A 115,343-nucleotide genomic window follows, 5' to 3' on the forward strand; every position below is an offset into this window, starting at 1 on the left:
AGTCAGGCGTCGAACATCATTTGGCTTTAAGACATTCGCCTGGTTCATCTGGGTATCCGCGTCATTCGCCAAGGACCGTGAGTCATGGGCTCAGTCTTCCACGCCCAGCAGACGCCGGTCCACCAGGTCGCAGAGGCAGTGGATGCAGAGCAAGTGAACTTCCTGGATTCGGGCCGTGGAGGTACCGGGAACCCGGATCTCTACATCCCCCCCTTCCAGGGTGTCGGCCATTCGACCGCCATCACGGCCAGTCAGGGCGATAACCCCCATGTCCCGTTCATGGGCGGCCTGAATGGCGCGGATCAGGTTGTCGGAATTGCCGCTGGTGGAGATGGCCAGCAGCAGGTCGCCGGATTGCCCCAGGGCCCGAACCTGCTTGGCGAAGATATCCTCGTAGCAGTAGTCATTGGCAATGGAGGTCAGGGTGGAGCTGTCGGTGGTGAGTGCAATGGCCGGCAGCCCGGGGCGTTCCATTTCAAAGCGATTAAGCATTTCCGAGGAGAAATGCTGGGCATCCCCGGCGGAACCGCCATTGCCGCAGCTCATGATTTTATGATTACTCATGAGGGCTTCTACCATTCGACTGGCGCCTTGCGCGATGGGAGCGGCCAGGGCCTCCATGGCGTCCTGCTTGGTTCGAATGCTCTGTTCGAAATTAAGTCGAATGCGTGCCTGCATATCCATGATTATCCGCCTCGATTGATTCAAAGGTCGTCCAGATCAAAGGCATCCTTCAGCCATTCGATCCGGGGATTGTCCAGGGGGCCGGCCAGGGCCAGGACATCAAAACGCCCATCCCGTTCCACCGGCAATCCCGCGAGATAGGCTTCGGCGGCCCTGGCCAGGTGCCGCCGCTTGCGAGGCCCTACAGACTCCAGGCCATCACCGTGACTGTCGTTCTCGCGGTGGCGGACCTCCACAAAGGCGACCGTCTCTCCGTCCAGCATGACCAGATCCAGTTCGGCACCGGCCAGGTGCAGATTGGACGCCAGAGTGATCAGTCCCTTGTCTTGCAGCCAGATCCGGGCCCTTTCTTCCGCGGAGTGGCCTCGGCTTCGGCTCATTCCAGCTCCAGGTCCACCGCCGCCGGTGCTTCGATCTCCTCGCTGATATCCCGGGGTTCCATGGGAACCGGAATCCCGCGCACAAACTGGGCCCAGCCGAGTTCCCGCTGAATACGGTTGTTGTCATCCAGGCTGAGCACCCCGGTCATGGCCGCCAGCGGGGGCTGAAGGGGTTCCTCGAAATTCATCAGGATCGGCACCAGGCGATAGGCATCAAAGCCCAAGGCGAAGAGTCGACCATGCTGCTCGAAGAGCTCCGGCCAAAGGCGTGCCACCCTTTCCCGTTCGGCCCGGGCATCACCGGCTTCGGCAATGCTCCAGGGCATGTCGGCGAAGCGGATACCGTCCAGATCACTGTCCGGCGCCTGCCCGGGGCGATAGACATGAGAGCTGGCATAGACCGGTACCCCCAGGGCATGATGAAAGCGCAGCTGGGGGCGTATCAGAGAGGCTTGTCCATCCTGGGCTGCCAGGAAGATGGCGTCGATATCCCCTCGTCGCCGGGGTTCGAATTCCAGACTTTCATCGATGACCTGGGCTAGTTGGCGACGACGATCCTGGCTGCGGTTCAGGCCCAGCACCCGGGTCAGGCCGCCGGAGAAATCCCGAGCTTGGGGGCGAAAGGCATCATAGTCCAGAAGTTCGCCTCCCATCTCCTCCAGGGATTCGCGAAAGGCATCCAGCATGCGGTAGCCCCACTCACTGTCTGGAATCAGCGCAATGGCCCGACCCTCGCCCTCACGGAACACCCGGCGAGCCACCTGGCGCGCCTCGGCTTCCGGCTGCAGGCCAAACTGGATCAGATCCGGCCCGCCGGCCTGCTCGTCCAGCAGATAGTTCAGGCCCAGTACGGGCACTGGCCGCTCCTCTTCCAGTAGGGCTGACAGGGCAGGGCGTGTCAGGGGCCCCACCACCAAGCCGGCCCCGTCTTCCACGGCCTGACGGTAGATTTCACCAATCCGTTCCGGGGCGTTGCCGGTGTCGTAGACGCGCACAATGGGGCGACGATCCGCCGGTTGGTTGAAATGGGCCGCCAGGAAACCGTCCCGGGCCGCTTCGGCCGGTGCACTGAAGCGACCGCTCAGGGGTAGCAGCAGTGCAATTTGCTCCGGGTAACGGAACCGTTCCCGTTGCTCCGCCAATAGTTGGTCCATCAGTTCCGTCGCCGGGTGATCCCGGTGCAGGGCGGCCCATTCTGAAACCGTTCGATCGAACTGGTCCGGGCGCTGCCAGCTCTCCTGTCCGGCTCGGGCCAGGTTCAGCCAGCCGGCCACCAGCGGCCGTCCGGCGGCGGCTTCCTGCCCGGGCAGACTGGGCAGGCCAAGCAGCCGGTCCCATAAATCCTGCAGGGCATTCAGCCGCGCTTCGCCTGTTAGCAGGTCCGCCTGGCGCTGGATATCGGCAATACCGCCGATCACATTGTCCATGGAGAAGTGGGCTTCGCCGCGGACCGCCAGAAGCGTCGGCAAGACTTCGCGGGGCACGCCTTCCTCGCGCACATCCAGCCGGGCCAGGGCCTGACGGGGGCGGTTGTCGGCCAGGTCGGCCCGGGCCAGGACAATCGCCAAGCGAAAGCGGGTCGCCCGGTCCAGCTCCGCCGGTGCCAGGCTTTCCACCAGGCTGCGGGCTCGCTCGGTCTCGCTGGCTTCGATCCAGGCTTCGGCGGCCCGGATCATCCATTCCGCCCTCTGGATCTCGTCACTGGCCCGGGCAATGTCCTCATAAATTTCGGCGGCGGCCGCCGGGTCGCCGGTGTCCCGGAGCAGCTGCGCGCTATCGCGCATCAGCTCGATTTCCTCTTCCGGTAGCGGGTCGGGTTCCACCGGGGTGGGCGCGCAGGCCCACAGTAGAACCATCAGGGCGGCCAGCAACAGCGGCAGCATCCATCGTCGAGACATTCTTGGCGGTATTGGGTGGATTGGCATATCGTGTGTGCTCTTCATGACGCGCGATCAATGGGTCATTTTATCAGCGCGCGTAACAGGAATCTTTAATGAGGCGCTTATTGTGCAGCAAAGCGGTACGCTTTACATCGTGGCTACGCCCATCGGCAATCTTGATGACGCCTCCCCCCGCCTCAAGACCGTCTTGAGCCGCGTGGATGCCATCGCCTGCGAGGATACCCGCCACAGCGGCCGCTTCCTGCAACATCTGGGGATACAAAAACCGCTGCTCTCCCTGCATGAACACAATGAAGATCAGCGCCTGCCGGCCTTGCTAGGACGCTTGCAGGGCGGCGAGTCACTGGCGCTGATTTCCGATGCCGGAACCCCACTGCTCAGCGATCCCGGCTATCCGTTGGTTAGAGCCGCAGTTGCGGCGGGAATTCCCTTAAGCCCCATCCCGGGTCCCAATGCCGCGATCGCCGCCTTGTCGGTTTCCGGGCTGCCCCCCGAGCCGTTTCGCTTTCTGGGTTTTCCGCCGCGCCAGGGTGGTGCCCGGCGCAAATGGTTCCAGACTCTGGCCAAGGTGCCGGATACGCTGCTGTTCTATGAGTCCATCCACCGCCTGGGCGCCACCCTGGCCGATCTGGCCGAAGCCATGGGGGGAGAGCGCCCGGCCATGGTGGGCAGAGAGCTGACCAAGCGGCATGAACAGCTTCGCCACGGCAGCCTGGACAGCCTGGCCGAATGGGCGGCCACCGCCAGTGAGGCGAAGAAGGGGGAGGCGGTGATCGTCGTAGGGGGTTGGTCCGGGGCGCCGTCGGAGGAGGCCAGTCTGGACGTGGATGCCCTGTTGAAGGCCCTGGATGCTGAGCTGCCACCACGAAAGGTTGCCACGGTGGCCGCCCAGGTCACGGGATTGAACAAGAATGCCCTGTATCAACGGCTGATGGAGCGGCGGCAGGACTGATTCACGCAAAAAGGCTTGAACCCGGATTCCTGGGGGTGTCTAATGCGCTCGGGAGTCGACCGGGCGGTCGCGGTGGCCTTCGGGCCACGGAGGAAAGTCCGGGCTCCGCAGGGCAGGGTGCCAGGTAACGCCTGGGGGGCGTGAGCCCACGGAAAGTGCCGCAGAAAACAAACCGCCGATGGCCTCTTCCGAGGCACAGGCAAGGGTGAAAAGGTGCGGTAAGAGCGCACCGCGCGCCTGGCAACAGTGCGTGGCACGGTAAACCCCACCCGGAGCAAAGCCAAATAGGGGAACCAGTGCGCCTCGAGCGCACGACGTGCGGCCCGTACGTGTTCCCGGGTAGGCTGCTTGAGGCGGGTGGCGACACCCGTCCCAGAGGAATGACCGTCCTCGACAGAACCCGGCTTACAGGTCGACTCCCGTTTCATCCAAGACCGGGGCGCATTAGCGCCCCGTTCGCTTTTTGGCCCCGTCAGCGCTGTTCCCCGGTGCTCAACCCCGCCGGATTCCCGCCACTTTGGTGGAAATCCGCTCCAAAGTCTTTATTTCCTCCTTAAGTAGTCCTCGTAACTCCCTGATTTTTCGATCCATAAGGGCTCGGTATTTGCCTGTGGATATCGTCGTAACTATTTGACTGGCGGTGGGATTTTTTCTTGACAGGGGGTGAGAACGCTACCTATAGTGTGACGAAGTGGTGAAAAGTGGGAAAAAATGGGTTAAGTGCCCTTCCCGCTCGGACCGATGGAGCGAGCAGAGGAGTGGACCAAGGACGTGTTTAGAGGTGTCAACAATATCTCGCTGGATACCAAGGGGCGGATGGCCATCCCCTCGAAGTATCGCGAGCATCTGCGGGAAGAGCACGAGGGGCAACTCGTGGTCACCGTGGATCGTGATGCCTGTCTGTTGATCTACCCCCATTCCGAATGGGAGGTCATCGAACACAAGCTCAATCGCCTGCCCAGCTTCAATCGCCAGGCCCGACGCCTGCAGCGCCTGTTGGTGGGGCATGCCACGGAAGTGGAAATGGATGGTCATGGCCGAGTCCTGCTGCCTGGCCCCTTGCGTGAGTTCGCGGGGTTGGAACGAAAGGTGGTCATGATCGGTCAGGGCAACAAGTTTGAACTCTGGGATGAGGCGCGCTGGAAGGAGCAGCGCGATGCCTGGATGCAGGAGGAGCTGGACGACGACAGCCTGGAATTGCCAGCCGAACTCGAATCGCTTTCCCTTTGAGTCGGTTGATGTCTGTCGTTTTCCCCTCCTCCCCAAGTAAGGCCGGTGGTTCCGGCAAGCGATGGCGAGCACTGTGCCACCTCTCGTGGACAGCGTGCCCCGCCATTCGGACTCCGTCCCACGGGGACGGTGGAGGCCAGCGAAATGGCGCCAACTGAGCAAAGCCAGCATAACCATCTACCGGTTCTGGCGGAGGCGGCCGTGGCGGGTCTCGCACCAAAGCCGGATGGCATCTATCTGGATGGAACCTACGGCCGGGGCGGACATGCTGCGCTGTTGCTGTCCCATCTGGGAGACGCGGGCCGCCTGATACTGATTGACCAGGATCCGGAGGCCATTGCTCATGCCGAATTACGGTTTGCGGGTGACCCCAGGGTACAGATTTTTCACCGTTCCTTTTCGGCGCTGGCGGAGATCGCCACCGAAGCCGGGGTGGTCGGGCAGGTGGATGGGATTCTACTGGACCTGGGTGTGTCCTCGCCGCAGCTGGGCGACCCCGGGCGAGGGTTTTCCTTCTCCGCCGGCGGACCGCTGGACATGCGCATGAATCCCCAGGCGGGAGAGAGTGCGGCCCAATGGTTGGTCCGGGCGGATGAGAAAGAGATCGCCTGGGTACTCAAGACCTATGGCGAGGAACGCTTTGCCAGGCGGATTGCCCGGCGAATCGTGCAGACCCGAACAGAGGAAACAATTGAAGACACCGCCCGGCTGGCGGAGCTGATCCGTCAGGCGGTGCCGTCGTCACCGCCGGGACGGCATCCAGCTACCCGCTCCTTTCAGGCGATCCGCATCCATGTGAATGGAGAGCTGACGGCACTGGAGGCAGCCCTGGATGCCCTGGTTTCGGTTCTGGCACCGGGTGGGCGCGCGGCACTGATCAGTTTCCACTCCTTGGAAGACCGGCGAGTGAAGCAGTTTATTCGAGGCAATCAGGATCAGCCCAAGGTGGTGGCGGGCGTGCCCCTGCCGGAGGCCACGCCCCCACCCTTGCGTGCCGTGGGTAAGGCCATCCGGGCCAGCGAGGCGGAATTGGCGGCCAACCCACGGGCGCGTAGTGCGGTCCTGCGGATTGCGGAGCGGCGCGTATGAACCTGCGAGTGAGCATTCTGTTGGCCTTGCTTCTGGTGGTGGTGACTGCCCTGAGCCTGGTTTGGGCGCGGCATGAGTCGCGAGTTCTGTTCGTGGAACTGCAAAGCCTGGAGTCCGAGCGGGATGAAATGAATATGGACTGGGGCCGTCTGCAGCTGGAGCAGAGTGCCTGGGCCACCAAGGCCCGAATTGAACGAATCGCCCGGGAAGAGCTGGATATGCAGCGCCCGGTGGATGTGGAAATGGTGTTGGTGGAGCCGTGAGCGAGCAGCAGCAACAAGCCGGACGCTGGCGACGTGGGGTGGTCCTGGGCGGCCTCGCGCTGGTGGTCTTCGCTCTAGTAGCGAGGGCGGTGGAGCTGCAGGTCGTGGATCGGGACTTCCTCCAGGACCAGGGGCAGGCACGGCATCTGCGGGTGCTGGAAGTGCCGGCCCATCGGGGCATGGTGGTTGACCGTCACGGCGAGCCCATGGCGGTAAGCACCCCGGTGAACTCCATCTGGGCGCATCCGGGGGAGCTGCTGGCCGCAGAGGGCCGCTTGCCGGATCTGGCGGAAGCCCTGGGGCTGGATGCCACCCGTCTGCGCATGCGCCTGGAAGCCCGGCATGACCGGGAATTTGTTTACCTCAAGCGCCACTTGGCGCCGGAGCAGGCCGATGCCGTGTTGAGTCTCGGTGTTCAGGGTGTCTACAGCCAGCGGGAATATCGCCGCTTCTATCCGGCCGGGGAAGTAGCCTCCCATGTGCTGGGTTTTACCAATATTGACGACCGGGGCCAGGAAGGCCTGGAGCTGGCCTTTGAAGGCTGGTTGCGGGGTGAGCCGGGGGCCAAGCGGGTGCTCCGTGATCGCCTGGGCCGGGTGATTGAAGATGTGGAAAGCATCCGTCCGCCTCGTCCCGGTTCCGATCTGACCACCAGCATTGATCTGCGTCTGCAGTATGTGGCGTATCGGGAGCTGAAAGCCGCGGTGAGCGAGCATGGTGCCGAAGCCGGCTCAGTCATCCTCATGGATCCGTCCAGCGGTGAGATCCTGGCCATGGCCAGCCAGCCTGGCTACAACCCCAATAACCGGGCCGGTGTCGCCCCCCCCCAGATGCGCAATCGAGCCGTGATTGACCTGATCGAACCGGGGTCGGCCATCAAGCCCTTTATCGTGGCCGCAGCCCTGGAAGCCGGCGATATTCAGATCGATGATCGTTTCGATACCGCGCCGGGCCGCAAGCGTTTCGCCGGTCACACGGTCAGCGACATCCGTAGCTTTGGCGAGCTGGATGTTACCGGGATTCTCAAGCGCTCCAGCAATATCGGCGCCACCCTGATTGCCGAGCAGTCGGATGCGGAAACCCTGTGGCAGATCCTGAGACGGATTGGTCTTGGTGAACTGACCACCAGCGCCTATCCGGGGGAAGCACCGGGCCGACTGCGGCACTGGCGGGAATGGCGTGAAATTGATCAGGTTACCGCGGCCTATGGCTATGGATTGTCCACTACCCCTCTGCAGCTGGTGTCGGCCTATGCGGCCCTGGCCAATGGCGGCGTGCTGCCGGAAGTGAGTTTGATCAAGCGGGAAGAAGCCCCGGCCGGAAAGCGGGTGATGGACGAGGAAACGGCCGGGACGATCATGGGCATGCTGGAAACCGTTACCCAGCCAGGCGGTACCGGAACCCGAGCCGGCGTGGAGGGTTATCGGGTGGCGGGCAAGACCGGCACCGTCAAGAAGAGCGGTGCCCGTGGCTATGAGGATGACCAGTATCAGTCGGTGTTCGCCGGTGCCATCCCGGCTTCTCGGCCCCGCCTGGTGGGGATCGTCATGATTGATAACCCGCGCGGCGAGCAATTTTACGGCGGTGCGGTGGCCGGGCCGGTTTTCAGCCGGGTGATGGCCGATGCCATGCGCCTGCTGGACGTGCCCCGGGACCAGATTGAGCCGGAGCTGGATAGCGTGGTTGTGCGCGCGGGAGGGGCCTCATGATGACCGCTGAGCAGCTTAAGCCGCTTTCCCTGTCCATGCTACTGGACGGTATCGCCCCGATGAGCGAGGACGAGGATCTGGTGCCCGAGCATCTCAGCCTGGATAGCCGGCAGATCGCCGAGGGCGGGCTGTTTCTGGCTTGCCGGGGCAGTGGCGGCCATCACGGTCTGGACCACGTGGAGCAGGCCGTGGCACAAGGGGCCGTGGCCCTGTTCTGGGAGCCGGCTGCGGATCGCAAGCCGCCGGCACTGGATATTCCCGTGATTGCGGTGCCCGAACTGTCCCGGCAAGCAGGCCGGATCGCGGCCCGATTCTACGGCGATCCTTCTCGTCATCTGCGGGTGATCGGTGTGACCGGCACCAATGGCAAGACATCCATTGCCCATGTCCTGGCGTCGGCTCTGGACGCTGAGGGTCGGGGCGCCGGGTTGGCTGGCACCCTGGGGGTCGGTCGTCCGGGCCAGCTGGCCCCGGTGCGCCACACCACGGCCGATGCCGTCACCCTCCAGGCCCAATTGGCGGATTTGCAGCAAAGCGGCGCCCGCTATGCGGCCATTGAGGTGTCCTCTCATGGTTTGGCCCAGCACCGGGTCTCGGCGGTTCGTTTCCGGGGGGCGGTGTTCAGCAATCTCAGCCACGACCACCTGGACTATCACGGCAGTGAGTCCGCCTATGCCCATGCAAAGCGGCGCTTGTTCGAGCACCCGGAACTGCAATGGGCCGTGATCAACGCCGACGACTATTGGGGCGAGCACATGGCGGGCGCCCTGGAGCGCTCCGTGCGTGCCCTCTGGATCAGTGAGCAGCCCCTGGCCGGACAGTCCGGCGATGCCCTGCGTCACCAGCCCGTTCTGGGCAGTGACGGCATGACGCTCTCGATAAGCGGAGCCCTGGGCGAGGCAACGATCCATTCCAAATGGCTGGGACGATTCAACGGATTCAATCTGGCCGCGGCCTTTGCCGCATTGCGGCTGGAAGGCCTGTCCTGCAAGGCCGCTGTTCAGGCCTTGGCCTCGGTTCCGCCGGTGCCGGGCCGAATGGAACGATTCGGGGGCGGTCGGCGACCCATGGTGGTGGTGGATTACGCCCATACTCCGGATGCCCTGTCCCAGGCCCTGCAAAGCCTGCGGGAACACACCCGGGGCCGGTTGTGGTGCCTGTTTGGCTGCGGCGGCGAGCGGGATCAGGCCAAGCGGCCGCTGATGGGCCGGATCGCCGTGCGCCTGGCGGATGAAGTGATCATCACCGATGACAATCCCCGGGGTGAGCCGGGGGAGCAGATCGTTGCCGATATCCTGCGCGGCGCCGGGCGCGATGCCCGCGTCTGCCGCAATCGGGCCGAAGCCATGGAGCAAGCCGTGACCCGGGCCCGTCCGGGGGATGTGATCCTGGTGGCCGGCAAGGGGCATGAGGAAGAGCAGCTTGTCGCTGATCAGCGGATCCGTTTCAGCGATCGTGACTGGGCCCGCCATCTGGTGGGCCCGGGGAACGGGGAGGAGGGCGCATGAGCCGCTGGACCTTCTCACAATGGGCGGACGTGACCGGTGGACGCCTTGACGGTGAAGACCGGTCTTTCGATGCGGTGTGCACCGACAGCCGTGCCCTGGTCCCCGGCAGTCTTTTCGTGGCCATCCCCGGGCCGCGCTTTGACGGTCATGATTATGCCCGCGCGGCCCTTGATGCCGGTGCGGCAGGCGTTCTGGTGGCTTCGGGCCGGGCCGATGGGCTGTCTCCGGCGGTCGTGGTACCCGACACAATGAAGGCCCTGGCCGACTTCGCCCGTTATTGGCGGGATGGTCTGGAGGGGCCGGTACTGGCGGTCACCGGTTCCAACGGTAAGACCACCGTACGTTCCCTGCTGGCGGCGATCATGACGCAGCACTGGCCGGACCGGGTTCTGGCCACGGAAGGGAACTATAACAATGAGATCGGCCTGCCCCTGACCTTGCTTCGCCGCCGGACCGAACATCACGCCGTGGTCTTGGAACTGGGAGCCAACCATCCTGGAGAGATCGCCCGTCTGGCGGCCATTGCCCGTCCCCAGGTGGGGTTGATCACCAACGCCGGCCCGGCCCACCTGGAAGGCTTCGGGGATCTGGACGGGGTGGCCCGGGCCAAGGGCGAACTGATCGAGGCCCTGCCCGTGGACGGGGTGGCCATTCTCAATGCCGATGATCCCCGCCTGCCCATCTGGCACGAGCTTGCCGGTGATCGGCCCCGCATCGAATTTGGCCTCAAGGCCGGTGATGTTCGTCCCTTGAGCAAGCCAGAACTGGGCCGGGATGGTTGCCAGCTTGAGGTGACCACGCCGGTGGGTGAATTCGAGCTCAGCCTGCGTTTGCCCGGCGAACACAATCTGATGAATGCCCTGGCGGCTACGGCCGCTGCCCTGGCCGCCAATGTGCCGCTGGAAACCATTCGCCGGGGGCTGGCATCGGTGGGCCCCGAGCCGGGCCGTCTGCAAGTACTCCCCGGCCCTGCCGGCAGCACCCTGGTCAATGATTGCTACAACGCCAATCCTGGTTCGCTGAAAGCGGCCCTGGATTGGTTGAGCCGTCAGCCCGGGCGCCGCTGGGTATTGCTGGGCGACATGGGAGAGCTGGGCGAGGGTGCTGAAGCCGCCCATCGGGATGCCGGCGAATGGATTCAGGCCGCCGGCGTTGAGCGTTTGTTCACCCTGGGCGAGCTGGCCGGGTTGGCCGGTGCCCGATTCCAGGGGGGCAGCCATTTCCAGACTCGGGCAGCACTGATCGACACGCTGGCCGAGGAACTGCACGAGGACGTTACCTTGCTGATCAAGGGCTCGCGGTCCATGGGGCTGGAGCAGGTCGTGGAACGCCTCCGGGAAACCCAGGATGTCATGGCGGGGAGAGGAGACTGAGATGCTGCTCTGGTTGACTGAATACCTGACCCATTTCCACACCGGTTTCTCGGTGTTTCAGTACCTGACCCTGCGGGCGATTCTGGGGGTGCTCACCGCGCTGGCGTTTTGTTTTATCGCTGGACCGGCCATGATTCGGCACCTGAGTCATTATCAGATCGGCCAGCATGTCCGGGATGACGGTCCCGAGACCCACTTGGTGAAGGCGGGCACCCCGACCATGGGCGGGGCCCTGATCCTGCTGGCCATCACCGTCAGCACCCTGCTCTGGGGGGACCTGGAAAACCGCTACACCTGGGTGCTGATCGGCGTGACCCTGGCCTTTGGTGCCATCGGCTGGGTGGATGACTGGCGCAAGCTGGCCCTGGGCAACTCGGCCGGCCTGTCCGCCCGAAGCAAGATTTTCTGGCAATCCCTGGCGGCCATCGGCACTGCCTGCTTTCTGTATTTCACCGTCCCGGAGGGCGGCGGGCCCGAGACCCAGCTGCTGATTCCCTTCCTGAAGGATGTCTTGCTGCCGCTGGGTGGCTTTTATCTGCTGCTGACCTATGTGGTCATCGTTGGCACCAGCAATGCGGTCAATCTTACCGATGGCCTGGACGGCCTGGCCATTCTGCCGGCGGTGATGGTGGCCGGTGGCCTGGGCATCTTCGGTTATGCCTCCGGCCATCTGCACTTTGCCGAATACCTGGGGATTCCCTTCATTCCGGGCGCCGGCGAGGTGGTGGTGTTTTGTGGCGCCATGATGGGGGCCGGGTTGGGTTTCTTGTGGTTCAACACCCATCCGGCCCAGGTCTTTATGGGGGACGTGGGCGCCCTGGCACTGGGCGCCGCCCTGGGCACCCTGGCGGTGATCACCCGCCAGGAAATCATTCTCATCATCATGGGCGGGGTTTTCGTGATGGAAACCCTGTCGGTGATCGTGCAAGTCACCTCCTACAAATTGACTGGCCGCCGCATTTTTCGCATGGCGCCTCTGCATCACCACTTCGAACTCAAGGGATGGCCCGAGCCTCGGGTCATTGTGCGTTTCTGGATCATCACCGTGATTCTGGTGTTGATCGGTCTTTCCAGTCTCAAACTGCGTTAGGAGCGGCTAACGGGCATGTCGGCATTGCCAGACAACAAGACGGTGAACAACCTGGTGGTCGGCCTCGGCCGCACCGGTTTCTCCGTGGCCCGTCATTTGCTGGCCCGCGGGGAATCGGTGAGCGTGGTGGATAGCCGTTCACAGCCCCCGCTGCTTGAGCGCCTGCGGGCGGAGTTGCCGGCTGCCGTCTGGCTGGGTGACTTGCCCGAGGCCTTCTCCCCCGAGTTTCAACGGGTGGTGGTCTCCCCCGGGGTACCCGGCAATACGCCTTTGCTGGCTCGGGCCCGGGAGGCCGGTGCCGAGGTACTGGGGGATGTGGAACTGTTCGCTCGACAAGTCCAGGCACCGGTGATCGGGGTGACCGGCTCCAATGGAAAGAGCACGGTGGTCAGTCTGCTGGGCCATCTGGCCGCGGATGCCGATACCCGCGTGGTCGTGGGGGGGAATCTGGGCCCGCCGGTGCTGGACCTGCTTGAGCAAAAGGCGGATCTCTTCGTACTGGAACTGTCCAGTTTTCAGCTGGAGTCCACCAACGATCTGAATGCCGATGTGGGCCTGGTGCTCAATGTGGTGGCTGATCATCTGGATCGCTATTCAGGCATGGACGATTATGTGGCCGCCAAGGCCAGACTGGTGGCCCAGAGTCGGGTGGCGGTCCTGAATCGGGATGATCAGCGGGTCCGGGCCATGGCGGAAAATGCCGAGCAATGCATCTTCTTTACCGAGCGCGAGCCGGGCCCCGGTGAATTTGGTTTACGCCAGGTGGGACAGGCGGAATGGTTTGCCCGGGGTGATGAACTGTTGGCGCCAATCAGCCAATTGCCCCTGGCAGGTCGCCACAATGCCCTTAATGTCCTGGCCGCCCTGGCTTGTCTGGAGGCCATGGGCCGTCCCCTGGAACCGGTCCTAGACCGCTTGCCGAGTTTCCGGGGCTTGGCTCACCGCATGCAGCGGGTGGCCAGTGACGATGGTATCTGCTGGATCAATGACTCCAAGGCCACCAATCTGGGTGCGACACAGGCGGCCCTGGCCGGTTTGCAAACACCGGTCATCCTGATTGCCGGTGGCCAGGGTAAGCAGCAGGATTTCACCGAGCTTGCACCGACCCTGCGTGATTCGGTCCGGGCTCTGGTATTGCTGGGAGAGGCGCAGGAGGAGATAGCCGCGGTGGTGCCGTCGGACTTGCCGATCCATCGGGTGGGGGACATGGAGGCCGCCGTGGCCTGTGCCCGCGCCTTGGCGCAAGAGGGCGAGACTGTCTTGTTGTCACCGGCCTGTGCCAGCTTCGATCAGTTTGCGGGTTTCGAGGAACGGGGCCGGGCCTTTATCGCGGCCGTTCAGGCCGGGGAGGGTGGCCCATGAGTACCACCATGATCGATACCCGCTGGTGGCACCGTTTTGGACAGGGCTTGGACATCCCCCTGTTGGCAGTGACCGGCGCCTTGATTCTGTTCGGCCTGGTAGCGGTGACCACCGCCAGCATTTCCATTGCCGATCGAAACCTGGGCGAGCCTTTCCATTACCTGCAGCGTCAGAGTCTGTTTTTGGCCATCGCCCTGATGGGGGCCTTTGTGCTCTATCAGATCCCCACCCAGCTCTGGGCCCGCTCGGGGCCGGCCCTGTTGCTGGCCGCCTTTGCCTTGCTGTTGCTGGTGCTGATTCCGGGTCTGGGTAAGGAAGTCAATGGGGCGGTGCGCTGGATTGTCGTGGGTCCCTTTCATCTGCAGGTCTCGGAGCCGGCTCGACTGTTGCTGATTCTATATGTGGCCGGTTATATGGTCCGCCGTCGGGAGGAGTTGGCTGCCCGTTTCTCCGGCTTTCTCAAGCCGGTGCTATTGGCCGGGCTGGCCGCCTTCCTATTGCTGTTGCAGCCTGATTTCGGCGCCGCCATCGTACTGCTGGCGACCCTGCTGGCCATGCTCTTTCTGGGCGGCGTGCGGGTGCGGGATTTCAGCCTGCTTGGCGGCGTGGGTGTAATGACCATGGCCGGGCTGGCCTTTTCCTCCCCCTATCGGGTGGAGCGCATGACCACTTTCCTCAATCCCTGGGCGGATCCATTCAACAGTGGTTTTCAGCTCACCCAGTCCCTGATTGCCATCGGCCGCGGGGAATGGCTGGGCGTGGGGCTGGGCGGCAGTGTTCAGAAGCTTTTTTATCTGCCGGAGTCGCATACCGATTTCATCTTTGCCGTGCTGTTCGAGGAATTGGGACTGCTTGGCGCGCTGTTGCTGATTGGCCTGTTCAGCTTCCTGATCTGGCGCTGCTTCCTGATCGGCTCCCGGGCCTGGGCTGCCGGCCATCAATTTGGCGCCTATCTGGCCTGGGGCGTGGCCGTCTGGTTGGGGGCTCAGACGGCCATCAACCTGGGGGTAAACATGGGCATGCTGCCCACCAAGGGCCTGACGCTCCCCTTGATCAGCTATGGCGGTTCCAGCCTGCTGGTCACCATCGCTGCGATTACCCTGGTGCTTCGGGTGTGCCGAGAAACCACGCCGATCTCCAACCGCCGGCGGGAGGTGAGCCCATGAGTCGCCGTCACTGCGTAATCATGGCCGGCGGCACCGGCGGACACGTCTTCCCGGGTCTGGCGGTGGCCCGCGTGCTGGAGCAACGCGGTTGGACCGTCAGCTGGCTGGGGACCGAGGCCGGTCTGGAGGCCCGTGTGGTCCCCGAGGCCGGCATCGAGCTGGATGTGATCGCCGTGCAGAGCCTGCGCGGCGGTGGATTGAGCCGTTGGCTGCAGATGCCTTTCCGCCTGGCCCGGGCCGTATGGCAGGCGCGGCGGATTTTGACCCGTCGCCAGCCCGCCATGGTTCTTGGTATGGGTGGCTTTGCCAGCGGGCCCGGGGGGCTGGCAGCGCGCAGCCTGGCACTGCCCCTGGTGATTCATGAACAGAACGGGGTGGCGGGGCTGACCAACCGGGTACTCGCCCGCATGGCGGCCCGGGTACTGGCCGGTTTCCCCGACAGCTTCCCCGAAAAGTGCCGGGCTGAGATCGTGGGCAATCCGGTTCGCCGGGCGGTATCCGCCTTGCCGCCACCCGAACAGCGATTCGAGCATCGGCAGGGGCCGGTCCGCATCCTGATCCTGGGGGGCTCCCAGGGCGCCCGGGCCCTGAACGAATGGGTCCCTCAAGCCGTGCGGCAGCTGCCGGCGCGGCAGGTTCAGGTAAGACACCAATGTGGTCGCCGCTGGCGCGAGGAAAGCCTGGCGGCCTGGCAGGGCAGTGAGATCGAGGTGCAGGTGGAAGCATTCATCAGTGACATGGCGGAAGCCTGGGCCTGGGCCGATCTGGCCATCTGCCGGGCCGGTGCCCTGACGGTGGCGGAGTTGTCTGCCGCCGGGGTGGCATCGGTGCTGATCCCCTTCCCGGCTGCGGTGGATGACCATCAGACGGTAAATGCCACTTATCTGGAGCGGGCCCGCGCCGCCCGACTGCTGCCCCAGCCCCGTCTGGAGGCCGGCGAGTTGGCGGAGCTGCTCAAGGCCCTGACCAGTGACCGCAGTCTGCTGCGGAACATGGCCCAGCGGGCCCGTGAGAAGGCTTGCCCGGACGCCGATCAACTGGTGGCGGATGCCTGCGAGGCGGCGGCCATGGAAGCCCGGGGAGGTGCGGCATGAGTGATCGCATGCACCGCATACATCGAATTCATATGGTAGGCATCGGGGGTACCGGCATGAGCGGTATCGCCGAGGTGCTCAATAATATCGGCTATGAAGTCAGTGGTTCGGATCTGAAGTCGTCTCCGGTCACGCGCCGATTGGGTGAGCTGGGTATTCGCATTTTCAACACCCATGCGGCGGAGAATGTGCACGGCAGTGACGTGGTGGTGATCTCCTCGGCGGTGTCCGGGGAAAATCCGGAAATCCAGGCCGCCAAGGAAGCGCGAGTGCCGGTGGTGCCGCGAGCGGAGATGCTGGCTGAACTGATGCGCTTCCGTCGGGGTGTGGCGGTGGCCGGCACCCACGGCAAGACCACCACCACCAGCCTGGTGGCCAGCCTGCTGGGAGAAGGCGGGCTGGACCCGACTTTCGTGATTGGTGGCCGTTTGAACAGCGCCGGCGCCAATGCGCGGCTGGGCAGCGGGCGCTGGCTGGTGGCCGAAGCGGATGAAAGCGATGCCTCCTTCCTGCATCTGCAGCCCATCCTGGCGGTGGTCACCAATATCGATGCCGATCACCTGGAAGCCTATGAGGGCACCTATCGGCGTCTGCGCGAAGCCTTTGTTCAGTTTCTCCACAACTTGCCTTTCTATGGTCTGGCGATGGTCTGCGTGGATGATCCGGGCGTGCGCGAGATCCTGCCCGAGGTCAATCGTTCCCTGATTCGCTATGGCACCCATGAAGAGGCCGATGTCAGGGGCTATGACTACCGGCCGGAGGGGGCCGGCAGTCACTTCAAGGTGGCCTTTCGGGAGGGCGGAAGCCTGGATGTGCGCTTGAACCTGCCGGGCCGCCACAACTTTCTCAACGCCCTGGCCGCGATTGCCGTGGCACGGGAGCTGGAGGTGAGTGACGGGCAGATTCAAAAGGCCCTGGACGAGTTCCAGGGGATTGGCCGGCGTTTCCAGATCCAGGGAAGCATCCCGGCAGGGGCTGGCCAGGCCTTGCTGGTGGATGACTATGGGCATCACCCCAGCGAGCTCAAGGCGACCTTGAATGCGGCCCGGGAGGGCTGGCCGGATCGTCGCTTGGTGCTGGTGTTCCAGCCTCATCGCTACAGCCGCACGCGGGATCTGTTCGAGGACTTCAGCGAGGTCCTCTCGGAAGTGGATGCCCTGCTGCTGACCGATGTCTATGCCGCCGGTGAGGCCGCGATTGAAGGCGCCGACGGTCGCAGTCTGGCGCGCAGCGTGCGGGCCCGGGGCAAGGTGGACCCGGTGTTCGTGGCCGCCAGCGAGGATCTCTTTGATGCCCTGCCCGGCGTGATTCAGGACAGGGACCTGGTGCTCACCATGGGCGCCGGGGATATCGGTTCCATCTCGGCACGGCTGCCGGACGCCTTGGCGGCAAAGGAGGGGCGGAATGAATGATCAAGCCCTGATTCAGCGCCTGGGTCGAGTGGCCGTGCTCTTCGGTGGTGACTCCGCCGAGCGGGCTATCTCGCTGAAAAGCGGTGGAGCCGTGCTTCGGGCACTGCGAGAAGCGGGTGTGAATGCCGAGGCATTGGACCCGGCGGAAGAGGGTCTGGTGCGCCTGATGGCCGGCAAGTTTGATCGGGCCTTCATCGTCCTGCATGGCCGGGGCGGCGAAGACGGCACCATTCAGGGCGCGCTGGAAAGCATGGGGATTCCCTATACCGGCAGCGGGGTGCTGGGCTCGGCGCTGGCCATGGACAAGCTGCGCAGCAAGCGACTCTGGCAGGGCGAGGGTTTGCCCACGCCGCCCTTTGCGCTGGCCCGCGACGAAGTCGAACTGGAAGCGGCCATGGCCGCAGTGGGCTTTCCGATGGTGGTCAAGCCTTCCCGGGAAGGCTCAAGCATCGGCATGAGTCTGGTCCACGATGCCGAGGCGCTGAAAATTGCCTGGCGGGAAGCGGCGGCCCTGGATGACCAGGTGCTACTGGAACGCTATGTACAGGGGGGTGAGTACACCGCTGGGATCCTGGGTGATTGGGTATTGCCCATGATTCGTCTGCAGACGCCCCATGCCTTTTACGACTACGCGGCCAAGTATGAATCCGATACCACCGAGTATCACTGCCCCTGCGGTCTGTCCGAGGCCCGGGAAGCGGAGCTGGCGGCCCTGTGTCGTCGGGCCTTCGCCTCGGTGGATGGTAATCACTGGGGCCGGGTCGACTTCATGCTGGATGCCGACGATCAGCCCTGGTTATTGGAAGTGAATACCGTGCCGGGCATGACCGACCACAGCTTGGTGCCCATGGCCGCCCAGGTGGCGGGCATGGATTTTCCGTCGCTGGTGGTGCGCATTCTGGCCGCCACCCTGGATGAGCGGGACGGAGGTGAACCATGAGTCAGGCGCGCCGAAAGTCCAGCCAACCCCAGACGGTCCCCCTGGCCCAGCGTCTGCGTTGGCCCCTGGGCCTGGCCCTGGGACTGGCCCTGGTGATCGGAGGCGGCTTCATTGCCCAGCAATGGCTGGCGGAGTTTGAGGGGCCGGCCTTCGAGACCCTGGTGATCAAGGGAGAGCGGCGACAGTTGAGTCCGGATCATATTCGGGCCCAGGTCAAACCGGCCCTGGAATCCGGTTATTTTGGTGCCGATTTGTCGGGCCTGCGGCAAAACCTGGAAGCCGAGCCCTGGGTAGCGTCGGTCAGCGTGCGGCGGCAATGGCCGTCCACCCTGGAGCTGACGGTCCGTGAACAGGTGCCGGTGGCGATCTGGAACCGGCAAGGGTTTTTGAATCACAGCGGGGACTTTTTTGTGCCCCGAGAGATTCACGAGGAACCCGGTTTTCTGCCCGAGCTCAACGGCCCGGAAGGTAGTGAGTCGGAAGTGCTGGATCGGTATCGGGATTTTCAGGAACAGCTGGATCGCATCGGGCTGGTAGCCGAGACGGTCACGCTGAGCGAGCGACGGGCCTGGCAGATGGGATTGATGGAGGGGCCAACGCTCTATCTGGGCCGGCAGGACGGGGAACGGCGTTTTACGCGCTTTGTGTCTGTGGCCTATCCGGCCCTGAAACAGGCCGGCCGCTTCCAGCTGGATGATCTGGATTACATCGACATGCGCTATACCAATGGATTTTCGCTAGCCCCGAAGGTGGCGTCAGGTGCAAGCGAAACAGAGGACGCAGGCAATGGTTAAGAAGTCAGAGAAAAATCTGATCGTGGGTTTGGATATTGGCACCTCCAAGGTTGTCGCCATCGTTGGCGAGATCAAGGGGGAAGACCATGTGGAAGTGATCGGTATCGGTCACCACCCCTCCCGTGGCTTGAAGAAGGGCGTGGTGGTGAATATCGAATCCACCGTCCAGTCCATTCAGCGAGCCGTGGAGGAAGCCGAGCTGATGGCCGGCTGCGAGATCAACTCGGTCTTTGCGGGCATTGCCGGCAGCCATGTGAAAAGCCTTAATTCCCACGGCATCGTTGCTATTCGGGACAAGGAGGTTACACCGGGGGATGTAGAACGGGTCATCGATGCGGCCCGGGCAGTGGCCATTCCGGCGGACCAGAAGATCCTGCATATCCTGCCCCAGGAATTCATCATTGATGATCAGGATGGCATCCGCGAGCCGGTGGGCATGTCCGGGGTTCGGCTGGAAGCCAAGGTGCATATGGTCACCGGTGCCGCCAGTGCCGCTCAGAACATCATCAAGTGTGTTCGCCGCTGTGGCCTGGAAGTGGATGACATCATCCTGGAGCAGCTGGCGTCCAGCTACTCCGTGCTCACAGAGGATGAAAAGGACCTGGGTGTCTGCATCGTGGACGTGGGCGGTGGTACCACGGATATGGCCGTGTTTACGGACGGCTCCATTCGCCATACGGCCGTGATTCCCATTGCCGGCGATCAGGTGACCAATGACATCGCGGTGGCCTTGAGAACGCCCACCCATCACGCAGAAGAGATCAAGGTGAAGTACGCCTGTGCCCTGCCACAGTTGGCCAGCCCCGATGAAACCATCGAGGTGCCCAGCGTGGGGGACCGCCCCGCTCGCCGCCTGGCCCGACAGACCCTGGCCGAGGTGGTGGAGCCGCGCTACGAGGAATTGTTCAGCCTGGTTCAGGCTGAACTGCGCCGATCCGGTTTCGAAGACATGATTGCCGCCGGACTGGTGCTCACCGGCGGCAGCGCGAAGATGGAAGGCGCTGTGGAATTGGCCGAGGAAGTTTTCCACATGCCGGTACGGCTGGGTACGCCCCAGCACGTCTTTGGCTTGTCCGATGTGGTTCGTAACCCGGTCTATGCCACCGGGGTGGGGCTGTTGCTGTTCGGCAGCAAGGGTCTATCCAGTGGTGGCTCGGAGGACAGCATGCAAGGTGGTTTCAAGGAGGTGTGGGATCGTATGAGAAGTTGGTTCCAGGGCAATTTCTAGTGAGTGAGTCATGGCGGATCATGCCCATGGGCATGATGCAACGGGGATAACACGCAATTCCATTGAAAGAACTGATGGCAACAGGACGAAAACGCGGGAGATACGGCTATGTTTGAACTAATGGATGGCTACAGCCAGAACGCCGTGATCAAAGTGATCGGTGTCGGTGGTGGGGGCGGTAATGCCGTCGCCCATATGGTTAACAACGGGATCGAGGGTGCGGAGTTCATCTGTGCCAATACCGATGCCCAGGCATTGCAGAACACCAATGTGAAGACCCAGTTGCAGATTGGCTGCAACATCACCAAGGGTCTGGGTGCGGGGGCCAACCCCGAGATTGGTCGGCAGGCGGCCATGGAAGACCGGGACCGCCTGATCGAGGTGATTGAAGGCACTGACATGCTCTTCATCACCGCTGGCATGGGCGGTGGTACCGGCACGGGGGCTGCCCCGGTGGTAGCCCAGGTGGCCCGGGAGCTGGGTGTGCTCACCGTTGCCGTGGTCACCAAGCCCTTTGTTTTCGAAGGCGGCAAACGTATGGAGTCCGCCCAGGCGGGGATTGAGGAACTTTCCCGCAATGTGGACTCTCTGATTACCATTCCCAACGACAAGTTGCTGGCGGTGCTGGGCAAGCAGACCAGTCTGCTGGATGCCTTCAAGTCTGCCAATAACATCCTGCTGGGTGCTTGTCAGGGGATTGCGGAACTCATTACCCGCCCGGGTCTGATCAACGTGGACTTTGCGGACGTTCGCACGGTGATGTCTGAAATGGGCATGGCCATGATGGGCTCCGGCGTTGCCACTGGCGAGAACCGGGGTCGGGAAGCGGCCGAGGCGGCAGTGGCCAGTCCCTTGCTGGAGGACATCGATCTTTCCGGTGCCCGCGGCATCCTGGTCAATGTGACCGCCGGCATGGATATGGGTATCGGTGAATTCGACGAGGTCGGTCAGACCGTGAAGGAATTCGCCTCGGATGACGCCACCGTGGTGGTGGGGGCCGTGATTGATCCGGAAATGAGCAGCGAAATCCGGGTCACCGTGGTTGCCACTGGCCTGGGGGCGCCGCAGGCAAATCGCGAGAAACCCGATATGAAGGTGGTCAAGCGGGGGAATGATGGAAAAGTGGATTATGCGGACCTGGAGCGTCCGGCCATTATGCGCCGCAAGGCCGCCGGTGGTGAGAGTTTCTCCAGCGAGCGGAAAGATGATACCGAGTACCTGGATATCCCGGCCTTTCTCCGGCGTCAGGCCGATTGATGGCCTGAGCCGCCCGGAGATCGGGATGGTCCGGCTGGGTAAATATGAAAGTCTGGCGGGAATCAGGTGCTTGCCTGAGTCCCGCAGGGTGTGGTAATGTCCGCCGATCCGTCAGGCGCGGAGCGTTCAGCCCTGCCCGAAGGAAAAGTGATGCCGCCGCTGCGTCCTTGAAATGGCGCGGCCAGGGGGCCGTTTGACCGGGTCGGGGCAATTTCCGCCACCGCCCGAGCGCAAGAGTGAAGAAACATGCTGAAGCAGCGCACACTGAAGAACATGATTCGTGCCACCGGTGTTGGATTGCACACCGGTGAGAAGGTCTATATGACCCTGCGGCCCGCGGCACCCAATACGGGTATCGTGTTCCGTCGGGTGGACCTGGAAGAACCGGTGGATATTCGTGCCCGCGCCCAGATGGTTGGAGACACCTTGCTCTCCACCACCCTGGTGGACGGAGAGGTTCGTGTGGCCACCATTGAGCATCTGATGTCCGCCTTTGCCGGCCTGGGCATTGATAACGCCTATGTGGATCTCAGCGCGCCCGAAGTGCCCATCATGGATGGTAGCGCCGGGCCTTTCGTATTCCTGCTTCAGTCCGCCGGAATCGAAGAACAGAATGCGGCCAAGAAGTTTATTCGCATCAAAAAGCCCATTCGCGTGGAAGAAGAAGGCAAGTGGGCGGCATTTGAGCCCTTCAATGGATTCAAGGTGGATTTTGAAATCGACTTCCAGCATCCGGTGTTCAAAAAGCATAGTCAGAACGCCCTGATCGATTTTTCCACCACCTCCTTCGTCAAGGAGGTCAGCCGTGCCCGGACCTTCGGCTTCATGCGGGATATCGAAACCCTGCGGGAGCGGAACCTGGCCCTGGGCGGCAGTCTGGACAATGCCATCGTCGTGGACGACTTCCGTATCCTCAACGAGGACGGTCTTCGTTACGAGGATGAGTTCGTCAAGCACAAGGTGCTGGACGCCATTGGTGATCTGTATCTGCTGGGGCATAGTCTGATTGGCGCGTTTACCGGTTGTCGCTCCGGCCACAGCACCAACAACAAGCTGTTGCGGGCCCTGATTGCCGATGAGTCCGCCTGGGAAGAGGTTACTTTCGATGATGTATCGGAAGCGCCGATTTCCTATATGACCCCCGTGCAGGCGGTGCAGCTCTAAGCAGCGAATTCCATTAGGGAAGGGTAGGAATCAATCTGGAGCCGGATGCTCGCGAAGCGGGGATCCGGCTTTTGCGTCAAGACCTGGAGGCTTTCAGGCCCGCCAGACGTTCGAAAGCTTGACGTAGTTCCGGGTCCCGAATACCCCGTGCCGCCTGACGGATATGTTCGCGGCTGTCGGCGCTCAGCCCTGGGCCTTGGTCCTCAGTGCTTGATGTGGGGCGGGCCGCCGGGGCCTTGTCACCAGTACGGCCGGCGCGCACTTCCAGTGACTGGGCTGCCGGCATGGGGAGCTGCTTGAGGCTGCTTTCCAGTTGCGGCAACAGGTAGCGCAGCCGGGTGGCCCAGGCCGGACTGTCCATGGTGATACGCAGTTTGCCCTCGTGAAATTCCACCCCCAGGCAATGGGGAGCGAGAGGCCCGGGAAGACGGTCTCGAACCCGCATGGTCAGGCTGTTTTGCCGACCAGCGATGTCAATCAGCTGGGCGAGCGGCCCCTGTGCTTGACGCATTCGGGCTTGCAGTGACGTTGCAAACATGTTCACCATGTGGTTGATTAAGCCTGAATTTTTGCTTTGGGATGCTGAGCCCTTAGTATAATCGATGATGGACAGGGATGCGGTCAATCCGCTTGCCATCCGGAGACACTCTGATTCATGAATATCATTGTCTGGACAAAAGGGGGCAGTTCCCGTCAGTTCAATCTGGCGACGCCGGGCAATCTGGCCTTGTTGACCGTGGGGCTGTTGTTTTTTTCCGGTCTGATCGCCCTCGGCAGTTTTTTCGCCGCCCAGACCTATTTCACCGAAGCGCCGGACGAGCGCGCCCAGCGTCTCCAGGCCGAATTGGCCCAGGAACGTGCCCGCATTGAAATCCTGGAAAGCGAATCCGAACGCAAGATTGTGGCACTGAATACCCAGTTGGGGGTGATGCAGGCCCAGGTGACTCGTCTCAATGCCCTTGGCGAACGCCTGACCCGCATGGCCGGCCTGGAGGAAGGCGAGTTCAATTTCGGTGCCATGCCCCCTCTGGGTGGCCCGGAAGAGCCCTTGGGCGCGGGCTCCCTGGGGGATGAAGAGGCCAATCTGGGCGTGGAAGAAAGGGTTCAGGACCTGGCCAATCAAATCAGTGATCGGGATCGGCAGCTCGGCGTCCTTGAAAACTTGCTCATGAATCGCAATGTTCAGGACAGGGTCAAGCCTCAGGGGCGGCCCATTGAGGGAGGCTGGGTGTCCTCCGGTTATGGTTCCCGCACGGATCCCTTTAGTGGGCGTCGGGCTTGGCACGGGGGCATTGATTTCGCTGGCCACAAAGGTACGGACGTCATGGCGGTTGCCGCCGGGGTTGTGACCTGGTCGGGGGATCGTTACGGCTACGGACTCATGGTCGAGGTCAATCACGGTAACGGATATGTGACGCGCTATGCGCACAATAAGGAAAATCTGGTTTCCGTGGGGGATATGGTCCAGAAGGGTGATGTCATTGCCTTGTTGGGCCAAACTGGTCGGGCAACCGGGCCCCATGTGCATTTCGAGGTTCACCAGAACGGCCGTTCCGTCAACCCTGCCGAATACATTCGAGCCGATAACTGATACTGTTTCGTTCGCGGCTCGGCCTCCGGCCCGCATTCCATGCCCTCAAGCTCCGTCCCTGCTGTCTGTCCTCGGTCTTACGCGCCAAATTCTCGCGCGGAGGGGGTCTCCTGGTGTAGCCTGTATGCTTTTTCCGCCTCCACTCGGTCTTGTCAAGGAGGCGTGGAGACGGGCGCGCCGCGCCGTCGTGTGGTCCCCGGGGCCACGATCTTTCACTCGGACATAGAACCAACACCATGCTAGGTAAAGTCGTTAGGAAATTCATTGGTAGCCGCAATGAGCGCATGCTCAAGAAGATGCACCGGCAGGTGGAACAGATCAACGCCCTGGAGCCGGATTACGAAGCGCTCAGCGACGAGGAGCTGCATGCCAAGACGGCTCAGTTCCGGCAACGCTATGAGCAGGGAGAGAGCCTGGATCAATTGCTGCCGGAAGCCTTCGCCGCCGTGCGAGAGGCCTCCCGCCGTACCCTCGGTCTGCGTCATTATGACGTTCAGCTTTTGGGCGGCATGGTCTTGCACCAGGGCAAGATCTCGGAAATGAAAACCGGTGAGGGCAAGACCCTGGTGGCCACGCTACCCGTCTACCTGAACGCCATTTCCGGCAAGGCGGTTCATGTCATCACCGTCAACGATTACCTGGCCGAGCGTGATGCCAAGTGGATGGAGCCGGTTTACAACGCCCTGGACATGACCGTGGGGGTTATCTACAGCGGGGGGCAGCCGGCGGGCGAAAAGCGGGAAGCCTATGCTGCCGACATCACTTACGGCACCAATAATGAATTCGGCTTTGACTACCTGCGCGACAACATGGCCTTCCGGGCCGAGGATCGGGCTCAGCGGGATTTGGGCTTCGGCATTGTTGACGAAGTGGACTCCATCCTGATTGATGAGGCCCGCACTCCGCTGATTATTTCCGGCCCCGTGGATGACTCCACCGAGCTGTACCAGAAGATCGACAAGCTGGTGCCCCGGCTGAAGGAAGAAAAGGACGAAAGCGATCCGGGCGACTACACCGTTGATGAAAAGGCCCGCCAGGTGCATCTCACCGAGCAGGGTCACGAGAACGTGGAGCAGGAGCTGGTTCGCATGGGCTTGCTGGACGAAGAGCAAAGCCTGTATGACGCCTCCAACATGAACCTGGTCCATCACGTGAATGCCGCCCTTCGGGCCTATGCCTTGTTCGAGAAAGACGTTCACTACGTCATCAACGATGGCCGAATCGTGATTGTGGACGAGTTCACCGGTCGCACCATGCCGGGGCGTCGCTGGTCGGAGGGGCTTCACCAGGCGGTGGAAGCCAAGGAAGGACTCAAGATTCAGCAGGAGAACCAGACACTGGCCTCCATTACCTTCCAGAACTATTTCCGCCAGTACGACAAGCTGGCCGGCATGACCGGGACGGCCGATACTGAAGCGGTAGAGTTCCACCAGATATATGGCTTGGAAGTGGTGCAGATCCCCACTCACAAGCCCATGATCCGAAAGGACATGCCGGACCTGGTTTACATGTCCAAGGAAGAGAAGTACCAAGCCATCATTGAAGACATCAAGGACTGCAACCATCGGGGCCAGCCGGTGCTGGTGGGGACTACCTCCATTGAGGTTTCCGAGTACCTGTCTGGCATCCTGAAAAAGCACAAGATCAAGCACAATGTGCTCAATGCCAAGATGCATGCCAAGGAAGCGGATGTGATTGCCGATGCGGGCATGCCCGGCGCGGTGACCATCGCCACCAATATGGCGGGTCGTGGTACGGATATCGTGCTTGGCGGTAATCCGGAGAAATCCCTGGAGAAAGCCAAGGATGAAGCCGAAAAGGAAAAGGTGAAAAAGGATTGGGAGGCGCGTCACCAGGAGGTGCTGGACGCAGGCGGTCTGCATATTATCGGGACCGAGCGCCACGAATCCCGGCGTATCGATAATCAGCTGCGTGGTCGTTCCGGCCGCCAGGGAGACCCGGGTTCCAGTCGTTTCTATCTGTCCCTGGAAGACAGCCTCATGCGGATCTTCGCCAAGGACAAGGTGAAGGGTATTCTCCAGAAGCTGGGCATGCAGGAAGGGGAGGCCATTGAGCACCCCTGGGTGACGCGCACCATCGAGAATGCCCAGCGCAAGGTGGAACAGCACAACTTCGATATCCGGAAGAATCTGCTGGAATACGATAATGTGGCCAACGACCAGCGCAAGGTCATCTATGAGCAGCGTAATGAGCTCATGGCCACAGATGATGTCTCCGATACCGTGGACGGTATTCGGGATGATGTCATCAGCCAGACCATCGATATTTATGTGCCGCCCCAAAGCATCGAAGAGATGTGGGATGTGCCCGGCCTGACCGATGCCCTGGACAAGGAATACAACCTGCACCTGCCCATTCAGCAGTGGCTGGATGAAGATGATGAGCTGGACGAAGAAGGACTGCGCAAGCGTATTCTTGATGCAGCAGATGACGCCTACCAGGAGAAGGAAAAGATGGTTGGGACTTCAGTGCTACGGCATTTTGAGAAGGCCGTGATGCTGAGAACCCTGGACCATCACTGGAAGGAACACTTGGCGGCCATGGATTTTCTACGCCAGGGCATCAATCTGCGGGGTTTTGCCCAGAAGAACCCCAAGCATGAATACAAGAAAGAAGCCTTTGCCATGTTTACCGAGATGCTGGAACGGTACAAGGCCGAGGTGATCAGTATCTTGTCCAAGGTCCAGGTCCGTGATCGGGATGATGTGACCGCCGTGGAAGAGCAGCAGCGCCAGGACAAGCAGAAGATGGAATTCCAGCATGCCAAGGCCGCCGGCATGGGCGCCGGCGGGGCCGGACAGCAATCCGCCCAGAGTGGCGGCGCGGCACCGGGCAAGCCCGCGCAGGTGGTTCGGGACCAGCCCAAGGTGGGGCGCAACCAGGCCTGTCCCTGCGGTTCCGGCAAGAAGTACAAGCACTGCTGTGGCCGGCTGTGAGTTGAGGGTGTCATCCGCTCAGGCGGGCCATTGATACAGTGGGAGCGGTATTCCTGCCGCGATTCATTGCCATGTCTGCAAAATCCTATCTGCATATTGTTGCGGCCGTCCTGACTGCTCAGGACGGCCGCATCCTCGCCTCAACCCGTCCCAAGGGGCGTTCCATGAGCAACCGTTGGGAGTTTCCCGGCGGCAAGGTGGAATCGGGAGAAGGCCGTTGGACAGCCTTGGTGCGTGAACTCCAGGAAGAGTTGGACCTTACCCCGACCCGGGGCAGACCATTGATTCGCCTCAAGCATGATTATCCCGATGGCCCCTCGGTGGATCTGGATGTATGGCGGGTGTGGGATTGGCAAGGCGTGCCACGTGCCCGGGAAGGGCAGGTCTTCGACTGGTTTGAAGGGGATGCCCTGACCGAGCTGAATTTTCTGGCAGCCAATACCCCGATCGTGGCGGCGGCTCGCCTGCCGGATCGCTATTTGATCACGCCGGATTGGGGAGATGCATCATTGATCCCGGATGGGGTGGAAGCTGCGGCCCGTGGCGGCGTTGGTCTGATCCAATTGAGAGGCGCATGGTTGAAAACGGGGGCGGCCGAATCCTGGGTCAGCGAGGCGGTAAGCCGGGCCCGGGCCCTGGGGACGAAGGTAGTGGTCAATGGGGATGTGGATTTGGCCCGTGCCTGGGGGGCTGATGGCGTACACCTGTCAGCCCGTGCCGCCAGCGTCCTTGAGCAGCGCCCCATGCCCCGACCTGCCTTGGTGGGGGTGTCATGCCACTCGGCGGAAGAACTACGCCAGGCGGAGGCCCTGGGGGCCGATTTTGCCACCTTGGGCCATGTTCGCACCACGCCCAGCCATCCGCACCAGCCTCCCCTCGGAGAAGCCACCTTTTTTGCCCTTGCCGAAGACGCCCGAATACCAGTCTATGCCATTGGCGGTATGGGAACGGACGATATTCCCTGTTTGCAATCCCGCTCCATTCAGGGCGTGGCTGCTATTCGCGGGTTGTGGCCGGAGCGGGATAAGGTTTAGTCCTGCTCGTCCTCCCAGGCCGGCGGTGCATCATCGGGAATACGTTTTTCCTCGCTGAACCACTCGCCCAGATCCACCATGCGACAACGTTCACTGCAAAAGGGGCGCCAGCGGTTTTCTGGAGAAAAGCGGGTTTTCTCGCCGCAGTGGGGACAGGACACTTCAGGGGGTTTTCGACTCATGGCAAACACAGGGGTCCGACTTGGGTTTTAGAGTTGGCAGAGGGCCAGCCCGAAATGTACGTCGTCACTTACAGGGTCCGCCTGGCCAGCCAGATCACCGAGATTCAGAAAGCGAACAGTGAAACGATGGCGATTGCCGCTGATCTCCGGATACAGTCCCGGCTGGGCAATGGTGACTCGCACCATGCGACAATTGGGCTCACCACCGAGGTTGCTGCGATAGAAGCCCCGGATGGCGGTACAGGGCTCTTCCTGGGCACTGCCGCGAATCAGTTTGAGGACTTCCTTCACCGCCGCCTCAATGGGAGATAGCTGCTCCAGCCAGGCCTCCACATCGGGTTTTCGATCTTCCGCGGATTGCTCCAGCCAGGCATGCAGGCGGGGCAAGTCAAAGCCGCAGGTTCCGCCGGGAATGCTCAGGCGTTGCTGGATCATGGCCAGAAAATCATTCTCCCGTAATGGCCGGTCCGGCGACATCTGCCCAGCACTCAGCCCCTCCCGTACGATTGCCAGCTGATCCAGCACGCCGTTCAGGCGCTTCTTGTCCACGCCTTCATGGTGACTGTAATCCCGGAGCGCCTGGCAGAGGCGATCGGTCTCCTTCAGCAGGGCCCGGCGTACGTCACCCCGACCCATCAGGGCCAGGATTTCCAGCACGGTTTCCGCGCCGCTGAGACTGTCCCAGGCCGATTGTCGGGACACGGCGTGACGGGCTCGCCGGAACAGATGTTCGAGACGCAAAAAGGTCCGAATCTGTTCGTTGAAGGGCTGCTCATAGGTCACCCGTGCCGCAGCGGGTCCATTGACGATCGCGTGGGAACTCATGCCCGGTATTCTCGCTGACCCATGGTCCCTTTCCAACCCCTGGCCGATCCGGCTCTACACAATGTCCGGCAGAGCCGCTTGCTACCGGCATTCATTGCGAAGTGCCTGGTCCAGTTTGTCGACCTGTAGATGGAGCTGGTCCAGATCACCGTCATTGTCAATTACCCAGTCCGCGATGGCGCGCCGCTCGGTTTCGCTGGCCTGGGCGGCGACCAGTCTTTCCGCCGCAGCCTCATCCACCCCGTCTCGGGTCATCAGGCGTTGAATGCGGAGCGGTCTGGGGGCTTCCACGGTGATGATGCGGTCAAATTGCCCACCATGGCCGCTTTCGGCCAGCAGTGGGATTTCGGCCACGGCGTAGGGACCTTCGGCTTGAGCCAGCCGGCTCTTGAGGCGATCCATGATCAGGGGATGAAGAATGGCTTCCAGCTGACCACGATCCTGTTCACTGTCCAGAATACGGTCTCTCAAAGCGGCCCGATCCAGTCGACCCTGCTGATTCAGTACTTGTTCACCAAAAACCGCTACCACGGCCTCCAGCCCCGCCTCGCCCGGCTCAACCACTTCACGGGCCAGGGTATCGGTATCGATGACCGTGATGCCGCTTTCGGCAAGGCGGCGGGCAACCGCGGATTTGCCACTGCCGGCTCCGCCGGTGAGGGCAATTCTCAGCGGTCCTCGATGCGCCTCAGTCATATTGATCTCAGTATCCCGACAGTCTCAGGTAATGCTCGATGATGGGGTCACCCCAGAACAGGCCAATCAGGCCGGCCCCGGCCAGGAAGGGGCCAAAGGGCATGGGCCGGCCCTGGACTTTTTGGCCGGCCAGCATCATGACCAGGGCCCCCAGCAGGCCCAGGGCCGAGCCTAAGAGCACCACCAGGGGAATCACCGTCCAGCCCATCCAGGCGCCCAGCAGCCCCATGAGCTTGAAATCTCCATAGCCCATGCCTTCCTTGCCGGTGAGCAGGCGGAACAGGTGGTAGACGCTCCACAGGGAGAGATAGCCCACGGCCGCTCCCATGATGGCCTGTTCCGGGGCCAGGGGCGCACTGGGGTGCAGGGAGACGAGCAGGCCCAGCCAGAGCAGGGGCAGGGTGAGCTGGTCCGGCAGTAGCTGATGCTCCAGGTCGATGAAACTCATCGCCACCAGGCCCCAGACCAGCGGCAGCAGAGTCAGGCTGAACAGGCTGATTCCGCTGCTCAGCAAGATCCCCACGGTCAGGGTTGCCACCAGCAATTCCACGGCCGGGTAGCGCAGGGAAATGCGCATGCCGCAGCCCGGGCAGCGGGCCCGGAGCAAAAGGTAGCTGATCAGGGGGATGTTTTCCCAAGCCTTGATCATGCGCCCGCAGCCCGGACAGCGTGAACGGGGCTTGACCAGGTTATAGGGCGCTTCATCGGCCGGGGCATGTTCGGGGGCTTCCAGTAGGGCCGCGCATTCACTTTTCCAGCCCTGCATCATCATGATGGGCAGGCGGTGGATGACCACATTGATGAAACTGCCCACGATCAGCCCCAGTGCTGTGGCGCCGATCCAAAAGACCCAGGTGAACTCGGCTTTGAAGGCGATGAGTGTGTCGATCATGTTGGCGCGTCCGAATCGAGGGGCCCTGTGCAAAGCCCCCAGGTTACTGGTTGAGTGGTCGTCGGAGGGTGTTCTTAGACAACCTCACCCAGCTGGAAGATGGGCAGGTACATGGCAATCACCAGACCACCCACCAGGACACCGAGGATGGCCATGATCATCGGTTCCAGCAGGCTGGACAGGGAATCCACGGCATTGTCCACCCTTTCCTCGTAGAAGTCCGCTACCTTGTTGGCCATGGTGTCGATGGAGCCGGCTTCCTCGCCGATGGCGATCATCTGGGTCACCATGCTGGGGAAAATGCCCTGCTCATCCATGGCCACGTTCAATTGCTGACCGGTGGACACATTATCTTTCATCTTGAGGATGGCTTCCTCGTAGATCACATTGCCGGTGGCGCCGGCCACGGATTCCAGGGCTTCCACCAGGGGGACACCAGCACTGAACATGGTGGACAGGGTACGGGCGAAGCGAGCAGTGGCCGCATCCTGGATGATGGGGCCCAGTTGGGGAATCTTGAGGACCATTCGGTCAATCAGGCGATGGAAGGCCGGGCTGCGTTTCTTGAGATAGACGAAGCCGGAGAAAAAGGCCACCAGGCCAATGATCACGATCCAGCCCCGGGTCTGGGCAAATTCAGATAAGTCGATGACCATGCGGGTGAAGGCTGGCAAATCGGCACCGAAGCCCGCAAACAAGTCCTCGAACTGGGGCACCACATAGATCAGCAGAATGGCTGTAACGATAAAGGCCACTATCAGCACTGCGGTGGGGTAGAACAGGGCCTTCTTGATCTTGGCTTTCAGGGCCTCGGTCTTTTCCTTGTAGGTGGCGATCTTGTCCAGCAGGGATTCCAGGGCCCCGGATTGCTCACCGGAACGAACCAGATTGATGTAGAGCTTGTCGAAGTACTTGGGATGACGTGCCAGGGCATCCGCCAGATTGGTGCCGGATTCAATGTCTTCCCGGATCTCCAACAACAGGGCCTGAAAGCTGGGGTTATCGCTGCCTCGGCCGATGATCTCGAAAGACTGTACCAAGGGTACGCCTGAGCTCATCATGGTGGCCATCTGGCGGGAGAAGATGGAGATATCGCCTGGCGTGATCTTCTTGCCCTTGCCCATGTTGGCAAAGGCACTTTCCCGGCGAACCTTGGTGGGGGCGATACCCTTCTTGCGAACCTGTTGTTTGGCAATCGCCTCGGAAGGGCCGGTTATGGTACCGGAGACCTTTTTGCCCTTGGCGTCTGTGCCTTCCCACTTGAACTTGTATTCCTTGGTTCGGGCGGTTTTCTTGCTTGCTGCCTTGGCCATTACTTACCCCATATCAAGAAATGTCAGCCGACTTGGCCCGGCGACATGAACCTCGGCTATTAAAGCACAGTCCCAGTCTGGTAGCGAAATTTCACCCAAAACCATCGGGCCGGCAAGCCTGCCCACCCTTTTCTAGTCGGTGGTTACCCGCATGATTTCCTCCAGGCTGGTGACCCCTTCCTTGACCTTGTTGAGACCGGAACGGCGCAGGTCCTGGATGCCGTCTTCATCGGCGGTTTCGGCAATTTGCATGGAATTACCCCCTTCCATGATGATCCGACCGATGTTCTCGGTCACCGGCATGACCTGATAGATACCCACCCGGCCCTTGTAACCCTCATTGCATTGGTCACAGCCCACCGGACCGTAAGGCTTGACCCCTTCGTCCAGTTCCTGCTCCGTGAAGCCGGCCCGGGAGAGGGCTTCCCGGGGGATATCCACGGGCTTCTTGCAGTTGTTGCAGAGACGCCGGCCGAGCCGCTGGGCAATGATCAGGCTCACCGAGCTGGCGATGGCATAGGGTTGCACGCCCATGTCCACCAGGCGGGCTAGGGTCTTGGGGGCGTCATTGGTATGCAGGGTGGAGAGCACCATGTGGCCGGTCTGGGCGGCCTTGATGGCGATCTCGGCCGTTTCCAGGTCACGGATCTCACCCACCAGGATCACATCCGGATCCTGACGCAAAAAGGCCCGCAGGGCGGCGGCGAAGGTCAGTCCCACCTTGGGTTGAACGTTGACCTGGTTTACCCCGGGCAGCTGGATTTCGGCCGGATCCTCGGCGGTGGAGATATTGCGGTCCGGGGTGTTGAGGATATTCACCCCGGTATACAGGGAGACCGTCTTACCGCTACCGGTGGGGCCGGTCACCAGAATCATGCCGTAGGGCTTGTTGAGATTGTCCAGATAAAGCTCTTTTTGATGCTCCTCATAGCCCAGGGCCTCGATGCCCATCATGGCACTGCCCGGGTCGAGAATACGCATGACGATCTTTTCGCCGAACAGTGTGGGGCAGGTGCTGACACGAAAGTCGATGGACTTGTTCTTGGACAGCTTCATCTTGATCCGCCCGTCCTGGGGGATGCGGCGTTCCGAGATATCCAGACGGGACATTACCTTGAGCCGTGCCGCCAGTTTGGTGGAGAGATTCACCGGCGGTTTGGCCACTTCCCGCAGCATGCCGTCCTGGCGAAAGCGGACCCGGTAGAATTTCTCATAGGGTTCGAAATGGATATCCGAGGCGCCCTGCTTGATGGCATCCAGCAGCACCTTGTTGACGAAACGCACCACCGGGGCGTCGTCGGCATCGTCCTTGGCACTGACCGCGCCCTTGTCGCCGCCTTCTTCATCTTCACCCACCTCCAGATCGAGTTCGTCGTCATCGAACTCGCCCAGGGCGTCGTCCATGCTTTCGAAGACCTTGTCCAGGGCCAGCATGAGCTTGTCGTCTTCCACCACCACCGGCTCCACCATGCAGCCGGTGTGGAACTTGATTTCATCCTGGGCCTGGAGATTGGTGGGATCGGAGAGGCCGAGAAACAGGCGCTTGCCCCGCTTGAAAAGGGGTAGAGCGTGGTGGCGGCGGAGCAGCTTTTCCTCCACGTCCTTTACCGGCGCCTGGGCCAGGTCCATGATGCTCAGGTCCAGCAGGGGGGCACCGAACTCCTCGGCTGCCAGGTGGGCCAGGGAGTAGGCATCCACCTTCTTCTCTGCCACCAGATAGCTGATCAGGGATTGGCTGGACTTGACCGCAGCCTGGTTGGCCTCGGCGGTGGCCTCTTCGGATAGCAGGCCCTCGGCGGCGATGCGCCGGGCCAGACCACTGAGCCGAATGTTGTTTTGGGTTGCCGACATGGGTTCTTCCAGAAGGAGGAGTCTGTCGGAAAGGTTACAACATGCTCGGGGTCTTGCCTACCGGCGCTTTCAAGCTATATCCGTATTATGCGCTTTACCAGCCTCTGCAGATTCCGGACCCCAGCAAATCCAGCTCGGATTCGGAGAAATCACTGTCATCGGCACAACGCCAGGCCCGCTGATCGTTCTCATCCACCTGGAAGGTGAGGCCATAGGCGCGTCCATCCAACGCTGCGGCTACCTCGATATCCACATCATCCGGGACGCCGGCGGCATCGGAGCCGAACTGACAGCTCAAGGTCATGCTGGGGTTATCGCCGCTACTGTCCACTTCCGGGTCGTTAAGCCCGCCGTGGCGGCCATGGACCCGGATGCCCAGTTTGTCGTTGAGATCGGCCACCGTGGTGATCTCGTTTTCAAATCGGGGAAAGCCGCGGCTGGCAATATATTCTTCCAACGGCGTACGCGCCCCGGCCAGCAGGTTATTGCATTCTGCGAACTGGGAACGAGCTATATAATTGGTGTACTGGGGAATGGCGATGGCTGCGAGAATGCCGATTATAGCCACCACAATCATCAGTTCAATCAGTGTAAAACCTTGATTACGGGGTTGGCGTTGCATGATCGCCTCCGGGAATGGCTACTGGAAAAACAGGAATACCGTTTATCAAGCAACACCTGTGCCAGGCTAAAAAAATGGGATTAAAGGATCAGGCGTTTAACGTGTGGCTCGGGCCATAGGGGGTTTGGCAAAAAAAAGCCCCCGGTCATTGACCGGGGGCTTTTTTGCGAGTTACCGGGAGCGGAAGCTCCTTGGTAACAACATACGCGTTAGGCCTTAGTCGCCGTCTTCTTCTGCAGCTTCTTCACACAGGCCGGTCAGGAAGCGGGCTTCCACAGTGGTCTCACAGCTCCACTGATAATCCGGGGTGTCACCATCGTCAGCCTGGTCTTCATAAATATAGGTGGCGGTTTCATCGCGCAGCATGTCGGAGACTTCAACAGTGTCATCACCTTCACCGGAGCCGAAGGTGTATTCAATTTCCACACTGCCTTCGTCCACGCTGGTGATGGCACCGTGACGGCCATAAATGCGCACGCCCAGACGGTCACGGAGTTCATCCGGATCAGTGATGTTGTCATGGAAGGATTCTTCACCACGGCTAGCCACATACTCTTCCACGGGGGTGCGGGCACCGCCCAGGATCATGTTGGCCTCGGAGAACTGGGACCGGGCAATGTAGTTGTTGTACTGCGGGATGGCGATGGCGGCCAGGATGCCGATAATGGCCACCACGATCATCAGTTCGATCAGGGTGAAACCTTTTTGTGCTTGGTTTTTCATTGCAACCTCCTCAGGTTGATTCCGTTCAGCTATCGATTCGACGCAAGGTGCTTCTGTCACCTGAGGGATATTATTAGCAATTCACATGCCAAAAGGAAACCCCTGTGCGGGGCGGTTTTGCGGGGGGCATTTTTGGGAAAAGGTGACTATTGATGGCGTTGGTTGACAAAAAATGTCAGTCGCTATCGATTATCGTGCTTATGTCAGGTTCAGGTCGCCCCGAAAGACCCAATTCGGCCGTGAATCAGTCCAGGTCCAGCTTCTTGATACGGTAGCGGAGTTGCCGGAAGGTCATGCCCAGGGTGCGGGCGGCCTCGGTCTTGTTGAAGCGACAGCGTTCCAGGGCCCGTTGAATGGCCTCGCGCTCCATGTCTTCCAGGAAATCGGGCAGGGGCTGGCCGTTATCCGGCGGCAGACTGAGCTCACCCTCGCCGCCATTGGCCGGCTGTGTCGGGGTCTTGATGAAGATATCCGCCGCTTCGATCTGGCCCCCGTCGCTCAGGGTAATGGCCCGTTCCAGCATGTTTTCCAGTTCCCGCACATTGCCGGGGAAGGGGTGGCTCTGGAGTTTTTCCAGGGCGGCGTCCGACAAGCGAGGCTGGGGCATGTCCAGGCGGCAGGCCAGATTGGCCAGGATGTCCTCGATCAGGCCGGGCAGATCTTCCCGGCGCTGACGCAGGGAAGGGACGGGCAGCTCGATGACATTGAGGCGGTAGAAGATGTCTTCGCGGAATTCGCCGGCCTGCACCGCTTCGGCCAGGTTGCGATGGGTGGCGCTTAAGATACGCACATCCACGGGGATTTCTTCGCGGCCCCCCACGGGGCGCACACTGCGCTCCTGAATCACCCGCAATAGCTTGACCTGCATGGCCAAGGGCAGTTCGGCCACTTCATCCAGAAAAAGGGTGCCCCCCTCGGCGGCCTGGAACAGGCCTTCCCGGTCGGCGGTGGCCCCGGTGAAGCTGCCCTTGCGGTGGCCGAAGAGCTCGCTTTCCATCAGCTCGGCGGGAATGGCCCCGCAATTGACCGGCACGAAGGGCGCCGAGGCCCGGGGCCCGCTGTCATGAATGAGCCGGGCCACCAGTTCCTTGCCGGTGCCGGATTCCCCGCTGATCAGCACCGGGGCCTGGCTGCGCGCCACCCGGCCAATGAGCTGTCGCAGCTGGCGCATTTCCGGACTGTCCCCGGTCAGCCGGGAGCGGGCCAGTTCACTGTCGGGGTCTTCTTTTCTGCGATCGTCGCCGGTTTCCCGGAGTTTCAGGGCGGTGGTGATCAGGGCCCGCAGCTCCTGCAAGTCCACCGGTTTGGAGACAAAATCGAAAGCCCCGGCCTTGAGCGCCGCGACGGCCGCCTCCACATTGCCGTGGGCGGTGATCACCGCCACCGGCAGCTGGGGGCGGTGATCGGTGATCCAGCGCACCAGGCTCATGCCGTCGCCATCAGGCAGGCGCATGTCGGTGAGGCAGAGGTCGAAGTGCCCCGCTTCCAGGGCCCGGTTGGCCTCGGCCAGATCGGCGGTGGCGACTGAATCCACCGACATCCGCGCCAGGGTCATGCCCAGCAGTTCCAGGATGTCCGGTTCGTCGTCAACGATAAGGGCGCGGGGTTTGCTGCTCATAAGCGGCATGGTAATGCAGCGGCCAGCTGCAAGCTACATGCGGTTGTGGGCCAACACCGCCGTAGGAGCGGATTTATCCGCGATTGGGTCAACTATAGACCTCAAATCGCGGATAAATCCGCTCCTACGGCGGTGGGGAGATTCGGCCGATCTATTCCGTCCAATATCGGGTGGGCAGGTAGCAGATGCGTTGGTCTTCATAACCTTCCCGCTCGGTTTGAGCTTGCATCTCTTCCAGGGGGCTAGCATCCCAGCCGATGGCTTCCCCGTCGGCATCCTGTTCTTCCCAGCGCATGTCCAGGATTTCCAGGCGTGGATAGCCGCCTGGGTTATCGACTATGGGCGACAGCTGGATCCGGGTGGTATCCCGGCCGCCGACGGCATTCTCCCAGTCACCGGCCACGGTCCAATCGTCTTCACTGCGGTCCACCGGGCCAAGGTCCCGTTCATGGCGTTCCATCTCGAAGTCGCCGCCGCCTTCGTGCACCATGCGCTCGGTGATCAGCACCATATGCAGGGCCGATTCATCCTCCGCCGTCGCTGCGAGATGGAAATGGGCGCCATCCTGAAGGCCGCCGTCCTCGCCCAGGCGATAACGCAGCAGGGCGTGGAGGGCATCGCCCTCATAGTCCAGCTCGGTTCGCCACTGCGCCCGGTCTTCACCGAGAAACTGAGTCAGGATCATTTCGGACTCATTCTGCATGCCCCGGTAATCGAGGCTGTCCGGCTCCTGTGCAAAGCAATAGCCCATCATGTACGTGCCGACCCAGCGCTCCTCCCTGGTCTCGGAACCACAAGCGGACACCATACCGGCCAGCAAGACCAGGCCGGCCATGCCAATGCGATTCATGTCGATTCCCCTTTTTTAGAAAGCTGCAAGTTACAAGCTGCAAGCGGCAAGCAGATCATTTCCACCGAGCGCTTGTGGCCTTAGCCAGGGTTTGAGCTCGGCCGCCTGGGAAAAACCGGCTATGGCTGACGGGCTTGGCCCCTTTGCGGGCAGCTTGTCGCTTGCAGCTTGCAGCTTGAAGGGCGAAGTAATCCAGCTTCCGCTGGATTACTTCGCCCTTCCACTGGATTACTTCGCCTGCATACGAATGCCGCCATCCAGGCGGATGGTGGTGCCGTTGAGATTGATGTTCTCGCAGACCGCTTCCACCATCTGGCCGAATTCTTCCGGCTTGCCCATGCGGGAGGGGAAGGGGATCTGCTTGTTGAGAGATTCCTGCACCTCGTCCGGCAGGCCTTCCATCATGGGGGTGTAGAAGATGCCCGGTGCAATCGAGACGGCCCGCACGCCGATCCTGGAGAACTCCCGGGCCATGGGCAGCATCATGGAGGACACACCGCCCTTGGAGGCGGAGTAGGCAGCCTGGCCGATCTGGCCTTCAAAGGCGGCCACCGAGGCGGTGCTGATCAGCAGACCGCGCTCGCCGTCGTCCCGGGCCGGGTTGTCAGCCATCTTCTCGGCGGCGGCCTTGAGCAGGTTGAACGTGCCCACCAGATTGACCTGGATGGTCTTGGAGAAGATCTCGCTGGGCATGGGGCCCTTGCGGGAGATTACTTTTCCGGCACCGATGATGCCGGCGCAGGCCACCGCCACATCCACCTGACCGAAGCTGTCCACGGCCTTGGCCACGGCGGCATTGACCGCTTCCTCGGAGGTGACATCCGTCTGCACGAAGAGGGCCTTGTCCCCCAGCTCCTTGGCCGCGGCCTGACCCTGTTCCTCGTTTACATCCAGCAGGGCCACCGAGCCACCGGCCTCGACAAAGCGCTTGGCCGTGGCAAAACCCAGCCCGGAGGCACCACCGCTGATCACGGCATTGAGATTCTCGAATTTCATTGCTTGCTCCTTGATGCGGTAAAAATTGATTGTGAAAGAAGAACACGGAGATCACGGAGAAGCACGGAGGGCCACGGAGGGCCACGGAGGCAAAGCTGTTTAGGTTAACCTCCGTGTTTCTTCGTGATCTCCGTGTTCCCAACTAACAAGCCGTAGGAGCGAATTCATTCGCGATTGGGAAAGGGCCGATTTCGGCCGCCGCAATAATCGCGAATGAATTCGCTCCTACGGGGGTGGTTTCAGGCTTTTACCACCCCAAAGGGGCTAGGGCCTTCTCCACCGGGATGCGCCCCAACTTGCTGGCCGGTTCCCGGCCCAGCTGTTCGCTGATCCAGACGGCGGTGGCGTGGAGCTTTTCCAGATCCACGCCGGTGTCGATGCCCATGCCTTGGAGCATGAAGATCACATCTTCGCTGGCCACATTGCCGGAGGCGCCATCGGCATAGGGGCAGCCGCCCAGGCCCGCCACCGAGGCATCCACCGTGGCCACGCCCAGTTCCAGGCAGGCCTGGATATTGGCCAGGGCCTGGCCGCGGGTGTCATGGAAATGGATGGCCAGCTTGTCCATCGGGACCCGCTCGGCCACCGCCGCCAGCATTTCCCGGGCCTTGAGAGGGGTGCCGGAGCCGATGGTGTCGCCCAGGGAGACTTCATAGCAGCCCATGGTAATCAGCTTCTCGCTGACTTCGGCCACCGCCTGGGGCTCGATTCGGCCCTCATAAGGACAGCCCAGTACGCAGGAAACATAGCCACGCACAGCCATGCCCTTGTCCCTGGCCAGGGCCATCACCGGCTCGAAGCGTTCCAGGGATTCGGCAATGGAGGCGTTAATATTCTTCTTGTTGAAGCTTTCCGAGGCTGCGGTAAACACGGCAATCTCTTCCACCCCGGCTTCCACGGCCCGCTCCATGCCCTTCATATTGGGCACCAGCACCGGATAGGCCACGCCCGGCTTGCGCTGAATGGAAGGGAACAGCTCGGCTGCATCGCCCAGCTGGGGGATCCACTTGGGACTGACGAAACTGGTCGCCTCCACCACCGGCAGACCGGCATCGGCCAAGCGATGAATCAGCTCCCGCTTGGTGGCCGTGGGGATGGGCTCGGCTTCGTTCTGCAGACCGTCCCGGGGGCCGACTTCAACGAGTTTTACTTTGTTGGGGTAGTTAGACATTTTGGGGCCTATTCAGCGTCATTGTTTCTATTGGAGAGCTACAAGCTTCAAGCCTCAAGCTACAAGCAGAGTTTCCCGGCCGAAGGCCTTTTACCCATAGCTGTCGGTGAACTTGATTACATCTAAAGCGGATGCCTTATCAGGCATTTGCGGACAGCTTGAAGCTTGTCGCTTGCAGCTTGAAGCTGGTGGATATTCAGCCATCCGCCTGAATATCCACCAAAGGCACCTCGGCTTCCACCATATCCCCTTCCCCGTGTTTCAGCTTCTCCACCGTGCCGGCGACGCCCGCCTTGACGGTGAACTCCATCTTCATGCCTTCCAGCACCAGGATGGGGTCGCCCACTTCTACTCGGTCGCCTTCCTTCACATGCACGGCCACGATGCGGCCGGGCATGGGGCTGCCCGGATGGGCTTCGTCGGCGGCCGCGCCACCGGCGGCGGCATAAGGATCGATTCGTTTCAGGACATGGGTCACCCCGGCTTCGGTGATCTGCAGGTCATCGCCATCGGCCAGCACATCAAAGCGTTTGGCATGACCGTCGATGGCCAACACCAGGGCATCGGCCTCCACATCCACCAGCGCCACGGCCAGGGATTCTTCGCCAATGCTCAGGGCCCATTGCTCGGGGCCCACGGATTGCAGCCAGATATCCTGCTCTTCACCCGCCGCCGCTAGACGCACCCGCAGGCCCCCGTCACCGGAGACCCGCCAGCCGTCCGGCTGGTTCCAGGGGGAGATGGGGTCGTCGCCATCCTCGCGGTCCAATTCCAGCTCAAGCTGGCGGTAGACGGCGGCCGCCGCCAGCACGCCGGGGGTAGGCGCGGGCAGGGTGGTCCAGGCGTCCAGACGCTGATCCACCATGCCGGTATCCATGTCGCCAGCCGAGAAACGATCATCGGCGGCGATGGCCCGCAACAGGGAGAGATTGGTGTCCAGACCAAACACGGCGGTCCGGGCCAGGGTGTCGCGCAACAGGCGCAGGGACTGTTCCCGGTCTTCATCAAAGACGATGAGCTTGGCCACCATGGGGTCGTAATGGATGCTGATCTCGTCACCGGCTTCCACGCCGGTATCCAGGCGCACCCCGTCTTCCTCTTCCGGGCAATCGAAGCCGCTCACGGTGCCCACGGAGGGCAGAAAGCCTTCGGCCACTTTCTCCGCGTAGATGCGGACTTCGAAGGCATGGCCGAATTGTTCGATCTCATCCTGTTCCAGCGGCAGGGGCTCGCCATCGGCCACGCGCAACTGCCATTCCACCAGGTCCAGGCCGGTGGTCATTTCGGTCACCGGGTGTTCCACCTGCAGGCGGGTATTCATCTCCATGAAGTAGAAGCCGCCATCGGCCCCCATGATGAATTCCACCGTGCCGGCATTGATGTAATCCACCGCCTTGGCGGCATTCACCGCCGCCTCGCCCATTTCAGCCCGCAGCTTGTCATCCAGGGCCGGGGAGGGGGTCTCTTCCACAATCTTCTGGTAACGGCGTTGCAGGGAGCATTCCCGTTCGAACAGGTGAATGACATTACCCTGGCTGTCGCCAAAGACCTGGAATTCGATATGGCGGGGCTGCTCGATGAACTTTTCCAGCAGCACCCGATCATCGCCGAAGCTGGACTTGCCTTCCCGGCGGGCCCCATCAAGGGCCGTCTGCAGTTCCTTCTCCTCACGCACCACCCGCATGCCCTTGCCACCACCGCCGGAGACCGCCTTGATCATCAGCGGAAAGCCGATCTTCTTGGCCTCACTAATCAGGATGTCATTGCTCTGGTCATCACCGTGATAACCCGGCACAACGGGGACACCCGCCTTTTCCATGATGGTCTTGGAGGCGGATTTGGAACCCATTTGGTCGATGCTGTCGGGTTTGGGCCCGATAAAGACGATGCCGGCTTTCTGGCAGGCGCGGGCGAATGCCGTGTTTTCGGACAGAAAGCCATAGCCGGGATGCACTGCCTCGGCCCCGGTCTCCCTGGCCACTTCCAGAATCCGATCGGCCTTGAGGTAGGACTCTGCCGCAGCGGCGGGTCCAATGTGCACCGCTTCATCCGCCATGCGCACATGCCTCGCACCGGCGTCCGCATCGGAATACACCGCGACCGTTTTCACCCCGAGGGCCCGGCAGCTTTCCATGATGCGGCAGGCGATCTCGCCGCGGTTGGCTATTAGCACTTTTTTAAACATGGTGCTTGTCTCATCCAGTTGTACAGGCAGCCAGTTTGGTGCCATTGGTTTGGTTTTAAGCTTTAAGCCTCAAGCTGCAAGCAGGGTGTGTCCGCTGGGATTCCTTGGCAGTAGCCCGAGAAATTGCATACGGCGAATTTTTTGGAACTCGCTTTTTGCCGTCGTCGAACTGCTTGCAGCTTGCAGCTTGCAGCTTGCAGCTTGCAGCTTGCAGCTTGCAGCTTGCAGCTTGCAGCTATTTTTCAACCCAATTGGGTGCCCGCTTTTCCAGAAAGGCGGACAGCCCCTCCTGACCTTCCTCAGACACCCGCAGCTGGGCGATCAGGCGGGAGGTCTTCATCTTGGCTGCCTCCCGGGCGGAGATGCCCTGGCCGTAGATGTCATCAATCAGTTCCTTGCTGGCCCGCAGGGCATTGGGCCCGCCTTTGAGCAGGCGTTTCACATGCACGGTGACGGCTTCATCCAGCTGCTCGGCGGCCACCGCCTCGTGGACCAGGCCGATGCGTTCGGCCAGTTGGGCATCCATGGCCTCGCCGGTCATGAAGAATCGGCGAGCCTGCCGGTTACCGATGGCACGAATCACGAAAGGTGAGATCACCGCCGGCACCAGGCCCAGGCGCACCTCGGTGAGGGCAAACTTGGCACTGTCCACCGACACGGCGATGTCGCAGCAGGCCACCAGGCCCACGCCGCCGCCGAATACCGAGCCGTTGATGCGGGCCACGGTGGGCTTTTGCAGCCCGTCCAGCACCCACATCAGTTCGGCCAGGCGCAGGGAGTCCTCCAGGTTCTCGTCTTCGCTGTACTCGGCCATGGAGCGCATCCAGTTGAGATCCGCCCCGGCCGAGAAGGACTTGCCTTCGCCGGTCAGCACCACCACCCGAACCGAGTCGTCATTGTTCAGTTCCGACAGGGTCGTGGTCAGTTCTTTGATGACAGCCTGATTGAAGGCGTTGTGTTTCTCGGGGCGGTTGAGCGCGACCGTCGCGACACCGCGTTCGTCGATGTTTACCTGAACTTGATCAGACATTGGGCTCTCCCTGTTTCTCGACCTTCGGTCGCGAGCTGCAAGCTGTCTTTCCCGCCCGAGGTCTTGTTGCTCATAGCGATCGGCGAGGCCGGAACTAGCTATGTTTCAAAAGCTGACAGTTATTCGCGGCCAGCTTGTAGCTTGTGGCTTGCAGCTTGAAGCTGCGTTCGTTCACATTCGAAACACACCAAACCCATCGGGCTCGTCGATAGGCGCATTCAGCGACGCCGAAATCGCCATTCCGAGAACGCGCCGGGTATCCGCCGGATCAATGATGCCGTCATCCCAGAGCCTGGCGGTGGCGTAGTAGGGATGGCCTTGGTCCTCGTACTGATCCCGGATGGCGTCCTTGAACTGTTCTTCTTCCTTTTCCGGCCAGTCCTTGCCCCGGGCTTCCAGACCATCCCGGCGCACGGTCGCCAGCACGGAAGCGGCCTGTTCGCCACCCATCACGGAGATACGGGCATTGGGCCACATCCACATCATGCGGGCCCCATAGGCCCGGCCACACATGGCGTAGTTGCCGGCCCCGAATGAGCCGCCGATGACCATGGTGAACTTGGGCACGCTGGCGGTGGCCACGGCGTTGACCATCTTGGCCCCGTCCTTGGCAATGCCGGCGTTCTCGTATTTCTTGCCCACCATGAAGCCGGTGATGTTCTGCAAGAACACCAGGGGAATGCCCCGTTGCTCGCAGAGCTGAATGAAGTGGGCGCCTTTCTGGGCGGACTCGGCAAAAAGAATGCCGTTGTTGGCAATGATGCCTACCGGATAACCATGGATGCGGGCAAAGCCGGTAACCAGGGTCTTGCCGAACAGCGGCTTGAATTCATGCATCTCGGAGCCATCCACCACCCGGGCGATGATCTCGCGTACATCCACCGGATGACGGGTTTCTTTTGGCGTAATCCCATAGAGATCATCTGCGGGATAAATCGGCTCCACAGGCTCAGCGATATCCAGGTCCACATACTTGCGGCCATTCAGACTGGCCACGATATCCCGGCAGATGGACAGGGCATGGGCGTCATCTTCGGCCAGATGATCCGCCACCCCGGAGATGCGGGTATGGACTTCACCGCCACCGAGGGATTCCGCATCCACTTCCTCACCCGTGGCGGCTTTTACCAGGGGCGGACCACCCAGGAAGATGGTGCCCTGTTCCCGCACGATGATGGCTTCATCCGACATGGCGGGCACATAGGCCCCACCGGCGGTGCAGGAACCCATGACCACGGCGATCTGGGGAATGCCTTCAGCCGACATCTGGGCCTGGTTGTAGAAAATACGCCCGAAGTGTTCCTTGTCCGGGAAGACCTCGTCCTGCAGGGGCAAAAAGGCCCCGCCGGAGTCCACCAGATAAATGCAGGGCAGACGGTTCTCCCGGGCGATTTCCTGGGCCCGGAGATGCTTTTTCACCGTCATGGGGTAGTAGGTGCCGCCCTTGACCGTGGCGTCATTGGCCACGATCACCACTTCCCGACCTTGGACCCGACCGATGCCGGTAATCATGCCGGCGGCGGGGGCGGCATCGTCATACATGCCGTGGGCGGCCAGAGGGGAGAACTCCATAAAGGCGCTGCCATCATCCAGCAGGGCCTCGATCCGCTCCCGGGGCAAGAGCTTGCCCCGATCCGTATGCTTTTTCCGGGCCCGCTCACCACCGCCCAGGGCGGCCTTGCCCAGTTGATCCTTGAGGTCCGCCACCAGGCCTTCCATGTGTTCGGCATTGGCCTGAAAGGCCGGGTCGGAGCGATCGATTGTCGTCTTTAGGACTGGCATGGGAAAAATCCTTTGGATTTAGGGAACCTCTGATTAATCTATTCGCGCCCGCAGTTGGTGCTGAGAGCGGCTGCTTCAAGGCGCATTGCGCAGCACAGTAGCCTCTGCGCTACGGGCAAGCAATGCGCCTTGAAGCAGCCGCTCTCAGCGCCAACCCCCTGCGGGCCAACGGGATTTTCCCTCTCGACTTCGTTGCTCCTCGCTCATGTAGCACTGAGGCTACACTACGCTCGTCGCGCCTCGCGAGAGAAAAAATCCCGTTGGCTGCGGGCGCGAATGGATTAATCAGAGGTTCCTTATCAAGCTACAAGCCGCAAGCTACAAGCAGGGGAGAGGTTGCCTCTGACAAGTGCATTTCTCCGGACCGAGGTGCTTCTCCGCGGCCTATTTCAAGGCTGCAAGCTCGACGCTCTCGCGGCCTGCTTGCAGCTTGAAGCTTATAGCTTGCAGCTCCCTCTTTATACCCGCTCAACCGCAATGGCCGTGGCCTCACCACCGCCAATGCAGAGCGAAGCCACGCCGCGCTTGCCGCCGGTGCGTTTCAGATTATGCAGCAGGGTGGTGATGATGCGTGCGCCGGTGGCGCCGATGGGATGGCCCAGGGCGCATGCTCCGCCGTTGATGTTGAGTCTATCGCGGGGAATGCCCACGTCATGCATGGCGGCCATGGCCACCACGGCAAAGGCCTCATTCACTTCATATAGGTCCACATCGTCCACCGACCAGCCCAGCTTTTCCTGGAGGTTCTTGATGGCGCCCACTGGAGCGGTGGTGAACCACTCGGGCTCCTGGGCGTGTCCGGCGTGGCCGACGATCTTGGCCAGGGGCTGAAGACCACGCTTCTCAGCTTCGGAAGCGCGCATCATCACCAGCGCCGAGGCGCCATCGGAAATGGAGGAAGAGGTGGCGGCGGTGACGGTGCCATCCTTCTTGAAGGCGGCACGCATGGACGGGATCTTGTCCACATTGCATTTGCCGGGCTCTTCATCCGTGTCCACCACGGTATCGCCCTTGCGGCCCTTGATGGTGACCGGAGTGATTTCATCATTGAAAAAACCCTTTTCCACGGCAGTCTGAGCCAGTTTCACTGACTCAATGGCGAACTCGTCCTGGGCCTCGCGGGTAAAGTTGTACTTGTCGGCACAGGTTTCGCCAAAGCCACCCATCATCTGTCCGTCATAGGGGTTCTGCAGGCCATCGAAGAACATGTGATCGATGACTTCCTGGTGACCCATGCGCATGCCGCCGCGAGCCTTGGGCAGGAGATAAGGGGCGTTGGTCATGGATTCCATGCCACCGACCACAATCACATCGGCCGAGCCGGCCGCGATCAGATCATGGCCCATCATGGCGGCCTTCATGCCGGAACCGCAGACCTTGTTGATGGTGGTGCAGCCGGTGCCCTTGTCGATGCCCGCGCCCAGGGAGGCTTGGCGGGCCGGGGCCTGGCCGAGACCGGCCGGCAGCACACAGCCGAAGATCACTTCGCTCACATCCGTGCTGCCCAGCTTGGCGTCTTCCATCACGGCCTGAATGGCCGCAGAACCCAGCTGCGGAGCTTGCGCACCGGAAAGACCGCCCTGGAAAGAACCAATGGGGGTGCGGCGGGCGGCGGCGATGACGATGGGATCATTGCTAGACATGGGAAACCTCCTGAAAAAATGACCGTAGGAGCGAATTCATTCGCGATTTCCATGCATTGTCCTGCCACCCGGAGGTGGAATCGCGGATGAATCCGCTCCTACGCAGCTGTTAGAAATTCTGCTTAGGGGCTCATGGCGTTAAACAATTCGCGGCCGATGAGCATCCGCCGAATCTCGTTAGTGCCAGCGCCGATGTCGTATAGCTTGGCGTCGCGCAGGATTCGGCCGGTGGGGTATTCATTGATATAGCCGTTGCCGCCCAGGCACTGGATGCTTTCCAGGGCCACCTTGACGGCGGATTCGGAGCAATACATCAGGCAGGCGGCAGCATCCCAGCGCACCTGTTCGCCCTGGTCAAAGGCTTCCGCCACCCGATAAGCAAAGGCCCGGGAGGACTGCAGGGCGGTGTACATATCGGCAATCTTGGCCTGCATGATGCCGAAGGCCCCGATGGACTTGCCGAACTGCTTTCGCTCATGCATGTAGGGCAGGACCTGATCCATGCCGGCCTGCATCAGTCCGACAGGGCCGCCGGACAGCACCAGGCGTTCCGAATCCAGGCCCCGCATGAGGATATAAACTCCCTCATTGACCTCACCCAGGATGTTTTCCTCGGGGATCTCGCAATCTTCGAAGACCAGCTCGCAGGTGTTGGAACCCCGCATGCCCAGCTTGTCCAGCTTCTGGGCGGTGCGGAAACCTTTCATGCCCTTTTCCACCAAAAAGGCGGTCACGGTCTTGGAGCCCAGATCCTTGTTGGCGGTGCGCATGTAAACGATCAGCACATCGGCCTCGGGACCATTGGTGATCCACATCTTGTTGCCATTGGCCACCCAGACATTGCCTTTCTTCTCGGCCCGACAGCTCATGGAACCCACCACATCGGAACCGGCCCCCGGTTCAGACATGGCAAGAGCCCCCACCCATTCGCCGGAACAAAGCTTGGGCAGGTACTTCTGCTTTTGCGCTTCGGTGCCGTTCAAGAAGATATTGTTGATGCAGAGATTGGAGTGGGCCCCGTAGGACAGGCCGATGGAGCCGGAGGCCCGGGAGATTTCCTCCATGCAGACCAGATGGGCCAGATAGCCCATGTTCGAGCCGCCGTATTCTTCCGAGACGGTCATGCCCAAAAGGCCCATTTCACCCATCTTTTGCCACATTTCCTGGGGGAATTCGTTCTTCTCGTCCACCTCGGCGGCGATGGGTGCAATCTCGCTCTGGGCAAAGCGCTCCACGGATTCACGGAGCATGTCCAGTTCTTCGTTGATATGGGTGTTGATGACGGTCATAAACGGCTCCTTCGGAGAGCTGTAAGCTACAAGCCACAAGCTTCAAGCAGACCGTGCAGTCTCGTCGCTTTTCGGCTGGAACCACTTTCTAAGCGGTTTCCAGTCCTGGCTTTATCCAAGAGAGGTTCCCTGCCAGTCGACCTGCTACCGGTAGGGAACCCGAATTCGGCTTCAAGCTGCTTGCAGCTTGAAGCTGGCCGAAGGCCGTTAGGCCTTCGGCCGACGGCCGGACATGCGCTTGGAACGCCGCTCTACATGGGGCAGCTTCACATGGCTCATGGCCTCGATGCGCTCTTCGGCCAGTCGGTCGGCGGCCTGCCAGCTGGGGATGCCGTCGCGATCGGCAATGGCAAAGATATTCTCGATGATGTCGTAAATGCCCTTCACCTGCCGGAAGGCGCGGTCCCGGTTATAGCCCTGCAGCTCAATGGCTACATTCATCAGGCCGCCGGCGTTGATGGCGTAGTCCGGGGCGTAGATCATGCCGCGCTTTTCCAGCTCGGTGCCGTGGCGTTCCTCGGCCAGCTGGTTGTTGGCGGAACCGGCCACGATGTCGCACTTGAGGCGGCCAATGGTGTCGTCATTGACTGTGGCACCCAGGGCACAGGGCACGTAGACATCGCAGTCCACATCGTAGATGGCATCCAGGTCCACGATCTCGCAACCCATTTCCTTGCACTCGTCCAGCCGTGCCTGGTTCATGTCGCAGACCGTTACCTTGGCGCCTTCCTCGCGCAGCTTGCGGATAATATGGATGCCCACATTACCGGCCCCCTGGACGGCGTAGCTGGCCTTGCCCAGGTCGGTATGGCCGTATTTGCGGTTCAGGCAGGCCTGGATGCCGCGAATGGTGCCATAGGCTGTCAGGGGGGAGGGGTCGCCACCACCGCCGTGGACTTCGGGTACGCCCACCACATTGTCGGTTTCGGTGAAGATATATTCCATGTCGCCGACGGTGGTGTTCACGTCCTCGGCGGTGATGTAGCGTCCGCCCAGGGAGTCAATGAACTTGCCCAGTGCCCGGAAGAAGGCCTCGCTCTTGTCCTTCTTGGGATCACCAATGATGACGGACTTGCCGCCACCCAGGTTCAGGCCGGACACGGCTGCCTTGTAGGTCATGCCGCGGGACAGGCGCAGTACATCGGTGAGCGCATCGTCCTCGCTGTCATAGGGCCACATCCGTAGGCCACCCAGGGCGGGGCCCAGCACGGTGTTGTGGATCGCCACGATGGCTTTCAGACCGCTGTCCTTGTGATGGAAGAACACGACCTGTTCATGACCCATCTGTTCTGCAGTGGCGAAAAGCTCCATATTGTCCTCCTGAGACGGAAAGAAACTGTTTTGTTACCGGACCCGCCCGTAGCCGGTCCCAAATGGTTTTGGTGACCGGGCGATGATCCGGCCATGGCGCCAACCCGTTGTCTGTTTCAGCATCGGGTCGGACAGTAGGATCCGGATCGTCGGGGATTGTGTCAGCGTCAGCGTGTTGTCAGCGTTTGACGAGACCTTAATTCAAGACACCGCCTGAATGGGCGGTCTTAAACCATGCCTGTTTGTCTGAACTGGGGCCGGTGGTTTTCGGGAGCGCGAATTATAGCAGCAAGTTTGCTTGCCGGGGCCAGGAGCGGGCTGAAATGCTGCAAACGCCCGTTTGAAACGTGGCTTGATTTCTCGGCCCTGTATCTACCTTATGCAGCTGAAAATTCATGAAAAAACACGGCCGTGGCTGTTTGAATTCGGTCGGTTTGGGCTCCCTCGAGGGTAGGTGGTGTCGGCACTTGTCCGGGGGCTTTTACCGGTGATTGGCGGACCATAAAGGCCGGAAACTCGCTGTAACGGTGGCATGACCGTTATAATCGCCGGTTTCAGACTTCAGTATTTTCCATCCGCGCCCGGCGCGGAGGCGACAAGAGGCGTACACACAATGGGTAGCGCAGCATCTCGCATTCAAGGTTCCGCCAACACCGCCGGTCAGGAAGTGCCCCTGCGCTTTGTGACCGCCGCCTCCCTGTTTGATGGTCACGATGCCGCTATCAACATGATCCGGCGCATTCTCCAGTCCAACGGGGCGGAGGTGATTCATCTGGGCCATAACCGGGCGGTGGCCGATATCGTGCGGGCCGCCATCCAGGAGGATGCCGACGGCATTGCCGTGTCCTCCTACCAGGGCGGCCACATGGAGTACTTCAAGTACATGGTGGACATGCTGCGTGAGAAGGACTGCGAGCATATCCGCGTGGTGGTGGGTGGTGGCGGCACCATCGTGCCCCATGAGATCGCCGAGCTGGAAGAATACGGCGTGGAGAAGGTCTACACCCCCCATGACGGCATGTCCATGGGCTTAAAGGGCATGATTGATGATGTCTTTGAACGGGTTCATGCCTGGCAAAAACCCGCCTTCGAGCCCAGCCGTGGCGACAAATCCGACCATATCGAGGTGGGTAGGACCCTGTCCCTAATCGAGCAGGCCGCAGGGGATCAAGACTTGCTCAAGGACCTGACCAAGGACTGGCATGCCACCGCCAACCGGCCCCCGGTGCTGGGGATTACCGGCACCGGCGGGGCCGGCAAGAGTTCCCTGACTGATGAGCTGCTCAATCGATTCCGCCGCTTCTTCCCGGATCTGGATATCGCCGTGCTGGCGGTGGATCCCACCCGCCGACGCACCGGCGGGGCCCTGCTGGGGGATCGCATTCGCATGAATTCCCTCATGGACGAGAAGATCTTCATGCGTTCCATGGCCACCCGGCGGGCCCATCTGGCCACCAGTGCGGCCATCCAGGAATCCCTGCAATACCTGCGCTCCTGCGGTTTCGGTCTGATTATCCTGGAGACCGCCGGTATTGGTCAGAGCGATTCGGAGGTGGTGGACCTGGTGGATTACTCCCTGTATGTAATGACCAGCGAATTCGGTGCGGCCAGTCAGCTCGAGAAGATCGAGATGCTGGATTACGCCGATACCATCGCCATTAACAAGTTTGAAAAGCGTGGCTCCAAGGATGCCCTGCGGGATGTGCGCAAGCAGTGGAAGCGCAATCACCTGGCCTTCGACAAGCCCGAGGACGAGATCCCGGTCTATCCCACCATTGCCAGCCAGTTCAACGACCCGGGCATGAACCGCCTGTTCAAGGCTCTGGTGAACGGTTTCACCGAAAAGCTGGAGCTGTCCGAAGACCGCTGGCGGGTGGATGCCGAGTTCCCGGAAGTGGATGTGGAACGCCAGGCCCTGATTCCGCCGTCTCGCGAACGCTACCTGGCCGAGATCGCCCAGGTGGGCCGCCGCGCCCACGAAACTGCCGAGACCGCCGCCGAAGCCGCCTCCCGGGCTCATGCCTGTTATGAAGCCTTGAAAACCCTGGAGGATGAACGCCTGCCGGAACCGCTGACCCCCTATCCCGGGGACGCCTTGACCGAGGGCGACGACAACAGCCTGCGGACCCTGCGCCAGCGCTACAACGCCGCCCTGGAAGATATCGGCGAAGAAGGCCGCAAGCTGCTGGAATCCTGGCCCGAGCGACGGGAGGCGGCCCGTTCCGAGACCTTTAGCTACAAGGTCCGGGGCAAGGAAATCACCGGCGACAATTACACCGAATCCCTGGCCGGAATCCAGATCCCCAAGATCGGCGTGCCCCGTTATCGCGACTGGGGTGACATCCTCCATTGGCGGATGAAGGAGAACCTGCCCGGGGACTTCCCCTTCACCGCCGGTGTCTTCCCCTACCGCCGGGAAGGCGAGGACCCCACCCGCATGTTTGCTGGTGAGGGTACGCCCGAGCGCACCAACCGGCGATTCCACTATGTGGCCGGCGGTCAGCCCTTCACCCGTCTGTCCACCGCCTTCGATTCGGTGACCCTCTACGGGGAAGACCCGGACGAGCGGCCGGATATCTACGGGCGGATCGGCAACTCCGGGGTGTCCATTGCCACCGTGGACGATATGAAAAAGCTGTACTCCGGCTTTGATCTGCTGGCACCCACCACCTCGGTGTCCATGACCATCAACGGCCCGGCGCCCATCATCCTGGCCATGTTCATGAATGCGGCCATTGATCAGCGGGTGGAAACCTGGCTCAAGGAGGAAGGCCGCTGGGACGAGGCCAAAAAGCAGATCGATCAGCTGTTCAGTGACGGCGAAACCCCGCATTACTCCGGTGAGGTCCCGGAAGGGCATAACCGCCACGGTCTGCGTCTTCTGGGTGTGCCCGGGGATCAGTTGGTGCCGGCGGAGGTTTATGAAAAGCTCAAGACCGAAGCCATCCAGTCGGTGCGGGGTACCGTGCAGGCCGATATCCTGAAAGAGGACCAGGCTCAGAATACCTGTATCTTCTCCACGGAGTTCGCGCTCAAGATGATGGGGGATGTGCAGCAGTACTTCTCCGAAAACAATGTGCGCAACTTCTACAGTGTCTCTATCAGCGGCTATCACATTGCCGAGGCCGGGGCGAACCCCATCACCCAACTGGCCCTGACCCTGTCCAACGGCTTTACCATCGTGGAGTACTACCTGGCCCGGGGCATGGATATCAATGAATTCGCCCCCAACCTGAGTTTCTTCTTCTCCAATGGCATGGACCCGGAATACGCGGTGATCGGGCGGGTGGCCCGCCGCATCTGGGCCCGGGCAATGCGGGATATCTACCAGGGCAATGAGCGCTCCCAGAAGCTCAAGTACCACATCCAGACTTCCGGGCGTTCACTCCACGCCCAGGAAATCCAGTTCAACGATATCCGTACCACCCTGCAGGCCCTGTATGCCCTTTACGACAACTGCAACAGCCTGCACACCAATGCCTATGACGAGGCCATTACCACCCCCACCGAGGAATCGGTGCGCCGGGCCATGGCTATCCAGATGATCATCAACAAGGAGCTGGGGCTGAACAAGAACCAGAACCCCATTCAGGGCTCCTTCATCATCGAGGAACTCACTGATCTGGTGGAAGAGGCGGTCTACATGGAGTTCGAGCGCATTGCCGAACGCGGTGGTGTGCTGGGTGCCATGGAGACGATGTACCAGCGGGGCAAGATCCAGGACGAAAGCCATTACTACGAGCAGAAAAAACACGATGGCTCCCTGCCCATCGTGGGTGTGAATACTTTCCAGCCCCGCGAGGATGCCGAGGAGGAAGACGAAGTGGAGCTGATCCGTTCCACCGAGGAAGAAAAGCAAAGCCAGCTGCGCAATATCCAGGCCTTCTGGCGGCATAACGAGGCCAAGGCCGAGGAGAGCCTGGCCCGTCTCAAGCAGGTGGCCTCCGAGGACGGCAACCTGTTCGCCGAGCTGATGGAGGCGGTGAAGTACTGCTCCCTGGGCCAGATCACCCATGCCCTGTATGAAGTGGGCGGGCAATACCGGCGCAGCATGTAAGGCAGCGACTGCCTGGCTGTGTCGTTCTTCTATGTGAGGGCGGATGATTGGCTGATAAAGATCGAGATAAACGGTGGGCTCAGTATTGGTCTCAGGGCAATCTCCATTCACTGGGTAGGGCCTATTCCGGGAATTACGGAGGCGTTATCAAGCGATTCTGGCATTCCATGTTTGCCAGGCTCCCCGAGAGAGCGTGCATTCTTGATGTATGTGCCGGCAATGGTGCGGTGGCACTGTTGGCGGCGGAGTATTCGGAGCAGCATGGCCGCGGGTTTGAGATTCACGCGGTGGACCGCTCGCCACTCCCCCTCGAACAGCTTTCCGCTAATACCTTCAATTTGATGGGTGAGGTGAGCGTGGAGTCGCTCCCTTTTGAAACTGCGAGCTTTGACCTGGTGACCTCGCAGTTTGGTCTTGAGTATACGGAAGCCGAACGTTCGGTTGCCGAGGTCCGCCGGGTACTTCGTCCAAACGGCATGCTGGCAGCGGTTCACCATGATCCTGATTCCCAGGTGATCCGGACGGCGAGATCGGAGCTTGGTCTGCTGAGGTATTTCGACGGGGATGACGGAGGATTTGAGCTTGCAGCCCAGCTGTTGAGGCGCTTGAGCGATTTCCAGAGGCGCAGTGGGAGCAAGCAGTTGGCGATCCGCGCGCTCCAGGAGGATCGGGAAGCGTCGCGATTGCGTGAGCGATTGAATGACACTGTGGCTCAGGCGAAGGAGGCCTTGCGACAGCCATCTTTCCATGTGGCTGCTCCGTTATGTGCGGAGATATTGGATAAGCTGCAGAGGATTCTGCAAGAAATGGCTACTCGCCCGGCTGATCATCTGTTGGCCAGTCTGGAGTCCGTGCGTACTGAATACCGGGGCAGTCGCCACCGCCTGGATGACCTCCTGGCCTGCCAGATGGTGCCTGGGGGGTTCGCACTTTCTCAACGCTTTCAAGACGCCGGTGTACATTGTGCCGAGAGGGGGGCATTGCGAGAGGAAGTGGGCGGGGAGCAAGTGTATCTGGGTCGTTTCTGGTACGGGAATGTCGCTTGAGTTGGGCCCGCTCCCGGTCCCGGTTTTGTTGCGCCTATCGTACAGTTTCTGGTGATAAGGCCCCGCCCATTTACGCCCGAGCGCCGCTCATCCTGTTGTCTTGTTGCAACTCGCCCTTCTTTTTTCCCCGTTTTTTCTTTTTAAGATGTTGATTAGTAAGAAAAAAATATGGGGCTTAAAAAAAACAACAAAAAACCTTTTTTTTTGAGCCTTCTTTGATATCCTTTTCGTCGATGGAGCGCGTTGTCTGCTCGCGACACTCTGCTACGGAAGGGCGGGTAGTGGCAGTCAACGACACATACAGCCGGCCAGTTGAGAGTTTTCTCAACACTCGTGCCGGGTAAACCTCGTTCGCATGGTTGTTTTTAGGAGGAAAGTAAATGGCCTCATTTAACGTTAGGAATGCAGTTCGCTTCGCGCTGGGCGCAGGTATGGCGGCTGCCATGACTGCACCCGCCGCAGTTGCCCAGGAAGAAGAAGGTGCTCGTGAGCTTGATCGAGTTCAGGTGACGGGCTCTCGTATTTCCCGTACCCAGCTGGAAGGCGCGACCCCTGTTGTCACGATTGACCGTGAAGACCTGGATGGTCGCGGTTATCAGAATGTGGCGGATGTGCTCCGTAACACATCTTTCAATACGGCGGGCTCCTTCCGTGAGGATTCCGGTACCACTTGGCAGGGTCAGGCAACGCTGAACCTGCGTGGTATTGGTTCCAACCGGACGCTGGTTCTGCTGAACGGTCGTCGTATGCCGGGCTCCCCGGTGATGGATGGTCAGACCCAGAACCTGAACGCCATCCCCTTTGCGGCGGTTGAGCGCATCGAGGTGCTCTCCGACGGTGCTTCCGCCATCTATGGTTCCGATGCCATTGGCGGTGTGGTCAACGTGATTCTGCGTTCTGACTATGAAGGCGTGGAGATCAGTGCCCGTACTACCTTCAATGAGCGTGACGGTGGTGAAGAGAACTCCATGAGCGTGATTGGTGGTGCTTCCGGTCCTCGCGGCAACATCACCTTTGGTCTTGAGTGGGACGAGACTGACATCATCTTCTCCCGGGATCGCCATTTCTTCGCGGCTGAAGACTTCAATGAGCCGGGGGGGAACGATTGGGCCGAAGTGACCGGCTTGAGTGAGGCGGCTCGGAACATTCTGGGTGCCGATGGTGTGATGCGCCCGATGGTGGATGGGGATTGCTCCGTGTACGGTGACAACTATCCCGACACCATCTGGGACCTGGGTGGTGGTGACACCGCTTGCGGCTACAATCACACGGCCTCGTCCGCCGGTTCCGCTGCTCTGGACCGGACCAGCGTGTTCCTGGACGCCAATTATGAAATCAACCCGGACATCGATTTCTACGCCCGGGCAAATCATATGCGGGTGGAAAGCTTCGGTCGTTACGCGGCTGCTGCCGGTGCATTTGCCTGGAATGGCCCCGCGTTGGCGGAAGAGCAGCTGGAAGACGGTCAGACCTTGACCGAGCTGAACCCGGGTGACCAGGTCTGGTACCGTTTTGATAACACCGGGCCCTCCCGTGACAGTTACCAGAACGATTACCAGACCGATCTGCAGTTCGGTTTCGAAGGTCGCGCTGGCGCCCTCGACTGGGAAGTGGGTTACCAGTACAACATGTACGACATGCATGAGTGGGGTACCGGCTATGTGAATACCCTGGGCCTCGATGCAGCGGGCGATGCGGGCTGGGATCCCCGTCAACCTGACCAGGAGCAGTTCTCGGAACTGGTTGACGACATGACGGACAACGCCAACCGCCGTAGCCAGGCCACCTTCCAACGTGTGGACTTCGGTCTGCAGTTTGATGGGCCGGATCTGACCGGTGGCCCCATGGCCTTCTTCGTGGGTGGTGAGTACTTCGAGCAGGACTACACCGATGTGACTGCAGCCCAGGCTGAGGCCGACAATATCCTCGGTACCGCTGGCGGCTCTTCCGGTGGCTCTCGTGATGTGAGTGCGGTTTATGGTGAAACGGTACTGCCGTTGACCGATACCGTCGAGCTGGATTTCGCCCTGCGTTACGATGATTACAGCGATTTCGGTGACAATGTCTCCGGCAAGATCGGGGCACGCTGGCAGCCGAACCGCAATTTCATCCTGCGTGGTTCCGCGAGTCAGGGCTTCCGGGCCCCGAGTCTGGATAACCTCTTCCAGGCACCATCACAAGGGTTCGCCTTTGCCCAGGATATTCCGCGGTGTATCGCCGATGGGAATGATATCGCCACCTGTGCCGAAGCACCGACAACGCAGACCGAGACCTTCACGGCTTCCAACGAAGACCTGGAGGCTGAAGAGTCCACCCAGTTCATGATTGGTACGGTCTTCGACTTCAGCGACTTCATGGAAGGTGATCTGTCCCTGTCGATTGATTACTACAACATTGAAATCGACAACCAGATCACCAGTGTCAGTACGCAGGATGCATTCTGGCTCGAGTACCTGGGTCAAATGGACACCATTGACGGTGTGAGCATTGAACGTGCTGGCGGTGGTGGCCCTGGAAACACGCCGACCCGAGCCGAAGTGGGTCCGATTAACTACGAGGACTTTGATACCTCTGGGCTCGACTTCAACGTTCGTTACGGCACGGAACTTGGGAACTTTGGTCGTCTGACGGCCAATGTGAACTTGAACTATGTGTTGGAGTACAACTCTCGTTATCTGATTCAGTCCGAGAAGCAGGATTTCACGGACGTGACTCAGCCCGAGTGGCGTGCGGATTCCCAGCTCAACTGGCGTTATGGGGATCATGGCGTGACCTTGTCCACCATGTACATCCCTGGCCGTTGCGTGAGTTCCGTGCTGGATGAGAGCACTATCGAGACCGAGGAGTTCTTCGCTACTTGTGCCACTGATGGTGAAACGGGCGAAGACCGTGAACTCGGTGGATGGGTGCACCATAACCTGACCTACGACTGGCACACCCCGTGGGACGGTCGAGTGACCGTGGGTGTCAACAACCTGACGGACAAGGATCCGGCGCTGAATCGCAACAAGGAATTCAGCAACGACCTGTATCCCTTCGTGGGCCGTCAGTATGTCCTGGGTTATACCCAGAACTTCTAAGCTGAGAAAGCGCGTTTACGCTTAATCGCAATGAACGTGACTTGAGGGGCCGTACCCGCTGGGTACGGCCCTTTTGTTTTGTGCGGGGAATTTATCTGCACAAGGTGCAGCCAGAGGGGTATCCCTTGGCCTCTTGACGGCCCGAATCTGGGCGCTTTTTCACAAGTATTTGATTTTCAAGGGGATACGTCTGGCAGGGATGGGTTTCCTTTTTTGAGCCCATTTGCTAGAGTCAACTTGTTCTGGGATGGATACGTCGAAGTCGTGTCTGTCTGTTCATATCCACCTTCCATACGATAGGTAAAGAAGGTATTGGCATGCTCAATCGCACCCGTTTAAAGATTGCAGGGATTGCCGCACTGGGTTTGGCCTTGTCTGGGCCGACCATGGCGGACACTCCCGAAGTATTGAAGACATCCATTGATGTCGAGCGTCAAATCAGCCAATCCGCCATTGCGTCCCAGCAAAGGGTGGATGACCTCGCGGATGAAGCCCGCGATATGCTGGCTGACTACATGCAGGTGACGCAGCAGACGGATCGCCTGGAGGTCTATAACGACCAGGTCGAGCGTCTGATTCGCTCACAGGAGGAAGAGAAGCGCTCCCTTGAAGAGCAGCTTGAGGAAGTGGAAGTGGTGGAGCAGGAGATCATCCCGCTCATGATCCGCATGATCGAAAGCCTTGAGCGTTTCGTCGAGCTGGATATGCCCTTCCTTCCGGATGAGCGTGAAGAACGGATCCAGCGTCTTTGGGACACCATGGATCGTTCCGATGTATCCGTTTCCGAGAAATACCGGAATGTCATGGAGGCCTATCAGATCGAGGCCGAGTATGCCCGCAACATGGAAGATTATCGGGGCACCCTGGAGGTGAACGGCGAGGAACGCACCGTGGACTTCCTGCGGGTTGGACGTCTTTTGCTGGCCTATCAGACCCTTGATCGTCAGGAAACCGGTTTCTGGAATCCGGTTACCCGCGATTGGGAGCAGCTTCCGGACCGCTATCGGAGCTCCATCAATGAGGGTATCCGTATCGCGCGTCAGCAAGCGGCCAGTGACATCCTTCAACTTCCCGTCCCGGCTCCGGAGCGTGTGCAATGAAATTGATGAGTAATAGTCTGATCGTCCTGGGCTTGTCCCTGGGCATGATGGCCTTCACTGCACCCGTGATGGCCCAAGATGAAGCTTCCACTCTTGATGAGCTGCTCCAGCAGGTGCGGGAAGCCCGTACCGAAGCGGATCGTCGCTATCGAGAGCGGGAACAGCGGTTTATCGAGCAGCGTGATCAGCAGGAGGACCGCCTGCAGGAAGCACGTGATCGCCATGCCGAGGAAGAGGAACGGCAGGAACGCCTTTCCGAGGCCTTTGAGGACAACGAGCAGGAGCTGTCCGAGCTGAACGACCGCCTGCAGGTACGCATGGGCAACCTCGGTGAACTGTTCGGTGTGGTTCGACAGGTATCCGGTGATGCCCAGGGCATCGTCCGGAACTCCATTGTATCCGCTCAATTCCCGGATCGCGGTGATACCGTTGCGCGCCTGTCCGAGGCTCGGGCCTTGCCCTCCATCGATCAGTTGGAGCAGCTTTGGTTCCTCTTTCAGGAAGAGATGACCGAGTCTGGCAAGGTGGTGCGTTACCCCACCAGCATCGTCCGTGCTGATGGTACTCGCGAAGATGTGGATGTGGTCCGTGTTGGTGTCTTCAACACCATTTACGATGATCTCTTCCTTCGCTATCTGCCCGAAACCGGACAGCTGGTGGAGCTTGGCCGTCAGCCGGCCGGTCGGTACCGGAATATGGCATCCGGCCTTTACAATGCCGAGGAAGGCACCATCAACAGCATGGCTGTTGACCCCTCCCGGGGCAGCTTGCTGGCGCTCCTGATTCAAACGCCCTCTCTGGGTGAGCGGATCCAGGATGGTGGCGTGCCGGGCTACATCATCCTCGCATTGGGTCTCATCGGTGTCTTGCTGGTAATCGAGCGGTTGATCTTCCTGACCCTGGCCGGTCAGCGGATCAAGGCTCAGATTGGTGCTGGAAAGCCCAATCCGAATAATGCCTTGGGCCGTGTCATGGGCGCCTACGCCGAGAACAAGGACGACGACGTGGAAACCCTTGAGCTGAAGATCGATGAAGCGATCCTCAAGGAAACGCCGGCGCTGGAAGCCCGACTCGGGGCGATCAAGATTATCGCTGCCGTGGCACCACTGTTGGGTCTGTTGGGTACTGTGATCGGTATGATCCGGACCTTCCAGATGATTACCCTGTTCGGTGCCGGTGATCCGCAGCTGATGGCCGATGGCATTTCCCAGGCACTCATGACGACTGCCATGGGCCTGTCCGTTGCCATTCCGCTGGTGCTCCTCCATGCCGTGGTTGCTGCCCAAAGCAAGCGCCTTGTGCAGATTCTGGAAGAGCAAAGCACCGGGATTATCGCTACTCACGCGGATAAGCTGAAATGATTTGGATTGCTGAGTCATACGCGGCTCTGCGCGATTTCTTCGAGGCCGGCGGGGATGTGCTCTGGGCCATCCTGGTGGTGACCATTCTACTCTGGACGTTCATTCTGGAGCGGTATTGGTACTTCCGGTTGATCCAGCCGCGCAAGACCCGCGAGGCCTTGGAGAAATGGAACGCCATGTCGGATCACGATAGCTGGTATGCGCGGGAATACCGTGAACGCTTGCTGTCGGAGATCCGGGTGGATGCATCTCAGTTCATAATTTACATCAAGACCATCGTTGCCGTGCTGCCCCTTCTGGGGCTGCTCGGGACCGTGACCGGTATGATTCAGGTCTTTGATGTGATGACGGTACTGGGTACGGGTAATCCACGCGCCATGGCGGGCGGGGTGTCCGCAGCAACTATTCCGACCATGTCGGGCATGGTGGCTGCGCTCTCCGGTCTCTACTTCGCAGCCAGCCTGGACAAGCGGGCCAAGGTGGAAGTGGAGCGCGCTGCCGACTTGCTTCGCTACCACTAAGGGTGACTAGATAAATGCGTCGCAAACATCGACGAAGCCAAGACGAGGGTGGAGACGTCAATGTCACACCGCTCCTGGATATCGTATTCATCATGCTGATCTTCTTCATTGTGACAGCATCGTTTGCGCGGGAGCACGGCATTGACGTTGACCGACCGTCTGACGAGCCGTCCGAAGTCGAGCAGGAAGTGGACGTTGTCTTTATCGAGATCGACCAGTCCGGACAGATACAGATCGATAGCCGAAATGTGGATATCCGCGCTGTCCAGGCCAACGTTCAGAATATGCTTTCTGCCAACCCGGATGCGCCGGTCGTGGTGTCCGCCCATGAAGATGCAGAGTCTGGCCTGCTGGTTCGAGTTATCGATCAGGCTCGCCGGGCGGGTGCGGATAACGTGTCCATTGCCACCAACTGATGGGCATTTGCCCATCAGTTGGTGCATGACGAACGGATAAGAGAATGGCGAGAAGACAAGCACAATCGCAGGAAGACACGGAAGACGAAATCAACATGACACCGATGCTGGACATCGTGTTCATCATGTTGATCTTCTTCATCGTGACCAGTTCCTTCATCCGAGAAACCGGTATTGACCCCTTGCGTCCCGAGGCGGAAACCGCCGTGGAGCAGGCCCGGGGCAATATCCTCATCGGCGTTTCTCCGGCCGGAGAAATCTGGATGAATCAGGAAAATATCGAGCTCGGCCAGGTACGGCCCATGGTCGAAGACATGCTTTCGCAGAACCCTGAGAGCACTGTTGTTGTCGTATCTGATGAGACTGCCAGAACCGGGACGGTGATTGAGGTCATGGATGAGGTCCGTCGGGCGGGTGTGCAGGATATTGCCATCGCCACTGAAGGTGGGGGAGGTCAATTATGACGCGTTTTCTGATGGCCCTGGTTGGCGGTGCAGTGGTGGCTGTACTGCTTTTTGTGCTCATGCAGCGCATGATCATGACCGATGAGGATGGAGCGCCCTCACTGGACGATGGCGAACGGATCGACTTTATCCGCGTGGAGCGGGACGAGCAGGTCCGTGAGCGTGATCGCCAGCCTCCCGAAGAACCGGAGGAACCGGAGGAACCGCCACCCCCGCCGGAGATGGAGATTCAGCAGGATCAACCGCCCCAGCAGCAAATGGATTTTGATATGCCGCAATTGGATGTCCCCACCGGCATGGAAGGCGGTGCATTTATTGGTAGCGGTGGTGGTGCTGAAGGTTCCGGTGATGGGGATGTTGTCCCCATTGTCCGGGTGGAGCCACAATGGCCCCGCGAGGCCCTGGTCCAGGGCATCGAAGGTTGGGTTCAGGTGGAGTTCACCATTCGCGAGGATGGTTCTGTCTCCAACCCACGAGTCGTCGATTCGGAACCTCGTCGTGTGTTTGACCGAGCGGCGCTTCGAGCTATCCAGCGCTGGCGCTTCCGTCCCCGAATCGTGGATGGGCGTCCAGTGGAACGGCAGGCTACCCAGACCATTGAATTCAATCTGGAGGACGCGCAATGATCCATTCCAGAAATACATTCAAGGGTATGACCGCTAGGCTCAGGATTCTGGCCTTGGCAATGCTGGTGTCAGTGATGTTCGCTGGTCCGGTATTGGCCCAGGGTTTGATGACCAGCCAGACTTATAATCGGCTTGAGCAAGTGCACGACTTCATGGAAGAGGAAGAGTATGAAGAGGCACTCGACCGGTTGAGAAGGGCCAGAGACGGGGCGCAGAATACCCACGAAGAAGCGGTCATCGCGCAACTTTTCGGCTTTGTCTATATTAACCTTGAGCGATATGAAGATGCTCTGGACGAGTTCAAAACGGCAGCCGAAATCGAAGATAACGGTTTGCCAGAGGATCGTCGTTTAGGGGTGATGCAGAATGTCATCCAGCTTCACCTTCAGTTTGAGCAATATAGGGATGCATTGGAGTGGGTTGATCGCTATTTGGCGGTAGTTGAAGCCTCTGAGGATAAGGAAGAAGCTCCCTCTCAGGTTCACGTGATGGCGGCTCAGTCGCATATGCAGCTGGAAGAATTCCGTGAAGCGTTGCCATTTATTTCCAAGGCTATTGAGCTGGAAGATGAGCCTAATGAGCAGTATTACCGGGTTAAGCTGGGTATACTGTTCGAGCTGGAAGATTTTAGAGATGCCGCCGAGCATCTGGAAGACATGGTGTCCTATTGGCCAGACACGATGGACTATTGGTTCCAGCTGTTCCAAATCAATTGGCAGCTTGACCGGGAAGATACCGCACTGAGTGTTCTTAAGCTGGCTTACCGTAAAGGGCTGTTCGATAGTGAGGATCACTACGTCAATCTCTTCCGTATGTATATGATGGAAGGGGCGCCCTACGATGCTGGCGTCGTGATGGAAGAGGGCATGGATGCAGGTGAGGTTCCTAGGGACCAACGTCGAATGGAGATGTTGAGTCGTGCCTGGATCCAAGCCCAGGAGCGTGATCGAGCGATTGCGGTCTTGGAAGAGCTGGCCGAACTTCAGGGTACGGGGGAATCTTACTATCTAATTGCTCAGATTGAGCAAGAAAGAGGTAACTGGGAAGCCATGCGTTCGGCGGCACTGGAAGCTTATGATCGTGGTGAATTGGATGAGCCTGGAAATGCCTTGTTGATGGCCGGCCGGGGTGCTGCGGAATCCAAGGATTATGACGCGGCAATGGCGACTTTCCAACGGGCCATGGAATACGAAAGGGTTCAAAATCAGGCAAGTAGCTGGGTCGAGTTTGTGCAAGAAGAACAAGCGCTCAGAGAACAGAACTAAGTGCACCGGCAAGACGTTGCTCGAGTGATGCAGCTTTGTTGATGTTCAATGGCCCCGGGGTTTCCCCGGGGCTTTTTTTTTCTGTATTGCGGGTAAGTCTGGTCCTGAACCATGCAATTCTCATGCTATTCACGATCCGGCTCGTTTAGTGCTGATAGTATTGCTTCTCTGGCTTGAGTTTGTAGCCGTAAGCGTTCCTGTCGGCTGCGCAGCTCGGGAATCAATGGCTGATGCATTGTTATTACGATGCGAGTACCTGCTAGTATGCAGTAGGACTGTGCTGGCAATGCGCGGCGAGTCCCATTGATAGTGATGGGGCAGATCGGGATACCGTGCTTTACTGCGGTCACAAATGCGCCGGAGCGAAAGGGCAGCAGTCCAGACTGTCGTTTGAATGTGCCTTCTGGAAAGATCCCGATGGCCTTGCCCTGGGCGGCGCCTTGAAGGATGGCATGACTGTCGGCAGATGCTCTTGCGCTATTGCCCCCTCGATCCACGAAAAGAGAACCCAGGCGCCGTAGCAGCAGTCCGACCAAAGGGAAGTCCGCCATTTCACGTTTAATCACGAAGGTGAATCGTGGTGGAAGAATGGCGGTTAGCAGAATGCCATCCAGATAGGAGGCATGGTTGGCGACCACGATGCAGCGTCCCGGAGGAAGCGATGGCAGGCCATGGGCTTGTATACGCAATCCCAGGAGCCTCAATAGGCCCCTGGCCGATGCTCGCGCCATTCTGCGTCGACGCAGTTGTCCTGGGATCAGGCAGATGATAGAAGCATTCCCCAGGGTCCAGAGGCTCGCCAAGGGCAGGGACACTACGCTCCCAAGGCGGCTGAGCCAGTTTTCCAAGGGCTTTCTGGGCTCGATTTCCCCATGAGGGCCAAAGTTTGACATAATAATTTGTGAGAGCTTATTAACCATGTCGGATGAGAAGCATAATGAGTCAGAAACGGAGTCAGGAAATTAACGGGAGCATGGATTCCATCGAGCGATTTCTGGATGCCATGTGGATGGAACGCGGGTTATCCGAAAATACCCTGGCGGCCTATCGGGCTGACCTTCAGAATTTAGCCAAATGGGCGCAAGGGGTGGAGCGTGAAGTGGAAACCCTGGCTCGAGACGATATTCTGGAGTTTTTGGCTTGGAGAGTCCAGCAGGGGGCTCGTCCCCGTTCCACGGCACGTCAGTTATCCAGTATTCGACGATATTTTCGTTATTTGGTCCGGGAGGGGCGACGTTCGGATGATCCATCGTCGGATATTGAGATGCCACGCCTGGGACGGCCACTGCCGAAATCCCTGGGCGAGAGTGAAGTGGAGGCCCTTCTGGCAGCGCCGGAGGTTGAGAAGCCCCTGGGGCTGCGTGATCGTGCCATGCTGGAGTTACTCTATGCCACCGGGCTGAGGGTGTCGGAGTTGGTGTCTTTGCGACTGGACCAGGTCAATCTGCGCCAGGGCGTGATTCGTATTAACGGAAAGGGTGAACGAGAGCGACTGGTGCCCTTGGGTGAGGAGTCTCAGGCCTGGCTGCAGCGATATGTTGAGGAAGGCCGGTCAGGTATTCTGGGGGGGCGGCAGAGTCCCTTCCTGTTTCCCACTCGTCGCAGTGAGCATATGACCCGCCAGGCCTTCTGGCACATTATCAAGCGCTACGCCCAGCGGGCTGGCATATCCCGGGGGCTTTCTCCCCATACGCTTCGCCATGCCTTTGCCACCCATCTGCTGAACAATGGCGCGGATCTGCGGGTGGTGCAGATGTTGTTGGGGCACAGTGATGTCTCCACCACGCAGATTTATACACATGTGGCTCGGGAGCGGCTCAAGAGCCTGCATGAAGAGCACCACCCCCGTGGCTGACGGGGCCTAGGGCAAGATCGGGCTTCAGTCTCCATTTTCCAGGTCGCGAATACGGCTGATTAGATTATCGGCCGGCACATAACCCCGGATGATATGGCCTGATTCGGTGATGATGGTTGGTGTACCGCTGACCTGCATCTGGCGGCCCAGTTGGAAGTGGGCCTCGGTGGGCGTTTCTTCGCAGGTATCACCCTGCAGGTTGGCGCCGCTCTTTGCTTCATCCATGGCTTCATGCTTGTCGTCTGCGCACCAGACTTGATCGGATTTCTCCCAGGCTGCCGTACCTTCCCCGCCTCGTGGATAGAACAGATAGTGGACGGAGATACCCGCCTTGTTGAGCTCATCCATGTCCCGATGCAGCTGTCGGCAATATCCGCAATCAATATCGGTGAAAACCGTGATGTTGAAGGCTTCCTCCTCGGCTATATAGCTGAGCCGTGTTTCCGGGTCCACTCCCGACAATGTCTCGCGGCGGGCCTCGGCACGATCGGCCTCACTGAGATTTTCCCGGCTGGGAAGGTGGATCATGTCACCCTGGAAAAGGTGCTCCCCTTCCTCATCCACATAGACCACTTCCGGTCCAATGGTGAGTATCCACAAGCCGTCGATGGGGCTGGGGCGCAATTGCTCCCGGGAAATGCTGAGATTGGGCAGGTGTTGTTCCAGATTCTTCAGGATGATGTCCTTGTGGTCCTGTTCCGCAGCCAGGGGTGCACTGCCCATTATGCCAACAGCCAGCATGAGGTAATAAACCAGGGTCTTGAATCTCATCTGTCTCTCCCACAACCTTCACGCCCTCGGGCGGCTTGGCTGCCTACTATATGCGTATAGAAGCGTCGGCCAATGGCTCAACTGCCAGCTCACCATGCATCATATCAGTCCGATTTCCTTTTGCGCAGCAGCTTAGGGTGTCAATCCCGCCAGCCGCCGAACCCGACTCAGATAGGCCGTTTCATCCGGTGGCAGGCCCTGCCTTTGGGCATTCCAGAGGATTTCGCCCAGGATCTCCATGATTTCATGCTCAGCCCGCATGGGGTTGCCTAGCGTCCGGCACAGCTCGGCGTGGGCTTCCCGGATCCCGGGGGGCCTGTCCACGGCAATCTGCTCCCGGATGGTGATGTGCATCCCCATATGCAGGAAAGGATTCTCCTGGCCGTGTTCAGGCGTCCATTCTTGCCCAATGCCACGGTCTCCGGATTCCAGCAGCCCCTGGTACTCCGGGTGTTCCTCAATGACCCCGGCAATGATTTTCTCCAGGTCCTGCAGCGGTTCACCGGCCCGGGCCTTGTCCCAGGTCCGGATGAACATTTGCCGAACCTGGTCGCGATCGGCATCAAACATGGGCGTATCTCACCATGGCGGCGTGCAGAATATTCACAGGGGCTTCTCCGGCCATTCGCAAAGATCCGCGATGGGGCAGTTGAAACAGTCGGGTTTTCTCGCTTTGCAAACATAGCGGCCGTGCAGGATCAGCCAGTGATGGGCATCCCGCTTGAATTCAGGGGGCGTGACCTTCATCAGCTTGTCTTCCACGGTGCGTACGGTTTTACCCGGTGCCAGGCCTGTCCGATTGGAGACGCGGAAAATATGGGTATCCACGGCAATGGTGGGTTCACCGAAGGCGGTGTTAAGGATGACATTGGCGGTTTTTCGGCCCACCCCCGGCAAGGCTTCAAGGGATTGGCGGTCCCGGGGTACTTCACCGTCGTGTTCTTCCAGCAATTTTCGGCAGGTCTTGATGATATTGGCGGCTTTGCTGTTATACAGACCAATGGTCTTTATGTAGTCCTTCAAGCCTTCTTCGCCCAGCGCCAGAATGGCCTCCGGCGTGTTGGCCACGGGGAACAAGCGCTTGGTGGCCTTATTCACGCCCACATCCGTGGCCTGGGCAGACAAGGCCACGGCCACCAACAACTCGAAGGGTGTACGGTAGTTTAGCTCCGTGGTGGGGGCCGGGTTCGCTGTCCGCAGGCGCTGAAAGATTTCGCGGCGCTTTTCGGCGTTCATGTTGAAACCCTCCTGATTGCCCCCGCTTTCACGGTGGCGGCGCTAGCCCGGGCATCCAGCCAGTTCTTCAGTGCCACCAGCAGGCCCAGGCCGATGAAGGCCCCCGGCGGCAGAACCGCCAACAGGAATCCGTCATAGGCAGGAATGGGGCGGAGGGTGATGTCCATGGCGCTACCGAACATCATCTCGGCACCTGAGAACAGCGTGCCCTGTCCCAGCAGTTCCCGGAAGCCACCCAGGACAATCAACACGGCCGCGAAACCCAGCCCCATGGCAAGGCCATCGGCGGCGGCCCGGGGTACGGGGTTGCGTGAGGCGAAGGCTTCGGCGCGTCCAATGATGGTGCAGTTGGTCACAATCAGGGGGATGAAAATGCCGAGTACTTGGTAGAGGTCGTGGAAGAAGGCGTTCATTGCCAACTCCACCGCCGTGACCAGGGCGGCGATAATCATGACGAAGACCGGAATCCGTATCTCCGGATGCACCGCATGGCGAATGGCGGAGACGGCCAGGTTGGAGCCCAGGAGAACGAACAGGGTCGCGAGGCCCAGGCCAAGGCCATTGATGGCGGTCCCAGTAACCGCTAGCAAGGGACATAAACCCAGGAGCTGGACCAGGCCCGGGTTATTGGTCCAAAGGCCCTCTCGGGCGATGTTGCGGTAGTTCGTCATAGACAAGTGAACAGTTCCCCATTCTCAGCAAACAGCAAGTCGGTGATGTGGCCCGTGAGCCGGATATCTGGCACGGCCGCTCCCATTCACTGCTCAGGGTCTTGCGGGAACGTTTCTTCGGGAAATATCAGTGGCTTGTTGGTCTCGAAGTATACCAAACCTCGCCGCACCGCCCGGACCACTGCCCGAGGGGTAATGGTGGCCCCGGTGAATTGATCAAATTCGCCACCATCGGCCTGGACCTGCCACTTCTCATCAGCCGCATCGCCCAGTTGTCTGCCCTGGAAATCGTGAATCCAGTCGGAGCGTCGGGCCTCGATGGGGTCCCCCAGGCCGGGGGTCTCGGAGTGTCTTGTCACTCGAACGCCGGCGATTCGTCCGTCCATGTGCACTCCCATCAGTAGATGGATGGGGCCGCCATAACCGTCTGGGGCCACCAGCGGGAAGATGGCTGCAACCGGCTCGCCCTCCTTGAAGGCCCGGTGGATTACCACCGAAGGTTCCAGGTTGAGTCCGGTCACATCCTGAAGCTCAATGGTGTCTTCCACCAGGTCGTTGTCATAGGCATCGGCGGGCAGTATTTCCTGAAGGCTGGCCAGCCGGGCGCGGCGCTCATTCTCCGCAATGCGGTCCCGGGTCAGTTGTTCGGTCAGGGCCACCAGGCCGCCACCCACCACTGCAAAAATGGCCAACAGGCCAGCGCTGATCACCATGGAGCGAATTACTTGGCTTCGAGTTACTTTCATGATGGCTTACTTTTGATGGCCATAGGCTCTCGGCTTGGTGTAGCGGTCAATCAGCGGGACCGCCATGTTCATCAGCAGTACCGCGAAGGCCACCGCATCCGGATAGCCCCCCCAGCTGCGAATGGCATAGATCAGAAAACCGATACCGGCGCCATAAATCAGCCGCCCGGTGCGGGTGGTACTGGCGGAAACCGGATCGGTGGCAATGAAGAAAGCACACAGTAGGGTGGCGCCGCTGAACAGATGAAAGGCCGGCGAGGCATGGCTGCCCGGGTCCAGCAGATAGAAGAAGGTGGCCGGAATCAATACGCCTGCAAGCACGGCCACTGGAATCTGCCAGCGAATGACCTTTTTGTAGATCAGCCAGATGCCGCCCAGCAGCACGCCATTGCCGATCCATTCCCAGCCATAGCCGCCCAGGTCTCCGAAGCGGGGATCGGCGGTGATTTCGGCGATGGTACGGGCCTGGCCCAGCTCCGTGCGCATCACATCCAGTGGTGTGGCCCGACTGATGGCATCCAGGCTGGCTCCGGGCAGCTCGCCGGTGAGGATGGCCACCAGCTGGGCCCAGGCGGTGGGGAACTGGCCGTCTTCCATCAGTTGGCGGGGCGGCAGCCACTGGGTCATCTCCACGGGGAAGGAGATCAGCAAAACCACATAACCGGCCATGGCCGGATTGAAGGGATTGTGCCCCAAGCCCCCGTAAAGGTGTTTGGCGAAGATGATGGCAAAGGCCACGCCGGTGACCGTGATCCACCAGGGCGTGGTGGGGGGCAGACAGAAGGCCAGCAGGACGGCGGTGACAATCGCGCTCAGGTCCAGCAGATGGGCCCGGATGGCCTTACCCCGAAGATAGAGCATCATCACTTCGGCCAACAGGGCGGTGGCCGAGGCAATGACAATATTGAAGACGATCCCCCAGCCGAAGAACCAAACCCAGACCAGCAGTGCCGGTACCAGGGCCAGCAGCACCCGCAGCATCATGGTGGTGATGGAGTTCTGCGGCGCCAGGTGGGGCGCCGGCCCGGTGGGGAATCGCATTTAATTGTCGCCCTTTTTGCGCTGCTTGACCCGGGACATGATGGCGTCGAGCTCGGACTTCACCTTATCATCCCCCTTCTTTCGACCAGCCAGGGCCTTTTTCTTTTCTTCATGCCGACGTTTCTTTTCCTCGGCTTCCCGCGCCAGTCGGGCCTGACGTTGTTCATATCGGGCTCGGGCAATGTCCGATTTCTCCCGATCCCGTTGCCGGGCCCAGATTTCGGTCTTGGCCGCCCGAAAATACTGAACCAGGGGGATATGGCTGGGGCAGACCACGTCGCAGCAGCCACATTCAATGCAATCGAAGAGGTGGAAATTCTCCACGCCTTCCCAGTCTCGCTCATGGGCATGCCAGTAGAGCTGTTGGGGCAGCAGCCCCGCGGGACAGGTCTCGGCACATTCACCACAGCGGATGCAGGGCATCGACTGCTTCTCCAACAGGATTTCACTGTTGTCGGCGGCCAGGATACAGGTGGTCCCCTTGACCACCGAAACCTCATCCGAGCCCAGGGCAAAGCCCATCATGGGCCCACCCATGATCAGACGCGCCACCGAATCGGTATAGCCACCGCAGAAGGCCACCAGATCCGCCACGGGGGTGCCTAGGCGGGCAATCACATTGCGAGGGGCAGTGACCCCATTGCCAGTCACCGTCACCACCCGTTCAGTCAGGGCCTCCCCGTGGTGGATGGCCCGCCAAGCGGCGCGCGCCGTACCCACGTTGTGGCAGATGACGCCAATATCGGCCGGCAGGCCCCGGCTGGGAACTTCCCGCCCGGTGAGGGTCTGGATCAGCTGGCGTTCCCCCCCTTCGGGATAGATGGTAGGGACCGCCACCCGGCGAATGCGATCATCACTGTAGCGGGCCAGGGCCTCGTCCACCGCGGCCATGGCCTGGGGGGTGTCGTTTTCGATGGCGATCAGGGCCTGGGAGGCATGCAGGGCGGTAAGCATGACCGCCGTACCCGCCACCACTTCATCCGCCTTTTCCCGCAGCAAACGATCATCACAGCTGATATAGGGTTCGCACTGGGCGCCATTGATGATCAAGGTCTCAATGGGGCGCTCGGCGGTGGGATTGAGTTTCACATGGGTGGGGAAGGCCGCCCCGCCCAGGCCCGCCACCCCGCACTCTCGCAGGCGATTGCGCAGGCGCGAGGGGTGCACGGCGGCAGGGTCTTCAATAGGCGCCTTGGTTTCGGCCGCCTCATCCAGACCATCGGCTTCAATGACGATGCATTCGGCCAAAAGCCCCGAGGGGTGGGGGATGGGTCGGGGAAGAATGCCGGTGACCGTTCCCGAAGTGGGGGCATGGATGGGCAGGCTGAGATAGCCTTCCGCCCGGGCGATGACCTGCCCGCGAAGCACCCGATCACCCACGCTGACTCGGGCCTGGGCTGGATCCCCCTCGTGCTGCAACAGGGGCAGCACATATTCAAAGCCCAGGGGCACACGCGCCAGGGGCTTGGCCGTGGACTGGTCCTTGCGCGCCTCCAGCGCCAGACCGCCGGGAAATCCGTGTAATGTCTGCATGCTTGCCGGTCCTGGAGAATCCCTGAAAGCCTCGGGAAGGCACAGAGGTTGCTGTGACTAAGGGCTATTGTAGCTTGTCCGGGAAGGGCGGCCGCCAGTCACTGATAGCGTGGCGCCGCGGCACCATGTCGATGCAATCCACCGGGCAGGGCTCGATGCAAAGGTCGCAGCCGGTGCACTCGTCTTCGATCACCGTGTGCATCTGCTTGGCCGCGCCCAGGATGGCATCCACCGGACAGGCCTGAATGCACTTGGTGCAGCCTATGCAGACGTCTTCGTCAATCACCGCCACCTTGGGGACATCCTCTTCCCCGTTTTCCGGGTTCAGAGGCTTGGGGTCCCGGTCCAACAAATCCGCCAGGGCCACAATGGTGGATTCCCCGCCGGGCGGACATTGATTGATATCGGCTTCCCCCTTGGCAATGGCCTCGGCATAGGGGCGGCAGCCCGGAAAGCCGCATTGGCCACACTGGGTCTGGGGCAGCAGAGCATCCACCTGGTCCGCCACCGGGTCCCCCGCCACCTTGAAGCGCACGGCCGCAAAGCCCAGCACCAGGCCAAAGGCGCCCGCCAATCCCGATAATGTGAGAACCGCTTCAATCATGGTTTTTCTGTTCTATCTCCGTACGACGGAATGACACTAAAAAAGGTGGCCTTTGTTGTGGGAGCGGCATTCTTGCCGCGATTAAGGCCTCAAGATGCCCTGTCGCGGCAGGAATGCCGCTCCCACAGATCGATTTCCTTACCCCGTCACCAGACCGGAGAAGCCCATGAAGGCCAAAGACATCATGCCGGCGGTGATCAGGCCGATGGCGGCCCCCCGGAAGGGGGTGGGGATGTCGGCCCCGGCCATCCGTTCACGCAGGCCAGCGAAGAGGATCAGCACCAGACAAAAGCCCACGGCGGCGCCAAAGCCGAACACCAGGGACTCGAAAAAGCCGTGGGCCTCCTGCACATTGAGCAGGGCGACCCCCAGTACGGCACAGTTCGAGGTGATCAGGGGCAGGAAGATGCCCAATACCTGGTACAGCAATGGACTGGTTTTCTTCACCACCAGTTCCGTGAACTGGACCACCCCGGCGATGGCCAGAATAAAGGCAATGGTGCGCAGGTATTCCAGCCCCAGGGGCGCCAGCAGATAGGCATTGATCAAATACCCGGCCATGGAGGCAATGGTCAGTACGAAGGCCGTGGCCAGGGCCATGCCGGCCGCCGTTTCCAGCTTGCGCGAGACCCCCATGAAGGGGCACAGCCCCAGAAACTGCACCAGCACGAAGTTGTTGACCAGTACCGTTGCCAGGAGGATGAGCGCAAGCTCGGTCATGGCCTCACCTCTATATGACCTCGCCGTAGGAGCGAATTTATTCGCGATCTGCGCTTGCCGCCGGTTGAATCGCGAATAAATTCGCTCCTACGGGGGCGTTGATTTATTTCACCCGCATCCCGGGTGTTGCACCGGAATCCGGTTCCAGAATGTGCAGGCTTTCTCCGTCGCCGGCGGCCAGCACCATGCCTTCGGAGACCCCGAATCGCATCTTGCGGGGCTTGAGATTGGCCACCATGACGGTGAGCTTGCCTTCCAGCTGTTCCGGGGCATAGGCGGACTTGATGCCGGCAAAGACCTGGCGGGTCTCTCCGCCGATGTCCAGTTGCAGGCGCAGCAGCTTGTCCGCACCTTCCACGTGTTCGGCCTGTGCGATCTTCGCCACGCGAAGATCGACTTTCATGAAGTCATCAATGGTGCATTCCGGGGCCAGCTCATCCACGGCGGTCTTCTCCTGTTGACTGTTCTTTTTGCCGGCATCGGCGGCGGTCTGCGCTTCCAGGTTTTCCTTGGAGGCCTCCAGCAGCTTGTCGATCTGCTCGGGCTCCACCCGGGTGAGCAGGGGCTTGAACTTGCGAATCCGGTGATTCACCAGGGGTTCGGCCAGCTGATCCCATTGGGGGGCGTCGATGTTGAGGAAGTGTTCGGCCCGTTCGGCCAGGGCCGGGACTACCGGGCGCAGATAGCCCACCAATACCCGGAAACTGTTCAGGGCCGCGGTGCAGATGGCCTGAACTTCGGCCAGCCGGGCTTCTTCCTTGGCCAGGGTCCAGGGCGCCTTCTCGCTGACGTACTGGTTGACCCGGTCGGCCAGGGCCATGATCTTGCGCATGGCCTGGGAAAAGGCCCGTCGCTCGAAGTCGGCGGCGATCTCATCGGAGGCGGCCACGATGTCCTGGTAAAGCGCCTCACCTTCCGGCTCCATCTCGCTACCCAGGCGGTTATCGAATTTCTTGCGCACAAAGCCGGCGGTGCGACTGGCGATATTCACCAGCTTGCCTACCAAGTCCGAGTTCACCCGGTTGGTGAAATCGGACAGGCTCAGATCGATGTCTTCGACCCGGTCGGAGAGCTTGGCGGCGAAGTAATAGCGCAGGTATTCCCCGTCCAGGTGATCCAGCCAGGTCCGGGCCTGGATGAAGGTGCCCCGGGATTTGGACATCTTCTGCCCGTCCACGGTGAGAAAGCCGTGGGCCCAGACCGCGGTGGGGCGGCGGAAACCGGCCCCGTGCAGAATGGCCGGCCAGAACAGGGCATGGAAGTAGATGATGTCCTTGCCGATGAAGTGATAGACCTCGGTCTGATCTTCCTGTCCGGCGGCCCAGAAATCATCGAAATTCAGGCCGCTGCGCTCGCAAAGTTGGCGGAAGCTGGCCATATAGCCCATGGGGGCATCCAGCCAGACATAGAAGAACTTGCCCGGGGCATCGGGGATCTCGAAGCCGAAGTAGGGCGCATCCCGGGAGATATCCCAGTCCTGCAGGCCGGCGTCGAACCATTCCTGGAGCTTGGCCGAAACCGCTTCCTGGAGGTTGTTTTGCGCCTTGCCGTCGGCCCCGGTCCATTCCCGCAGCATGGCTTCGAAGTCGGCCAGGCGGAAGAAGTAATGCTCCGATTCCCGTTCCACCGGCGTGCTGCCGGAGACCACCGAGACCGGGTTTTTCAGCTCGGCCGGGGAATAGGTGGCACCACAGACCTCGCAGGAGTCGCCGTACTGGTCCTCGGCGCCACACTTGGGGCATTCCCCGCGGATGAAGCGGTCGGGCAGGAACATGCCTTCCTGTTCATCGTAAGCCTGTCGAATGGTCCGGGAATCAATATGACCGGCCTCACGCAGCCGTACATAGATGGTCTCGGCCAGCACCCGGTTCTCTTCGGAATGGGTGCTGTGATAATTATCGAAGCCGATGCGAAACTCGTCGAAATCCCGCTTGTGGCTGTCCGCCAGTTTCCGGATCAGTTCCTCAGGGGAAATGCCTTCCTGGCGGGCCTTGAGCATGATGGGGGTGCCATGGGCATCCTCGGCGCAGACGTAATGGCATTCATGGCCGCGCATTTTCTGGAAGCGCACCCAGATATCGGTCTGGATGTATTCCAGCATGTGACCCAGGTGCAGATGACCATTGGCGTAGGGCAGGGCGCTGGTAACGAGGATCCGGCGTCGCTTCTCGCTCATGAGCGTATCGGGCTCCGGTGAAAATGGGAAAAGGTCGGAAAAACAAGCCCCTTATTATGCCACAAGCACCCTGTCTCTAGCAGACGAAGGCGCTTGGGCGCCCCAAATCTATCGCCAGCGCCTTCAAGCCAAGAAGATCGCCTCCTGTGCCCGTCTTTTCACTCTAAAATTAGACACGAAGGACACGAAGGGTGGAGTTGGGTTGAGACTATTTCACGCGGAGATCACGGAGAACACAGAGGAATGCAATGGGGGTGGCAGCTGTGGGAGCGGCGTCCGCCGCGATTTCCAGACAGCTCGCTATTGATCGCGGCGGACGCCGCTCCCATAAGGGAATGCTACCTCCCAACAATAATCCCCCTTCGTGTCCTCCTGCCTTTCTTCGTGCCCTTCGTGTTCGTTTTTCTCTTTAAAATCAATCACGAAGAACGCGAAGAAAGGCAGAAGGATACGAAGGGTGGATAAGCGACTGGCGGAATCGCGGATGAATCCGCTGCCATGGTCATTATCCGGGCCGGCATTTGCTAGAATGCGGCCTCATTTTATGGACAAGCTCGGAGCCCCATGAGCAACGAGATTCTTGAGCGCATCGAAACCCTGATTGGGGATTTTGACGATCCCGTGCTGGGTCGGGTCCTGCAGGGGGCCCGTGTCACCGTGGATACGGAGTCGCCGCTGTCTTTGCGGCTCACCCTGGGTTGGCCGGCGGCTGGCATCCGTGAATCGTTAGCCGAGTCGGTGGCCGAGTGGTTGGCTGCGCGTTTGGATGAGACGCCTGCGGTCTCCATCGATTGGGAGATCGCCAGCCATGCCGTGCAGGGTTCGCTCAAGCCCATGGCGGGGGTGAAGAATATTATCGCCGTGGCCTCCGGCAAGGGTGGCGTGGGCAAGTCCACAACGGCTGCCAATCTGGCCCTGGCCCTGGCCGCCGAGGGGGCCTCGGCGGCCGTCCTGGATGCCGATATCTACGGCCCCAGCCAGCCCCGCATGCTGGGGGCCGAAGGCCGCCCCACCACCCGGGACGGCAAGACCATGCAGCCCCTTCAGGCCCATGGCATCGGGGTAATGTCGGTGGGCTTCCTGATGGATCCGGAACAGCCCATGGTCTGGCGGGGCCCCATGGTGACCCAGGCTCTGAACCAGTTGATTTCCGATACCGACTGGGGGGATCTGGATTATCTGATCGTGGACATGCCGCCTGGTACCGGGGATATTCAGCTGACCCTGGCCCAGCGGGTGCCGGTGAGTGGCGCGGTCATTGTCACCACGCCCCAGGAAATTTCCTTGCTGGACGCCCGCAAGGGCCTGAAGATGTTCCAGAAGGTGGATGTGCGGGTATTGGGTATCGTGGAAAACATGGGGACCCATGTCTGCAGCCAATGCGGACATGAAGATCACATTTTCGGTGAAGGCGGGGGCCAGCGATTGGCTCAACAGTTCGACACCCCGCTACTGGCCAGCCTGCCTCTGGACCCCAAGATCCGCGAAGAGGTGGACGGCGGCCGACCTTCAGTGATCAGTGATCCCGATGGGGCCATCGCCCACCGCTATCGGGACATGGCCCGCCGCATGGCCCGGGAGCTGGCCATCCAGGGTGGCGAAGCCGAGGCGGCGTTTCCGAACATCTCAGTCGTGGATGATTGAGATGCAGCTACAAGCTTCAAACCCGAAAGACCAACACAGACGCAAGGCCAACACCCCTGTGTGTTGAAACCGATAAAGCAGAGGGAGACCAACGTGAGCATCAAGTCCGATCGCTGGATTCGGCGCATGGCCGAGCAGGAAGGGATGATCGAGCCTTTTGAAGCGGGACAGGTCAAGACCCGCGACGGGGAGCGGCTGATTTCCTATGGGACATCCAGCTATGGCTATGATGTTCGCTGCTCGCGACACTTCAAGATATTCACGAACATTAATTCGGCCATCGTCGATCCCAAGGGTTTTGACGACAAGAGCTTCGTGGATGTGGAATCGGATGTCTGTATTATCCCACCCAACTCCTTTGCCTTGGCCAGCACGGTGGAATACTTCCGCATTCCCCGCAGTGTGCTGACCATCTGCCTGGGCAAGTCCACCTATGCCCGCTGCGGCATCATCGTCAACGTGACCCCGCTGGAGCCGGAATGGGAAGGCCATGTGACCCTGGAGTTTTCCAACACCACGCCCCTGCCGGCCAAGATCTATGCCAATGAAGGGGTGGCCCAGATGCTGTTTCTGGAGTCGGACGAGATCTGCGAAGTGTCCTACAAGGATCGGGGCGGCAAGTACCAGGGGCAGCGCGGGGTCACTCTGCCCAAAGCCTAGTTTTACGGTCTGGCCCTGTTGCTATTGCCCGGGGTGGTCGGTGTCTTCGAGTTCCATGCGGACGGTGCGCTCCCCCGGTTCCCGCTGCTCCAGTTGTACCGGCAGATAACCCAGTTCCGGTGCCATCCAGACGGCCAGCACCCGGTCCGAGTCCTTGTCTTCCATGTCCACCCGCAGGGTGGTGAATCGTCCAGCCCGTGTCCGGATTCCTTCCTCGCCGCGATAGCGCAATCGCTGCTCGAAGTGCTCATCCCGATCCACGATCAGATACTGCTCCGGGCGTTCTCCCCGCGCCAGGTCCCGCATCAGGGCGTACTGGGCCAGGAAGCGATCCAGGCTGCCGGGGCGGGCATCCATTTCACCCTGATTACCGTCGTCATCGTAGCGGACCGTACCCCGGTCCCAGTCCACGTCCAGCAGCCGCTCCCGGCGGGGCTCGTCGCCCTCCAGGTGCAGGTAGTGATAACTGTGCAGGACCAGACCTTCATCGCCGATGCTGAAACGGGATTCCTCTGTGATCACGTCATCACGGAACATGGCCACCATGCCGGCGGGCTCGCTGATGGATCGCCATAGCCATTGGTCATTTTCATGGGATTCCAGCTGGAAGCGGGTGGCGGCTCCGCGCATGGAACCGTAAAAGGCCCGGTATTCCGCTTCAAAGGCCTGGGGCTCGGGCTGGTCCGCCACGGCGGGGGTGGTGATGACGGCCAGCACCAGGGTGATGAGCCAGGTCCAGTTGGCGCGATGGGTCATTCCAGTGTCTCCTTGTCCCAGGCCAGCTTGAGCGGGGCCTTTAAGGGGGTGTTATCCAGAAGGACGGCTTCGTCCCGCATGCTCAGCCGGCCTTCCACGGCCAGCTTGATAACCATCGGGTAGAGCATACGTTCTCTGGCACGGGTGCGGGCCTCAAGTTCCTCTGCCGTATCCCCCGGGTAAACCGGCACCTCGGCCTGGGCAATCACCGGGCCGCCGTCCAGGGCTTCGGTAACAAAATGAATACTGCAGCCGTGAAGGCTTTCCCCGGCCTCCAGGGCCCGTTGATAGGTGTTCAGACCCCGGTAGGCCGGGAGCAGGGAAGGGTGGGTGTTGAGCATGCGGCCCTGGTAACGCTCTACGAAAGCCTTGCCCAGAATGCGCATGTAGCCGGCCAGGATGATCCAGTCGGGTTGGTAACGATCAATGGCTTCGGCCATGGCCTGTTCATGGCTTTCGCGATCCGGGTGATCCCGGCGGGGAACCGCCACCGCTGCATAACCGTGCTCCCGGGCCAGGGTCAGACCATGGGCCTTGGGCCGATCACTGACAACCGCGGCGATCTGGGCCGGCATCCGACCCCGGCCGCAGGCCGTTTCCAGCGCCTGATAAGTGCTGCCCCGGCCGGAGAGCAGCACCACCAGGGAGGCATTCTCGGGCGAGCGGGGGGTCACCGGTATTCAACACCGTCGACGCCGTTCTTGACCCGGCCAATGCGATAGACCTGTTCACCCTGGGCGGTGAGGCGTTGCAGGGCGGCATCGGCTTCCTCGGCCGGCACGATGACCACCATGCCGATCCCGCAGTTGAAGGTTCGGCGCATCTCCGCTATTTCAATATCCCCGGCTTCCTGCAGCCACTGGAACAGCGGCGGCAGGGGCCAGGCATTGCCGTCCAGCTCCACACCCAGGCCTTTTGGCAGAACCCGGGGAATATTCTCGGTGAGACCGCCACCGGTGATGTGGGCGGCGCCATGGACCCGGCCATTTCGGAATAGATCCAGCAGGGCGCGGACATAGATGCGGGTGGGGGCCAAAAGCGCCTCTTTCAGGGGCCGGCCGTCGATCTCCACCGAATCGGCATCGTCTGATTGCTCAAGAATCTTGCGAACCAGGGAGTAGCCGTTGGAGTGCACCCCGCTGGAACCCAGGCCGAGGACCACATCCCCGTCCTGGATCCGGCTACCATCGATGATCTCATCCTTCTCTACGATGCCCACGGTGAAACCGGCCAGATCGTAGTCGCCGTCCTGGTACATGCCGGGCATTTCCGCCGTTTCACCCCCGATCAGGCCGGCCCCGGCCTGACGGCAGCCCTCGGCAATGCCCTTGACCACCGATTCGGCCACATCAACGTCCAGCTTGCCGGTGGCGTAGTAGTCCAGGAAAAACAGGGGTTCGGCGCCCAGGACCACGATGTCGTTGACGCACATGGCGACAAGATCAATGCCCACCGTATCGTGCCGGCCTGTTTCCAGGGCCAGGCGCAGTTTGGTGCCCACCCCGTCGGTGCCCGAGACCAGGACGGGCTTGCGATAGCCCTCCGGCAACTCGAACAGGCCGCCGAAGCCGCCCAGGCCGGTTACCACCCCGTCCCGGCGGGTGGCGGCCACGGCCGGGCCAATGCGTTTTACCAGCTCTTCCCCGGCATCGATGTCGACACCGGCATTACGGTAGGTCAAGGGGCGTTTGCTGCTCATGAATGCTTCCAGTTTCATCGCTTTAGGTGGCCGCCGGGCGGTCTGCCTGGGCGCGCGGCTGTGGTATTGTACATGAGCTTGGGTGGGGCCCGGCAGGGCCGGAACACGTCATTACCGCCCCTAATGGACTGCGAGTACGGAAATAGCCTGATGAATCGATATATTGCCTTCCAATGGATGGGCCTGCTGATGCTGGCCCTGTTTTGGCTATCGGCGCCTGTTCAGGCCGCCGGGGTCAGCGGGGATGCCTTGTACGAGGCGGAAGTGACGGTGCCTGACCGGAGCGATGCCAGTCGGCAGGAAGGGACCCGCCAAGCCGGACAGCGGGTGCTGACCCGAATTACCGGGGAGCGTGACCCCGAGTCGCAGGAATCCCTGGCCACGCTGGTGGAAGCCATGCCGCGGCTGGTGGAGCGCTTCAGCATTCAGTCCCGCGAGGATGAACTGATTCTGTCGGTCAGCTTTGACGCCGAGGCCGTGGATCGCCTGGTGCGTCAGGCCGATGCGCCATTGTGGGGGCGGGAACGCCCGCGCGCCCTGGTGTGGCTGGCGGTCAGGGATGGCCGGGATCGTGACCTGCTGACCGAAGATGAGGTTCGTGAGCAGGCCGGTTCAGTGCTGGATGCCGCGCAAGAGCGGGGTTTGCCCCTACTGTTTCCCATCATGGACCTGGAAGACCGGGCCGCAGTGGATTTTGCCGATATCTGGGGCGGCTTTGATGAGCGGGCGCTGGAGGCCTCCGCTCGTTATGGGCCCAATGCCATCCTGATTGGCCGGGTGGATCGGGCTTCCGGTGATCGCTGGGAAGGCCGCTGGACGCTTTACCAGCCGGATGGTTCGGTGCGTTGGCGCGGCAGCCTGGCAGACCGAGAGGAAGTCCTTGGAGATGGCATCCACGAGATGGCCGATCGTCTGGCCCGGCGCTTTGCCGTTCGTGGCGGGGTTGGTAGTGATGATGAGGTTCGCTTGCGGATTCAGGGCCTGGGCGAGCTGGAGGATTATGTCCGAGTGGAACGGCATTTGCGGGGGCTGACCCCGGTGGAGCAGATTCGTCTGGAGTCCCTGCAAAGCGATACGGCCATTTTTCGGATTCAGGCCCGGGGTGGTCGCCAGAGCCTGGAACAGGCAATTGAGCTGGGTGATCGCCTCGCGCGGGTCGACGGCAGCGCCGCGACGGATGAAGATCAAGTCACCGCTGGCCTGATCCCGGTGGAAGCCATGCCAACCTACCGGGTGCGACCATGAGTTTGCGCTGGCTGCCTAATGCCTTGAGCCTCCTGCGCTTGCTGTTGATCCCGCCCATGATCGGGCTACTGCTTAATGATGCCTATTTCTGGACCCTGGTGCTGTTCGCCCTGGCCGGCATCTCCGATGGTGTGGATGGCTGGCTGGCCAAGCGTTTTGGCTGGCAGAGCCGTCTTGGTGCGCTGTTGGATGCTGCGGCCGACAAGCTCTTGATGGCCTCGGTGTTCATTACGCTGGGCTGGATCGGCTTGGTTCCGGTCTGGTTGGTGGCCCTGGTCTTTGTCCGTGACCTGTGGATTGTCCTGGGAGCCTGGTATAACCGGCATCATTTGGCCAACTTTCGGGTCACCCCGCGGTTGACCAGCAAGATCAATACGGCCGTGCAGGTGGGTTTTGTGCTGGTGGTGATTGCGGATGCCGCCTGGAACCTGCTCAATGAATCCTTGATGGCCGGTGCGGTGACCGTGGCCACCCTCTCCGTGGTGGTCAGCGGCCTGGATTACCTTCAGGACTGGCTGCGTCGCATTGGCCGGGCCGGCCGCCGGGAGCAGGCATGAGTCCAGCCGCCATGGGTACTCAGCTGCCTCTGGGCGTCACCCTGCCACTGGAGACCCGATTGCGGGATTTTGTTCCGGGCAGTAACGGCGAGGCATTGGCCGCCGCCGAGGCCGTGGCGGAAGGCCGGCTCAGTGGTTGTTTGTATTTTGCCGGGTCGGCGGCCAGCGGCAAGTCCCACCTGCTGCAGGGGATTTGCCGGCAAGCCCATGGCGCCGGCCAGATGACCGCCTATCTGCCGCTCTCGGACAAGGCCCTCAGGGACCCGGAGTTGCTCCAGGGCTGGGACGGTTTTGACCTGGTCTGCATCGATGACCTGGACGCCATGGTGGGGGATTTCGCCTGGGAGCGGGCGCTGTTTCGCCTCTACGAGGGGATTAAGGAGCAGGCCGGCAGCCTAGTGGTGACGGCCAAGGACCTACCGGGCAATCTGGGCCTGGATCTGCCCGACCTGGCCTCCCGCTTGGCATCCGGGCCGGTCTATCAGCTGAGTCCGCCCGATGATCAGACCCTGGCGGTTGCCTTGACACAGCGCATGGAACGCCAGGGGTTGGTTCTGCCCGAGGAGAGCGCCCGCTGGTTGCTACGCCGCGCCCGGCGAGACATGCATACCCTGATGGCGCTGGCCGATCGCCTGGATCGCCTCTCCCTCAGTGCTCAGCGGCGCCTGACCATCCCCTTCCTGCGGGAGGCCCTGGACCCCGAACTCTAGCCTCGATTTTCGGGGTATCACCAAGCCGCCTTACTGGCTGCGCCGCAGCACACTCTGAACCCGCAAGGTATGGCCTGCCGACAGGAATAGTCCCAATGCCAGCAGGGCGATGAGGGTGGACAGGACCCGGATTTCCGGGTTGGCCATCACTTCGGTGAAGCCATGGGCCATATAAAAGAGGGCCAGAAAACCCATCACTGCGGTGGGCAGGGTTTTGTCCTGGAGCACCCCGGGAATCAGCAGTAGCAGGGGCAGGGCGCCAATGGCGGCCCACAACAGGGGCTGTTCGGCCAGCGGGTGCCACCAGCCATAACCCATCGCCCAGGTGGCCGCCAGGATGAAGGCAATGGCGGTGCAGGTGAGTTTGGCTCGTTTCAGACTGATCATGACCGGGACTCCGTCAGTGCCCGGGACAGCCGGGCGACCCGAGCCCCCAGGACCTGGGCCAATTGGGTTTCTTCTTCCGTATCGGGTTCGCTGCCATCGCTGCCGGCGAAATGGCTGGCGCCATAAGGCGTGCCACCGCTACGGGTCTGCTGCAGGGCCGCCTCGGTATAGGGCAGGCCCACCAGAAGCATGCCATGATGCATCAAGGGCAGCATCATGCTGGTCAGAGTGGTCTCCTGGCCGCCATGCAGGCTGCCGGTGGCAGTGAATACCGCGGCCGGGCGGTCCACCAGCGTTCCCTTGAGCCACAGTGACGTCGTATTGTCCAGGAAATGCTTGAGGGGGGCGGCCATATTGCCGAAGCGGGTGGGAGAACCCAGAATCAGGCCGTCGCATTCGGCAAGGTCGTCGAGGCTTGCATAGGGCGGTCCGTCGTCCGGTACCGGTGGATTAGTGGCTTCCGAGGTGGCGGAGACGGGCGGTACCGTTCGCACCACGGCCTCGGCCCCCTTGACGGTTGCCACCCCCCGCGCCACTTGCCGGGCCAGTCGCGCCACACTGCCGTGGCGGGAGTAATAGAGCACCAGGATCTTCGGCATTGCCGTTTACTCCAAAATTTCCAGGACATCTTCGGGAGGGCGTCCGAGCCGGGCCCGCTGGCCCCGGACCACGATGGGGCGTTGAATCAGGCGGGGTTCTCGAGACATGGCCTCAATCAGAGTCCGTTCATCGGCCTGATCAAGACCGGCTCCCTTGAAGGCGGTTTCGTTTCGGCGTACCAGGTCCTTGGCTTGCATGCCCAGTTTCTGAAGCAACACTTCCAGGGTTTCGGGGGCGGGAGGGTGTTTCATATAGTCGATAATTTCCGCCTGAAACCCGGCTTCTTCGATCAGTTTCAGAGTAGCCCGGGACTTGGAACAACGGGTGTTATGGTAAATTGTAACCGGCATTATCCATTCCTCGCCAAAAAACACCAAAAAATACTGGCTTGACCACGGCTTAGGCCGCTGCTAGTTTTCTAAAACAGGTGCATAATAGGCACTCATCACCTGGGGCTCAATGTACGGACTGCTGATTCTTCAGAAAGTACACCAAGGGATGGATTCCAAGATCCTGAAATGGTTTGGCTTAACCGCGCCATTTTCTTGACTTGGGAAAAATGGCGATGCTACTTTCGCACCCGTATGGACGTTAAAATTTTGGTTCCTTAGAACGGACAGAATAACAAGCGCACTCAGGAGTTGTTCCAAATGATCAAGCTTTCCCGCAAACACGCAGTAATTCTGGCGCTTGCCGCCGGTATGGCGGTGGGTTGTCAGACCGCACCCGACGAGCCTGAAATCGACGAGGAAGCTCGCGATATGGCCCGTCAGGCCATCGAAGATGCCCGTTCGGTCATCGGTTCTGCTGAAGAGCCCTGCACGGACACCGGCAATGCCACCACTTATCTGGAGCGTGCCGAAGAAGCCAAGACCGACGAAGAGTTCGAGCAGGCTCAGGAATATGCCGAGCGTGCCTCCCAGGAAGCACGCAGCGCGATGGACGAGTGCTATGCCGACAAGGCAGGTGAGTACATTGAGAAGGCCAAGACCTTCACCAATCTGAGTTCCGATCAGCGTGATCGTCTGAGTCGTGCTGAACGGGATTACGACCAGGGCAACTACCGGGATGCCTACGAGCGTGCCCGCTCCCTGGTGTCCGAGCTGAAGGCCGCCACCATGAACTACACCGTGGAACGTGGTGACAGCCTGTGGCGGATCTCCGGCCATTCCGACGTCTATGACGATCCCTACCAGTGGCCGCTGATCTATCGTGCCAACAGCGACAAGATCGACGATGCTGATCTGATCCATCCGGACCAGGAGTTCAAGATCTACAAGCATCCCACCGAGTCCGCCCGTGACCACGCTGTGGATCATGCCCGCAACCGTGGCGAGTGGCAGATTGGTCGAGTGGAAGATTCCGATCGTGACTATCTGCGCGAAGCCGACGACCGTTAATCGGACGCTTCAATCGGAAGTAGTGGAAAAGGGCCCTTCGGGGCCCTTTTCTTTTGCCGGTCTCATCGCCATGATTTTCTTATCAGGGCCGCAAGCTGGCTTGACGTAATGGGGTTTGCAGCAGCGTGAACCAAATGAGTGAGAGGGCAAGGCAATGGCTGACATCGTGAGCAAACGATTTCTGGTCTCCGGCAAGGTGCAAGGCGTGTTTTTCAGGGCCAGTACCCGGGAGCAGGCCAATCAGCTCGGGGTCTCGGGCTGGGCCAGGAATCTGCCGGATGGCCGGGTGGAAGTGGTCGCGGCCGGTGATCCCGGGGCGGTTTCGGCCCTGGAGGAGTGGCTGTGGCAGGGCTCACCCGCAGCGGACGTGGATAATGTCGAAGCCCAGCACAGCGATGAGCAGCCATCGGGCCGCTTTTCCATTGCCTGATGCTCTATTTGTGCCAGCGTTCGGCCAAGGCGGTGTAGACCAGGCTGGGGTAACGCATGCTGCCCAGGCTGCCGTTGTAGCGCGCCAAGGCCCGGGTCAGATTGCCGTCTTCCTTGTCCAGATAATGGCGCAGAATGGTGCAGCCGAAGCGCAGGTTGGTGGCGATATCAAAAAGATTGTCGTCAGGTCGCCCGATCTCCTCCAGCCAGAAGGGCATGATCTGCATTAACCCCCGGGCGCCCACCACCGAGATGGCAAAGCGATCGAAATTGCTTTCCACCTGGATCACCGCCAGAACCAGCTCCGGGTCCAGATCCACGCGGGCGGCTTCGGCGTGAACTTTCCTCAGTATTCGTAGACGTTTTTCTTCATTGGAAATGATGGGCGCCAGGCGATCGGACATGTCCATCAGCCAGACTTGGGCCTCGAAGCGATCTTCGAAGCTGCTGCTTTCTTCCACCGCTTCCTTGAGGGCCTGTCTCAGGTCTTCATCCACGTCCTGTTGGTTGCCGGCCTGGACCGTACACCAGCCGCCAAGCAGGCAGAGCAGCAGCACGACTCGGCGCAGCACGGATGACATGATCCTAGTCTCCGAGTTTTCCCACCAGGGTGTCCACAATCCCAGCATAGTCCAGTTCCCGGTTCTCGCTATCCCGCCGGCCGCGGTATTCCACCTTGCCATTGGCCAGGGATTTCTTGCCGATCACCAGTCGATGGGGAATGCCGATCAGCTCCGCATCGGCGAATTTCACCCCGGGACGGGCATCCCGGTCATCCAGCAGTGCCTCCACGCCGGCACCCTGGAAGGCATCGTGGAGTGATTCGGCCGCTTCACGGACGGCCTCATCCCGATCCATGCCGATGCCGATGATTACCACCTGGAAGGGGGCGATGGGTTGCGGCCAGATAATGCCCTGTTCATCGTGATTCTGTTCGATGGCGGCGGCCACGATGCGACTGACGCCGATCCCGTAACAACCCATGTGCATGGGCACGTCCTTGCCGGATTCATCCAGCACGGTGGCGTTCATGGAGTCGCTGTACTTGGTGCCCAGCTGGAAGATGTGTCCCACCTCAATGCCCCGGCTGGAGCGTAGGGTGCCCTGGCCCTCGGGGGCCGGTTCTCCGGCCCGGGCCAGCCGCAGATCGGCGGTGGCCGGCAGGGCCACGTCCCGGTCCCAGTTGAGATTGATCCAGTGCATATCCTTCTCATTGGCACCGGAGGAGAAGTTGCTGGCCGTGGCTGCACGATGATCCACTCGCACGGCAAGACCCTCCGGCAGGCCGATGGGGCCGATGAAGCCCTTGGGCACGCCGGTGGCTTTGAGCGCCTCTTCCCCCGTGGCCAGGCGGACGTCTTCGGCATCCAGGGCCCGGGCGGCCTTGATCAGGTTGAGCTCGTCGTCGCCGCTGATGAATAGCACGGCCGGTTCCTCGTCGGCCATCACCACCACGGATTTCACAATCCGGTCCAGGGGCAGGTTCAGATGCTTGGCCTGGGCCGCCACGGTTTCGGTATCCGGGGTGGCCTGCTTGCTGGCCTCGGCCGGAGCCTGTGGCTCGATGACCGGACCGGGGCTGGTGGCCAGTTCGGTGTTGGCGGCGTAATCCCCCTGGTCGGCGGAGAGGATTTCATCCTCACCGGAGTCGGCCAATACATGGAATTCGCGGGAGACACTGCCACCAATGCTGCCGCTGTCGGCATCCACCGAGCGAAAGCTCAGGCCCAGGCGTTCGAAAATGCGGTTATAGGCATCGAACATGGCCTGATAGCCCTCGGCCAGGGAGGCCTGGTCGATGTGGAAGGAATAAGCATCCTTCATGAGGAATTCCCGGGCCCGCATCACACCGAAGCGCGGCCGAATCTCGTCGCGGAACTTGGTCTGGATCTGATAGAAATTCACCGGCAGCTGGCGGTAGCTTCGCAACTCATTTCGGGCCATGTCGGTGATGACTTCTTCATGGGTCGGGCCGAAGCAGAACTCCCGCTCATGGCGGTCCTTGAGGCGCAGCAGTTCCGGCCCATAGGCCTCCCAGCGGTCGGATTCCCGCCACAATTCGGCCGGCTGGACGGCGGGCATCATCAGCTCCACGGCGCCTGCGCGGTTCATTTCCTCTCGCACCACTTGCTCTACACGCCGCAATACCTTCAACCCCAAGGGCAGCCAGGTATACAGGCCCGAGGCCAGGCGGCGGATCATGCCCGAGCGCAGCATCAGCTGGTGGGAGATGATTTCGGCGTCGGCCGGAGTTTCCTTCAGGGTAAACAGGGGAAATTGGGAAACGCGCATTACTGCCCCTTTGATTGCGGCGATGGATGAATTCTTGGGAAAGCCACCGCATTTTAACGCCCTGGGGCGGTCGGGGACAGTCCCGAGGCTTGATTCGGGTCCAATGGCGCAGTAGCTTACCTCGCCTTCCCCTTGGCGATGGAGCCAGGCAAGCATGAGCACTTGGTACGATCAGGATCTGGACCGGAGTCCCTTGGCGGATTGCGCCATTGCCGTCTTCGGTTACGGGGCCCAGGGCCGGGCCCAGGCCCGCAATCTTCTTGATGCCGGCTTCAATGTCCGCGTGGCCCTGAGAGCCGACTCCTCAAGCCGTGAACGGGCCGAAGCCGATGGTCTCTCGGTGCTGTCGCTGGAAGCGGCCGCTGAGTGGGCGGATATGGCGGTGATGCTGGTGCCGGACGGCGAGCAGCCGGCCCTGTACCAATCGGTGCTGGCGCCAGCCCTGAAACCCGGGGCGGCGCTGATCTTCGCCCATGGCTACGCCGTCCACCACGGTCATATCCGGGCCCGGGAGGACCTGGATGTGCTGATGGTGGCCCCGCTGGGCATTGGCGAGCAGGTCCGGGCCACGTTCGAGAAGGGGGCCGGGGTGCCGGCCCTGGTGGCGGTGGCTCAGGACGGCAGTGGGCAGGCCTGGTCTCGCGTCCTGGCCTATGCCGGTGCCGGTGGCCATGGTCGTGCCGGGGTGATTGAAACCACCTTTGCCGAGGAAACCGAAACCGATCTCTTCGCCGAGCAGGCGGTGCTGGTGGGGGGCATGAGCGAGTTGATCCGCAATGCCTTTGAAACACTGGTGGAAGCGGGTTACAGCGAGGAAGTGGCCTATTTCTGCTGCCTGCATGAGGTCAAGCTGATCGCCGATCTCATCCATACCCGCGGGATTGCGAGTATGCGGGAATCCATCTCCGAGGTTGCGGATTACGGCGCCATGCGTCAGGGCCCCCGGATTATCGGCGAGGCTTCCCGTCAGGCCATGCGCCAGGCCTTGCAAGAGATCCGCAGTGGCGAGTTTGATCGCCGCTTGCAGGAGGAACAGGGTGCGGGCTTTACTATTTTGAATGAAAGCCGTGTCGCAGCCCGTTCCCATCCCATCGAAACCGTTGGTCGTCGTTTGCGCGCCAACATGCCCTGGATGAAGGAAAAATAGCATGGCGCGTAATGGTTCTCTGATTGCCGGCGAGGCCTGGTGGCCCATTGCCTTTTTGCTGCTGATGTCCGGCCTGGCCTTGTTGTTGCCTTTTCCCTGGATTGCCTTGCTGGGCCTGTTGCTGACGGTATTCCTCATCTTTATTTTCCGTGATCCGGCCCGGGATATTCCTGCCCTTCCCTTGGCTGTCGTTAGCCCGGTGGATGGCGTAATTGAGGTTATTGAACAGCCAAAAGCCCCCGAAGGGGAGCCCCAGGATACGGTGATCGTGATTCGTATTGCCCCCTTGGCTGCCTGGTCCATCCGAGCCCCTGTGGAAGGCAAGGTCATGGGCCTGCGAGGGTTGAAGGAGGGTCCGACGCGCGGTCTTTGGCTGCAGACCGATGAAGGTGATGATGTAGTCACGGAATTGACGGGGCGATCGCGTCCTTACTGGTCTCGACCAGTGGCCTTCGTACGCACTGGGGAGCGCTTGGGGCAGGGGTGGCGTTTTGGCTATCGTCGCCTGGCCCGTGAAGCCCGTGTCCATGTTTATGGAAAGCTTAAGCTGGAAGTCAAGGCAGGACAGCGGGTAAGGGCGGGCAGTGACTTGCTGGCAACCCTGGTTCACGATGACTGATGGTTGCCTGGCCACGGTTTCGATAGGATTGTGATCCGAGGGGGGTGCAGGGCGCCTCCCTTATCTCGCTTTGCCAGTCGTGGCAACATACACTTCAGCCATCCATTCCCGAGGATTCCATCGTGGCGGCCAAGAAACGGAAACAGCGTGAGCAAGGCAGTGCCCGCTCCATTCGGCGCGGCATCTATCTGCTGCCCAATCTGTTCACCACGGCGGCCATGTTTGCCGGCTTCTTTGCCATGATCTCGGCCATGGATGGCCGATTCCAGGCGGCCGGAGTGGCGGTGTTGGTGGCCTTTTTGCTGGATGGGGTGGATGGTCGGGTGGCACGGCTGACCGGTACCGAAAGTGAATTCGGCCGGGAATATGACAGCCTGTCCGATCTGGTCTCCTTTGGTCTGGCACCGGCCATGATTGTCTATAACTGGGGCCTGGGTGTGCTGGGGGACGAGCCCTGGTGGTGGTGGATACAGATTTCCTGGCTGGTGGCCTTCTTTTTTGCCGTAGCCGCGGCTCTGCGCCTGGCCCGCTTCAACACCCGCGCCGGCAGCAGCGATAAGCGTTTCTTCCAGGGCCTGCCCAGTCCGTCGGCCGCTGCCTGCGTGGCGGTGGGGGCCTGGCTTCTGGCGAGTCTGGACCTTCAGAATGCTGTGATGTTGCCCTTCGTCTACGGCATGACCGTGGCGGTGGCGGCCCTGATGGTCAGCAATATCAGCTATTACAGTTTCAAGGACCTCAATCTGGCCGGCGGCCGGGTACCGTTTACCTATGTAATTGCCATTCCTGTGTTATTCATCCTGATTGCCCTGGCGCCCTCCAAGGTGCTGTTCGCAGGCTTTTTCCTATATGCCCTGTCCGGACCTGTTCTGTCCCTCTGGCGGCGCCGCAGGCGAGCTTTGAAGTTTGCCAATAAGGAGCGTGAAGGAGGAGGTGATCACGGTGGGTAATGAAGCAAGACGGCGTGCCTATCTGGACGCGCTGGGCATTACCGCCTGGCAGCGCCGTGAGGCAAACGCCGAGTCTGCCCGGGAGGGAGAGACGGCGCCCGCACAGCCAATGGCCACACCACCCCCGCAAGCCCCAACCTCTCCGGGAACTCAGCCATCGGACCCGTCTCCTTCCTCACAGCCGGAAGTGGCCGGTCTGGACTGGTCTGCCTTGACCGAACAAGTGGCCCATTGCCAGCGCTGCCGCTTGCATGAGACACGGACCCAGGGGGTGTTCGGCGTGGGCAATCCCGAGGCCGACTGGCTGTTCATTGGTGAGGCGCCGGGAGCCGAAGAGGATCGCCGGGGTGAGCCCTTCGTGGGCCGGGCCGGGCAATTGCTGGATGCCATGCTGCACGCGGCAGGCCAGTCCCGGGATTCGGTCTATATCGCCAATATCATCAAATCACGGCCGCCCAAGAACCGGGATCCCAAACCGGAAGAAATCGCGGCCTGTCTGCCTTATCTGCGGCGTCAGATTCAGCTGATTCAGCCACGTTTGGTGATGCTGGTGGGCCGGGTTTCGGCCCAGACACTGTTGGATAGCACTGCTCCGCTGGGACGTTTGCGTGGCCAGGTTCACCGTTTGCCAGGCTTTGGCATTCCGGCAGTGGTGACCTATCACCCGGCCTATCTGCTGCGTTCGCCACTGGAAAAGCGAAAGGTCTGGGCGGATTTGCGCCTTGCCCGCAAGACCCTGGAGGAGGGGATGTGAGCCAGGTCAGGCAGACCGGAGAGGTGGTTCAGCCTCGCCCCATGCAGGAGGCGGATCTGGAGCGGGTGCATGAGATTGAGCGCCGGGGCTATGGTTTCCCCTGGCCGGTGGGTATTTTTCGGGACTGCCTGAGAGCGGGCTATCACTGCTGGGTGATGGAGGCCCAGGGCTGTATCGCCGGTTATGCCATTGTCTCGGTGGCGGCGGGTGAGTCCCATGTACTTAATATCTGCATTGATCCCGCCTGGCAGCGCCTGGGTCTGGGGCGGGAATTGATGAACCATGTGATGGCCGAGGCCCGCGGGGCCGGGGCCCAGCGCATGTTGCTGGAAGTCCGTCCCTCCAACCGCTCTGCCCGGGAATTGTATGATCAACTGGGTTTCAACGAGATCGGTCTACGTCGGGGCTACTATCCGAATCATTCCGGCATTCGGGAAGATGCTCTGGTCCTGGCCCGGGAGTTGTTTCTGGATTGATCGCTGCCTGCCATGGGCCACGCCACCGGCGGCAGTCTGTTAAAATGCACGGTTTGGTTCTGAATAGAAGTCAAACCCATGCCCCAGGAACATCAGCGGCGGCGCACTTTCGCCATCATCTCCCACCCAGATGCCGGCAAGACCACGGTCACCGAAAAGCTCTTGCTGTTTGGCGGCGCCATTCAGCTGGCCGGCACCGTCAAGGGGCGCAAGGCGGCCCGCCATGCCACCTCCGACTGGATGGCCATGGAGAAGGAACGCGGCATCTCGGTGACCTCCTCGGTGATGCAGTTTCCCTTTGACGATTGCATCGTCAATCTGCTGGATACCCCCGGTCACGCCGATTTCTCCGAAGACACCTACCGAACTCTGACCGCAGTGGATTCAGCCCTGATGGTGATTGACTGCGCCAAGGGGGTGGAGGAGCGGACCATCAAGCTGATGGAGGTCTGTCGCCTGCGGGATACCCCGATCTACACCTTTATCAACAAGCTGGACCGGGAAGGCCGGGATCCCATGGAGTTGATGGACGAGGTGGAACGGGTGCTGGGCATTCAGTGTACGCCCGTGACTTGGCCCATTGGCATGGGCAAGCGCCTCAAGGGGATTTATCACCTGCTGGAAGACCGCATCTATATCTACGAAGAAGCCGAGGGCGGGGCTCGAGGGGTGCATCGCACCATTGATGGTCTGGCCTCGGACGAGGCCCGGGAATTTTTGGGCGATGAGGCCGAGGAATATGCCGATGAAGTGGAACTGGTACGCGAGGCAACCCCGGATTTTGACCTGGAGGCCTATCTGGCCGGGCGGATGAGCCCGGTCTTTTTCGGTTCGGCCATTGCCAACTTCGGGATCCAGGAGCTGTTGGAAAGCTTTGTGCGTACCGCGCCTTCGCCCAAGCCCGCCAAGACCACGGTGCGGGAAATTCAGCCGGAGGAAGACAAGCTCACTGGTTTTGTCTTCAAGGTGCAGGCCAATATGGATCCGGCCCACCGGGATCGGGTGGCCTTCATGCGCATCTGCTCCGGTCGTTTCAAGCCCGGCATGAAGCTCAAGCATGTGCGTATCGGCAAGGATGTGAAGATCAGCAAGGCCCTGACCTTCATGGCCTCTGACCGGGAGCACACCGAAGAAGCTTACGCCGGCGACATCATCGGCGTGCATAATCACGGCACCATTCGCATTGGCGATACCTTTACCGAAGGTGAGGAATTGCAGTTCACCGGGATTCCCAACTTTGCCCCGGAACTGTTCCGCCGGGCAGTGCTGGCGGATCCGCTGCGCATGAAGCAGCTGCAGAAAGGCTTGGACCAGCTCTGTGAGGAAGGGGCCACTCAGTTGTTTCGTCCCCTGCGCAACAATGATCTGATCCTCGGGGCGGTGGGCCAGTTGCAGTTCGATGTGGTGGCCGAGCGTCTCAAGACCGAGTACGGCGTGGACTGCAAGTTCGAGCCGATCAATGTGGCCACCGCCCGCTGGACCTATGCCGAAGACGAGAAAGAGCTGGAACGTTTCCGTCGTCGGGCGGAGGATAATCTGGCCATCGACCACAGCGGGGCGTTGGTTTATATCGCCCCCACCCGGGTCAATCTGGACCTGGCCCAGGAACGCAATCCCGAAATCGAGTTTCGCGCCACCCGCGACCACTTGGCGGCTTGATCAGTCTTATCCGTTAGCTACGGCTAGTGCCGGGACCGGTCCAGGCGGGCCAACCTTTTCAAGCGCCGGGCCGGCCAGGCCGACAGGGCCTGCTCCAGCTGCTTGCCTTGCGGGCTGGTACCCGCGTAGCGGGCACTGCGGAAGCGGTTGATCAGGGGACGGAGTTGTTCCGCTACGCCGGGGACCTCCCGTTCCAGTCTTTGCAACCAGGCCGCGGGGCCTTCCTGGGGCTGGCGGGCCAGCCCGGCTCGGCGCATACGCCCTTCAAAACGTTGCCAGCTACGTTCCACGGGATCCCGGGGACGCGGGGGACGTTGTTTGAGGGACAGGATCAGCCATAGCAGCAAGGCAAAGATGGTTACCAGCCCCACCATGATCAGGGCCAGTCGCATGGCGTCCTTGCCGGGCAGGCCCAGGCGTTCCAGAAAGTCCCGTTGTTGTTCCGGCCCGTAGGCCAGAAACCAGCCATCCCAGCGGGCCTGGATGGTATCCCAGATCATCTCCAGCTGCAGACCCAGATTCTCCCAGTTGAATCCCCCCTCCCAGTCCTCGCCCTCGGTTCCGGACGCCATGCCGCCAGCCTGAGTTTCCACGCGGGAGGGATCAATGGCCGTGGTGGGGTCTACTCGGACCCAGCCTTCTTCCGGTAACCAGATTTCCGACCAGGCATGGGCATTGGATTGCAGGACGCGGAAATGGCCCGCCATGGGATTGTATTCGCCCCCCACATAGCCGGTCACCACCCGGCTGGGAATGTCCGCTGCCCGCATGAGAACCGTGAAGGCCGCGGCATAGTGCTCGCAGAAGCCACGCTGGCTGTCGAAGAGAAAATCATCCATGCCGTGTCTGCCCAGGGTGGGAGGCTCCAGGGTGTAATAGAAGCTTTCCTCGTTAAAGTGACTCATGGCGCGGTCTACCAGGGCGTGTGGATCACCGTCCACCTCGGCCAGCCATTCCCGGGCCAGTTCCCGGGTTTGTGGATTGCTGTCATCGGGAAGCCGGGTTAATCGCTCTTGCCAGCCCTCGGGCAGTTCCGGGTCCAGAGCGTAGTTGGGCCAGGATTGGATCTGATACCGGAGGCGCTCACTGACCGGCTCATCGGCTTGCAGTCGCATGTCGGCGCGTAGCTGACTGTCATTCGGGAGTTCACCGCCGGGCATGTCCAGGGCGATCAGCCAGTCCTGGCCATGGGCCTCCAGGGTGATTTCCTGGGTCACCCCTTCGCCCAGGGGCAGCAGGGTGGCTTCCCGGTCGGGCATGCGTCCTTCCCGCCATTCCTGTCCGTCAAAGGCATGAAAGACCGGGCCCCGCCAATATCGCTGGCCGGATTCGGGGGCTTCATGCTCCGGGAAGCTCACCCGAAAGGCCAGGGCATTGGACTGGGCCAACTGACTGATGGAGCCGGGCGACATGCGGTCGGACAGGCCGGTGGTGGCCCGGGGCTCGGGGGTGGGGGTGCCCCAGAGGGGGCCCGGCACCCGCGGGAAGAGCACGAACAGGATGATGGCAATGGGCAGGGCCTGGAGCAGCAGCTTTCCGGCAGTCACCAGGCTGGGACGGAGCGGGCCAGGCTCCCCCAGGCGAGTCAGGCGCAGCAGAATGGCGGTCTGGAAACAGCAGATGGCACTGAGCCAGAGTGCGGCCAGCAGGCTCTGGTTGCCGAGAAAGACCGCCAGCATCAAGATATAGGCCAGCAGGACCAGCACCAGACCGTCCCGCGGTTTCCAGGTTTCAAGCAGCTTCAGGCCCAGCATCAGTACCAGCAGCGCCGTGCCTGGTTCGATACCGTTAAGGTTGCCGAATTCCAGGTAGATGCCGCCAAAACAAAGCAGACCCAGGGGTAGGCGCAGGAAGGCCAGAGGGGCCCGCTGGCGACCCAGCCATCCGGGGAGCAGCCGCCACACGGCGAACAGGGCGCCCAGAAACGGCACCCAATAGGGAAGGGTGGTGATAATAGGGATCAGGGTGGCGCCCATGGCAAGGGTGAGCCAGCGCAGCTCCCGTTCCCGTAATGGGGGGCGGAGATCAGTCATGGCCGGCGCCCCCTCCGTCCTCGCCAAAGCGGGCCAGGGCATCCAGTGCCCGCCGGGTCTGGTGTTCCCCCCGCCCCGGCCCGATGGTCTCATCCGGCAGGCGCAGGCCCCAGGGGCCGGTGGCGGCTTCGGCCTGCAGCACCCAGTGACAGAGGCGTGCCAGGCGGCTTTCCTGATCGCCGCCCCCGCTGTGATCCCAGTCCAGCCAGACCGGGCTTTCACCGGCCGGACTGGCGAACTCCTTGACGATCAGCTCTCCTCGAGCCAGGTAATGGCGCCAGGCGATCCGGCGGGTGGGGTCGCCCTTGGCATAATCTCGGAGCTGGGAGAAATCCTCGGTCCCGCTTTGTTGCCGTTTGCCGGATTCCGCTTCCGGGTCTGGTGCCCGTTGCATGGGGCTGGCCAGGGGCTTGGGCCAGGCCAATCCCTCCAGGGGCATGTCCAGCCAGCACCAGGCCCGGAACAGGCCCATGGGGTAAGCGGTGGCGAGTCCAAAGCGTTGGATACGGACGCTGCCCCGACGCTCGGGGGTGCAGGGTAATTGCAAACGAGCATGGCCATGGGGGAAGAGATCGGTGAAATCCAGGATGTTGCCGCTCTCGTCGGTGAGCAGAATATCCCGGCGGGCAATGGGTGCCGGGTTTTCAAGCTGCACCTCAAGGTGCTGGCGTTCCCCGGCGAAGCCCCGGCCCGTTTTGCCCGGCCGGACAACCAGCCGGTTCAGTCCCCGGTGGGCATGGTGCATGCAGACCACGCCCAGTCCGGCCAGGGTGAAGCTCAGGGCAAAGCCCATGCTGTTGGCGTAGTTCATGGCGGCCAGGATCATGGCCATGACCAGCAAGGCCAGCCCCATGCCAAAGCGTGTTGGCAGGATGTAGATTCGACGTCGGTGCAGGGTCAGGGGCGGGTGATCCCGCCCCTGACGACGGTAGGCCCAGCGTCGAGCCAGGCCGGTAACCGAACTGAACAAGCGACGAATCATGAACCGGCCCTCGCCACTAGGGTACGGGGGTGTCGTCAAGCAGGCGGCGGGTAATGGCCGCGATCTGGCCCCGGTGTTCGGGCAGGGCTTGCAGGCGGTGACTGGTGACCGCCGTGAACACGGCCTGTACGTCTTCCGGTTCTACTCCTCGGCGCCGATGCAGCAGCGCCCAGGCCTGGGCGGCCTGACGCAAGGCCAGGGCACCGCGCGGTGAGAGGCCGGTAATCAGTTCCGGCGCGTCTCGGCTGGCTTGTACCAGGGCCTGGAGGTAGTCCATCAGTGAGTCGGAGACATGAACGTTGCGGGTATGAACCCGCAGGGCCCCCAGATCGTCCGGTCGCAGGACCGGACTCAAGTCCGCCAACAGTTCACGCCGCTCCCGCCCCATCAGCAAGGCTCGCTCGGCTCTCGGATCCGGGTATCCCAGGCTCAGGCGCATGAGAAAACGGTCCAGTTGAGATTCCGGCAGGGGGAATGTCCCGACCTGTTCCTGGGGGTTCTGGGTGGCGATGACGAAGAAGGGACGGGGAAGCGGTCTGGTTTCGGTCTCGGTGGTGACCTGATACTCCTCCATCGCTTCCAGCAGCGCACTTTGCGTCTTGGGTGTGGCCCGGTTGACCTCATCCGCCAGAACCATCTGGGCAAAGATCGGACCCGGGCGAAACTGCATATCCCCCCGGTGCCGGTCGAAAACCGAGGCGCCCAGAATGTCGGCCGGTAGCAGATCACTGGTAAACTGAATCCGCTGATAGCTCAGCCCCAAGCTGCGGGCCATGGCGTGGGCCAGGGTGGTCTTGCCCACGCCGGGGATGTCTTCAATCAGAAGATGCCCCCCGGCCAGAAGGCAGCTGAGGGCCATGCGAATGGCCTGATCCTTGCCGAGGATGATGTCGTTGAGCTGCTTGAGCGCACGCTCCACACCATCTACGGCCACATCCACATCGTTTCGTGAGGCAATGTCATTCATGTCCGCCAGATTAAGAGAAGGTCGTCTCTCTGTCCATGCTTGCTTTTCTTTGCTGATTGTTTTGGCCGCCTTGCTGGTGGGCTGCGATACCGGGACAGACGTCGATGAGCAGGATGCAGCCACGCCTCAAGCCTCCCGGGATGAGCTTGTGGCCCAGCCCAGCGGGCTTCGTGTGGCGGCCTCCATTCCGGCGGAGGCCGAACAAGCGGAATTCCTTCGCCACCAGGAAGCCGCCCATCTTCTGGATGCTGCCCATGCCGTATTCATGCACGCGGCCCGCGCCCGTGACAGCGAAATGGGGCATGAGGCCTATCGGCCCGAGCTTCAGGAGGACTTTATGGAAGCCCGGGCCTGGCTCTGGCTACAGTTGGTGGAGGCTGTCCAGTCACGCCATGGCGATGGCATCGCCATGCAGCCGGAATCCCGATGGGATGGCAATGACTGGGTGGCTGAAGGTGAGCCCCGTCCGGCGGATCTCGTCTGGGGTGTTTATCTCTATCACATGCATCACCGGGAAGGCTGGTTTGAGGATGAGACCCTGCGGGACAGCATTACCCGTTACCCACTGGGTTTACTCACGGGGTTGTCTCGCCACGTTTACGATGGTTTCTATCACGACGGTCGTTTTCATGACGGCAGTGATGCCCAGGCAGTCAGTCTTGAGAGCATGATGGAAGGCCTGGCTGCTGCCCATGCCATGGCCTATGCCTGGATTCGCTGGCAGAAGCCCGGCGGTGCAGAGGATATGGGGGGATTGGAACGTGAGCGTCTGGCCGGTTGGCTGGGACGGGATCCAGATCAATTGCTGGAAAAGGCAAGGGCCATTTCCGAGGTGTTGGATGAAGCCTGGCAGGAAGACAGGGGGTATTACCATTTCGATTCCGATGAGATGTCACTGAAGACCCTGGGGTCCTTGATCCGTGGTCACAAGGGACTTTACGAAACCCTTTATATTTTTGGAGATGAATCCGATCGGGCGGTGGCCAGGACTCTGTTTGAACGTAGCGCTCGGATGCTCGAGGATGCGATCTCCCTGAGTGCCGATTGGGGCTTACCCAGTCGTTTCCGGCTGGGGGATGCGGGTCTGGAAGTGGCCAGCGAGGTGGTGGATGTGGCTGCCCACTGGAATCTCATCGCCCATATCAGCGGCGGCTTTTCATTCGACCGGGAACGGGAGGGAACCGCCCGTTTGATGAGCCGTCATCGATCGGAGTTCTCGCAACTGCTGGGACGGTGGATCGATGAGCAGATTCAGGGGGCGATGGATTATCAGATGCCGGACGGCATTCTGGTGAGCCGTCTGGATTTCGAGAGTGGAGACGTGCTGGATGCGGATCACGCGCTGCGAGCCATTAGCCGCTTTATGATCGGCGCCGGTGAAGGATATGGTTCAGGCGATCATTTTGCGTCCCCGGCGGACTGGTCGGATGATCCGGACAAGGAGGCCGCCACCCGTCAGCTCTATCAGGTATTGCTCGATCACGGTCGTTTTGTGGAAGAGCGTCTGATTACAGGCGCACGCTGATACGATCTTCCACCAGGCAGAGCACCCGCAGGGCCCTGGCAAGGCGCCTGCGGGTGCCGGGTAGGAATGACTTATTCAATCCGTTCAAAATGGACTGTTCTTTGGTAATCGGCGGGGTAGGTGCCGATCTGCAGTACATGCGGCCGGAGGGTAAAGGTCACCTTGAGTGTATCCACCTGACCGTCGCCGTCCAGGGTGAAGTGAGCAAAATTCTCCCGGCGGGCCGGGTTCCGCCAGTGATAGCGGAAGCGGTCATGGTGCCAGTGCTCCAGATCGGCGATTTGCTCCTCGTCATCCCAGAAGCGTAATGCCAGGCGGCCATCCCCTGGGGAAAATACCTCCACTTCGCCGTAGAGATCATCCTGGTAGCGGCCCACAAATTCCTCCAGAGCCACCGAGGGGGTGGTATCTTCCTGGCGGGCATCATGGATGGCTTGGCGATTTTTCCGGGCCTCTTGCTTCTCGGCCTGGTAATCATCCAGATACTGTTGATGCCAGTCTTTTTCCTCCAGCCCGGCCACTCGATCGATCACCGTGTTGGCCAGGGCCATGCGGAAATGATTGAACAGGTTGCTAACCACCACCACGCCCAGGTCCAGCTCCGGGACCAGGACCAGCTGGGTATTCATGCCGTCGGTGGCGCCGCCATGACGGGCGATGCTCATGCCGCGATACTGAGCCAGTCCCCAGCCCAGGCCGTAGGCTTCGACGGGAGACTGATGATCGTCCCGACCGGTGGCGATCTGGGCTTGATGCATTTCGGCCATGGTCTCGGCACTGATCAGACGCTGCTCTCCATGCACGCCGGGCTCGCCCAGTTGCAGCCGCATCCATTGGGCCATGTCATGAACACTGCTGTTCACCGATGCTGAGGGACCCACATTGTCGAAGTTTCGGCGGGGAATCCGCTCCACCTCGCCATGAATCTCCTGATGGGGCCAGGCGACATTATTGTCGCCTTCCAGATGACGGATGCTGGTGTTGCTGCGATCCATGCCCAGGGGCTCAAACAGGCGCTCGGCCAGAAAATCATCCCAGCTTTGTCCGGTGATGGCGGGGATGAGTTCTCCAGCGACTGAATACATTACATTGGAATAGACATAACTAGAACGGAAAGGTTGCTCGAAGTCGTGATAGCGCATCTGATGAATGATTTTTCCCCGGGGACTGGCATTCATGAACTGCAGGCGATTGCCCGTCATCCGGCCCACGCCTACGCGATGGGTGAGCAGGTCACGAACCCGGACTTCATGGGTGACCCAGGGATCCGAGAGGCGAAACTCGGGCATGTGATCCACGACCCGGTCGTCCCAGTCCAGCTTGCCTTCGTCCACCAGCATGCCCAGGGCAGCGACCGTCATGGCCTTGGTGGTGGAGGCGACACCAAACAGGGTATGGGCATCCACCCTTGAGGCTTCATCCATGTCCAGGCGTCCGAAGCCCTTTTGGTAGATGATTTCATCTTCATGGACCACGGCAATGGCCAGGCCGGGAATCTCCCAGTCCGCCATGCCCTTCTTGATCCATTCATCCAGATCCCCCAAGGGCGATTCGGACGGTTCGGCGAGTGAAAGACTTGGCAGGAGCAGGCTGAGGAGGAGCCCTGTCAGGGCAAAGCGTCGAAACGGCATGTTGTGGCTCCATTGCGTTTCAGGGAAATCTGGAAAGTCTACATGATTGCCCAAATCCGGCTTGCAGGCAAAACCCCATCGGGATAGCGTAGTCACCCGTAAACCCGATTCTTCAGGTGAGAGCCCATGGCAAGCACCCCCAGACCCTGGTCCAATTTCCCACCGGTGGTCACCGGTCTGATGGCCAGCGCCATCATCGTCTTCCTGATGCAGGAGATGAATTGGGAATTCATGCTGACCCATTTTGCCCTTTGGCCGGTGTCGGATGCGCGGGCTCCGGATTTCGCCATCTGGCAGTTGGTCAGCTCGGCCTTTTTGCACGGCGGCTACTTCCATCTTTTTGTGAACATGCTTGCCCTGTGGATGTTCGGGGTTCAGATCGAGAATCTCTGGGGCTCGGGGCGTTTTCTTTTTTACTATTTTTTCTGTGTAGTCGGTGCGTCCCTGGTGCAGTTGCTGGTAGCCACTGCGGCGGCCATGGAAGGTACGATTTATCCCACGGTGGGGGCTTCGGGCGGTGTCTTCGGGATTCTGCTGGCTTTCGGTCTGCTGTTCCCCAATCAGCGGGTGGTGCTGCTGATTCCGCCCATCCCCATGAAGGCCAAGTGGTTCGTGGTGCTGTTTGGTGCCTTCTCCCTGTTTGCGGGTTTCACCGGTACCCTGGGCAATATTGCGCATTTTGCCCATCTGGGTGGAATGGTGTTTGGCCTGATCCTGATGATCTGGTGGGGCTGGCGGCCGGGTCGCCCTTCACGCTGGTGATTATTGACCTGAACTCGCCTGTCCGGGAAGATTCGGGGGCGGGTCCAGTTCATGCAATGGTTGGGGTTTGTGCAGAGCAAAACCCTGGGCCATATCCACGCCCATTTCCTGTAGTACGCGCAGGATGTTTTCGTCCTCCACAAATTCCGCCACGGTGACAAGCCGCATGGCTCGGCCCACGTCGTGCATGGCGCGCACCATGCTGTGGCTAACCTGGTCGTCGGTAATATGCCGGACAAAGCTGCCATCGATCTTCAGGGCATCCAGCTCGATTTGACGTAGATAGGCGAAAGACGACAAACCACTGCCAAAATCATCCAGCCCAACCCGGCATCCCAACGTTCTCAAGCGTTTGAACATCATCTGGGCTTCATCAAAGTTGGTAATGGCTGCTGTTTCGGTGAGCTCGAAGCAGAACTGGCTCGGGTCGACATCGTATTCCGCGAAGCGGCCTTCAATGAAAGTCGTCAATCCACCGCCATCCATGGAAGAGCCGGAGAGATTGATGGAGCAGCGCTGGGGGCGTACGGCATCGGGCATGTGGGCGGCCATGGCCACCACCTTGTCGATCACGTGACGGTCGATACGGCCCATTAAGTTGTATCGTTCGGCCGCCGGAATGAATTCTGCCGGTAACACCATCTCTCCATTTTCATCACGCAGCCGAAGTAGTATCTCCAATGTGGGCGGGCGGGCGGTTTCCGGATTGATGGAAATAATCCATTGGCCGTAGAGCTCAAATCGATTTTCGGTCAAAGCCCGGTCCAGGCGGGGGACCCAGCCCATTTCTCCATGGCGGGCCTGGATATGAACATTGTCACGCTGATAGACCTGAACGCGGTTACGGCCTAGATCCTTGGCCGCATAACAGGCCAGGTCGGCCTGTGCCAGAAGATCGCTACGATCGACGATGGCCTCTCGGGTATGAGTGATACCGATACTGGCGCCCACGGAAAAGACTCGCCCTTCCCAAGTGAACTGGAAATGCCGGACTGTCTCCAATAATGTCTCGGCAATGTCCATGCTGCGTTCCAGGGGGCAGTCCGCCAGTAAGAGGCCAAATTCATCTCCGCCCAGTCGGGCAAGCATATCGGTCTTTCTAAGCCGTGCGTTCATGTTTTTTGAGAGTTGCCGAAGCAACTCATCACCTGCCATGTGGCCACAGGTGTCGTTGATCACCTTGAACTGATCCAGGTCCATGTAGATCAGGGTATGGACGCGACCGCCTTCCGGCGGTTGGGCCAGCATGTGGCGCAGATGGTCATCGAAGGCCCGGCGGTTGAGCATGCCGGTCAGGGAATCGTGTCGGGCCTCCCAACTCAGATTTGCCTGGGCCTGGTTGCGGTCCAGTTCCAGGGAGATGCGCGAGGAAAATACATCCAGAATGGGCTCCACCCGGGAAGCGCGCACCCGGGACAGGGGTTTGGCGTCCAGGGCAATTAGGTAGCCCCAGGTACTGTCATCCGCCAGCCGGATCACACTGGCAAACAGGCTGCGGGCGTCCATGGCCTCCACCAGTGGGTCCCTGGGGAACTGTTCATTGGCCCCTTGACGAAGGACCAGCCGCCCCTGTCGGTGGAGTTCACGAAGCAGGGTGTTCGGCAGGGGAGGTTCACGTCGACTGCCCCGGTCATCGTGATAGGCGCGCAATCGGTGGCGTTCTTCGCCGGTCTCCTGAATCAACAGAGACAGCTGCATCCCCAGGGCTCGACAGAGATTACGGGTGGTCAGCTGGAAGAACTCCAGCTCCGTTTCCCGCCCCGTGAGCAGGGCCAGGGTACGAAGGGCCTCTTCCAGGCGTTTGCGTTCGGTGATGTCCCGGTCAATGCCCCGGTAACCCCGGAATTTGCCGTCTTCGTCAAAGATGGGGGTGCCGCTGGTTTCCAGGACTACTTCATGTCCTTCCTTGTGGACATTACGGTTCTCCAGCAGATGGAACGGTTCGCGGGATTCAATAATGCTGTGGTAGATATCGGTGAGCCGATCCTGCTCCCGGGGGGTCATGGGATCATAGGGGCGCATGCCCATGACTTCTTCCGGCTTGTAGCCCATGATTTCCTCGACCTGAGGGCTGGAGTAAACGTTATAGCCGTCCTCATCCATCTCCCAGACATAATCCGTGGTGGACTCGATCAGGCTTCGAAAACGGGATTCACTCTCCCGCAGTTTTCTCTGAGCACGCTCGCCCTTTTGCATTTCCCGCCAGAGCAGCCAGAGGCCGAATATCAGCAGCAGGGAAATCCCGGCACCCATCAACAGGTGTCCGATTACCGTGGTCCGCCATTCGCCCAGCACGGCATGGGTATCCACCGTCACCACCTGGCTCAAGGGGAAATCCCCCACCGGACGGTGAATCACGAAGTAGTCATCGCTGAATGCGGCCTTCCTGGAACGCCCGGCTTCTTGTAGTTGTCCATCGCTTTCAAATTTGGCGAGTAGCCCATCCGGTAGCTCACCCACCGATGTGACAATGGCCCCCCGGTGATCCACCAGGGCGATGGTGGCCGGCAGGGACTGACTGGCCTGCTGGAACAGGGAACGATAGTGATTGGGATCGAGAATGGCGGCGATGACACCGAGAAATCGGCCTTGTTCATCGGTCAGCGCTCGACTGGCGGCCGAGAACGACATGCCGCTGGTTTGGGCCTCGGCGGGTTGTCCCAGAAAGAGTCCGTCATCCGGCATGAGGCGGTGGGTGTGGAAATAATCCCGGTCCGCCAGGTTGGATTCCAGGTTGGCCGGACCTACGGCCGAATTGACCCAGCGGCCCGTGGAATTGATGACAATCAGGTTGGCGACCACCGGCCCCTGAACCGCCTCGTTCAGGATGTCGCTAATGTCTGAATGCTCCAGCGCGATGGGCCCATGGGCGTCGCTGACTTGTTTGGACAGGTTGTCCAGAAGGGCGCTGATGGAGTCCAAGGAGCGATTCGTGTACTGGGTCAGTCCAACGGTGATCAGGTCGGCTGACTCCATGGCATTGTTCAAAGTTGCCGAACGTTGCCGATACAGGTCGCCCGCCAATAGAGCATTGATCGTAAGGATCGCAATAATGCCGAAGGCAATCAGCCCCTTACGCAGTTCTCCCGTTGGCGCCGGCGCCTCAGTCATAATGATCATTTCTCATCTCCCCAGCCGATCATTCTTGACGGGGAGGCGGCTGCTTTGCAAGCGCTGTCGCCGGTGTACGGGGTGCGATTGCAGTTTATTGCCTTATCGGGATAAAGGGTGTGATTGCTTGGTCAAAGCCGGATAGGGAGGTGGTGACCATGAAGCGCCTGTTCTGTCTGCTGGTCTTCTGCCTGGGAAGCGGCCCGCTGTCAGCCGGTGATTGGTCTGTGGGAGCCTATTGGGCCAAAAACAGCCCCGATCGCCTGATTGATATTCTGCGCAGCCTTGATCCCGAGATGCGCGCTTCCTATCTGAATGCCTTGGTCCTGAACAGGCAGTGGCACGAAGGGGATTGGCTGCGCTGGGAGTGGGAAGCCCAGCTGGTACGCCACCACGGCATGCAGAACCATTGGGAAAGCAATGCCGTGTTGGTGGCCCGATGGATGCATTTTCCCTGGGATCAATGGGTGGATACCCGCTTTGCCCTTGGGCAGGGCCTGTCCTATGCCGTTGAGGTGCCGCCCCTGGAGCCCCGTTCGGACCCGGAAGACGGGGAGTCCGCCCGATGGCTTAACTACCTGCTGTTGGAGTTGGAGCTGGCCCCGCCCCGGCCTGAAGCCCGGTGGAGCAGCTTCATCCGGGTCCATCACCGCTCCGGTGTATTCGGCACCTTCAGTGGCGTGGAGGGGGGCTCCAATTTCATCGGTCTGGGCTTGCGTTACCGATTTTAGGCTCAGGCGTAACTTCTTGCATGGCCGTGTCACCCGGCGTGAGCCCATCGCTTTCGGGCTGGTCCAGGAAATGCAGCCATTCCCGGGTGACGGTGCTAGGCAGAAAAAGCGGAGAGAGGCTGACTCGGGGCCGGCTGCCTTCACGCCACTGTTTGAGACGCCTGATTACAGCCTGTTGGTCCTTTGCATTTACCAGCTGCTCCGGGCTGGACAGGACCTCCCGGGCGGAACCGAAATCGTGGGCCAGGACCGGCGTGCCCACCGCATTGGCTTCGGCATAGATCAAGCCGAAGGTTTCTGCCCGCACGGTTTGGGGATAAAAGACGCAGAGTGAACGGCGAATGTGCTCCAGCAATTGTGAATGGGGCAGTCGGCCCAGCAGCTTGACGCCCTCCTGCTTGACGGCATCCACAAGCCAGGGGAATCTCCTGGCCAATCCTTCCTCATCGATCCCGGCGACATTCAGCTTGAGAGAAGGCATCACCTGGCGACAGGCCCGGAAATGGTGCAGTACCTGATTGAGGCCCTTGCTGGGGACACTGAAGAAGATCAGTTGATCTGGATCATAATCGTGGTGATCGGGCGTCAGACCAACAAAATCCTCGCTGACCGGATTGTAGATTCGGTGGGTGGGGATCCGGCCGGGTTTGCCGCAGAGCATGGCCAGGCCACGGGCAAAGGCATTGTTCACCATGCGATCGGCTTGTTGCCGATGGGCATCGGAGACGGTGATCAGGGATGCCCCGGCACCGGAGAGCCAAGCCCGTTGAACCGGCGCACTCTTTCGCTGCCAGTTGTGGATCCAGCAGTACAGCCGGGTATTGGGGAAATGGGTCCGGACCTGCGGGATGGCGCGGTACTTGCGAAGGACAATGGCCGCATCCGGCTCTGGCCCTTCCCGAAGGGCGTCATCCATTGGCAGATAGTGCACGCCCCGATTGATTGAGGCCGTTTGCCGGGCATCCTGGGCCACACCGACCCAGTGATGCTCAGCCAGCCCTTCGGCAACCCGAACCAGACTTCCCTGTGTTCCCCGAATGCCAAGACGGCGAACCTTGTCCCCGTCATAGGCATGATTGGTCTTGGGGTCAATAAAAAGGACCCGCATTGTCGCGCCTCTAGATTTGTTGAATCCGTTCCTGCTTGCCCTTGAGCTGTTCCCGGGCGGCTCTCATTTCCTCGGCCTTGCGGCGTTCCTTATCCACCACTTCTGCCGGGGCATTATTGACGAATTTTTCATTGGCCAGCTTGCCCTCAGCCTGATTCAGCCCTTTCTCCAATTTGGCCAATTCCTTTTCCAGCCTGGACAGTTCCGCATCCTTGTCGATCAGCCCGGCCATGGGCACCAGAATCTCCATCTCGCCTAGCAGGGCGGTGGCCGATTCCGGCGGGTTGGCATCGTCTTCCAGCACGGTGACATGCTCCAGGCGGGCCAGGGTGGAAAGAAAATGGCCGTGGCGGTCCAGGCGTTCCCGGTCCCGGGCGCTGCTGTTGGCCAGCAGCACATCCAGGGATTTGTTGGGGGAGATGTCCATCTCCCCCCGGATGCGGCGAACGCCCAAAATGAAACCTTGCAACCAGGCCATCTCGGCCTCAATGGTTTCATCCACATGGCCGCTTGGCTCGGGCCAGGGGGCCAGCATGATGGTCTCGCCCTTGCTGTCGCTCTTGGTTCCGGCCAGGGGGGCGACCCGCTGCCAGATTTCTTCACTGATGAAAGGCATGATGGGGTGCATCAGTCGCAGCAGGGTTTCCAGCACCCGCACCAGGGTCTGGCGGGTGCCGCGCCGGGCCGCTTCACTACTGGCCTCGGATTGCAGTACCGGCTTGGATAATTCCAGATACCAGTCGCAGTATTCACTCCAGGTAAATTCATACAAGGCCTTGGCAGCCAGATCCAGGCGGTACTCGTTCAGGCGGGTGGTGACTTCTTCCACCGTGGCGTCCAGGCGGGACAGGATCCAGCGATCCGGCAGGCTCAGTTCCACCTCGCCCGTGATACCGGTGTCCTTGCCCTCGGTGTTCATCAGTACATAGCGTGCGGCATTCCAGAGCTTGTTGCAGAAGTTGCGATAGCCCTCAATGCGGCCCAGATCAAAACGGATGTCCCGCCCGGTGGTGGCCAAGGCCGCGAAAGTGAAGCGCAGGGCATCGGTGCCGAAGGCGGGAATGCCCTCGGGGAATTCCTTGCGGGTGGCCTTCTCGATCTTCTTGGCTTTCTTCGGCTGCATCAAGCCCTGGGTGCGCTTGGCCACCAGATCATCCAGCTCGATGCCCTCGATCAAATCCAGGGGGTCCAGCACATTGCCCTTGGACTTGGACATCTTCTGGCCTTCCCCGTCCCGGATCAGGCCATGCACATAGACTTCATGGAAGGGCACTTCATCCATGAACTTCAGGCCCATCATGATCATCCGGGCCACCCAGAAGAAGATGATGTCAAAACCGGTGACCAGCACATTCGTGGGGTAGAAATGTTTGAGCTCTGGCGTCTCGTCCGGCCAGCCCAGGGTGGAGAAGGGCCAGAGTGCCGAGGAGAACCAGGTGTCCAGTACATCCTCGTCCTGGCTCAGGGCCAGATCATCGGCCAGGCCATGCTTTTCCCGGACTTCTGTTTCATTCCGGCCCACATAGATATTGCCATCCTCGTCATACCAGGCGGGGATGCGATGGCCCCACCAGAGCTGGCGGCTGATGCACCAGTCCTGGATATTGTGCATCCACTCGAAATAGGTGCGATCCCAGTTGCCCGGCACGAATCGGATACGGCCGTCTTCCACTGCCTTGATGGCGGGGCCGGCCAGGGGCTCGGCACGCACAAACCACTGGTCGGTGAGCCAGGGTTCGACGATCTCATTACTGCGATCGCCCCGGGGCACCATCAATTTGTGATCGTCGATCTTCTCCAGCAGGCCCTCATTATCCAGCCAGTCCACCACGGCCTTGCGGGCGGCCTTGCGGTCCAGGCCCTGCAATTCGGTGGGGATCTCGCTCAGCGTTTTCTGCTCGGACTGGACCCGCTCGCCATCGCTGAGGCCTGGCTCCCGGGCGGTATCGGCGCTGATGATGCGGGCATTGGCATCGATCACATTGATCAGGGTCAGATCATGGCGCTCGCCGATGGCATAGTCGTTAAAGTCATGGGCCGGGGTGATCTTCACACAGCCGGAGCCGAATTCCGGATCCACATAGTCATCGGCCACCACCGGGATTTCCCGCCCGGTGATGGGCAGGCGGATGGTCTTGCCGATCAGGGACTGATAACGCTCATCCTCGGGGTGCACGGCCACGGCGGTATCACCCAACATGGTTTCCGGTCGGGTGGTGGCCACCGAAACATGGCCGCTGCCGTCACTCAGGGGATATTTGAAGTGCCAGAGGTGGCCGGATTCCTCTTCTGATTCCACTTCCAGATCCGACAGGGCGGTATGCAGCACCGGGTCCCAGTTCACCAGGCGTTTGCCCCGGTAGATCAGCCCCTCTGAATGCAGGCGGACAAAAACTTCCCGCACGGCCTTGGACAGGCCCTCGTCCATGGTGAAGCGTTCCCGGGACCAGTCCAGGGAGGCGCCCATTCGGCGCAGCTGATTCTGGATGGTGCCTCCGGATTTTTCCTTCCATTCCCAGATCCGCTCAACAAAGGCTTCCCGGCCCAGGTCATGGCGGGTCTTGTCCTCGGCATTGAGCTGGCGTTCCACCACCATCTGGGTGGCGATCCCGGCGTGGTCACTGCCCGGCTGCCAGAGGGTGTCCTTGCCCTGCATCCGTTTGTGGCGGGTCAGGGCATCCATGATGGTGTCCTGGAAGGCATGGCCCATGTGCAGGCTGCCGGTCACATTGGGCGGCGGGATCATGATGCAGTAGGGATCCCCATCCAGGCCGGTGGGGGCGAAATAGCCTTTCTCTTCCCATTCCTGATAGCGGGCCTGTTCGATATTGCGGGGATCGTAGGTCTTGTCCATGCCGGGCTGCCTTGGATTGCTTCGCGCGGAAAGCAGCCAATTATAACGTCAACTGCCATTCAATTGGCAGTCTCTGAACCGGCGTTGACCAACTGGGAGGGGATATATCCGCGGCTGTCTTGCCGTTTATCGCTTTTGTTCCTGGGCGATGTTGCGGATCTCTCGCTTGAGGGTTTTCATCACATCTTCGGCCAGGGCATCGGCCAGTCGCTGGACCCGGGAGCGGACCAGGTTTTCCACCCGGCGGTCCAGTTCTTCCATGAAGGCGGCCTGCAGCCGTTCGTTTTCCGTGGGGGCATCGGGGTTTTCTTCCCCATTGCCGGCAGGCGGGTCCTCGAACAGATCCAGATTGGGCGGATTCTGCTGGGCGGCGCCGGGGCGGACCACTTCCCGCAGGGTGGGAATGGTGTCCTTGCTGCCGCCGGCTTTGTTGTCACGTCCGCGCATGAGGCTGCCTGCTAGAGTTCATGGGTCTCCAGGGGATAGCCCCGATCCCGATAAAAACGGTAGCGGCCCCGGCCCTTGGACTTGGCCTGGTCATTATTGGGGATGGTTTCTGCCACCCGTTCAAAACGGCTGAAAAACTCCGGAATGGTCTCGGCGCAATTGATCAGCAACTGGTAATCGCCCCGGGGGGGCTCGCCACTGCCCACCACAACCGGAAAGTCCGGGTCCGCGTCCACCTCGCGGGCCAGGCCATGGGGAATGAAGCTGCGGTCACGGAAGGTCCATAGCATCTCATCCAGCCGTTTGGCGTGACCAGGGTTGTCACTATGGAGAAAGATACGGTGACCGAGTCGGAAAGCCTTCTCGGTGAGGCGGCAGGCGAACAGATCTCTCGCCGTTGGCTGGTCCTGTGAAAGCAGGTAGAAGTCCACTCGGGTCATGGGGCCCTGCACATCAGTGGTTTAAGGAAGTCTGGTTGGAAAAGGGGAGCTTGTCAAACAAGCTCCCCTTCCTCCTGGCGGTATGGCTGACGGTCCCTGCCGGATCAGTTCTGATCGATCAGGTACTGGGTCAGCAAGGGCACCGGTCGGCCGGTGGCGCCTTTCTGGGGGCCGTTGCCGCTGATCCAGGCCGAGCCGGCCACATCGATATGGGCCCAGCGCTGGCCTTCGGTGTAGCGCGACAGGAAGCAGCCGGCGGTGACCGAGCCGGCCTCCTTGCCGCCCACATTGGCCATGTCGGCAAACTTGCTCTTGAGCTGGTCCTGGTACTCATCCCAGAGGGGCAGACGCCAGGCCCGGTCCCAGGCCTTGTTGCCCGCCGCCAGGATATCCTCGGCCAGCTCATCGTCTTTGCTCATCAGGCCGGAGGCGTGTTGCCCCAGAGCAATGACACAGGCTCCGGTGAGGGTGGCGATGTCAATCAGGGACTGGGGTTTGTAGCGCTTGGCATAGGTCAGGGCGTCGTTGAGGATCAGACGGCCTTCAGCATCGGTGTTTAGGATCTCGATGGTCTGGCCGGATAGGCTGGTGACCACATCGCCGGGTTTGTTGGCCTTGCCATTGATGTGGTTTTCGGTGGCCGGAACAATGCCCACCACATGGGTCGGCAGTTGCATGTTGGACACGGCGGCCAGGGTGCCGAAGACCGACGCGCCCCCGCACATATCATATTTCATCTCATCCATGCCCGGGGCGGGCTTGAGGGAGATGCCGCCGGTATCAAAGGTCAGGCCCTTGCCCACCAGCACATGGGGGCGGGTCTTGCCCTTGGTGTTCTTGTATTCCATGACGATGAACTTGCAGGGTTCATCGCTGCCCTTGGCCACGGAGAGAAAGGAGCCCATGCCGAGCTTCTTGCAATCCGCTTCATTGAGTATGGTGGTCTTGAACTGCTTGTCATTGCGGGCCAGCTTGCGCGCCTGGTTGGCCAGATGACTGGGGGTGCAGACATTGGCCGGCAAATCGCCCAGCTCGCGAGCCAGGGCTGTACCTTCGGCCACACCCTGGCCATGGTGCAGGCCCTTTTCGGCGGCGGCCTTGCCACCCCGGCCCTGATACCAGGCATCCACGCTTTTCAGACTGCCGGCCGGGGCCTTTTGGGACACGGTGGTGTCGAAACGATAGGCGGCATAATCCGCGGCTTCCACCAAGTGACGCACGCCCCAGTAAAGGGCATCTTCCTCGCTGGGGAATTCCATGGTCGTCAGGAACAGGGCATCCTTGATGCCGCCTTCGTCCAGGGCCTTGACCGCCGCCTGAACCGCTTCCCGGTAGGCGCGATGCCCATACTGTTCTTCATCACCCAGCCCCACCAGCAAGACGGATTTGGCCGCGATGCCTTTCACATCAAACAACAGCCGGGTCTGGCCCCGGTCTCCCTGCAGGGCGCCGGCCTTGAGCAGCGCTTTAAGGCGGCCGCCCGAGGCGGAGTCCAGGGTGGCGGCGGCTTCACTCAGCTTGCCCTTGCTGAAAATGCCGGCCACCACACATTGGCTGCGTTGCTTTTCCGGAGCACCGGTTTTGATCTGGTATTTCATGCAATCTCCTCGCTGCCCCTCCCTTGCAGAGGGTCCGTGATGGTTGCTTGGGAATGCCCTCATTGTACGTCAAGCGAGAAGGCTTGGTAATCCGGGCAATGAAAGTCACGGTGGGACTGGTAAACTGCCAACACCTTATTGTCGGGGGAAGTGACGGTGCGGACGCTGATTGGCCGCTATATCAATCGAGAAATCCTGCTGAGCTGGCTGGGAGTGACCGCCGCGCTGATGGTCATCCTGATGAGCCATCGCTTTGCCGGTTTTCTTGGCAGTGCCGCCAGCGGTGATATTCCACCGGATGCCATCTGGTCCCTGATGGGGCTCTCCAGCGTCCAGTATCTGGTCATCATTATTCCCATCGCCTTCTTTCTAGCTGTTCTGTTGGCGCTTGGGCGCTTTTACAAGGACAGCGAGATGTCGGCCATGATGGCCTGTGGCGTTGGTCCCCTGCATATCTACAAGGCCTTGTTCTGGCTGGTGGTGCCGGTGATGGCCGGTGTGGCCTGGCTCAGCCTGTTTGCCTCGCCCATGGCCAATGAAGCCATTGACCGGGTGCAGCAGGAAGCCCAGGCGGATGCCCGCCTGGGGATTTTCGAGCCCGGTGCGTTTCGGCGTTTGCCCGGCGGTGATGGCGTCTTTTATGCCGAGCGTCGTGAGAACGGCTATCTCAATCGTGTCTTTATCCAGGGCATGGAGGGCGATGAGCATGTGGTGATTCGTGCGGACCGGGCCCGAGTGGAGGAAGGTTCCCAGGGGCAACGCTATCTGGTGCTTGAGGATGGCTATCGCAATGAGCTGATCCCCGGGCAGGCGGAGCTGCAGCGCACCCGATTTGAGCGGCATGGCCTGGAACTGCCGCCGGCCAGCGCACCGGCACCGGTGGATGATCGTGAGGCCCGTTCCGTTTCGGCTTTGCTGAGCTCGGGGGAGGCGGCGGATATGGCGGAGTTCCACTGGCGCCTGAGCATGCCCTTGGGCGGTCTGGTCCTGGCTCTGCTGGCTGTTCCCCTGTCCAAGAGTTCACCCCGGCAGGGGCGCTATGGCCGGCTGTTCGCCGGTATTCTTGTTTACCTGGTCTATTCAAACCTGCTGGCAACCGGTCAGGTCTGGCTGGAGCGTGAGCAATTGCCGATGGTGTTCGGTCTCTGGTGGGTTCACGCCCTGTTTGCCGGTTTCGCCATGGCCCTGTTGTTCTGGCAGAACGGTGGTGTTCGCCGTTGGTTGCTGCCTCGGAGGGAGTCGGCGGCATGAAGATCCTGGATCGCTATCTGGCCCTGGCGGTGATTGCGGGCAGCCTCATGGTGCTGGCGGTACTCATGGCCCTGACACTGTTCGTGGGAGTGGTGGGGCAGTTCGGTAATCTGGGTACCGGTGACTATGGTCTGAGTGAAGCGGTGAGCTATGTCCTGTTGGGGCTCCCCGGTCAGGCCGTGGACTTGATGCCCGTTGCGGTATTGATCGGGACGCTGTTGGGGTTGGGTACCCTGGCCAGCCAGAATGAATTGACGGTCATGCGGGCGGCGGGCATGCCTATTGCCCGGGTGGCACGCGGTGCCCTGTATGGCGGAGTGCTCCTGGCCCTGGGCTGTGCCGTGTTGGCTGAGTGGGTGGCGCCCCCGGCCGAGCGTCATGCCGACCATATGCGGGCCACGGCGCTGTATGAAAATGTGAATATCCTGGGGCGCAGTGGCGCCTGGCTGAGAGATGGTGAGCAATTCATCAATGCCCGCCAGGCCCGGGAGGCCTCACACCTGGAAGGTCTCTATTTGTATGAATTCGACGACGATAATCGTTTGATTCGTGCTGCCCATGCCCGCCAGGCTCGTTTCGAGGACGGTCAGTGGCAGCTGGAGAGTGTCAGCGAGACCCGGTTGGGCTTGGAGGAGGTCCGGGCTGACCAGCAGGATCAAGAAGACTGGGAGACGGGGATTGGCCCGGCCTTGCTGACCCTGGTGAGTGTCAGTCCGGACATGCTCAGTGCCCGGGGCTTGTGGCAGTACATCCAGTATCTGGAATCCAGCAATCTGGATGCGGATCAGTATCGGGTCGCCTTCTGGTTCAAGCTGGTGATTCCCGCCGCTCTGCCGGTGATGGTCTTGCTGGCCATGCCCTTTCTGTTTGGATCCTTGCGCTCGTCCGGTGCGGGTCAGCGCTTGATGGTGGGGCTGGTTATTGGGATCGCCTTTTACCTGGTGAATATCACCCTGGCCAATGTGGGGGCCATCGTGCCCCTGGCGCCATTCTTCGTGGCCTGGCTGCCTACCTTGACGCTGTTGCTGGTCAGTGTGCTGGTGCTCCGCCGGCTCTGAGGTCGGGTTTTCAGGTCTTTGGAATATGAATGACGCGGGTGCGGGAGAGAATGTCGTGCAGACAGCGCTGTTCGGCATCCACCAGCGACCAGCTCATGGACAAGAGCAGGGGAAACAGGGCAATGGCACCCCACCAGTCAGGCCAAGTGTCCATCACCAGAAATACCAGGCCATACAGTCCGGAGACAATCAGGCCCAGGACCAGGGCCACCCGGATCAGAATATTGGGGGGCGGGGCCTGGGCCTCTTCCGGGGAGACCACCTGTAAGCGCCAGGCCCGCATGCCCAGGGTCTGTCCGCTTCGCCACCAGAACCAGCCAAAAAACAGCCCCGTGAGTAGTAGCAGATACAGCAGAAAAAGCGGGTTTTCCGCGTCGAAGCTTTCACCCCGGGCGAATGGCAGTATGATCAATGTGCCCAGGAACCAGATTGCCAGTACCAGAAGGCTGTCGTAGAAGGCGGCGGCCAGACGTCGGATCAGGCTGGCCGGCGGAAAACGGTGTGTCGACATGGTCATGATCCAGGGCTTGTACCTATTAGGCGTTCGGGACCGCGGGAATGGTATCATGTGGGAGTGTTTCAGTCTGACGCCCCCGGAGGGTGGGGTAACTGGAGTGGCTGCATGCAAGGTTTTACAGGCGGCTCCTCCAGCTACCCCTGCCCGGCCGGGACGTCTGTTGTTCTGGCAGAAGGGTAGGGATTGCCATTAGTAAACCGACGATTATTCCTCGCCCGGAACACAACGTGTCCCGGGACAATATTTCCGACAATGCCCTGAAGGTCCTATACCGTCTCAAGAAGGGCGGTTTCGAGGCCCATATCGTGGGCGGCGGGGTGCGCGATCTGCTCCTGGGCGGTCAGCCCAAGGACTTCGATGTGGCCACCGATGCCAAGCCGGAAGAAGTCCGGGACCTGTTTCGAAACTGCCGTCTGATTGGGCGGCGTTTTCGTCTGGCCCATATCCTGTTCGGCCGCGAGATCATCGAAGTGGCTACCTTCCGCGCCATGAACGTGGAACAGGACAATGGTGACAGCCGGGATGTGGACGACAGCGGCATGATCCTCCGGGACAATGTCTATGGCAATATGGAAGAGGACGCCTTCCGCCGGGATTTCACCATCAACGCTCTTTATTACAGCATCCACGATTTCTCCATCATCGATTATGTGGGCGGCATGCAGGATATCCGGCGGCGCCAGATCCGTCTGATCGGGGATCCCGAATCCCGTTATCGAGAGGATCCGGTGCGCATGCTGCGGGCGGTGCGCTTTGCCGTGAAACTGGGATTTGATATTGCCCCCACCACGGAAACGCCCATGACCTTCATGGGGGACCGTCTGGAGGACATTCCCCCCGCCCGCCTGTTCGACGAATACCTCAAGCTGTTTCTGGCCGGCCGGGCGCTGGATAATTTCGACATGCTGCGCCGTTACCATCTTTTCGGTGTGCTGTTTCCCCAGGCTGAGGCCAGTTTTCAGGGCCCCAATGGGGACACCATGCTGGCTTTTGTACGCTCCGCTTTGGCCAACACCGATCGCCGAGTGTCCCAGGACAAGCCGGTGACGCCGGCCTTTTTGCTGGCGGCCTTTCTCTGGGGGGCGGTGGTGCACCATGCCGATCGCTTTGAAGCCGATGGCAACAGCCCGGCGGAATCCCTGCAGATGGCCACCAGCATCGTGTTTGATGCCCAACAGGCCCGGGTGGCCATTCCCCGGCGTTTTTCCATGGTGATGCGGGACATCATTCATATGCAGCGCCGTTTGCCCAAACGGCGAGGCAAGCGGGCCCTGCGTCTGTTGAGTCATCCTCGCTTCCGGGCTGCCTACGACTTTTTAGTACTGCGTGCCGAAGCGGGGGATGCCCCGAAGGAATTGGCCGATTTCTGGACTGAAGTCCAGACCCTGGAGCCCAAGGCGCAGGAAAAAGCCTTTCTTTCCCAAGGGGGTGGCAGGGGCCAGGGTGGCAAGCAAGGCCGCCGGAAAGGTAGTAAGCCGGACCCCTCATGAATGATTCGGCCAACGCTTGGATCGGATTGGGGGCCAATCTCGGTGAGCCTCGGACCCAGTTGGAGGCGGCGCTGGCGGCCATTGATGCTCTGGACGACACCCGTGTGGTCCTGAAATCCTCCTTTTATCAGACACCGCCCATGGGGGGGGCCGAGCAGCCGGATTATCTCAATGCGGTGGCCGGGATCCGGACCATGCTGACGCCGGAGGCCTTGCTGGAGGGGCTGCTGTCTATCGAGACGCGCCTGGGTCGTCGTCGGGACGGACAGCTTTGGGGCCCGCGGGTGATTGATCTGGACCTGCTTTGCTACGGTGATCAGCGCCGCGATACCGCCTTTCTCCGCCTGCCGCATCCCGGCATGGCGAAAAGGGCTTTCGTGCTCAAGCCGTTGGCCGAGGTGGCACCGGATC

Annotated in this window: 104 protein-coding genes and 1 other RNA gene (2 of these 105 running past the window's edge); 52 read left to right on the top strand and 53 right to left on the bottom strand. The window is 60.7% G+C overall.

All coding sequences use genetic code 11. The features are described 5' to 3' along the window. The 4 genes in view from J2T60_RS00290 to J2T60_RS00305 are tightly spaced (at most 42 nt apart) and all read right to left on the bottom strand, a layout consistent with a single transcriptional unit that may run on beyond the window. Positions 1-48 carry the 5' portion of an FAD-binding oxidoreductase gene (locus J2T60_RS00290; protein ID WP_253443821.1) on the bottom strand. 1,347 nt of this gene lie to the left of the window's left edge, so only the first 48 of its 1,395 coding nucleotides appear in the window; the start codon lies at positions 46-48; the stop codon falls past the left edge of the window. Positions 49-90: 42 nt separating this feature from the next. After that, on the bottom strand, positions 91-684 hold the full coding sequence (locus J2T60_RS00295; protein WP_253443823.1) for a phosphoheptose isomerase: 594 nt from the start codon (positions 682-684) through the stop codon (positions 91-93). A gap of 20 nt (positions 685-704) precedes the next feature. Further along, the gene (locus J2T60_RS00300; protein ID WP_253443825.1) at positions 705-1,064 is read right to left on the bottom strand and encodes a YraN family protein; all 360 of its coding nucleotides are present in this window, start codon (positions 1,062-1,064) and stop codon (positions 705-707) included. Next, entirely contained in the window at positions 1,061-2,947 is a 1,887-nt protein-coding gene (locus tag J2T60_RS00305; protein WP_253443827.1) for a penicillin-binding protein activator, read from the bottom strand. The genes J2T60_RS00300 and J2T60_RS00305 overlap by 4 nt, the downstream gene beginning before the upstream one ends. 124 nt (positions 2,948-3,071) lie before the next feature. Here J2T60_RS00305 and rsmI point away from each other — a divergent pair, with 124 nt between their 5' ends. The 18 genes from rsmI to lpxC all read left to right on the top strand — a co-directional run bounded on the left by rsmI (position 3,072) and on the right by lpxC (position 22,596). After that, positions 3,072-3,917 (top strand): 16S rRNA (cytidine(1402)-2'-O)-methyltransferase, encoded by an 846-nt coding sequence (gene rsmI / locus J2T60_RS00310; RefSeq protein ID WP_253443829.1) that lies wholly within the window; start codon positions 3,072-3,074, stop codon positions 3,915-3,917. A 51-nt stretch (positions 3,918-3,968) separates the two neighbouring features. Further along, positions 3,969-4,341, top strand: an RNA gene (gene rnpB / locus J2T60_RS00315) — RNase P RNA component class A. A gap of 347 nt (positions 4,342-4,688) precedes the next feature. Beyond that, positions 4,689-5,147: a division/cell wall cluster transcriptional repressor MraZ gene (mraZ, locus tag J2T60_RS00320; RefSeq protein WP_253443831.1), complete on the top strand. Its 459-nt coding sequence runs from the start codon at positions 4,689-4,691 to the stop codon at positions 5,145-5,147. Between the two features lie 144 nt (positions 5,148-5,291). Further along, positions 5,292-6,236: a 16S rRNA (cytosine(1402)-N(4))-methyltransferase RsmH gene (gene rsmH / locus J2T60_RS00325; protein WP_253443833.1), complete on the top strand. Its 945-nt coding sequence runs from the start codon at positions 5,292-5,294 to the stop codon at positions 6,234-6,236. After that, positions 6,233-6,499, top strand: coding sequence for a cell division protein FtsL (ftsL, locus tag J2T60_RS00330; RefSeq protein WP_253443835.1), 267 nt, complete (start codon positions 6,233-6,235; stop codon positions 6,497-6,499). Before rsmH ends, ftsL begins: the two co-directional genes overlap by 4 nt. Further along, positions 6,496-8,208 (top strand): peptidoglycan D,D-transpeptidase FtsI family protein, encoded by a 1,713-nt coding sequence (locus tag J2T60_RS00335; RefSeq protein ID WP_253443837.1) that lies wholly within the window; start codon positions 6,496-6,498, stop codon positions 8,206-8,208. Before ftsL ends, J2T60_RS00335 begins: the two co-directional genes overlap by 4 nt. Continuing rightward, positions 8,205-9,716 carry a UDP-N-acetylmuramoyl-L-alanyl-D-glutamate--2,6-diaminopimelate ligase gene (locus tag J2T60_RS00340; protein WP_253443839.1) on the top strand — a complete coding sequence of 504 codons (1,512 nt, stop codon included), beginning with the start codon at positions 8,205-8,207 and terminating at the stop codon, positions 9,714-9,716. Before J2T60_RS00335 ends, J2T60_RS00340 begins: the two co-directional genes overlap by 4 nt. Continuing rightward, complete coding sequence (locus tag J2T60_RS00345; RefSeq protein WP_253443841.1) at positions 9,713-11,089, top strand: UDP-N-acetylmuramoyl-tripeptide--D-alanyl-D-alanine ligase; 1,377 nt, start codon at positions 9,713-9,715, stop codon at positions 11,087-11,089. The genes J2T60_RS00340 and J2T60_RS00345 overlap by 4 nt, the downstream gene beginning before the upstream one ends. Position 11,090: 1 nt before the next feature. Beyond that, positions 11,091-12,179 (top strand): phospho-N-acetylmuramoyl-pentapeptide-transferase, encoded by a 1,089-nt coding sequence (gene mraY / locus J2T60_RS00350; protein WP_253443843.1) that lies wholly within the window; start codon positions 11,091-11,093, stop codon positions 12,177-12,179. A 15-nt stretch (positions 12,180-12,194) separates the two neighbouring features. After that, positions 12,195-13,541: a UDP-N-acetylmuramoyl-L-alanine--D-glutamate ligase gene (murD, locus tag J2T60_RS00355; protein WP_253443845.1), complete on the top strand. Its 1,347-nt coding sequence runs from the start codon at positions 12,195-12,197 to the stop codon at positions 13,539-13,541. After that, on the top strand, positions 13,538-14,707 hold the full coding sequence (ftsW, locus tag J2T60_RS00360; protein ID WP_253443847.1) for a putative lipid II flippase FtsW: 1,170 nt from the start codon (positions 13,538-13,540) through the stop codon (positions 14,705-14,707). The genes murD and ftsW overlap by 4 nt, the downstream gene beginning before the upstream one ends. Next, positions 14,704-15,801, top strand: a complete 1,098-nt coding sequence (murG, locus tag J2T60_RS00365; protein ID WP_253443849.1) for an undecaprenyldiphospho-muramoylpentapeptide beta-N-acetylglucosaminyltransferase — start codon at positions 14,704-14,706, stop codon at positions 15,799-15,801. Before ftsW ends, murG begins: the two co-directional genes overlap by 4 nt. Beyond that, a complete protein-coding gene (murC, locus tag J2T60_RS00370) occupies positions 15,798-17,213 on the top strand; it encodes a UDP-N-acetylmuramate--L-alanine ligase (protein WP_253443851.1) in 1,416 nt (471 codons plus the stop codon). The genes murG and murC overlap by 4 nt, the downstream gene beginning before the upstream one ends. Next, complete coding sequence (locus J2T60_RS00375; protein ID WP_253443853.1) at positions 17,206-18,153, top strand: D-alanine--D-alanine ligase; 948 nt, start codon at positions 17,206-17,208, stop codon at positions 18,151-18,153. Before murC ends, J2T60_RS00375 begins: the two co-directional genes overlap by 8 nt. Next, entirely contained in the window at positions 18,150-18,947 is a 798-nt protein-coding gene (locus J2T60_RS00380) for a cell division protein FtsQ/DivIB (protein WP_253443854.1), read from the top strand. Before J2T60_RS00375 ends, J2T60_RS00380 begins: the two co-directional genes overlap by 4 nt. Further along, positions 18,940-20,175: a cell division protein FtsA gene (gene ftsA, locus J2T60_RS00385; RefSeq protein WP_253443855.1), complete on the top strand. Its 1,236-nt coding sequence runs from the start codon at positions 18,940-18,942 to the stop codon at positions 20,173-20,175. The genes J2T60_RS00380 and ftsA overlap by 8 nt, the downstream gene beginning before the upstream one ends. Positions 20,176-20,283: 108 nt before the next feature. Beyond that, entirely contained in the window at positions 20,284-21,432 is a 1,149-nt protein-coding gene (ftsZ, locus tag J2T60_RS00390; RefSeq protein ID WP_253443856.1) for a cell division protein FtsZ, read from the top strand. Between the two features lie 246 nt (positions 21,433-21,678). After that, the gene (lpxC, locus tag J2T60_RS00395) at positions 21,679-22,596 is read left to right on the top strand and encodes a UDP-3-O-acyl-N-acetylglucosamine deacetylase (RefSeq protein ID WP_253443857.1); all 918 of its coding nucleotides are present in this window, start codon (positions 21,679-21,681) and stop codon (positions 22,594-22,596) included. A 76-nt stretch (positions 22,597-22,672) separates the two neighbouring features. Here lpxC and J2T60_RS00400 read toward each other — a convergent pair whose 3' ends face one another. Continuing rightward, positions 22,673-23,107 carry a DciA family protein gene (locus J2T60_RS00400; protein ID WP_253443858.1) on the bottom strand — a complete coding sequence of 145 codons (435 nt, stop codon included), beginning with the start codon at positions 23,105-23,107 and terminating at the stop codon, positions 22,673-22,675. 144 nt (positions 23,108-23,251) lie between these two features. Here J2T60_RS00400 and J2T60_RS00405 point away from each other — a divergent pair, with 144 nt between their 5' ends. The 3 genes from J2T60_RS00405 to J2T60_RS00415 all read left to right on the top strand — a co-directional run bounded on the left by J2T60_RS00405 (position 23,252) and on the right by J2T60_RS00415 (position 28,178). Next, positions 23,252-24,187 (top strand): M23 family metallopeptidase, encoded by a 936-nt coding sequence (locus tag J2T60_RS00405; RefSeq protein ID WP_253443859.1) that lies wholly within the window; start codon positions 23,252-23,254, stop codon positions 24,185-24,187. 236 nt (positions 24,188-24,423) lie between these two features. After that, positions 24,424-27,144: a preprotein translocase subunit SecA gene (secA, locus tag J2T60_RS00410; protein ID WP_253443860.1), complete on the top strand. Its 2,721-nt coding sequence runs from the start codon at positions 24,424-24,426 to the stop codon at positions 27,142-27,144. Positions 27,145-27,215: 71 nt separating this feature from the next. Further along, positions 27,216-28,178, top strand: a complete 963-nt coding sequence (locus J2T60_RS00415) for a Nudix family hydrolase (RefSeq protein ID WP_253443861.1) — start codon at positions 27,216-27,218, stop codon at positions 28,176-28,178. Here J2T60_RS00415 and J2T60_RS00420 read toward each other — a convergent pair. The 18 genes from J2T60_RS00420 to J2T60_RS00515 all read right to left on the bottom strand — a co-directional run bounded on the left by J2T60_RS00420 (position 28,175) and on the right by J2T60_RS00515 (position 49,157). Continuing rightward, positions 28,175-28,360 carry a DNA gyrase inhibitor YacG gene (locus tag J2T60_RS00420; RefSeq protein ID WP_253443864.1) on the bottom strand — a complete coding sequence of 62 codons (186 nt, stop codon included), beginning with the start codon at positions 28,358-28,360 and terminating at the stop codon, positions 28,175-28,177. The two genes, J2T60_RS00415 and J2T60_RS00420, sit on opposite strands and share 4 nt — an antisense overlap. A 27-nt stretch (positions 28,361-28,387) precedes the next feature. Next, entirely contained in the window at positions 28,388-29,185 is a 798-nt protein-coding gene (zapD, locus tag J2T60_RS00425; RefSeq protein ID WP_253443865.1) for a cell division protein ZapD, read from the bottom strand. 81 nt (positions 29,186-29,266) lie between these two features. Continuing rightward, a complete protein-coding gene (gene coaE, locus J2T60_RS00430) occupies positions 29,267-29,881 on the bottom strand; it encodes a dephospho-CoA kinase (RefSeq protein WP_253443867.1) in 615 nt (204 codons plus the stop codon). A 7-nt stretch (positions 29,882-29,888) separates the two neighbouring features. After that, positions 29,889-30,773, bottom strand: coding sequence for a prepilin peptidase (locus tag J2T60_RS00435; protein WP_253443869.1), 885 nt, complete (start codon positions 30,771-30,773; stop codon positions 29,889-29,891). 74 nt (positions 30,774-30,847) lie between these two features. Continuing rightward, entirely contained in the window at positions 30,848-32,086 is a 1,239-nt protein-coding gene (locus J2T60_RS00440; RefSeq protein WP_253443871.1) for a type II secretion system F family protein, read from the bottom strand. Positions 32,087-32,218: 132 nt separating this feature from the next. Next, the gene (gene pilB / locus J2T60_RS00445) at positions 32,219-33,937 is read right to left on the bottom strand and encodes a type IV-A pilus assembly ATPase PilB (protein ID WP_253443873.1); all 1,719 of its coding nucleotides are present in this window, start codon (positions 33,935-33,937) and stop codon (positions 32,219-32,221) included. 94 nt (positions 33,938-34,031) lie between these two features. After that, complete coding sequence (locus J2T60_RS00450; protein WP_374728461.1) at positions 34,032-34,559, bottom strand: prepilin-type N-terminal cleavage/methylation domain-containing protein; 528 nt, start codon at positions 34,557-34,559, stop codon at positions 34,032-34,034. Between the two features lie 216 nt (positions 34,560-34,775). Continuing rightward, entirely contained in the window at positions 34,776-35,282 is a 507-nt protein-coding gene (locus J2T60_RS00460; RefSeq protein ID WP_301288278.1) for a pilin, read from the bottom strand. Positions 35,283-35,526: 244 nt separating this feature from the next. After that, positions 35,527-36,900, bottom strand: coding sequence for a sigma-54-dependent transcriptional regulator (locus J2T60_RS00470; RefSeq protein WP_253443875.1), 1,374 nt, complete (start codon positions 36,898-36,900; stop codon positions 35,527-35,529). 151 nt (positions 36,901-37,051) lie between these two features. Continuing rightward, positions 37,052-37,750: a hypothetical protein gene (locus J2T60_RS00475; protein WP_253443878.1), complete on the bottom strand. Its 699-nt coding sequence runs from the start codon at positions 37,748-37,750 to the stop codon at positions 37,052-37,054. A 228-nt stretch (positions 37,751-37,978) separates the two neighbouring features. Further along, complete coding sequence (locus J2T60_RS00480; protein ID WP_253443891.1) at positions 37,979-38,746, bottom strand: SDR family NAD(P)-dependent oxidoreductase; 768 nt, start codon at positions 38,744-38,746, stop codon at positions 37,979-37,981. A gap of 247 nt (positions 38,747-38,993) precedes the next feature. Continuing rightward, positions 38,994-39,917 carry a hydroxymethylglutaryl-CoA lyase gene (locus tag J2T60_RS00485; protein WP_253443893.1) on the bottom strand — a complete coding sequence of 308 codons (924 nt, stop codon included), beginning with the start codon at positions 39,915-39,917 and terminating at the stop codon, positions 38,994-38,996. 196 nt (positions 39,918-40,113) lie between these two features. Continuing rightward, the gene (locus J2T60_RS00490) at positions 40,114-42,102 is read right to left on the bottom strand and encodes an acetyl/propionyl/methylcrotonyl-CoA carboxylase subunit alpha (RefSeq protein WP_253443895.1); all 1,989 of its coding nucleotides are present in this window, start codon (positions 42,100-42,102) and stop codon (positions 40,114-40,116) included. Positions 42,103-42,337: 235 nt separating this feature from the next. Further along, entirely contained in the window at positions 42,338-43,132 is a 795-nt protein-coding gene (locus J2T60_RS00495; protein WP_253443897.1) for an enoyl-CoA hydratase/isomerase family protein, read from the bottom strand. Positions 43,133-43,303: 171 nt separating this feature from the next. Next, positions 43,304-44,914, bottom strand: coding sequence for a carboxyl transferase domain-containing protein (locus tag J2T60_RS00500; RefSeq protein WP_301288279.1), 1,611 nt, complete (start codon positions 44,912-44,914; stop codon positions 43,304-43,306). A gap of 458 nt (positions 44,915-45,372) precedes the next feature. Then, the gene (locus J2T60_RS00505) at positions 45,373-46,557 is read right to left on the bottom strand and encodes an acetyl-CoA C-acyltransferase (RefSeq protein ID WP_253443899.1); all 1,185 of its coding nucleotides are present in this window, start codon (positions 46,555-46,557) and stop codon (positions 45,373-45,375) included. A gap of 122 nt (positions 46,558-46,679) precedes the next feature. After that, positions 46,680-47,846, bottom strand: a complete 1,167-nt coding sequence (locus J2T60_RS00510; protein ID WP_253443901.1) for an isovaleryl-CoA dehydrogenase — start codon at positions 47,844-47,846, stop codon at positions 46,680-46,682. A gap of 207 nt (positions 47,847-48,053) precedes the next feature. After that, a complete protein-coding gene (locus J2T60_RS00515) occupies positions 48,054-49,157 on the bottom strand; it encodes a Glu/Leu/Phe/Val dehydrogenase dimerization domain-containing protein (RefSeq protein WP_253443903.1) in 1,104 nt (367 codons plus the stop codon). Positions 49,158-49,770: 613 nt separating this feature from the next. Here J2T60_RS00515 and J2T60_RS00520 point away from each other — a divergent pair. From J2T60_RS00520 to J2T60_RS00565, 10 genes are all read left to right on the top strand, one after another. Beyond that, on the top strand, positions 49,771-53,214 hold the full coding sequence (locus J2T60_RS00520) for a methylmalonyl-CoA mutase family protein (protein WP_253443905.1): 3,444 nt from the start codon (positions 49,771-49,773) through the stop codon (positions 53,212-53,214). Between the two features lie 167 nt (positions 53,215-53,381). After that, on the top strand, positions 53,382-54,260 hold the full coding sequence (locus J2T60_RS00525) for a class I SAM-dependent methyltransferase (RefSeq protein WP_253443907.1): 879 nt from the start codon (positions 53,382-53,384) through the stop codon (positions 54,258-54,260). A gap of 380 nt (positions 54,261-54,640) precedes the next feature. Further along, positions 54,641-57,340: a TonB-dependent receptor plug domain-containing protein gene (locus J2T60_RS00530; protein ID WP_253443909.1), complete on the top strand. Its 2,700-nt coding sequence runs from the start codon at positions 54,641-54,643 to the stop codon at positions 57,338-57,340. 317 nt (positions 57,341-57,657) lie between these two features. Further along, complete coding sequence (locus J2T60_RS00535) at positions 57,658-58,440, top strand: DUF3450 domain-containing protein (RefSeq protein WP_253443911.1); 783 nt, start codon at positions 57,658-57,660, stop codon at positions 58,438-58,440. Next, positions 58,437-59,801, top strand: coding sequence for a MotA/TolQ/ExbB proton channel family protein (locus J2T60_RS00540; protein WP_253443913.1), 1,365 nt, complete (start codon positions 58,437-58,439; stop codon positions 59,799-59,801). Before J2T60_RS00535 ends, J2T60_RS00540 begins: the two co-directional genes overlap by 4 nt. After that, entirely contained in the window at positions 59,798-60,322 is a 525-nt protein-coding gene (locus J2T60_RS00545) for a MotA/TolQ/ExbB proton channel family protein (RefSeq protein WP_253443916.1), read from the top strand. The genes J2T60_RS00540 and J2T60_RS00545 overlap by 4 nt, the downstream gene beginning before the upstream one ends. 14 nt (positions 60,323-60,336) lie before the next feature. Beyond that, positions 60,337-60,738, top strand: coding sequence for an ExbD/TolR family protein (locus J2T60_RS00550; RefSeq protein ID WP_253443919.1), 402 nt, complete (start codon positions 60,337-60,339; stop codon positions 60,736-60,738). Positions 60,739-60,782: 44 nt separating this feature from the next. Beyond that, positions 60,783-61,202: an ExbD/TolR family protein gene (locus J2T60_RS00555; protein ID WP_253443922.1), complete on the top strand. Its 420-nt coding sequence runs from the start codon at positions 60,783-60,785 to the stop codon at positions 61,200-61,202. Beyond that, positions 61,199-61,828, top strand: a complete 630-nt coding sequence (locus tag J2T60_RS00560; protein WP_253443925.1) for an energy transducer TonB — start codon at positions 61,199-61,201, stop codon at positions 61,826-61,828. The genes J2T60_RS00555 and J2T60_RS00560 overlap by 4 nt, the downstream gene beginning before the upstream one ends. Next, positions 61,825-63,093 (top strand): tetratricopeptide repeat protein, encoded by a 1,269-nt coding sequence (locus J2T60_RS00565; RefSeq protein WP_253443928.1) that lies wholly within the window; start codon positions 61,825-61,827, stop codon positions 63,091-63,093. The genes J2T60_RS00560 and J2T60_RS00565 overlap by 4 nt, the downstream gene beginning before the upstream one ends. 125 nt (positions 63,094-63,218) lie before the next feature. On the opposite strand, the gene J2T60_RS00570 is transcribed toward J2T60_RS00565, so the two are convergent. Then, positions 63,219-64,013 (bottom strand): lysophospholipid acyltransferase family protein, encoded by a 795-nt coding sequence (locus J2T60_RS00570; protein WP_366518270.1) that lies wholly within the window; start codon positions 64,011-64,013, stop codon positions 63,219-63,221. A gap of 53 nt (positions 64,014-64,066) precedes the next feature. Between J2T60_RS00570 and xerD the strand changes: the two genes are divergently transcribed. Continuing rightward, the gene (gene xerD / locus J2T60_RS00575) at positions 64,067-64,948 is read left to right on the top strand and encodes a site-specific tyrosine recombinase XerD (RefSeq protein WP_374728475.1); all 882 of its coding nucleotides are present in this window, start codon (positions 64,067-64,069) and stop codon (positions 64,946-64,948) included. Positions 64,949-64,972: 24 nt separating this feature from the next. Here xerD and J2T60_RS00580 read toward each other — a convergent pair whose 3' ends face one another. The 10 genes from J2T60_RS00580 to metG form a co-directional block, all read right to left on the bottom strand. After that, entirely contained in the window at positions 64,973-65,719 is a 747-nt protein-coding gene (locus tag J2T60_RS00580; protein WP_253443938.1) for a DsbC family protein, read from the bottom strand. 132 nt (positions 65,720-65,851) lie between these two features. Then, positions 65,852-66,289, bottom strand: coding sequence for a DUF1841 family protein (locus J2T60_RS00585; RefSeq protein ID WP_253443941.1), 438 nt, complete (start codon positions 66,287-66,289; stop codon positions 65,852-65,854). 33 nt (positions 66,290-66,322) lie between these two features. Continuing rightward, positions 66,323-66,955, bottom strand: a complete 633-nt coding sequence (gene nth, locus J2T60_RS00590) for an endonuclease III (RefSeq protein WP_253443944.1) — start codon at positions 66,953-66,955, stop codon at positions 66,323-66,325. Further along, on the bottom strand, positions 66,952-67,626 hold the full coding sequence (locus J2T60_RS00595) for an electron transport complex subunit E (protein ID WP_253447513.1): 675 nt from the start codon (positions 67,624-67,626) through the stop codon (positions 66,952-66,954). The genes nth and J2T60_RS00595 overlap by 4 nt, the downstream gene beginning before the upstream one ends. Positions 67,627-67,712: 86 nt before the next feature. Further along, the gene (gene rsxG, locus J2T60_RS00600) at positions 67,713-68,372 is read right to left on the bottom strand and encodes an electron transport complex subunit RsxG (protein WP_253443947.1); all 660 of its coding nucleotides are present in this window, start codon (positions 68,370-68,372) and stop codon (positions 67,713-67,715) included. Positions 68,373-68,378: 6 nt separating this feature from the next. After that, complete coding sequence (gene rsxD, locus J2T60_RS00605) at positions 68,379-69,413, bottom strand: electron transport complex subunit RsxD (protein WP_253443950.1); 1,035 nt, start codon at positions 69,411-69,413, stop codon at positions 68,379-68,381. Further along, positions 69,414-70,946 carry an electron transport complex subunit RsxC gene (gene rsxC, locus J2T60_RS00610; protein WP_253443952.1) on the bottom strand — a complete coding sequence of 511 codons (1,533 nt, stop codon included), beginning with the start codon at positions 70,944-70,946 and terminating at the stop codon, positions 69,414-69,416. Between the two features lie 64 nt (positions 70,947-71,010). Beyond that, the gene (gene rsxB, locus J2T60_RS00615) at positions 71,011-71,550 is read right to left on the bottom strand and encodes an electron transport complex subunit RsxB (RefSeq protein ID WP_253443955.1); all 540 of its coding nucleotides are present in this window, start codon (positions 71,548-71,550) and stop codon (positions 71,011-71,013) included. Positions 71,551-71,688: 138 nt separating this feature from the next. Further along, positions 71,689-72,270, bottom strand: coding sequence for an electron transport complex subunit RsxA (gene rsxA / locus J2T60_RS00620; RefSeq protein WP_253443958.1), 582 nt, complete (start codon positions 72,268-72,270; stop codon positions 71,689-71,691). Between the two features lie 103 nt (positions 72,271-72,373). Then, a complete protein-coding gene (gene metG, locus J2T60_RS00625; RefSeq protein ID WP_253443960.1) occupies positions 72,374-74,446 on the bottom strand; it encodes a methionine--tRNA ligase in 2,073 nt (690 codons plus the stop codon). Between the two features lie 564 nt (positions 74,447-75,010). Here metG and apbC point away from each other — a divergent pair. Together apbC and dcd are read left to right on the top strand one after the other, a co-directional pair. Continuing rightward, entirely contained in the window at positions 75,011-76,090 is a 1,080-nt protein-coding gene (gene apbC / locus J2T60_RS00630; RefSeq protein ID WP_253443963.1) for an iron-sulfur cluster carrier protein ApbC, read from the top strand. A 93-nt stretch (positions 76,091-76,183) separates the two neighbouring features. Then, entirely contained in the window at positions 76,184-76,750 is a 567-nt protein-coding gene (gene dcd, locus J2T60_RS00635; RefSeq protein ID WP_253443965.1) for a dCTP deaminase, read from the top strand. Positions 76,751-76,771: 21 nt separating this feature from the next. Here dcd and J2T60_RS00640 read toward each other — a convergent pair whose 3' ends face one another. The 3 genes from J2T60_RS00640 to purM are packed head-to-tail and all read right to left on the bottom strand — an operon-like array spanning position 76,772 to position 79,205. After that, a complete protein-coding gene (locus J2T60_RS00640) occupies positions 76,772-77,506 on the bottom strand; it encodes a DUF3108 domain-containing protein (protein WP_253443967.1) in 735 nt (244 codons plus the stop codon). Then, entirely contained in the window at positions 77,503-78,180 is a 678-nt protein-coding gene (gene purN, locus J2T60_RS00645) for a phosphoribosylglycinamide formyltransferase (RefSeq protein WP_253443969.1), read from the bottom strand. The genes J2T60_RS00640 and purN overlap by 4 nt, the downstream gene beginning before the upstream one ends. Further along, positions 78,177-79,205 (bottom strand): phosphoribosylformylglycinamidine cyclo-ligase, encoded by a 1,029-nt coding sequence (purM, locus tag J2T60_RS00650; RefSeq protein ID WP_253443971.1) that lies wholly within the window; start codon positions 79,203-79,205, stop codon positions 78,177-78,179. Before purM ends, purN begins: the two co-directional genes overlap by 4 nt. A gap of 150 nt (positions 79,206-79,355) precedes the next feature. Here purM and J2T60_RS00655 point away from each other — a divergent pair, with 150 nt between their 5' ends. The 3 genes from J2T60_RS00655 to hda are packed head-to-tail and all read left to right on the top strand — an operon-like array spanning position 79,356 to position 81,717. After that, complete coding sequence (locus J2T60_RS00655) at positions 79,356-80,450, top strand: DUF2066 domain-containing protein (protein ID WP_253443973.1); 1,095 nt, start codon at positions 79,356-79,358, stop codon at positions 80,448-80,450. Continuing rightward, complete coding sequence (locus tag J2T60_RS00660; protein WP_253443975.1) at positions 80,447-81,007, top strand: CDP-alcohol phosphatidyltransferase family protein; 561 nt, start codon at positions 80,447-80,449, stop codon at positions 81,005-81,007. The genes J2T60_RS00655 and J2T60_RS00660 overlap by 4 nt, the downstream gene beginning before the upstream one ends. Beyond that, positions 81,004-81,717 (top strand): DnaA regulatory inactivator Hda, encoded by a 714-nt coding sequence (gene hda, locus J2T60_RS00665; RefSeq protein ID WP_253443978.1) that lies wholly within the window; start codon positions 81,004-81,006, stop codon positions 81,715-81,717. The genes J2T60_RS00660 and hda overlap by 4 nt, the downstream gene beginning before the upstream one ends. A gap of 30 nt (positions 81,718-81,747) precedes the next feature. Here hda and J2T60_RS00670 read toward each other — a convergent pair whose 3' ends face one another. From J2T60_RS00670 to arsC, 3 genes are read right to left on the bottom strand one after another with little or no spacing between them, the layout of a single operon-like run. Further along, the gene (locus J2T60_RS00670; protein ID WP_253443981.1) at positions 81,748-82,104 is read right to left on the bottom strand and encodes a DUF2069 domain-containing protein; all 357 of its coding nucleotides are present in this window, start codon (positions 82,102-82,104) and stop codon (positions 81,748-81,750) included. Further along, positions 82,101-82,703, bottom strand: a complete 603-nt coding sequence (wrbA, locus tag J2T60_RS00675) for an NAD(P)H:quinone oxidoreductase (RefSeq protein WP_253443984.1) — start codon at positions 82,701-82,703, stop codon at positions 82,101-82,103. The genes J2T60_RS00670 and wrbA overlap by 4 nt, the downstream gene beginning before the upstream one ends. Positions 82,704-82,709: 6 nt before the next feature. Beyond that, positions 82,710-83,054, bottom strand: coding sequence for an arsenate reductase (glutaredoxin) (gene arsC / locus J2T60_RS00680; RefSeq protein ID WP_253443987.1), 345 nt, complete (start codon positions 83,052-83,054; stop codon positions 82,710-82,712). Between the two features lie 300 nt (positions 83,055-83,354). Between arsC and J2T60_RS00685 the strand changes: the two genes are divergently transcribed. Both J2T60_RS00685 and J2T60_RS00690 read left to right on the top strand, forming a co-directional pair. After that, positions 83,355-84,104, top strand: coding sequence for a LysM peptidoglycan-binding domain-containing protein (locus J2T60_RS00685; protein WP_253443990.1), 750 nt, complete (start codon positions 83,355-83,357; stop codon positions 84,102-84,104). A gap of 154 nt (positions 84,105-84,258) precedes the next feature. After that, a complete protein-coding gene (locus tag J2T60_RS00690) occupies positions 84,259-84,534 on the top strand; it encodes an acylphosphatase (protein ID WP_253443992.1) in 276 nt (91 codons plus the stop codon). Positions 84,535-84,538: 4 nt separating this feature from the next. Here J2T60_RS00690 and J2T60_RS00695 read toward each other — a convergent pair whose 3' ends face one another. After that, positions 84,539-85,114, bottom strand: coding sequence for a lytic transglycosylase domain-containing protein (locus J2T60_RS00695; RefSeq protein ID WP_253443995.1), 576 nt, complete (start codon positions 85,112-85,114; stop codon positions 84,539-84,541). A 4-nt stretch (positions 85,115-85,118) separates the two neighbouring features. Next, positions 85,119-86,825 (bottom strand): proline--tRNA ligase, encoded by a 1,707-nt coding sequence (locus J2T60_RS00700; RefSeq protein WP_253443998.1) that lies wholly within the window; start codon positions 86,823-86,825, stop codon positions 85,119-85,121. Between the two features lie 154 nt (positions 86,826-86,979). On the opposite strand from J2T60_RS00700, the gene ilvC reads away from it, so the two are divergent. The 6 genes from ilvC to J2T60_RS00730 all read left to right on the top strand — a co-directional run bounded on the left by ilvC (position 86,980) and on the right by J2T60_RS00730 (position 92,427). Next, the gene (gene ilvC / locus J2T60_RS00705) at positions 86,980-87,972 is read left to right on the top strand and encodes a ketol-acid reductoisomerase (RefSeq protein WP_253444001.1); all 993 of its coding nucleotides are present in this window, start codon (positions 86,980-86,982) and stop codon (positions 87,970-87,972) included. A 1-nt stretch (position 87,973) separates the two neighbouring features. Further along, positions 87,974-88,591, top strand: a complete 618-nt coding sequence (locus J2T60_RS00710; protein WP_253444004.1) for a phosphatidylserine decarboxylase — start codon at positions 87,974-87,976, stop codon at positions 88,589-88,591. Between the two features lie 119 nt (positions 88,592-88,710). Next, positions 88,711-89,538, top strand: a complete 828-nt coding sequence (gene pssA / locus J2T60_RS00715; protein ID WP_374728476.1) for a CDP-diacylglycerol--serine O-phosphatidyltransferase — start codon at positions 88,711-88,713, stop codon at positions 89,536-89,538. Then, positions 89,510-90,292, top strand: a complete 783-nt coding sequence (locus tag J2T60_RS00720) for a uracil-DNA glycosylase (protein ID WP_253444011.1) — start codon at positions 89,510-89,512, stop codon at positions 90,290-90,292. Before pssA ends, J2T60_RS00720 begins: the two co-directional genes overlap by 29 nt. Next, positions 90,289-90,768, top strand: a complete 480-nt coding sequence (gene rimI / locus J2T60_RS00725) for a ribosomal protein S18-alanine N-acetyltransferase (protein ID WP_253444014.1) — start codon at positions 90,289-90,291, stop codon at positions 90,766-90,768. The genes J2T60_RS00720 and rimI overlap by 4 nt, the downstream gene beginning before the upstream one ends. Before the next feature lie 78 nt (positions 90,769-90,846). Beyond that, on the top strand, positions 90,847-92,427 hold the full coding sequence (locus J2T60_RS00730; protein ID WP_253444017.1) for a peptide chain release factor 3: 1,581 nt from the start codon (positions 90,847-90,849) through the stop codon (positions 92,425-92,427). Between the two features lie 23 nt (positions 92,428-92,450). On the opposite strand, the gene J2T60_RS00735 is transcribed toward J2T60_RS00730, so the two are convergent. Genes J2T60_RS00735 through J2T60_RS00745 form a run of 3 tightly spaced genes read right to left on the bottom strand, consistent with a single transcriptional unit; the run spans position 92,451 to position 96,409 of the window. Further along, on the bottom strand, positions 92,451-94,460 hold the full coding sequence (locus tag J2T60_RS00735; protein WP_253444020.1) for a transglutaminase TgpA family protein: 2,010 nt from the start codon (positions 94,458-94,460) through the stop codon (positions 92,451-92,453). After that, entirely contained in the window at positions 94,453-95,442 is a 990-nt protein-coding gene (locus J2T60_RS00740; RefSeq protein ID WP_253444023.1) for a DUF58 domain-containing protein, read from the bottom strand. The genes J2T60_RS00735 and J2T60_RS00740 overlap by 8 nt, the downstream gene beginning before the upstream one ends. Before the next feature lie 16 nt (positions 95,443-95,458). Continuing rightward, positions 95,459-96,409 carry an AAA family ATPase gene (locus J2T60_RS00745; protein WP_253444025.1) on the bottom strand — a complete coding sequence of 317 codons (951 nt, stop codon included), beginning with the start codon at positions 96,407-96,409 and terminating at the stop codon, positions 95,459-95,461. Between J2T60_RS00745 and J2T60_RS00750 the strand changes: the two genes are divergently transcribed. Then, complete coding sequence (locus J2T60_RS00750) at positions 96,408-97,934, top strand: hypothetical protein (RefSeq protein WP_253444028.1); 1,527 nt, start codon at positions 96,408-96,410, stop codon at positions 97,932-97,934. The genes J2T60_RS00745 and J2T60_RS00750 overlap by 2 nt on opposite strands. 71 nt (positions 97,935-98,005) lie before the next feature. Here the strand turns inward: J2T60_RS00750 and J2T60_RS00755 are convergent, their stop codons facing one another. After that, positions 98,006-99,565 (bottom strand): serine hydrolase, encoded by a 1,560-nt coding sequence (locus tag J2T60_RS00755; RefSeq protein WP_253444031.1) that lies wholly within the window; start codon positions 99,563-99,565, stop codon positions 98,006-98,008. A gap of 126 nt (positions 99,566-99,691) precedes the next feature. Here J2T60_RS00755 and J2T60_RS00760 point away from each other — a divergent pair, with 126 nt between their 5' ends. Beyond that, entirely contained in the window at positions 99,692-100,327 is a 636-nt protein-coding gene (locus J2T60_RS00760; protein WP_253444034.1) for a rhomboid family intramembrane serine protease, read from the top strand. Here J2T60_RS00760 and J2T60_RS00765 read toward each other — a convergent pair whose 3' ends face one another. Then, entirely contained in the window at positions 100,328-103,447 is a 3,120-nt protein-coding gene (locus J2T60_RS00765) for an EAL domain-containing protein (protein WP_253444037.1), read from the bottom strand. It abuts the gene before it with no gap. 149 nt (positions 103,448-103,596) lie between these two features. Here J2T60_RS00765 and J2T60_RS00770 point away from each other — a divergent pair, with 149 nt between their 5' ends. Then, positions 103,597-104,169, top strand: a complete 573-nt coding sequence (locus J2T60_RS00770) for a hypothetical protein (RefSeq protein ID WP_253444039.1) — start codon at positions 103,597-103,599, stop codon at positions 104,167-104,169. Here J2T60_RS00770 and J2T60_RS00775 read toward each other — a convergent pair. From J2T60_RS00775 to J2T60_RS00795, 5 genes are all read right to left on the bottom strand, one after another. Further along, complete coding sequence (locus J2T60_RS00775) at positions 104,138-105,277, bottom strand: glycosyltransferase (protein WP_253444042.1); 1,140 nt, start codon at positions 105,275-105,277, stop codon at positions 104,138-104,140. The genes J2T60_RS00770 and J2T60_RS00775 overlap by 32 nt on opposite strands. Before the next feature lie 10 nt (positions 105,278-105,287). Beyond that, the gene (locus J2T60_RS00780; protein WP_253444045.1) at positions 105,288-108,131 is read right to left on the bottom strand and encodes a valine--tRNA ligase; all 2,844 of its coding nucleotides are present in this window, start codon (positions 108,129-108,131) and stop codon (positions 105,288-105,290) included. A 126-nt stretch (positions 108,132-108,257) separates the two neighbouring features. Then, on the bottom strand, positions 108,258-108,578 hold the full coding sequence (locus J2T60_RS00785; RefSeq protein ID WP_253444048.1) for a hypothetical protein: 321 nt from the start codon (positions 108,576-108,578) through the stop codon (positions 108,258-108,260). Between the two features lie 11 nt (positions 108,579-108,589). Then, positions 108,590-109,018, bottom strand: a complete 429-nt coding sequence (locus J2T60_RS00790; RefSeq protein ID WP_253444051.1) for a DNA polymerase III subunit chi — start codon at positions 109,016-109,018, stop codon at positions 108,590-108,592. Between the two features lie 104 nt (positions 109,019-109,122). Next, on the bottom strand, positions 109,123-110,616 hold the full coding sequence (locus tag J2T60_RS00795; RefSeq protein WP_253444054.1) for a leucyl aminopeptidase: 1,494 nt from the start codon (positions 110,614-110,616) through the stop codon (positions 109,123-109,125). Positions 110,617-110,772: 156 nt separating this feature from the next. Here J2T60_RS00795 and lptF point away from each other — a divergent pair, with 156 nt between their 5' ends. Both lptF and lptG read left to right on the top strand, forming a co-directional pair. Then, on the top strand, positions 110,773-111,867 hold the full coding sequence (gene lptF / locus J2T60_RS00800) for an LPS export ABC transporter permease LptF (RefSeq protein ID WP_253444057.1): 1,095 nt from the start codon (positions 110,773-110,775) through the stop codon (positions 111,865-111,867). Next, the gene (gene lptG, locus J2T60_RS00805) at positions 111,864-112,925 is read left to right on the top strand and encodes an LPS export ABC transporter permease LptG (protein ID WP_253444059.1); all 1,062 of its coding nucleotides are present in this window, start codon (positions 111,864-111,866) and stop codon (positions 112,923-112,925) included. The genes lptF and lptG overlap by 4 nt, the downstream gene beginning before the upstream one ends. Before the next feature lie 10 nt (positions 112,926-112,935). On the opposite strand, the gene J2T60_RS00810 is transcribed toward lptG, so the two are convergent. Next, complete coding sequence (locus J2T60_RS00810) at positions 112,936-113,436, bottom strand: RDD family protein (protein ID WP_253444062.1); 501 nt, start codon at positions 113,434-113,436, stop codon at positions 112,936-112,938. A 212-nt stretch (positions 113,437-113,648) separates the two neighbouring features. Between J2T60_RS00810 and pcnB the strand changes: the two genes are divergently transcribed. Then, entirely contained in the window at positions 113,649-114,932 is a 1,284-nt protein-coding gene (pcnB, locus tag J2T60_RS00815) for a polynucleotide adenylyltransferase PcnB (protein WP_366518288.1), read from the top strand. Next, positions 114,929-115,343, top strand: partial view of a 2-amino-4-hydroxy-6-hydroxymethyldihydropteridine diphosphokinase gene (folK, locus tag J2T60_RS00820; protein WP_253444068.1) — the 5' portion only. It continues 80 nt past the right edge of the window; only the first 415 of its 495 coding nucleotides appear in the window; its start codon is at positions 114,929-114,931; its stop codon lies beyond the right edge, outside the window. The genes pcnB and folK overlap by 4 nt, the downstream gene beginning before the upstream one ends.

The sequence above is a fragment of the Natronospira proteinivora genome, assembly GCF_024170465.1.
Taxonomy (GTDB): Bacteria; Pseudomonadota; Gammaproteobacteria; order Natronospirales; family Natronospiraceae; genus Natronospira; species Natronospira proteinivora.

Bases quoted from the DNA above. Each gene is read 5' to 3' on its own strand.
- J2T60_RS00295 (WP_253443823.1), bottom strand. From the start codon at position 684: ATGGATATGCAGGCACGCATTCGACTTAATTTCGAACAGAGCATTCGA.
- J2T60_RS00300 (WP_253443825.1), bottom strand. From the start codon at position 1,064: ATGAGCCGAAGCCGAGGCCACTCCGCGGAAGAAAGGGCCCGGATCTGG.
- J2T60_RS00305 (WP_253443827.1), bottom strand. From the start codon at position 2,947: ATGCTGCCGCTGTTGCTGGCCGCCCTGATGGTTCTACTGTGGGCCTGC.
- rsmH (WP_253443833.1), top strand. From the start codon at position 5,292: ATGGCGCCAACTGAGCAAAGCCAGCATAACCATCTACCGGTTCTGGCG.
- ftsL (WP_253443835.1), top strand. From the start codon at position 6,233: ATGAACCTGCGAGTGAGCATTCTGTTGGCCTTGCTTCTGGTGGTGGTG.
- J2T60_RS00340 (WP_253443839.1), top strand. From the start codon at position 8,205: ATGATGACCGCTGAGCAGCTTAAGCCGCTTTCCCTGTCCATGCTACTG.
- J2T60_RS00345 (WP_253443841.1), top strand. From the start codon at position 9,713: ATGAGCCGCTGGACCTTCTCACAATGGGCGGACGTGACCGGTGGACGC.
- mraY (WP_253443843.1), top strand. From the start codon at position 11,091: ATGCTGCTCTGGTTGACTGAATACCTGACCCATTTCCACACCGGTTTC.
- murD (WP_253443845.1), top strand. From the start codon at position 12,195: ATGTCGGCATTGCCAGACAACAAGACGGTGAACAACCTGGTGGTCGGC.
- ftsW (WP_253443847.1), top strand. From the start codon at position 13,538: ATGAGTACCACCATGATCGATACCCGCTGGTGGCACCGTTTTGGACAG.
- murG (WP_253443849.1), top strand. From the start codon at position 14,704: ATGAGTCGCCGTCACTGCGTAATCATGGCCGGCGGCACCGGCGGACAC.
- murC (WP_253443851.1), top strand. From the start codon at position 15,798: ATGAGTGATCGCATGCACCGCATACATCGAATTCATATGGTAGGCATC.
- J2T60_RS00375 (WP_253443853.1), top strand. From the start codon at position 17,206: ATGAATGATCAAGCCCTGATTCAGCGCCTGGGTCGAGTGGCCGTGCTC.
- J2T60_RS00380 (WP_253443854.1), top strand. From the start codon at position 18,150: ATGAGTCAGGCGCGCCGAAAGTCCAGCCAACCCCAGACGGTCCCCCTG.
- ftsA (WP_253443855.1), top strand. From the start codon at position 18,940: ATGGTTAAGAAGTCAGAGAAAAATCTGATCGTGGGTTTGGATATTGGC.
- ftsZ (WP_253443856.1), top strand. From the start codon at position 20,284: ATGTTTGAACTAATGGATGGCTACAGCCAGAACGCCGTGATCAAAGTG.
- lpxC (WP_253443857.1), top strand. From the start codon at position 21,679: ATGCTGAAGCAGCGCACACTGAAGAACATGATTCGTGCCACCGGTGTT.
- J2T60_RS00400 (WP_253443858.1), bottom strand. From the start codon at position 23,107: ATGCGTCAAGCACAGGGGCCGCTCGCCCAGCTGATTGACATCGCTGGT.
- J2T60_RS00405 (WP_253443859.1), top strand. From the start codon at position 23,252: ATGAATATCATTGTCTGGACAAAAGGGGGCAGTTCCCGTCAGTTCAAT.
- secA (WP_253443860.1), top strand. From the start codon at position 24,424: ATGCTAGGTAAAGTCGTTAGGAAATTCATTGGTAGCCGCAATGAGCGC.
- J2T60_RS00415 (WP_253443861.1), top strand. From the start codon at position 27,216: ATGTCTGCAAAATCCTATCTGCATATTGTTGCGGCCGTCCTGACTGCT.
- J2T60_RS00420 (WP_253443864.1), bottom strand. From the start codon at position 28,360: ATGAGTCGAAAACCCCCTGAAGTGTCCTGTCCCCACTGCGGCGAGAAA.
- zapD (WP_253443865.1), bottom strand. From the start codon at position 29,185: ATGAGTTCCCACGCGATCGTCAATGGACCCGCTGCGGCACGGGTGACC.
- coaE (WP_253443867.1), bottom strand. From the start codon at position 29,881: ATGACTGAGGCGCATCGAGGACCGCTGAGAATTGCCCTCACCGGCGGA.
- J2T60_RS00435 (WP_253443869.1), bottom strand. From the start codon at position 30,773: ATGATCGACACACTCATCGCCTTCAAAGCCGAGTTCACCTGGGTCTTT.
- J2T60_RS00440 (WP_253443871.1), bottom strand. From the start codon at position 32,086: ATGGCCAAGGCAGCAAGCAAGAAAACCGCCCGAACCAAGGAATACAAG.
- pilB (WP_253443873.1), bottom strand. From the start codon at position 33,937: ATGTCGGCAACCCAAAACAACATTCGGCTCAGTGGTCTGGCCCGGCGC.
- J2T60_RS00450 (WP_374728461.1), bottom strand. From the start codon at position 34,559: ATGCAACGCCAACCCCGTAATCAAGGTTTTACACTGATTGAACTGATG.
- J2T60_RS00460 (WP_301288278.1), bottom strand. From the start codon at position 35,282: ATGAAAAACCAAGCACAAAAAGGTTTCACCCTGATCGAACTGATGATC.
- J2T60_RS00470 (WP_253443875.1), bottom strand. From the start codon at position 36,900: ATGAGCAGCAAACCCCGCGCCCTTATCGTTGACGACGAACCGGACATC.
- J2T60_RS00475 (WP_253443878.1), bottom strand. From the start codon at position 37,750: ATGAATCGCATTGGCATGGCCGGCCTGGTCTTGCTGGCCGGTATGGTG.
- J2T60_RS00480 (WP_253443891.1), bottom strand. From the start codon at position 38,746: ATGAAATTCGAGAATCTCAATGCCGTGATCAGCGGTGGTGCCTCCGGG.
- J2T60_RS00485 (WP_253443893.1), bottom strand. From the start codon at position 39,917: ATGTCTAACTACCCCAACAAAGTAAAACTCGTTGAAGTCGGCCCCCGG.
- J2T60_RS00490 (WP_253443895.1), bottom strand. From the start codon at position 42,102: ATGTTTAAAAAAGTGCTAATAGCCAACCGCGGCGAGATCGCCTGCCGC.
- J2T60_RS00495 (WP_253443897.1), bottom strand. From the start codon at position 43,132: ATGTCTGATCAAGTTCAGGTAAACATCGACGAACGCGGTGTCGCGACG.
- J2T60_RS00500 (WP_301288279.1), bottom strand. From the start codon at position 44,914: ATGCCAGTCCTAAAGACGACAATCGATCGCTCCGACCCGGCCTTTCAG.
- J2T60_RS00505 (WP_253443899.1), bottom strand. From the start codon at position 46,557: ATGTCTAGCAATGATCCCATCGTCATCGCCGCCGCCCGCCGCACCCCC.
- J2T60_RS00510 (WP_253443901.1), bottom strand. From the start codon at position 47,846: ATGACCGTCATCAACACCCATATCAACGAAGAACTGGACATGCTCCGT.
- J2T60_RS00515 (WP_253443903.1), bottom strand. From the start codon at position 49,157: ATGGAGCTTTTCGCCACTGCAGAACAGATGGGTCATGAACAGGTCGTG.
- J2T60_RS00520 (WP_253443905.1), top strand. From the start codon at position 49,771: ATGGGTAGCGCAGCATCTCGCATTCAAGGTTCCGCCAACACCGCCGGT.
- J2T60_RS00525 (WP_253443907.1), top strand. From the start codon at position 53,382: ATGTTTGCCAGGCTCCCCGAGAGAGCGTGCATTCTTGATGTATGTGCC.
- J2T60_RS00530 (WP_253443909.1), top strand. From the start codon at position 54,641: ATGGCCTCATTTAACGTTAGGAATGCAGTTCGCTTCGCGCTGGGCGCA.
- J2T60_RS00535 (WP_253443911.1), top strand. From the start codon at position 57,658: ATGCTCAATCGCACCCGTTTAAAGATTGCAGGGATTGCCGCACTGGGT.
- J2T60_RS00540 (WP_253443913.1), top strand. From the start codon at position 58,437: ATGAAATTGATGAGTAATAGTCTGATCGTCCTGGGCTTGTCCCTGGGC.
- J2T60_RS00545 (WP_253443916.1), top strand. From the start codon at position 59,798: ATGATTTGGATTGCTGAGTCATACGCGGCTCTGCGCGATTTCTTCGAG.
- J2T60_RS00550 (WP_253443919.1), top strand. From the start codon at position 60,337: ATGCGTCGCAAACATCGACGAAGCCAAGACGAGGGTGGAGACGTCAAT.
- J2T60_RS00555 (WP_253443922.1), top strand. From the start codon at position 60,783: ATGGCGAGAAGACAAGCACAATCGCAGGAAGACACGGAAGACGAAATC.
- J2T60_RS00560 (WP_253443925.1), top strand. From the start codon at position 61,199: ATGACGCGTTTTCTGATGGCCCTGGTTGGCGGTGCAGTGGTGGCTGTA.
- J2T60_RS00565 (WP_253443928.1), top strand. From the start codon at position 61,825: ATGATCCATTCCAGAAATACATTCAAGGGTATGACCGCTAGGCTCAGG.
- J2T60_RS00570 (WP_366518270.1), bottom strand. From the start codon at position 64,013: ATGGTTAATAAGCTCTCACAAATTATTATGTCAAACTTTGGCCCTCAT.
- xerD (WP_374728475.1), top strand. From the start codon at position 64,067: ATGGATTCCATCGAGCGATTTCTGGATGCCATGTGGATGGAACGCGGG.
- J2T60_RS00580 (WP_253443938.1), bottom strand. From the start codon at position 65,719: ATGAGATTCAAGACCCTGGTTTATTACCTCATGCTGGCTGTTGGCATA.
- J2T60_RS00585 (WP_253443941.1), bottom strand. From the start codon at position 66,289: ATGTTTGATGCCGATCGCGACCAGGTTCGGCAAATGTTCATCCGGACC.
- nth (WP_253443944.1), bottom strand. From the start codon at position 66,955: ATGAACGCCGAAAAGCGCCGCGAAATCTTTCAGCGCCTGCGGACAGCG.
- J2T60_RS00595 (WP_253447513.1), bottom strand. From the start codon at position 67,626: ATGACGAACTACCGCAACATCGCCCGAGAGGGCCTTTGGACCAATAAC.
- rsxG (WP_253443947.1), bottom strand. From the start codon at position 68,372: ATGAAAGTAACTCGAAGCCAAGTAATTCGCTCCATGGTGATCAGCGCT.
- rsxD (WP_253443950.1), bottom strand. From the start codon at position 69,413: ATGCGATTCCCCACCGGGCCGGCGCCCCACCTGGCGCCGCAGAACTCC.
- rsxC (WP_253443952.1), bottom strand. From the start codon at position 70,946: ATGCAGACATTACACGGATTTCCCGGCGGTCTGGCGCTGGAGGCGCGC.
- rsxB (WP_253443955.1), bottom strand. From the start codon at position 71,550: ATGATTGAAGCGGTTCTCACATTATCGGGATTGGCGGGCGCCTTTGGC.
- rsxA (WP_253443958.1), bottom strand. From the start codon at position 72,270: ATGACCGAGCTTGCGCTCATCCTCCTGGCAACGGTACTGGTCAACAAC.
- metG (WP_253443960.1), bottom strand. From the start codon at position 74,446: ATGAGCGAGAAGCGACGCCGGATCCTCGTTACCAGCGCCCTGCCCTAC.
- apbC (WP_253443963.1), top strand. From the start codon at position 75,011: ATGAGCAACGAGATTCTTGAGCGCATCGAAACCCTGATTGGGGATTTT.
- J2T60_RS00640 (WP_253443967.1), bottom strand. From the start codon at position 77,506: ATGACCCATCGCGCCAACTGGACCTGGCTCATCACCCTGGTGCTGGCC.
- purM (WP_253443971.1), bottom strand. From the start codon at position 79,205: ATGAGCAGCAAACGCCCCTTGACCTACCGTAATGCCGGTGTCGACATC.
- J2T60_RS00655 (WP_253443973.1), top strand. From the start codon at position 79,356: ATGAATCGATATATTGCCTTCCAATGGATGGGCCTGCTGATGCTGGCC.
- J2T60_RS00660 (WP_253443975.1), top strand. From the start codon at position 80,447: ATGAGTTTGCGCTGGCTGCCTAATGCCTTGAGCCTCCTGCGCTTGCTG.
- hda (WP_253443978.1), top strand. From the start codon at position 81,004: ATGAGTCCAGCCGCCATGGGTACTCAGCTGCCTCTGGGCGTCACCCTG.
- J2T60_RS00670 (WP_253443981.1), bottom strand. From the start codon at position 82,104: ATGATCAGTCTGAAACGAGCCAAACTCACCTGCACCGCCATTGCCTTC.
- wrbA (WP_253443984.1), bottom strand. From the start codon at position 82,703: ATGCCGAAGATCCTGGTGCTCTATTACTCCCGCCACGGCAGTGTGGCG.
- arsC (WP_253443987.1), bottom strand. From the start codon at position 83,054: ATGCCGGTTACAATTTACCATAACACCCGTTGTTCCAAGTCCCGGGCT.
- J2T60_RS00685 (WP_253443990.1), top strand. From the start codon at position 83,355: ATGATCAAGCTTTCCCGCAAACACGCAGTAATTCTGGCGCTTGCCGCC.
- J2T60_RS00690 (WP_253443992.1), top strand. From the start codon at position 84,259: ATGGCTGACATCGTGAGCAAACGATTTCTGGTCTCCGGCAAGGTGCAA.
- J2T60_RS00695 (WP_253443995.1), bottom strand. From the start codon at position 85,114: ATGTCATCCGTGCTGCGCCGAGTCGTGCTGCTGCTCTGCCTGCTTGGC.
- J2T60_RS00700 (WP_253443998.1), bottom strand. From the start codon at position 86,825: ATGCGCGTTTCCCAATTTCCCCTGTTTACCCTGAAGGAAACTCCGGCC.
- ilvC (WP_253444001.1), top strand. From the start codon at position 86,980: ATGAGCACTTGGTACGATCAGGATCTGGACCGGAGTCCCTTGGCGGAT.
- J2T60_RS00710 (WP_253444004.1), top strand. From the start codon at position 87,974: ATGGCGCGTAATGGTTCTCTGATTGCCGGCGAGGCCTGGTGGCCCATT.
- J2T60_RS00730 (WP_253444017.1), top strand. From the start codon at position 90,847: ATGCCCCAGGAACATCAGCGGCGGCGCACTTTCGCCATCATCTCCCAC.
- J2T60_RS00735 (WP_253444020.1), bottom strand. From the start codon at position 94,460: ATGACTGATCTCCGCCCCCCATTACGGGAACGGGAGCTGCGCTGGCTC.
- J2T60_RS00740 (WP_253444023.1), bottom strand. From the start codon at position 95,442: ATGATTCGTCGCTTGTTCAGTTCGGTTACCGGCCTGGCTCGACGCTGG.
- J2T60_RS00750 (WP_253444028.1), top strand. From the start codon at position 96,408: ATGTCCGCCAGATTAAGAGAAGGTCGTCTCTCTGTCCATGCTTGCTTT.
- J2T60_RS00745 (WP_253444025.1), bottom strand. From the start codon at position 96,409: ATGAATGACATTGCCTCACGAAACGATGTGGATGTGGCCGTAGATGGT.
- J2T60_RS00755 (WP_253444031.1), bottom strand. From the start codon at position 99,565: ATGCCGTTTCGACGCTTTGCCCTGACAGGGCTCCTCCTCAGCCTGCTC.
- J2T60_RS00760 (WP_253444034.1), top strand. From the start codon at position 99,692: ATGGCAAGCACCCCCAGACCCTGGTCCAATTTCCCACCGGTGGTCACC.
- J2T60_RS00765 (WP_253444037.1), bottom strand. From the start codon at position 103,447: ATGATCATTATGACTGAGGCGCCGGCGCCAACGGGAGAACTGCGTAAG.
- J2T60_RS00770 (WP_253444039.1), top strand. From the start codon at position 103,597: ATGAAGCGCCTGTTCTGTCTGCTGGTCTTCTGCCTGGGAAGCGGCCCG.
- J2T60_RS00775 (WP_253444042.1), bottom strand. From the start codon at position 105,277: ATGCGGGTCCTTTTTATTGACCCCAAGACCAATCATGCCTATGACGGG.
- J2T60_RS00780 (WP_253444045.1), bottom strand. From the start codon at position 108,131: ATGGACAAGACCTACGATCCCCGCAATATCGAACAGGCCCGCTATCAG.
- J2T60_RS00785 (WP_253444048.1), bottom strand. From the start codon at position 108,578: ATGCGCGGACGTGACAACAAAGCCGGCGGCAGCAAGGACACCATTCCC.
- J2T60_RS00790 (WP_253444051.1), bottom strand. From the start codon at position 109,018: ATGACCCGAGTGGACTTCTACCTGCTTTCACAGGACCAGCCAACGGCG.
- J2T60_RS00795 (WP_253444054.1), bottom strand. From the start codon at position 110,616: ATGAAATACCAGATCAAAACCGGTGCTCCGGAAAAGCAACGCAGCCAA.
- lptG (WP_253444059.1), top strand. From the start codon at position 111,864: ATGAAGATCCTGGATCGCTATCTGGCCCTGGCGGTGATTGCGGGCAGC.
- J2T60_RS00810 (WP_253444062.1), bottom strand. From the start codon at position 113,436: ATGTCGACACACCGTTTTCCGCCGGCCAGCCTGATCCGACGTCTGGCC.